106 protein-coding genes and 9 pseudogenes (1 of these 115 only partly in view) are annotated in these 111,852 nt (G+C 70.8%); 57 read left to right on the top strand and 58 right to left on the bottom strand.

What is annotated here, in order from left to right:
* The 4 genes from AC07FT_RS19610 to AC07FT_RS19595 form a co-directional block, all read right to left on the bottom strand.
* Positions 1 to 491, bottom strand: partial view of an isochorismatase family protein gene (locus AC07FT_RS19610; protein WP_479177313.1) — the 5' portion only. Its footprint begins 142 nt before the window's first position; 491 of the gene's 633 nt are visible here — the first part of the coding sequence; the start codon lies at positions 489 to 491; its stop codon lies off the left edge, out of view.
* Positions 492 to 508: 17 nt separating this feature from the next.
* Entirely contained in the window at positions 509 to 2,140 is a 1,632-nt protein-coding gene (locus AC07FT_RS19605) for a (2,3-dihydroxybenzoyl)adenylate synthase (RefSeq protein WP_479177312.1), read from the bottom strand.
* Entirely contained in the window at positions 2,137 to 3,342 is a 1,206-nt protein-coding gene (dhbC, locus tag AC07FT_RS19600) for an isochorismate synthase DhbC (protein WP_479177311.1), read from the bottom strand. The genes AC07FT_RS19605 and dhbC overlap by 4 nt, the downstream gene beginning before the upstream one ends.
* 92 nt (positions 3,343 to 3,434) lie before the next feature.
* Positions 3,435 to 4,289 carry a 2,3-dihydro-2,3-dihydroxybenzoate dehydrogenase gene (locus AC07FT_RS19595; protein ID WP_479177310.1) on the bottom strand — a complete coding sequence of 285 codons (855 nt, stop codon included), beginning with the start codon at positions 4,287 to 4,289 and terminating at the stop codon, positions 3,435 to 3,437.
* A 109-nt stretch (positions 4,290 to 4,398) separates the two neighbouring features.
* Here AC07FT_RS19595 and fhuB point away from each other — a divergent pair, with 109 nt between their 5' ends.
* Together fhuB and fes are read left to right on the top strand one after the other, a co-directional pair.
* Positions 4,399 to 6,696, top strand: coding sequence for a Fe(3+)-hydroxamate ABC transporter permease FhuB (gene fhuB, locus AC07FT_RS19590; RefSeq protein ID WP_479177309.1), 2,298 nt, complete (start codon positions 4,399 to 4,401; stop codon positions 6,694 to 6,696).
* Between the two features lie 103 nt (positions 6,697 to 6,799).
* On the top strand, positions 6,800 to 8,038 hold the full coding sequence (gene fes, locus AC07FT_RS19585) for an enterochelin esterase (protein WP_479177308.1): 1,239 nt from the start codon (positions 6,800 to 6,802) through the stop codon (positions 8,036 to 8,038).
* A 60-nt stretch (positions 8,039 to 8,098) separates the two neighbouring features.
* Here fes and AC07FT_RS19580 read toward each other — a convergent pair whose 3' ends face one another.
* The 3 genes from AC07FT_RS19580 to AC07FT_RS19570 are packed head-to-tail and all read right to left on the bottom strand — an operon-like array spanning position 8,099 to position 17,087.
* The gene (locus AC07FT_RS19580) at positions 8,099 to 9,655 is read right to left on the bottom strand and encodes a DHA2 family efflux MFS transporter permease subunit (protein WP_479177307.1); all 1,557 of its coding nucleotides are present in this window, start codon (positions 9,653 to 9,655) and stop codon (positions 8,099 to 8,101) included.
* Positions 9,652 to 9,855 carry an MbtH family protein gene (locus AC07FT_RS19575; protein ID WP_479177306.1) on the bottom strand — a complete coding sequence of 68 codons (204 nt, stop codon included), beginning with the start codon at positions 9,853 to 9,855 and terminating at the stop codon, positions 9,652 to 9,654. The genes AC07FT_RS19580 and AC07FT_RS19575 overlap by 4 nt, the downstream gene beginning before the upstream one ends.
* A 5-nt stretch (positions 9,856 to 9,860) precedes the next feature.
* Positions 9,861 to 17,087, bottom strand: a complete 7,227-nt coding sequence (locus AC07FT_RS19570) for an amino acid adenylation domain-containing protein (protein WP_479177305.1) — start codon at positions 17,085 to 17,087, stop codon at positions 9,861 to 9,863.
* Positions 17,088 to 17,223: 136 nt separating this feature from the next.
* Between AC07FT_RS19570 and AC07FT_RS19565 the strand changes: the two genes are divergently transcribed.
* The gene (locus tag AC07FT_RS19565) at positions 17,224 to 18,426 is read left to right on the top strand and encodes a M20 family metallopeptidase (protein ID WP_479177304.1); all 1,203 of its coding nucleotides are present in this window, start codon (positions 17,224 to 17,226) and stop codon (positions 18,424 to 18,426) included.
* 202 nt (positions 18,427 to 18,628) lie between these two features.
* Here AC07FT_RS19565 and AC07FT_RS19560 read toward each other — a convergent pair whose 3' ends face one another.
* A complete protein-coding gene (locus AC07FT_RS19560; protein WP_479177303.1) occupies positions 18,629 to 19,624 on the bottom strand; it encodes an ABC transporter substrate-binding protein in 996 nt (331 codons plus the stop codon).
* A 151-nt stretch (positions 19,625 to 19,775) separates the two neighbouring features.
* Between AC07FT_RS19560 and AC07FT_RS19555 the strand changes: the two genes are divergently transcribed.
* Positions 19,776 to 20,576, top strand: coding sequence for an ABC transporter ATP-binding protein (locus AC07FT_RS19555; protein WP_479177302.1), 801 nt, complete (start codon positions 19,776 to 19,778; stop codon positions 20,574 to 20,576).
* Between the two features lie 234 nt (positions 20,577 to 20,810).
* Positions 20,811 to 21,242 (top strand): PPOX class F420-dependent oxidoreductase, encoded by a 432-nt coding sequence (locus tag AC07FT_RS19550; protein WP_479177301.1) that lies wholly within the window; start codon positions 20,811 to 20,813, stop codon positions 21,240 to 21,242.
* Positions 21,243 to 21,369: 127 nt separating this feature from the next.
* On the opposite strand, the gene AC07FT_RS19545 is transcribed toward AC07FT_RS19550, so the two are convergent.
* Positions 21,370 to 22,449 (bottom strand): hypothetical protein, encoded by a 1,080-nt coding sequence (locus AC07FT_RS19545; RefSeq protein ID WP_479177300.1) that lies wholly within the window; start codon positions 22,447 to 22,449, stop codon positions 21,370 to 21,372.
* A gap of 116 nt (positions 22,450 to 22,565) precedes the next feature.
* The gene (locus AC07FT_RS19540) at positions 22,566 to 23,303 is read right to left on the bottom strand and encodes a metallophosphoesterase (protein ID WP_479177449.1); all 738 of its coding nucleotides are present in this window, start codon (positions 23,301 to 23,303) and stop codon (positions 22,566 to 22,568) included.
* A gap of 173 nt (positions 23,304 to 23,476) precedes the next feature.
* Here AC07FT_RS19540 and AC07FT_RS19535 point away from each other — a divergent pair, with 173 nt between their 5' ends.
* The 17 genes from AC07FT_RS19535 (at position 23,477) to AC07FT_RS19455 (ending at position 37,097) form a co-directional block, all read left to right on the top strand.
* Positions 23,477 to 24,082, top strand: coding sequence for a CGNR zinc finger domain-containing protein (locus AC07FT_RS19535; protein ID WP_479177299.1), 606 nt, complete (start codon positions 23,477 to 23,479; stop codon positions 24,080 to 24,082).
* 18 nt (positions 24,083 to 24,100) lie between these two features.
* Positions 24,101 to 24,604, top strand: a complete 504-nt coding sequence (locus AC07FT_RS19530; RefSeq protein WP_479177298.1) for a DUF3841 domain-containing protein — start codon at positions 24,101 to 24,103, stop codon at positions 24,602 to 24,604.
* Between the two features lie 289 nt (positions 24,605 to 24,893).
* Positions 24,894 to 26,798 (top strand): ATP-binding cassette domain-containing protein, encoded by a 1,905-nt coding sequence (locus AC07FT_RS19525; RefSeq protein WP_479177297.1) that lies wholly within the window; start codon positions 24,894 to 24,896, stop codon positions 26,796 to 26,798.
* Positions 26,799 to 27,044: 246 nt separating this feature from the next.
* Positions 27,045 to 28,655 carry an FAD-dependent oxidoreductase gene (locus AC07FT_RS19520; protein ID WP_479177296.1) on the top strand — a complete coding sequence of 537 codons (1,611 nt, stop codon included), beginning with the start codon at positions 27,045 to 27,047 and terminating at the stop codon, positions 28,653 to 28,655.
* 261 nt (positions 28,656 to 28,916) lie between these two features.
* Positions 28,917 to 29,396 carry a gas vesicle protein GvpJ gene (gvpJ, locus tag AC07FT_RS19515; protein WP_479177295.1) on the top strand — a complete coding sequence of 160 codons (480 nt, stop codon included), beginning with the start codon at positions 28,917 to 28,919 and terminating at the stop codon, positions 29,394 to 29,396.
* The gene (locus AC07FT_RS19510; RefSeq protein WP_479177294.1) at positions 29,396 to 30,199 is read left to right on the top strand and encodes a GvpL/GvpF family gas vesicle protein; all 804 of its coding nucleotides are present in this window, start codon (positions 29,396 to 29,398) and stop codon (positions 30,197 to 30,199) included. The genes gvpJ and AC07FT_RS19510 overlap by 1 nt, the downstream gene beginning before the upstream one ends.
* A gap of 2 nt (positions 30,200 to 30,201) precedes the next feature.
* Positions 30,202 to 30,453 carry a c-type cytochrome biogenesis protein CcmI gene (gene ccmI, locus AC07FT_RS19505; RefSeq protein ID WP_479177293.1) on the top strand — a complete coding sequence of 84 codons (252 nt, stop codon included), beginning with the start codon at positions 30,202 to 30,204 and terminating at the stop codon, positions 30,451 to 30,453.
* 3 nt (positions 30,454 to 30,456) lie between these two features.
* Positions 30,457 to 30,846 carry a gas vesicle protein GvpO gene (gene gvpO, locus AC07FT_RS19500; protein WP_479177292.1) on the top strand — a complete coding sequence of 130 codons (390 nt, stop codon included), beginning with the start codon at positions 30,457 to 30,459 and terminating at the stop codon, positions 30,844 to 30,846.
* Positions 30,843 to 31,211 (top strand): gas vesicle protein, encoded by a 369-nt coding sequence (locus tag AC07FT_RS19495; protein ID WP_479177291.1) that lies wholly within the window; start codon positions 30,843 to 30,845, stop codon positions 31,209 to 31,211. The genes gvpO and AC07FT_RS19495 overlap by 4 nt, the downstream gene beginning before the upstream one ends.
* On the top strand, positions 31,208 to 31,999 hold the full coding sequence (locus AC07FT_RS19490) for a GvpL/GvpF family gas vesicle protein (protein ID WP_479177290.1): 792 nt from the start codon (positions 31,208 to 31,210) through the stop codon (positions 31,997 to 31,999). The genes AC07FT_RS19495 and AC07FT_RS19490 overlap by 4 nt, the downstream gene beginning before the upstream one ends.
* Complete coding sequence (locus AC07FT_RS19485; RefSeq protein WP_471197488.1) at positions 31,996 to 32,187, top strand: gas vesicle protein; 192 nt, start codon at positions 31,996 to 31,998, stop codon at positions 32,185 to 32,187. The genes AC07FT_RS19490 and AC07FT_RS19485 overlap by 4 nt, the downstream gene beginning before the upstream one ends.
* On the top strand, positions 32,177 to 32,524 hold the full coding sequence (locus AC07FT_RS19480; RefSeq protein ID WP_479177289.1) for a gas vesicle protein K: 348 nt from the start codon (positions 32,177 to 32,179) through the stop codon (positions 32,522 to 32,524). The genes AC07FT_RS19485 and AC07FT_RS19480 overlap by 11 nt, the downstream gene beginning before the upstream one ends.
* Before the next feature lie 169 nt (positions 32,525 to 32,693).
* Positions 32,694 to 32,867 (top strand): CsbD family protein, encoded by a 174-nt coding sequence (locus tag AC07FT_RS19475; protein ID WP_254749880.1) that lies wholly within the window; start codon positions 32,694 to 32,696, stop codon positions 32,865 to 32,867.
* A gap of 55 nt (positions 32,868 to 32,922) precedes the next feature.
* On the top strand, positions 32,923 to 33,699 hold the full coding sequence (locus AC07FT_RS19470; protein WP_479177288.1) for a VOC family protein: 777 nt from the start codon (positions 32,923 to 32,925) through the stop codon (positions 33,697 to 33,699).
* Between the two features lie 104 nt (positions 33,700 to 33,803).
* Complete coding sequence (locus tag AC07FT_RS19465) at positions 33,804 to 34,688, top strand: SDR family oxidoreductase (RefSeq protein ID WP_479177287.1); 885 nt, start codon at positions 33,804 to 33,806, stop codon at positions 34,686 to 34,688.
* Positions 34,689 to 34,754: 66 nt separating this feature from the next.
* On the top strand, positions 34,755 to 35,075 hold the full coding sequence (locus AC07FT_RS19460; protein WP_479177286.1) for a DUF6480 family protein: 321 nt from the start codon (positions 34,755 to 34,757) through the stop codon (positions 35,073 to 35,075).
* A gap of 183 nt (positions 35,076 to 35,258) precedes the next feature.
* A complete protein-coding gene (locus tag AC07FT_RS19455; protein ID WP_479177285.1) occupies positions 35,259 to 37,097 on the top strand; it encodes a thiamine pyrophosphate-requiring protein in 1,839 nt (612 codons plus the stop codon).
* 24 nt (positions 37,098 to 37,121) lie between these two features.
* Here the strand turns inward: AC07FT_RS19455 and AC07FT_RS19450 are convergent.
* From AC07FT_RS19450 to AC07FT_RS19430, 5 genes and pseudogenes are all read right to left on the bottom strand, one after another.
* Positions 37,122 to 37,678 (bottom strand): annotated as a pseudogene (locus AC07FT_RS19450) (flavodoxin family protein).
* 56 nt (positions 37,679 to 37,734) lie between these two features.
* Positions 37,735 to 38,919: a zinc-dependent alcohol dehydrogenase gene (locus tag AC07FT_RS19445; RefSeq protein WP_479177284.1), complete on the bottom strand. Its 1,185-nt coding sequence runs from the start codon at positions 38,917 to 38,919 to the stop codon at positions 37,735 to 37,737.
* A gap of 480 nt (positions 38,920 to 39,399) precedes the next feature.
* On the bottom strand, positions 39,400 to 40,938 hold the full coding sequence (locus AC07FT_RS19440) for an FMN-binding glutamate synthase family protein (protein ID WP_479177283.1): 1,539 nt from the start codon (positions 40,936 to 40,938) through the stop codon (positions 39,400 to 39,402).
* Positions 40,939 to 40,979: 41 nt separating this feature from the next.
* Entirely contained in the window at positions 40,980 to 41,807 is an 828-nt protein-coding gene (locus tag AC07FT_RS19435) for a cytochrome c oxidase assembly protein (RefSeq protein WP_479177448.1), read from the bottom strand.
* Between the two features lie 74 nt (positions 41,808 to 41,881).
* Complete coding sequence (locus AC07FT_RS19430) at positions 41,882 to 42,448, bottom strand: DUF2243 domain-containing protein (RefSeq protein WP_479177282.1); 567 nt, start codon at positions 42,446 to 42,448, stop codon at positions 41,882 to 41,884.
* A 368-nt stretch (positions 42,449 to 42,816) separates the two neighbouring features.
* Between AC07FT_RS19430 and AC07FT_RS19425 the strand changes: the two genes are divergently transcribed.
* Entirely contained in the window at positions 42,817 to 43,212 is a 396-nt protein-coding gene (locus AC07FT_RS19425) for a hypothetical protein (RefSeq protein WP_479177281.1), read from the top strand.
* Positions 43,213 to 43,363: 151 nt separating this feature from the next.
* On the opposite strand, the gene AC07FT_RS19420 is transcribed toward AC07FT_RS19425, so the two are convergent.
* Positions 43,364 to 43,708 (bottom strand): SDR family NAD(P)-dependent oxidoreductase, encoded by a 345-nt coding sequence (locus tag AC07FT_RS19420; RefSeq protein ID WP_479177446.1) that lies wholly within the window; start codon positions 43,706 to 43,708, stop codon positions 43,364 to 43,366.
* A 442-nt stretch (positions 43,709 to 44,150) separates the two neighbouring features.
* Here AC07FT_RS19420 and AC07FT_RS19415 point away from each other — a divergent pair, with 442 nt between their 5' ends.
* Positions 44,151 to 45,353 carry a hypothetical protein gene (locus tag AC07FT_RS19415; protein ID WP_479177280.1) on the top strand — a complete coding sequence of 401 codons (1,203 nt, stop codon included), beginning with the start codon at positions 44,151 to 44,153 and terminating at the stop codon, positions 45,351 to 45,353.
* A gap of 30 nt (positions 45,354 to 45,383) precedes the next feature.
* Positions 45,384 to 45,965, top strand: a complete 582-nt coding sequence (locus AC07FT_RS19410; protein ID WP_479177445.1) for a hemerythrin domain-containing protein — start codon at positions 45,384 to 45,386, stop codon at positions 45,963 to 45,965.
* Between the two features lie 79 nt (positions 45,966 to 46,044).
* Here AC07FT_RS19410 and AC07FT_RS19405 read toward each other — a convergent pair whose 3' ends face one another.
* The 3 genes from AC07FT_RS19405 to AC07FT_RS19395 all read right to left on the bottom strand — a co-directional run bounded on the left by AC07FT_RS19405 (position 46,045) and on the right by AC07FT_RS19395 (position 47,953).
* A complete protein-coding gene (locus AC07FT_RS19405; RefSeq protein ID WP_479177443.1) occupies positions 46,045 to 46,494 on the bottom strand; it encodes a hemerythrin domain-containing protein in 450 nt (149 codons plus the stop codon).
* Between the two features lie 413 nt (positions 46,495 to 46,907).
* Complete coding sequence (locus tag AC07FT_RS19400; RefSeq protein ID WP_479177279.1) at positions 46,908 to 47,324, bottom strand: CBS domain-containing protein; 417 nt, start codon at positions 47,322 to 47,324, stop codon at positions 46,908 to 46,910.
* A gap of 74 nt (positions 47,325 to 47,398) precedes the next feature.
* A complete protein-coding gene (locus AC07FT_RS19395; RefSeq protein WP_479177441.1) occupies positions 47,399 to 47,953 on the bottom strand; it encodes a hemerythrin domain-containing protein in 555 nt (184 codons plus the stop codon).
* Between the two features lie 213 nt (positions 47,954 to 48,166).
* Between AC07FT_RS19395 and AC07FT_RS19390 the strand changes: the two genes are divergently transcribed.
* The 4 genes from AC07FT_RS19390 (at position 48,167) to AC07FT_RS19375 (ending at position 49,722) form a co-directional block, all read left to right on the top strand.
* Positions 48,167 to 48,403 (top strand): DUF5133 domain-containing protein, encoded by a 237-nt coding sequence (locus AC07FT_RS19390; RefSeq protein ID WP_479177278.1) that lies wholly within the window; start codon positions 48,167 to 48,169, stop codon positions 48,401 to 48,403.
* 182 nt (positions 48,404 to 48,585) lie between these two features.
* Complete coding sequence (locus AC07FT_RS19385; protein ID WP_479177277.1) at positions 48,586 to 48,714, top strand: LPFR motif small protein; 129 nt, start codon at positions 48,586 to 48,588, stop codon at positions 48,712 to 48,714.
* A gap of 113 nt (positions 48,715 to 48,827) precedes the next feature.
* A complete protein-coding gene (locus AC07FT_RS19380; RefSeq protein WP_479177276.1) occupies positions 48,828 to 49,520 on the top strand; it encodes a HemK2/MTQ2 family protein methyltransferase in 693 nt (230 codons plus the stop codon).
* Positions 49,521 to 49,557: 37 nt separating this feature from the next.
* The gene (locus AC07FT_RS19375) at positions 49,558 to 49,722 is read left to right on the top strand and encodes a CDGSH iron-sulfur domain-containing protein (RefSeq protein WP_479177439.1); all 165 of its coding nucleotides are present in this window, start codon (positions 49,558 to 49,560) and stop codon (positions 49,720 to 49,722) included.
* Here AC07FT_RS19375 and AC07FT_RS19370 read toward each other — a convergent pair.
* Positions 49,702 to 50,679, bottom strand: a complete 978-nt coding sequence (locus AC07FT_RS19370; protein WP_479177275.1) for an iron-containing redox enzyme family protein — start codon at positions 50,677 to 50,679, stop codon at positions 49,702 to 49,704. The two genes, AC07FT_RS19375 and AC07FT_RS19370, sit on opposite strands and share 21 nt — an antisense overlap.
* 356 nt (positions 50,680 to 51,035) lie before the next feature.
* Here AC07FT_RS19370 and AC07FT_RS19365 point away from each other — a divergent pair, with 356 nt between their 5' ends.
* Positions 51,036 to 51,572 (top strand): hypothetical protein, encoded by a 537-nt coding sequence (locus AC07FT_RS19365; RefSeq protein WP_479177274.1) that lies wholly within the window; start codon positions 51,036 to 51,038, stop codon positions 51,570 to 51,572.
* A gap of 281 nt (positions 51,573 to 51,853) precedes the next feature.
* Positions 51,854 to 52,739 (top strand): annotated as a pseudogene (locus AC07FT_RS19360) (alcohol dehydrogenase catalytic domain-containing protein).
* A 12-nt stretch (positions 52,740 to 52,751) separates the two neighbouring features.
* On the opposite strand, the gene AC07FT_RS19355 reads toward AC07FT_RS19360, so the two are convergent.
* Positions 52,752 to 53,321 (bottom strand): GAF domain-containing protein, encoded by a 570-nt coding sequence (locus tag AC07FT_RS19355; protein WP_479177273.1) that lies wholly within the window; start codon positions 53,319 to 53,321, stop codon positions 52,752 to 52,754.
* 146 nt (positions 53,322 to 53,467) lie between these two features.
* The gene (locus AC07FT_RS19350) at positions 53,468 to 54,580 is read right to left on the bottom strand and encodes an NAD-dependent epimerase/dehydratase family protein (protein ID WP_479177272.1); all 1,113 of its coding nucleotides are present in this window, start codon (positions 54,578 to 54,580) and stop codon (positions 53,468 to 53,470) included.
* A 134-nt stretch (positions 54,581 to 54,714) separates the two neighbouring features.
* Here AC07FT_RS19350 and AC07FT_RS19345 point away from each other — a divergent pair.
* Positions 54,715 to 56,364 (top strand): annotated as a pseudogene (locus AC07FT_RS19345) (CocE/NonD family hydrolase); the annotation flags it as partial.
* 127 nt (positions 56,365 to 56,491) lie between these two features.
* Here the strand turns inward: AC07FT_RS19345 and AC07FT_RS19340 are convergent.
* Positions 56,492 to 56,704 (bottom strand): hypothetical protein, encoded by a 213-nt coding sequence (locus tag AC07FT_RS19340; protein WP_479177271.1) that lies wholly within the window; start codon positions 56,702 to 56,704, stop codon positions 56,492 to 56,494.
* 252 nt (positions 56,705 to 56,956) lie between these two features.
* Between AC07FT_RS19340 and AC07FT_RS19335 the strand changes: the two are divergent.
* Positions 56,957 to 57,460, top strand: a pseudogene (locus AC07FT_RS19335) (DUF5709 domain-containing protein).
* Positions 57,461 to 57,652: 192 nt separating this feature from the next.
* On the opposite strand, the gene AC07FT_RS19330 reads toward AC07FT_RS19335, so the two are convergent.
* The 3 genes from AC07FT_RS19330 to AC07FT_RS19320 all read right to left on the bottom strand — a co-directional run bounded on the left by AC07FT_RS19330 (position 57,653) and on the right by AC07FT_RS19320 (position 58,411).
* Positions 57,653 to 57,781 (bottom strand): hypothetical protein, encoded by a 129-nt coding sequence (locus tag AC07FT_RS19330; protein WP_479177455.1) that lies wholly within the window; start codon positions 57,779 to 57,781, stop codon positions 57,653 to 57,655.
* 63 nt (positions 57,782 to 57,844) lie between these two features.
* Positions 57,845 to 58,177: a DUF3140 domain-containing protein gene (locus AC07FT_RS19325; protein ID WP_479177270.1), complete on the bottom strand. Its 333-nt coding sequence runs from the start codon at positions 58,175 to 58,177 to the stop codon at positions 57,845 to 57,847.
* Positions 58,178 to 58,183: 6 nt separating this feature from the next.
* Positions 58,184 to 58,411: a hypervirulence associated TUDOR domain-containing protein gene (locus tag AC07FT_RS19320; RefSeq protein WP_479177269.1), complete on the bottom strand. Its 228-nt coding sequence runs from the start codon at positions 58,409 to 58,411 to the stop codon at positions 58,184 to 58,186.
* A 186-nt stretch (positions 58,412 to 58,597) separates the two neighbouring features.
* On the opposite strand from AC07FT_RS19320, the gene AC07FT_RS19315 reads away from it, so the two are divergent.
* Positions 58,598 to 59,104, top strand: coding sequence for an SRPBCC family protein (locus tag AC07FT_RS19315; protein WP_479177268.1), 507 nt, complete (start codon positions 58,598 to 58,600; stop codon positions 59,102 to 59,104).
* A 107-nt stretch (positions 59,105 to 59,211) separates the two neighbouring features.
* Positions 59,212 to 59,498, top strand: a pseudogene (locus tag AC07FT_RS19310) (SDR family NAD(P)-dependent oxidoreductase); the annotation flags it as partial.
* A gap of 41 nt (positions 59,499 to 59,539) precedes the next feature.
* Here AC07FT_RS19310 and AC07FT_RS19305 read toward each other — a convergent pair.
* Together AC07FT_RS19305 and AC07FT_RS19300 are read right to left on the bottom strand one after the other, a co-directional pair.
* Positions 59,540 to 59,974 carry a DUF2267 domain-containing protein gene (locus AC07FT_RS19305; RefSeq protein WP_479177437.1) on the bottom strand — a complete coding sequence of 145 codons (435 nt, stop codon included), beginning with the start codon at positions 59,972 to 59,974 and terminating at the stop codon, positions 59,540 to 59,542.
* A gap of 256 nt (positions 59,975 to 60,230) precedes the next feature.
* A complete protein-coding gene (locus AC07FT_RS19300; RefSeq protein ID WP_479177267.1) occupies positions 60,231 to 60,665 on the bottom strand; it encodes an Hsp20/alpha crystallin family protein in 435 nt (144 codons plus the stop codon).
* 128 nt (positions 60,666 to 60,793) lie between these two features.
* On the opposite strand from AC07FT_RS19300, the gene AC07FT_RS19295 reads away from it, so the two are divergent.
* Positions 60,794 to 61,468: a type III effector protein gene (locus AC07FT_RS19295; protein WP_479177265.1), complete on the top strand. Its 675-nt coding sequence runs from the start codon at positions 60,794 to 60,796 to the stop codon at positions 61,466 to 61,468.
* Between the two features lie 15 nt (positions 61,469 to 61,483).
* Here the strand turns inward: AC07FT_RS19295 and AC07FT_RS19290 are convergent, their stop codons facing one another.
* Positions 61,484 to 62,035, bottom strand: coding sequence for a DUF6328 family protein (locus AC07FT_RS19290; RefSeq protein WP_479177264.1), 552 nt, complete (start codon positions 62,033 to 62,035; stop codon positions 61,484 to 61,486).
* A gap of 133 nt (positions 62,036 to 62,168) precedes the next feature.
* Positions 62,169 to 62,849 (bottom strand): MOSC domain-containing protein, encoded by a 681-nt coding sequence (locus AC07FT_RS19285; protein WP_479177263.1) that lies wholly within the window; start codon positions 62,847 to 62,849, stop codon positions 62,169 to 62,171.
* Positions 62,850 to 63,182: 333 nt separating this feature from the next.
* On the opposite strand from AC07FT_RS19285, the pseudogene AC07FT_RS19280 reads away from it, so the two are divergent.
* Positions 63,183 to 64,445 (top strand): annotated as a pseudogene (locus tag AC07FT_RS19280) (aminotransferase class I/II-fold pyridoxal phosphate-dependent enzyme).
* 64 nt (positions 64,446 to 64,509) lie between these two features.
* Here the strand turns inward: AC07FT_RS19280 and AC07FT_RS19275 are convergent.
* The 3 genes from AC07FT_RS19275 to AC07FT_RS19265 all read right to left on the bottom strand — a co-directional run bounded on the left by AC07FT_RS19275 (position 64,510) and on the right by AC07FT_RS19265 (position 66,346).
* Positions 64,510 to 65,007, bottom strand: coding sequence for a DUF6328 family protein (locus tag AC07FT_RS19275; RefSeq protein ID WP_479177262.1), 498 nt, complete (start codon positions 65,005 to 65,007; stop codon positions 64,510 to 64,512).
* 79 nt (positions 65,008 to 65,086) lie between these two features.
* A complete protein-coding gene (locus AC07FT_RS19270; RefSeq protein ID WP_479177261.1) occupies positions 65,087 to 65,413 on the bottom strand; it encodes a plasmid stabilization protein in 327 nt (108 codons plus the stop codon).
* Between the two features lie 237 nt (positions 65,414 to 65,650).
* Positions 65,651 to 66,346, bottom strand: a complete 696-nt coding sequence (locus AC07FT_RS19265) for a UdgX family uracil-DNA binding protein (RefSeq protein ID WP_479177260.1) — start codon at positions 66,344 to 66,346, stop codon at positions 65,651 to 65,653.
* Between the two features lie 310 nt (positions 66,347 to 66,656).
* Here AC07FT_RS19265 and AC07FT_RS19260 point away from each other — a divergent pair.
* From AC07FT_RS19260 to AC07FT_RS19250, 3 genes and pseudogenes are all read left to right on the top strand, one after another.
* A pseudogene (locus AC07FT_RS19260) lies at positions 66,657 to 67,689 on the top strand (molybdopterin-dependent oxidoreductase); the annotation flags it as partial.
* Between the two features lie 242 nt (positions 67,690 to 67,931).
* Positions 67,932 to 68,795, top strand: a pseudogene (nrfD, locus tag AC07FT_RS19255) (NrfD/PsrC family molybdoenzyme membrane anchor subunit).
* Positions 68,796 to 68,864: 69 nt separating this feature from the next.
* On the top strand, positions 68,865 to 69,464 hold the full coding sequence (locus AC07FT_RS19250; protein ID WP_479177259.1) for a YdcF family protein: 600 nt from the start codon (positions 68,865 to 68,867) through the stop codon (positions 69,462 to 69,464).
* Positions 69,465 to 69,484: 20 nt separating this feature from the next.
* On the opposite strand, the gene AC07FT_RS19245 is transcribed toward AC07FT_RS19250, so the two are convergent.
* The 7 genes from AC07FT_RS19245 to AC07FT_RS19215 form a co-directional block, all read right to left on the bottom strand.
* Positions 69,485 to 70,302 (bottom strand): IS5 family transposase gene (locus tag AC07FT_RS19245; RefSeq protein ID WP_479177258.1). Its coding sequence is split into 2 segments (ribosomal slippage): positions 69,485 to 69,966 and positions 69,966 to 70,302, totalling 819 coding nucleotides; the frame shifts between segments, so codons are not numbered across the junction.
* A gap of 66 nt (positions 70,303 to 70,368) precedes the next feature.
* Positions 70,369 to 72,189: a complex I subunit 5 family protein gene (locus AC07FT_RS19240; protein ID WP_479177256.1), complete on the bottom strand. Its 1,821-nt coding sequence runs from the start codon at positions 72,187 to 72,189 to the stop codon at positions 70,369 to 70,371.
* The gene (locus AC07FT_RS19235; protein WP_479177255.1) at positions 72,186 to 72,533 is read right to left on the bottom strand and encodes a sodium:proton antiporter; all 348 of its coding nucleotides are present in this window, start codon (positions 72,531 to 72,533) and stop codon (positions 72,186 to 72,188) included. Before AC07FT_RS19235 ends, AC07FT_RS19240 begins: the two co-directional genes overlap by 4 nt.
* Positions 72,530 to 73,288, bottom strand: a complete 759-nt coding sequence (locus AC07FT_RS19230) for an MnhB domain-containing protein (RefSeq protein ID WP_479177254.1) — start codon at positions 73,286 to 73,288, stop codon at positions 72,530 to 72,532. The genes AC07FT_RS19235 and AC07FT_RS19230 overlap by 4 nt, the downstream gene beginning before the upstream one ends.
* Entirely contained in the window at positions 73,285 to 73,554 is a 270-nt protein-coding gene (locus AC07FT_RS19225) for a hydrogenase subunit MbhD domain-containing protein (protein ID WP_479177253.1), read from the bottom strand. Before AC07FT_RS19225 ends, AC07FT_RS19230 begins: the two co-directional genes overlap by 4 nt.
* The gene (locus tag AC07FT_RS19220; RefSeq protein ID WP_479177252.1) at positions 73,547 to 74,038 is read right to left on the bottom strand and encodes a monovalent cation/H+ antiporter complex subunit F; all 492 of its coding nucleotides are present in this window, start codon (positions 74,036 to 74,038) and stop codon (positions 73,547 to 73,549) included. Before AC07FT_RS19220 ends, AC07FT_RS19225 begins: the two co-directional genes overlap by 8 nt.
* A complete protein-coding gene (locus AC07FT_RS19215) occupies positions 74,035 to 74,211 on the bottom strand; it encodes a hypothetical protein (RefSeq protein WP_479177251.1) in 177 nt (58 codons plus the stop codon). Before AC07FT_RS19215 ends, AC07FT_RS19220 begins: the two co-directional genes overlap by 4 nt.
* 278 nt (positions 74,212 to 74,489) lie before the next feature.
* Here AC07FT_RS19215 and AC07FT_RS19210 point away from each other — a divergent pair, with 278 nt between their 5' ends.
* Positions 74,490 to 75,722: an FUSC family protein gene (locus AC07FT_RS19210; protein ID WP_479177250.1), complete on the top strand. Its 1,233-nt coding sequence runs from the start codon at positions 74,490 to 74,492 to the stop codon at positions 75,720 to 75,722.
* Between the two features lie 93 nt (positions 75,723 to 75,815).
* Here AC07FT_RS19210 and AC07FT_RS19205 read toward each other — a convergent pair whose 3' ends face one another.
* A complete protein-coding gene (locus tag AC07FT_RS19205) occupies positions 75,816 to 76,496 on the bottom strand; it encodes a type 1 glutamine amidotransferase domain-containing protein (RefSeq protein WP_479177249.1) in 681 nt (226 codons plus the stop codon).
* 160 nt (positions 76,497 to 76,656) lie between these two features.
* Between AC07FT_RS19205 and AC07FT_RS19200 the strand changes: the two genes are divergently transcribed.
* A complete protein-coding gene (locus AC07FT_RS19200) occupies positions 76,657 to 77,556 on the top strand; it encodes a LysR family transcriptional regulator (protein WP_479177248.1) in 900 nt (299 codons plus the stop codon).
* A 64-nt stretch (positions 77,557 to 77,620) separates the two neighbouring features.
* Here AC07FT_RS19200 and AC07FT_RS19195 read toward each other — a convergent pair.
* Positions 77,621 to 78,330 (bottom strand): annotated as a pseudogene (locus AC07FT_RS19195) (iron chelate uptake ABC transporter family permease subunit); the annotation flags it as partial.
* Positions 78,331 to 78,482: 152 nt separating this feature from the next.
* Here AC07FT_RS19195 and AC07FT_RS19190 point away from each other — a divergent pair.
* Together AC07FT_RS19190 and AC07FT_RS19185 are read left to right on the top strand one after the other, a co-directional pair.
* Positions 78,483 to 78,767: a hypothetical protein gene (locus AC07FT_RS19190; protein ID WP_479177247.1), complete on the top strand. Its 285-nt coding sequence runs from the start codon at positions 78,483 to 78,485 to the stop codon at positions 78,765 to 78,767.
* Positions 78,768 to 78,918: 151 nt separating this feature from the next.
* The gene (locus tag AC07FT_RS19185; protein ID WP_479177246.1) at positions 78,919 to 80,079 is read left to right on the top strand and encodes a PhoX family protein; all 1,161 of its coding nucleotides are present in this window, start codon (positions 78,919 to 78,921) and stop codon (positions 80,077 to 80,079) included.
* Here AC07FT_RS19185 and AC07FT_RS19180 read toward each other — a convergent pair.
* The 8 genes from AC07FT_RS19180 to AC07FT_RS19145 form a co-directional block, all read right to left on the bottom strand.
* Positions 80,045 to 80,449 carry a S1 RNA-binding domain-containing protein gene (locus AC07FT_RS19180; RefSeq protein ID WP_479177245.1) on the bottom strand — a complete coding sequence of 135 codons (405 nt, stop codon included), beginning with the start codon at positions 80,447 to 80,449 and terminating at the stop codon, positions 80,045 to 80,047. The genes AC07FT_RS19185 and AC07FT_RS19180 overlap by 35 nt on opposite strands.
* 50 nt (positions 80,450 to 80,499) lie before the next feature.
* Positions 80,500 to 80,676 carry a hypothetical protein gene (locus AC07FT_RS19175; protein ID WP_479177244.1) on the bottom strand — a complete coding sequence of 59 codons (177 nt, stop codon included), beginning with the start codon at positions 80,674 to 80,676 and terminating at the stop codon, positions 80,500 to 80,502.
* 85 nt (positions 80,677 to 80,761) lie between these two features.
* Positions 80,762 to 81,661 (bottom strand): TauD/TfdA dioxygenase family protein, encoded by a 900-nt coding sequence (locus tag AC07FT_RS19170; protein WP_479177243.1) that lies wholly within the window; start codon positions 81,659 to 81,661, stop codon positions 80,762 to 80,764.
* A 35-nt stretch (positions 81,662 to 81,696) separates the two neighbouring features.
* Positions 81,697 to 83,022 (bottom strand): LLM class flavin-dependent oxidoreductase, encoded by a 1,326-nt coding sequence (locus tag AC07FT_RS19165; RefSeq protein WP_479177242.1) that lies wholly within the window; start codon positions 83,020 to 83,022, stop codon positions 81,697 to 81,699.
* 43 nt (positions 83,023 to 83,065) lie between these two features.
* Positions 83,066 to 84,004, bottom strand: coding sequence for an ABC transporter permease (locus AC07FT_RS19160; protein ID WP_479177241.1), 939 nt, complete (start codon positions 84,002 to 84,004; stop codon positions 83,066 to 83,068).
* The gene (locus AC07FT_RS19155; RefSeq protein WP_479177240.1) at positions 84,001 to 84,822 is read right to left on the bottom strand and encodes an ABC transporter ATP-binding protein; all 822 of its coding nucleotides are present in this window, start codon (positions 84,820 to 84,822) and stop codon (positions 84,001 to 84,003) included. The genes AC07FT_RS19160 and AC07FT_RS19155 overlap by 4 nt, the downstream gene beginning before the upstream one ends.
* Positions 84,823 to 84,826: 4 nt before the next feature.
* The gene (locus AC07FT_RS19150) at positions 84,827 to 85,888 is read right to left on the bottom strand and encodes an ABC transporter substrate-binding protein (RefSeq protein ID WP_479177239.1); all 1,062 of its coding nucleotides are present in this window, start codon (positions 85,886 to 85,888) and stop codon (positions 84,827 to 84,829) included.
* A gap of 573 nt (positions 85,889 to 86,461) precedes the next feature.
* A complete protein-coding gene (locus AC07FT_RS19145; protein ID WP_479177238.1) occupies positions 86,462 to 87,010 on the bottom strand; it encodes a hypothetical protein in 549 nt (182 codons plus the stop codon).
* Positions 87,011 to 87,130: 120 nt separating this feature from the next.
* Between AC07FT_RS19145 and AC07FT_RS19140 the strand changes: the two genes are divergently transcribed.
* Together AC07FT_RS19140 and AC07FT_RS19135 are read left to right on the top strand one after the other, a co-directional pair.
* A complete protein-coding gene (locus AC07FT_RS19140) occupies positions 87,131 to 87,658 on the top strand; it encodes a PadR family transcriptional regulator (protein ID WP_479177236.1) in 528 nt (175 codons plus the stop codon).
* A 121-nt stretch (positions 87,659 to 87,779) separates the two neighbouring features.
* On the top strand, positions 87,780 to 88,577 hold the full coding sequence (locus AC07FT_RS19135; protein WP_479177234.1) for a DUF899 domain-containing protein: 798 nt from the start codon (positions 87,780 to 87,782) through the stop codon (positions 88,575 to 88,577).
* Between the two features lie 70 nt (positions 88,578 to 88,647).
* Here AC07FT_RS19135 and AC07FT_RS19130 read toward each other — a convergent pair whose 3' ends face one another.
* From AC07FT_RS19130 to AC07FT_RS19120, 3 genes are all read right to left on the bottom strand, one after another.
* A complete protein-coding gene (locus AC07FT_RS19130) occupies positions 88,648 to 89,901 on the bottom strand; it encodes a virginiamycin B lyase family protein (protein ID WP_479177233.1) in 1,254 nt (417 codons plus the stop codon).
* 169 nt (positions 89,902 to 90,070) lie between these two features.
* The gene (locus AC07FT_RS19125; RefSeq protein ID WP_479177232.1) at positions 90,071 to 90,970 is read right to left on the bottom strand and encodes an alpha/beta fold hydrolase; all 900 of its coding nucleotides are present in this window, start codon (positions 90,968 to 90,970) and stop codon (positions 90,071 to 90,073) included.
* On the bottom strand, positions 90,963 to 92,468 hold the full coding sequence (locus tag AC07FT_RS19120) for an AMP-binding protein (RefSeq protein WP_479177230.1): 1,506 nt from the start codon (positions 92,466 to 92,468) through the stop codon (positions 90,963 to 90,965). Before AC07FT_RS19120 ends, AC07FT_RS19125 begins: the two co-directional genes overlap by 8 nt.
* Positions 92,469 to 93,135: 667 nt before the next feature.
* Here AC07FT_RS19120 and AC07FT_RS19115 point away from each other — a divergent pair.
* Positions 93,136 to 94,389 (top strand): MFS transporter, encoded by a 1,254-nt coding sequence (locus tag AC07FT_RS19115; protein WP_479177229.1) that lies wholly within the window; start codon positions 93,136 to 93,138, stop codon positions 94,387 to 94,389.
* Between the two features lie 94 nt (positions 94,390 to 94,483).
* On the opposite strand, the gene AC07FT_RS19110 is transcribed toward AC07FT_RS19115, so the two are convergent.
* Positions 94,484 to 95,071: a NuoB/complex I 20 kDa subunit family protein gene (locus AC07FT_RS19110; RefSeq protein ID WP_479177227.1), complete on the bottom strand. Its 588-nt coding sequence runs from the start codon at positions 95,069 to 95,071 to the stop codon at positions 94,484 to 94,486.
* A gap of 394 nt (positions 95,072 to 95,465) precedes the next feature.
* Between AC07FT_RS19110 and AC07FT_RS19105 the strand changes: the two genes are divergently transcribed.
* The 7 genes from AC07FT_RS19105 to AC07FT_RS19075 all read left to right on the top strand — a co-directional run bounded on the left by AC07FT_RS19105 (position 95,466) and on the right by AC07FT_RS19075 (position 106,008).
* The gene (locus AC07FT_RS19105) at positions 95,466 to 96,149 is read left to right on the top strand and encodes a nitroreductase (RefSeq protein WP_479177226.1); all 684 of its coding nucleotides are present in this window, start codon (positions 95,466 to 95,468) and stop codon (positions 96,147 to 96,149) included.
* Between the two features lie 154 nt (positions 96,150 to 96,303).
* Positions 96,304 to 97,038 (top strand): GntR family transcriptional regulator, encoded by a 735-nt coding sequence (locus AC07FT_RS19100; RefSeq protein WP_479177225.1) that lies wholly within the window; start codon positions 96,304 to 96,306, stop codon positions 97,036 to 97,038.
* A gap of 129 nt (positions 97,039 to 97,167) precedes the next feature.
* Positions 97,168 to 98,847, top strand: a complete 1,680-nt coding sequence (locus AC07FT_RS19095) for a purine-cytosine permease family protein (protein WP_471197615.1) — start codon at positions 97,168 to 97,170, stop codon at positions 98,845 to 98,847.
* 73 nt (positions 98,848 to 98,920) lie between these two features.
* Positions 98,921 to 102,511: an urea carboxylase gene (gene uca, locus AC07FT_RS19090; RefSeq protein ID WP_479177224.1), complete on the top strand. Its 3,591-nt coding sequence runs from the start codon at positions 98,921 to 98,923 to the stop codon at positions 102,509 to 102,511.
* A complete protein-coding gene (atzF, locus tag AC07FT_RS19085; protein WP_479177223.1) occupies positions 102,508 to 104,229 on the top strand; it encodes an allophanate hydrolase in 1,722 nt (573 codons plus the stop codon). The genes uca and atzF overlap by 4 nt, the downstream gene beginning before the upstream one ends.
* Before the next feature lie 131 nt (positions 104,230 to 104,360).
* Entirely contained in the window at positions 104,361 to 105,050 is a 690-nt protein-coding gene (locus AC07FT_RS19080) for a TetR-like C-terminal domain-containing protein (RefSeq protein ID WP_479177222.1), read from the top strand.
* Positions 105,051 to 105,150: 100 nt separating this feature from the next.
* A complete protein-coding gene (locus AC07FT_RS19075) occupies positions 105,151 to 106,008 on the top strand; it encodes a DUF8017 domain-containing protein (protein WP_479177221.1) in 858 nt (285 codons plus the stop codon).
* A gap of 133 nt (positions 106,009 to 106,141) precedes the next feature.
* Here the strand turns inward: AC07FT_RS19075 and AC07FT_RS19070 are convergent, their stop codons facing one another.
* On the bottom strand, positions 106,142 to 106,546 hold the full coding sequence (locus AC07FT_RS19070; protein ID WP_479177219.1) for a RidA family protein: 405 nt from the start codon (positions 106,544 to 106,546) through the stop codon (positions 106,142 to 106,144).
* 94 nt (positions 106,547 to 106,640) lie between these two features.
* On the opposite strand from AC07FT_RS19070, the gene AC07FT_RS19065 reads away from it, so the two are divergent.
* Positions 106,641 to 107,606: a LysR family transcriptional regulator gene (locus AC07FT_RS19065; protein WP_479177218.1), complete on the top strand. Its 966-nt coding sequence runs from the start codon at positions 106,641 to 106,643 to the stop codon at positions 107,604 to 107,606.
* A 40-nt stretch (positions 107,607 to 107,646) separates the two neighbouring features.
* Here the strand turns inward: AC07FT_RS19065 and AC07FT_RS19060 are convergent, their stop codons facing one another.
* Positions 107,647 to 108,093, bottom strand: a complete 447-nt coding sequence (locus AC07FT_RS19060) for an anthrone oxygenase family protein (RefSeq protein WP_479177217.1) — start codon at positions 108,091 to 108,093, stop codon at positions 107,647 to 107,649.
* A 101-nt stretch (positions 108,094 to 108,194) separates the two neighbouring features.
* Between AC07FT_RS19060 and AC07FT_RS19055 the strand changes: the two genes are divergently transcribed.
* Positions 108,195 to 108,770, top strand: coding sequence for a TetR/AcrR family transcriptional regulator (locus tag AC07FT_RS19055; protein ID WP_479177216.1), 576 nt, complete (start codon positions 108,195 to 108,197; stop codon positions 108,768 to 108,770).
* 16 nt (positions 108,771 to 108,786) lie between these two features.
* Here the strand turns inward: AC07FT_RS19055 and AC07FT_RS19050 are convergent, their stop codons facing one another.
* Complete coding sequence (locus tag AC07FT_RS19050; protein WP_479177215.1) at positions 108,787 to 109,686, bottom strand: aminoglycoside phosphotransferase family protein; 900 nt, start codon at positions 109,684 to 109,686, stop codon at positions 108,787 to 108,789.
* 335 nt (positions 109,687 to 110,021) lie between these two features.
* Between AC07FT_RS19050 and AC07FT_RS19045 the strand changes: the two genes are divergently transcribed.
* The gene (locus AC07FT_RS19045) at positions 110,022 to 111,143 is read left to right on the top strand and encodes a right-handed parallel beta-helix repeat-containing protein (protein WP_479177214.1); all 1,122 of its coding nucleotides are present in this window, start codon (positions 110,022 to 110,024) and stop codon (positions 111,141 to 111,143) included.
* Positions 111,144 to 111,201: 58 nt separating this feature from the next.
* Here the strand turns inward: AC07FT_RS19045 and AC07FT_RS19040 are convergent.
* Positions 111,202 to 111,852: SIS domain-containing protein (locus tag AC07FT_RS19040; protein ID WP_479177213.1), on the bottom strand; the 651-nt coding region annotated here is incomplete at its 5' end.

Below are 111,852 nucleotides of genomic sequence, written 5' to 3'. Positions count from 1 at the left end.
GCGTCGCACGCGGTGATCAGCACCCCGATGTGGGCGTAGACGCCCGTGATCACGAGCTGGTCCCGGCCGAGTGCGCGGAGCTGTTCCTCGAGGTCGGTACGGACGAATCCGCTGTACTTCCACTTGGTGACCACGGTGTCCCCGGGGCCCGGCGCAACCGCGTCGACGATGGCCTCGGCCCGCGGGTCCGCGGGCAGTCCCGGCCCCCAGAAGTCCTGCTGCAGACCGCGCTCCTCGGGCGACTGCCCGCCCGGCTGGGCGGTGTAGAGCACGGGGATGCCGAGGGCGGCGGCACGGTCCTTCAACGCACGGACGTTGGCGAGCAGTTCGGGGATCGGAGGCGCCTGGACGTCGTAGGCGGTCAGGAAGTAGTTCTGGAGGTCGTGCACGAGGAGCACGGCCCGCGAAGGGTCGACCTTCCAGTCGACCCGGTTCCGCGGCAGCTCGTCGGCCACCGGCATGGGGTACGGGGTGATGGCGGGCAGGGCCATGGGGCGATGTGCTCCGTTCACGGCTGGGTGGGGACGGTCTGGGCGGCGGCGGACCGCAGGTGTTTCTTGGAGATCTTGCCGACGCCGGTCTGCGGGAACGACTCCACGAACTCGACGCGGTCGGGGACCTTGTACCCGGCCAGGCCGCGCTCGCGGACGAACCGCTTGATGGTGACCGGTTTCAGCGGCTCGGCGCCGGTCCGCAGGATGACGTAGGCGCAGGTGCGTTCGCCGAGGTAGGGGTCGGGTTCGCCCACCACGTTGGCGTCATGGACCGAGGGATGGGCGAGGATGTGGTTCTCGACCTCCTCGGCGGCGATCTTCTCACCGCCCCGGTTGATCTGGTCCTTGGCCCTGCCCTCCACGACCAGGTGGCCGGTGGGGGTGAGCCGGACGATGTCTCCGGTGCGGTAGAAGCCGTCGGCGGTGAACGAGCGGGCGTTGTGCTCGGGGGCGTTCCAGTAGCCGCGGATGGTGTACGGGCCGCGGGTCAGCAGGTGGCCGGTGGCGCCCACCGGGAGGTCTTCGTCCTCGTCGTCCACGACCCGGATCTCGTCGTCCGGTGAGATGGGGCGGCCCTGCGTGGTGACGATGAGCTCTTCGGGATCGTCCAGGCGGGTGTAGTTGACCAGCCCCTCCGCCATCCCGAAGACCTGCTGGAGGGTGCAGCCGAGGGCCGGGCGGACCCGGCGGGCCGCCTGCTCGCTGAACTTGGCGCCACCGACCAGCAGCACCTGGAGGCTGCTGAGGTCGTGGCCGCAGTCGGCCGCGGCCTCGGTCCACAGCAGGGCGAGCGGCGGCACCAGACCGGTGAGGGTGACGCGCTCCCGTTCGATCAGCGGGAAGGCCACCTCGGGGCCGGGCTGCGGGCACAGCACCACGGTGCCGCCCGCGTACAGCGCACCGAGCGTCCCCGGCGACGAGAGCGGGAAGTTGTGGGCGGCGGGCAGCACACAGAGGTAGACGCTGTGCTCGTCCACCGCGCAGATCTCGTTGGAGCCCCGCACCGAGTAGAGGTAGTCGTCATGGGTGCGCGGGATCAGTTTGGGCACCCCGGTGCTGCCGCCGGACAGCTGGAGGAAGGCCAGGTCGTCCGGGGCGGGTTCGGCCAGCTCGACGGGTTCGGCGGGCACCGCGTCCAGCGGTTCGTACTCCCCCGCGTCGGGGCCCGCGACGAAGACGTGGCGCAGACCGGGGACCTTCGCGCGCACCGCGGCGGCCAGCTCGCGGTAGTCGTAGCCGCCGTGTTCGCCCGCGATGACGTACGCGGTGGCCTCGGTGAACTCGCAGAAGTAGCGGATCTCGGTCTCGCGGTGCGCCGGGAGCGCGAACACCGGCAGCGCCCCGATGCGGAAGAGGGCGAAGACGACCTCGAAGAACTCCGCGATGTTCGGCAGCTGTACGACGACCCGGTCGCCCTTGGCGATGCCGCGGGCCACCAGCCCTGCGGCGAGCCGGTCGGCGCGGTCGTCGAGTTCCCCGTAGGTCCATCGGCGGTCGGAGGCGGGGTCGACGATCGCGGTGCGCCCGGGGTGGGCGGTGGCGCGGTCACGGAGCATCCGGCCGAAGGTCTCGCCGCGCCAGTGTCCGGCGGCGCGGTAGCGCTCGGCGAACCCGGTCGGCCACACGGGGGCCTGGGGACCGCTCACAGCTGTGCTCCCACGGCGCTGAGGAAGGTGCGGAACTTGGCGGCGGTCTCGGCGGTCTCGGCCTCGGGTTCGGAGGCGGCGACGACACCCGCCCCGGCGTACAGACGCAGGGAGTTGCGCTCCGCCTCGGCACACCGGATGGTCACCACCCATTCGCCGTCGCCATCGGCGTTGCCCCAGCCGACGATGCCGGTGAAGAAGCCGCGGTCGAAGGGCTCGCTCTCCCGGATGACCTGGCGGGCGGTGTCGGTCGGGGTGCCGCAGACGGCCGGCGTCGGGTGGAGGGCGCAGGCCAGTTCGAGGGCCGAGGTGTCCGGGGCTGCGAGGGTCCCGGTGACGGTGGTGGACAGGTGCCACATCGCCGCGGTGCGCACCAGGGTGGGGGCGGCCGGGACGGTCATGTCGGTGCAGTGGCGGGCGAGCGCCTCGTGAACGGCGCTGACCACCACGGCGTGCTCGTACAGGTCCTTGGCGGACTTCAGCAGGGCCGCGGCCCGCCGGACGTCCTCGGCGAGGTCGTCGCTGCGGGGAACGGACCCGGCCAGCGGATTGGCGACGACGCGGTTGCCGTGCCGGGACACCAGCAGTTCCGGACTGGCACCGAGCAGGGTGCGGTCCGGGGCGACGGGGAGGGCGAAGGTGTATCCGGAGGGGTCGCGGCGGGCGAGGCGCTGGAGCATCGCGGGGGTGTCCAGCGGCTTGGGGCTGTCGAGTTCCAGCGTGCGGGCGAGGACGACCTTGCTGAACTCGCCCCGCCACATGCGCTCGACCGCGGCGGCGACGGAGGCTCCGTACGCCTCGGGGGCGGGCACCTGACGGATGTCCAGATCGAGCAGGTCGGGCGCGTCCGCGGGCAGGGCGATCAGCGGATCGGCGGTGAGGGGCGGCGCGGTGTCCACTCGGTCCGGTACGGCGAGGGCGGCGGGCGCGCTCTGGTCGAAGGGGACGGCGCCGATCACCACGGGGGCGGGGTGGCCCGCGGCGCGGGCGGCGGCGAGGGTCGCGGCCACTCTTCGGGGCAGGGGTCTCTCGTCGTGCGGCACCTCGCCGTGGACGCCCTCACCGAGCAGGGTGCGGGTCGGGGTGGAGAGGAAACGGGCTCCCGGGGTGTAGGCGTTGAGCAGCCCGGTGGCGGCGCCTACCGCGGGGTGGGCCGGTTCGGCCAGGGTGCTGGGCGCGGCGACTTCGGGTGAGGCCGACACGTGTGGCTCCGTTTCTCGCGCGTCCGGTTCACGGCGCGGACGCGCGGGGTGGGGGTGTGCGGGTGAGGGTGGTGCGGGGTGACGCGGAGGGGTCAGCGGAGGGTGGCGCCGCCGTCGACGTACAGCTCCTGCATGGTGATGTGGCGGGCGCGGTCCGAGGCGAGGAAGAGCACGGCCTCGGCGATGTCCGACGGGTCGGCGATCCGGCCGAGCGGGATTCCGGTCCGGTAGGTGGCCGGGTCGCCGTCGATGACGCGGCGTGGGGCCTCGGGGTCCTGCCACAGCGCGCGTTGCATCGCGGTGTCGGTGGAGCCCGGCGCGACCACGTTGCACCGCACGCCGCTGCGGGCGAGTTCGAGCCCGAGGCACTTGGTGTACATGGTGGCCGCCGCCTTGGAGGCGGCGTAGGCGGCCATCCCGGTGCGGGGGATGCCCGCGGCATTGGAACCGACGGTGACGATGGACCCGGTGCCGCGGGCGGCCATACGGGAGGCCACGGCGCGGGAGGTGTGCAGGACGCCGGTGGCGTTGACGGCGAAGGTGGCCTCCCAGTCCTCGTCCGCCAGTCGGGCGGCGGATCCTGGGCGGAGCACACCCGCGACATTGACCAGTATGTCCAGCGGGCCGTGCCGGGTCTCGACGGTCTCGACGACGGCGTCCACCGCGGCGCGGTCGGTGACGTCCATGGCGTAGGGCGTGATCGCACCACCGGCCACCGGGGACACCGGAGCCGACTCACCGGCGGGCCCCACCACTTCACCGGGCGGTCCGCCATGGGCGGCGGCCAGCGCCCGGACACCGTCGACCGCGCGGTCGGTCGCCGCCACATGGGCACCGTCGGCGGCCAGCGCACGGGCGACGGCCGCGCCGATACCCTGGCCGGCTCCGGTGACCAGGGCTCTGCGTCCGGCGAGCGGCGCATGGGCGCCAGGTATGTGTTCGGGCACGAAGGACCCCCCGTCTCGTTAAGGCAAGGCTAACCTAATCAAGCCAGGGTGGACCATTCCATCCGAACGCCCGGCACAGGTTTTATTTTGGTTAGGCTAACCTCACTTTATGCAGCCGCAGCAGACGGATACCACGCAACCCGCCACCCACCAGGTCGCGGACGCAGGGGCGTTGACCACAGCCGGCGACCACGGGAGCGGTGGTCCGGCGGTGGCCGGAAGCAAGCGCCGGCTCTCGGCCGGTCCGTCGCGGCGCGTCACCGCGCTCACCGTCGCCGGGTTCGCCATCGCCGTCCTGCTGCTGTGCGCCGTCTCCCTGAGCGTGGGCGCCGGCGACACCGGTCCGGGCCAGGCCCTCGACTACCTGCTGAATCGTCACGGCGCCCGCGCGGACTCCCGGCTGGCGCTGGTCATCGGCGACCTGCGGATCCCCCGCACCCTGACCGCGGTGCTCGTGGGCGCGGCCCTCGGGGTCGCCGGGTGCATGCTCCAGGCCGTGACCCGCAATCCGCTCGCAGAAACAGGGCTGCTCGGGGTCAACGCCGGTGCGTCGCTCGGCGTCGTGGCCGGGATAGCCCTGCTGGGAGTGGATTCCGGATTCGCCGCGGTGGGCTGCGCCTTCGCCGGCGCGGTGACCGCCAGCGGACTGGTGCTCCTGATCGCCGGACGGGGCCGCGGAGGCTCCCCCATGCGGCTGGTGCTCGCCGGGTCCGCCCTGGGCGCCACCTTCGGCGGGCTCACCAATGTCATCGTCGTCAACTCCGCCGAGACCTACGACCAATTCCGCTTCTGGGTTCTCGGCTCACTGGCCGGAGTGGAGGGATACGGCGAACTCAAGCCCCTCTGGCCCGTCCTCGCCGTAGGTTTCCTCATCGCGCTGCTGGTCACCCGGCCGCTGTCCGCGCTGGCGCTCGGTGACGACCTCGCCCGCGGCCTCGGACACCGGCCCTCGGTGATCCGCACCGTCGTGGCGGTGTCCGTCACCCTCCTGACGGCCGGGGCGGTGGCCCTGGCCGGGCCGATCTCCTTCCTCGGTCTGCTGGCCGGATTCCTGTCCCGCGCGATCGCCGGGGCCCGGCTCGCCACCCGGACCGTCCTGGCCGGACTCATCGGAGCCGGGGTCCTCACCACCGCGGACATCGCGGCCCGGGTGGTGTCCCGGCCGTTCGAGGCGCCGGTCTCGGTGATCGTCGCCCTCATCGGCGCCCCGGTCCTCATCGGTGTGGTCCGGTCGCGGCGACTGACCGAGATGGGCATGACGGACCCGGCGGGCGATGACGGCACCACCGGGTCCGGCCGCCGCACGCTCCCGGTGCGGCTGCCGCGGCTCCCGCACCGGCCGCGGCCGACGGTCCGGACACGCCCCGGACTCGGGGCCGGTACCGCGGTGCTGCGGCGCGGTGCCGTTTCCCTGCTGGTCCACCGCAGACCCGCGCTCGCCGTGCTCGCACTCGCCGCGCTGACGGTCACGGCCGTGGTGTTCTCGGCGTACGCGGGCCAGAGCGGTATGGGGGTGAGCCGCACCTTCCGCGCCGTGTTCGGCCAGGGGGACCGGTTCGACGTGCTGCTGGTGCAGAAGTTCCGGCTCGGCCGGATCGTCGCCGGGCTGACCGCCGGGGCCGCGCTCGGGCTCGCCGGGTGTCTGACCCAGACCCTGGCCCGCAACCGGCTCGCCACTCCCGAACTGCTCGGGGTGAACGACGGCGCCACCGCCGCCGTGCTGCTGTCGGTCGCCCTCAGCCCCACCGGCACCTTCGGCGCGTGGTGGGCGGGACCACTGGGGGCCATGGTCGCCGTGCTCGCGGTCACCGCCGTCTCCGGCGGGCTGGGGCAGCGCGGCTACCGCGTCCTGGTCACCGGTCTGGCGATGTCGGCCCTCGCCTCGGCCGTCACCCAGGTCGTGCTCTCCCGTCGCTCGCTCAACTCCGCCAGCTCGCTGTACGTGTGGACCTCCGGAAGCCTCAACGGGCGCGGCTACTCGGTCGCGGTGCCCGTCCTGATCGGCCTCGCCGTCCTCCTCCCCGCGTCGCTGGCCGCCGCCCGCCACCTGGCGGTGCTGCGCTTCGACGACGCCACCGCCGCGTCCCTCGGCGCGCACCCGGGCCGCACCCGCGCGGTGTGCATGGCTCTGGCCGTGGCGTCGGCCGGGCTCGCGGTCGGCATCTGCGGACCGGTGGCCTTCGTGGCCCTGGCCGCCCCCGTGATCGCCTCCCGGCTCACCGGCCCCCAGCGGGTCCCCGTCCTGGCCTCCGCGCTGACCGGCGCGGTGCTGGTGGTGGCGGCCGACGCCCTGGGACGGATCGCCTTCTCCGGCAGCGAACTGCCGGTGGGCGTGGTGACCACCGTACTGGGCGGCCCCTTCCTCCTGTGGATCCTGCTCAGCCGCACCTCCGCCACCCGGCTCTGACACACGGCCGGACCGCGGTGGCATCCGCGCGGCGCCACCGACCACCGACACCGATTCACCGATTCACCGATTCACCGATTCACCGACGAAAGGCAGACGTGACGTGACCGCTGTCCGCAGCCCCGCGCTGCGCGCCCTCATCGACGGGCTGCGCGACGGAAGACCGGGCGCCGAGGAGGAGTTCTGGCACCGCGCCCGGACGGACGGCACCCCCCTGGTGGAGCCCGATCCCCAGGGGGACCCCGCGCACCGGCTGGTCACCTTCGTCTGGCGGGACGCCCCGGAGCGGCCCGCCACGGACGTCCTCCTCCTGCTGCACACGGTCACCGACCGGGACCGGCACGCCGGGGACCTGACACCGCATCTGATGCGCCGCGTGGCCGACACCTCGGTGTGGGCGCTCAGCCACCGGCTGCGCGCGGACCACCGGGCCTCGTACCAGTTCCTCCCCGGCCACGGGTCCCGTGCGGAGATCCTGCGGACCGACCGGGCGTCGTGGCGCGGCGCCCTGGACCGGGCGGTACCCGATCCGCTGTGCCTATCCCCCGCGCTGCCCTCCCGTGATGGGCGGTCTCCCGCCTCGGTGCTGGCGCTGCCCGGCGCCCCCGCGCAGCCGTACGCCGTCGCCGCGGGGCCCGTGCCCCGGGGGACGACCCTGGAACGGGAGGTCGGCGGGCGCCGGATCACCGTCCACCTGCCGCCCGGCGAGGTGTCCCCGGGGTCCTCCCGTGCCGTGGCGGTGCTGCTGGACGGTGAGATGTGGGGCCCGGTGCTGGACGCGGGCGGGATGCTGGACCGGATGGCCGCCGACGGGGCGCTGCCGCCCACCGTCGTCCTGCTCGTCGACACCATGGGACGGCGGATGGACGATCTGGCCTGCAGCGACGGGTTCGTGGACTGGCTGGCCGATGTCCTGCTGCCGTGGGCATGGCGGGAGTTCGGGGCCGATCCGCGTCCGGAGCGGACCGTGGTCGCGGGACAGAGCGCCGGAGGTCTGACGGCGGCCTTCGCCGCGTACCGCCGCCCGGACCGGTTCGGTCTGGCACTGTCGCAGTCGGGGTCGTTCTGGTGGCCCGACGACGACGGGGACCGGGGACCGGAGTGGCTCACCCGGCAGTACGCCACCGGCGAGCGGCGGCCGGTCAGGCTGTGGCTGGAGGTGGGCGCGCAGGAGTGGATGCTGCTCGCCGAGAACCGGCGGCTGCGCAATGTGCTGCGCGCGCGTGGCTATGACGTGCGGTACCGCGAGTTCAACGGCGGTCATGACTACGCCTGTTGGCGCGGTGGACTGGCCGACGGACTGGCCCGGCTGCTCACCGGGGAGCCCGCGCGGACGGTCTGAGACGGCGACGGGGCCCCTCCGGTCATCGGAAGGGCCCCGTCGGTGTGTGCGAGGAGGGGGTCAGGCGCGGGTCCCGGCCCGGTCGTCCGCTCCCCCGGACGGTCCGTCGTCCCCGTCGGCCGGGCCCTGGCTCCCGGCTGGTGCGTCCGCGGCTGATGTGCCCTCGGCTGAGGTGGCCCGGCCCTCCCCCGGCGGCTCGTCGAACGGGGGCGGCTGGGGCGGCTCCTTGGGCAGCCGGAGGGCACACGGGGCGGCCAGCGCCACCAGGGCGGCGGTGACGCCCACGGCGGTGCGGAACGGTCCGGCGTCCATCTCCGCGCCCGGGTCATGTGCCCCGCCGCCGACCACCGCGGCGCACACCGCGATGCCCAGCGCGCCGCCGAGGGTCCGGACGATCTGGAAGAGCCCCATCGCCTGGCCCATCCGCGGTGGCGCGATGGTCTCGAACCCGGCGAGCTGCACGGTGAGCACGGCCGTGCCGAGCACCAGACCGATCAGGAACATCAGCCCCCGCAGGGCCCAGACGCTCTCCGCCGTCCCCGGTACGGCGAGGGCGGCGAACACCGCCGCCGCCAACAGCAGGGTCGACATGGTCAGCAGCCGTGGACCCAGACGCGGCAGCAGCAGGTCCACGACCCGGGAGGCCAGCATCAGCCCGAGCGCCTCGGGGAAGACACTGAGTCCGGCGTCCAGCGCGGAACCGCCCAGCGATGCCTGGAACAGCAGCGGGACCACGAAGAGCACACCCATCAGCCCGGCCGCGGTCAGCGCGGCGAGCACCGAGGCGGCGCCGTAGCTCCGGTCGCCCAGCAGGGACAGCGCCAGCAGCGGTGGCCGCGCCCGGCGCTGGTGGACCACGGTCGCCACCGCGAGCACCACGCCGAGCACGGCGCACAGCACGACCGGGGGCCGGGTCCAGCCGTGCGCCGGGCCGAAGCCCAGCGCGTAGGTCAGCAGACCGAGGGCGGGTGTGGCGAGCAGGAAGCCGGTGCGGTCGAACGGCCCGGACGTGCCCTCGACCTGCTCCCGCAGACCGACGACGCCGAGCAGCACGGCCAGCACTCCGATCGGCACGTTGACGAAGAACAGCCAGTGCCAGGAGAGGTGTTCGGTCAGCAGACCGCCGAGCGGCGGTCCCAGCGCGGGCATCAGCGCCGTCGGCACGATGAGCACCTTCGACAGCTTCACCCGCTCATGCGGGGCGAACGCGCGGAACAGCAGGGTCATGCCCACCGGGGTGAGCAGTCCGCCGGCCAGTCCCTGGACGCCGCGCGCCGCGACGAGGACCGGGAGGCCCCCGGCCGTCCCGCACACCGCGGACGCGGCGGTGAAGACCGCCAGCGCGGACAGGAACACCCGCTTGGTGCCGAAGCGGTCGCCGAGCCACCCGGCCACCGGCAGGGCGAGCGCCAGGGCGACGAGGAACGCCGTCTCGACGGTGTTGGCCGCCGAGACGGGCTGTCCGTAGTCCTCGGCGATGGTGTAGAGCGCCGGGTTGACGATGGTCGAGTCCAGGCCGTTCATACACATCGCGGCCACGTACACCAGGGCCACCGCGACACGGGGGCGTATGCGCGGCACCGGCAGCCGGCCGCCCCGGGGAGCCGGTGTGCTCATCGGGAGAGCGCTCCTGCGTCGTGCTCGGTGACCCAGTCCAGGGCTTCCTGGCGCGGACACGGCCCGTGGGCGGTGGACCACCCGGCGGGCACGTCCGCGAACAGGGGCCACAGCGAGTGCTGCCGCCGTTCGTTGACCAGCACGAGGAACTCGCCGTCCGTGTCGAAGGGGTTCACGGGTGCGTCGCTGTTCGCGGCCATCGGGGTCACTTCTCCAGTTCGGTCAGTCGGTCGGCGACCACGCGCGCGATGTGCGCGATCGGTTCCGGCAGGGTCATGTCCTTGTGGGAGCAGGCGACATCGGTGTCGTCGATGCGCCCGCTCACGTACGGGGACCAGGTGTCGGGGGTCAGCGCGTCGTCGATGGTGTCGACGGTGGCGCGGAAGAAGAGCACATCGCCGTCGAAGCGCCGGTGGTCGAAGCCGCGGACGAGGTGGTTGGTGTTGAGGTAGATGTCGGCCAGGGCCTCGAGCGTCGCGGTGTCCAGGGCGGCGAGCGGACTCCCCTTGCCCTGGAGCACCTCGATCACGTTGGTGGTGGTGAGCTGTTTGCCCTCCAGGCTGTCCGGTCCGTGACCGCCCATCGCGAGCAGGGCCTCCATCGCCTCCGCGTGGTCCGGTACCGGCAGTTCGCGGAAGCCCTCGGCGGGATAGGCGTCCAGGATGGCGAGCAGTTCCACCTCCTGGCCCAGGTCCTGGAGGTGGGTGGCCATGGCCTGGGCGATGATGCCGCCGGTGGACCAGCCGAGCAGCCGGTACGGGCCCTCGGGCTGCACCTCACGCAGCCGCGCGGTGTAGTGGGCGGCCAGCTCCTCCAGGGTGGCGGGCAGCGGCTGCCCGGCGGTGGCGGGGCCGACCCCCTGTGCCTGGAGCCCGTAGAGCGGTACGTCGGCGGGCAGTTGGCGGATGAGTCCGGCGTAGCACCAGCTCAGTCCGCCCGCGGGGTGCACGCAGTACAGCGGGGCGCGGTCCCCGTCGCGGGCGGGCCGCAAGGGCAGCAGCACCTCCAGCGGATCGTCCCGGCGCACACTGTCCAGGGCCGTCTCCAGGGCCCGGACGGTGGGTGACTGGAAGAGGGTGCCGATGGACACCTCGGTACCGAGCGCGGCGTTCACCCGGGCGGCGAGGTCCACCGCGAGCAGGGAGTGGCCGCCGAGGTCGAAGAAATTGTCGTCCACGCCCACCCGGTCCAGTCCCAGGACGTCGGCGAAGATGCCGCACAGCTGCTCCTCGCGCGGGGTGCGCGGAGTGCTCCCGCCCTGGGCGGCCGCGGGGCGGCCGGGTGCGGGCAGGGCCGCGCGGTCCAGTTTGCCGTTGCTGGTCAGCGGCAGCCGGTCCAGGAGGACGACGGCGGACGGGACCATGTGGACGGGCAGTTCACGGCTGGTGTGTTCGCGCAGCCGGGCCGCGGTGGCGGCGTCCTCCTCCTCGCCGGGGGCGGTGGCCGGGACGGCGTAGGCCACCAGCCGCTTGTCGCCAGGGGTGTCCTCGCGGACCACCACGGCGGCGTCGGCCACCTCGGGGTGGGCGGTGAGCACCGCCTCGATCTCGCCCGGTTCGATCCGGAAGCCCCGCACCTTCACCTGGTGGTCGGCGCGGCCGAAGTACTCCAGGGTGCCGTCGGGGCGGCGCCGGGCCAGATCGCCCGAGCGGTACATCACACCGCCGCCGTCGCCGAAGAGCGCGGCGTAGGGGTCGGCCACGAAGCGGGTGACGGTCAGGTCCGGGCGGCCGAGGTAGCCGGTGGCGACGCCCTCACCGGCGACGTACATCTCCCCGGTGACACCGGGCGGCACCGGCTGGAGCCGCTCGTCGAGCACGTACACCCGCAGATCGGGGATGTTGACGCCGATGGCGGAGGAGGTGGCCGCGGCGGCGGTGGCCCGGTCGAGCGGGAAGTGGGTGACGTGGACGGTGGTCTCGGTGATTCCGTACATGTTCACCAGGACCGGGAAGTTGTCGGGGTGCCGTGCGTACCAGTCGTCGAGGCGGCCGAGCTCCAGTGCCTCGCCCCCGAACACCACGTAGCGCAGGGCCAGTGGCTGTCCGGGGCTGTGGCGGTCGGCGGCGGAGAGCTGGTGGAAGGCGGACGGGGTCTGGTTGAGGACGGTCACCCCCTCCGCCGCGAGGAGCCCCAGGAACGCGTGCGGATCGCGGGTGGTGAGGTGGGGGACGACGACCAGCCGGCCGCCGTACAACAGCGCTCCCCACAGCTCCCAGACGGAGAAGTCGAACGCGTAGGAGTGGAAGAGGGTCCACACATCATCGGGTCCGAAGCCGAACCAGTGGTCGGTGGCGGTGAACAGCCGGGTGACATTGTGGTGGGACACCACCACGCCCTTGGGGCGGCCGGTGGAGCCGGAGGTGTAGATGACATAGGCCGGGTCGCGCGGGGTGAGGGGGCGGACCCGGTCCTCCTGGCGCAGCGGAGAGGCGTCGTAACCGGCCACCGCGGCACCGTCCACGGTGATCAGCGGCAGCTCGTGGGCGGGCAGCCGGGGCGCGGTGGCGGTGTCGGTGACCACCGCTGCGGGCCGCGCGTCGTCGAGCATGTGGGCGAGCCGGTCGGCCGGGTAGTCGGGGTCAAGCGGCAGATAGGCCGCGCCCGCGAGGGAGACCGCCAGCAGACCGGTGACGAGGTCCAGGGACCGGGGCAGGGCGAGTGCCACGATGGAGCCGGGGCCGATGGACCGGGCGGTGAGCAGCCGGGCCAGCCGATGGGCGCGGCCGGAGAGTTCGGCGTAGGTGAGGGTCTCGCCGTCGTGGCTGACGGCGATCCGCTCCGGGTGGCTGCGAGCGGCGTCCTCGTACCGCTCTGCGAGGGTGGTGGGTGCGTCCGTCACGACCGGGAGGGGCTGGGCGTTGCCGTCCACGAGGGCGTGGCGGCGCTCGGCCGCGTCCAGCAGCGGCAGCAGCCCGATCGGGGTGTCCGGTGCGTCGGCGGCGGCGGAGAGCAGCCGGGCGAGCCGGTCCGACAGCCCCTGTGCGGTGGACCGGTCGAAGAGGTCGGTGCGGAACTCCAGGAAGCCGCCGATGCCGCCCTCGGCGAGTTCGCCCGCGTTCAGGGTGAGGTCGAACTTGGCGGTGCCGGAGGTCACCGTGGACAGCCGCGCGGTGGTGCCGGGCGCGAGGGTGAAGGCGGCGTCGGGCACCGACTGCCAGGCCAGCATGGTCTGGAAGAGGGGGTGACGGGCCAGGGAACGGGGCGGGTTGAGCTCTTCGACGAGGTGGTCGAAGGGCAGATCGTCGTGTTCGAAGGCGGCGAGGGTGGTGGCGCGCACCCGCTCCAGCAGTGTGCGGAAGGCGGGGTCGCCGGAGGTGTCCGTACGCAGCACCACGGTGTTGGCGAAGAAGCCGACGAGGCCGGCGGTGGTGTCGTCGGCGCGGCCCGCGACGGGGGTGCCCAGCGGGATGTCGGTGCCGCAGCCGTGCCGGGTCAGCAGGGTGGCGAGCGCCGCCTGCACGGTCATGAACACCGTGGTGCCGGTGTCCCGGGCGAGCTGGACCAGCTTGACGTGGGCGGCCCGGCCGAGGGCGAAGGGCACGGTGTCCCCGGCGCTGGACGCCACCGGGGGACGCGGCCGGTCGGTGGGCAGTTCGAGCTGGTCGGGCAGTCCGGCCAGGGCCTGCTTCCAGTGGGTGAGCCGGGCGGTGGCCAGCGGGGTGGGGTCCGCCGGAGTGCCGAGCCTGCGGCCCTGGTGGGCGGCGTGGTCGGCGTACTGGACGGGCAGCGGTGCGAAATGCGGTGCGCGGCCCTCCGTCCGGGCCCGGTAGGCGGCGGCGAGGTCGCGCACCAGGGGTGTGGTGGAGGCGCCGTCCCCGGCGATGTGGTGCAGCACCAGCAGCAGAGTGTGCCGGTCGGGGCTCTCGGTGAACAGGGTGGCGCGCAGCGGGAGTTCGGTGGCCAGGTCGAAGGTGTGGCGGGCCGTCTCGGTGAGGTCCTGGCCCTCCGTGGCGCGGTACAGCAGGGGTCGTGCCGCCGGATCACCGGGCTCGAGGATGTGCTGGTACGGCAGGCTGTCGGTGCCGTCCGGCGGTACGGGGTAGCGGGTGCGCAGCGTTTCGTGGCGGTCCGTCAGGTCCGCGAGGGCACGGGTCAGCGCGTCGGCGTCGAGAGGGCCCTGGAGGGCGAGGACGAGCGGGATGTTGTAGGTGGCGCTGGGTCCTTCCAGCCGGTGCAGGAACCACAGCCGCTGCTGGGCCGGGGAGAGCGGAAGCCGTCCGGTGCGGGGCACCGGGACCACGGGGATGTCATCCACGGCGGGTGCGGCGCCGCGGGTGCGCACCAGGGCGGCCAGGGCCCCGGGAGTGGGCGCGCGGAAGACATCGGCGACGGAGACGGGCACCTGGAAGGTCTCGCGCAGCCGGGCCGCGAGCCGGGCGGCGAGCAGGGAGTGACCGCCCAGGTCGAAGAAGACGGTGTCGGGCGAGGGCTGGGACTCCAGGCCGAGCAGGGTGGCGAACAGTCCGGCGACGATGTCACCGTGCGGGGTGGCCGCCGTGGTGGTGGGAGCGGCACCGGGCACGGTGGTGAGCGGTTCGGCTTCGGGCAGCGCGCGGTGGTCCAGCTTGTCGTTGGCGGTGCGCGGCAGCGCCTCGAGCGGGGTCACGGTGGCGGGGACCATATGCGCGGGCAGCGCCGCGGCCAGATGGTCGCGCAGTTCGGCCGGGTCGGGCCGGGTTCCGGGGCGCGGCACGGCGTAGGCCAGCAGCCGCTTGCCGCCGGTGCCGTCACGGACGATCACGGCGGCCTGGGCGACGGCCGGGTGGGCGGCCAGCACCGCCTGGATCTCACCGGGTTCGACCCGGAAGCCGCGGATCTTGATCTGGTCGTCGGTACGCCCCAGGAACTCGATCGTGCCGTCGGACCGTCGGCGCACCAGGTCACCGGTGCGGTACATCCGGCCGCCGGTGTCGCCGTGCGCCGCGCCGAAGGGGTCGGCGACGAACCGCTCGGCGGTCAGGTCGGGGCGGCCGAGGTAGCCGCGGGCCAGACAGGCCCCGGCCACGTACAGTTCGCCGGGGACGCCGTCGGGCGCGGGGCGCAGGGCGGTGTCGAGGACGTAGAGGCGGGTGGCGCGCACAGGCCGCCCGTCGGAGTCCGGGCCGGTCCAGTAGCAGGCGTCGACGGTGGTCTCGGTGGGCCCGTACAGGTTGAGCGGGTGCACGCCCTCGGTGGCGCACAGCCGCTGCCACAGCGGCGCGGGGACGGCCTCGCCACCGACGACGAGTACGGCGGGCCGGTGGTGGCCCTCGCCGAGCAGTCCCTCGGCGAGCAGCGCCTCGGCGTAGGAGGGCGTCACGTCCAGGTAGTCGAGGCGGTGCCGGTCGACGTAGGCGGTGAGGGCGGCCGGATCGCGGTAGGTGGTGTCGTCGAGCAGATGGAGTTCATGGCCGTGAGCCATCCACAGCACCGGGTCCCAGGCGGCGTCGAAGGCGAACGAGGCGTTGTGGGCGACCTTGAGCCGGGTGCGGACGGTGCGGGCGACGGCGGGTCCGATGTGGTCGGTGCCGTGTCCGGCGAGGAGGTTGGCGAGGGAGGCGTGGGTGACCACCACGCCCTTGGGGCGGCCGGTGGAACCGGAGGTGTGGATGACGTAGGCCGCGTCGTCCGGTGCGGGGGTGGCGGCGGGGTGGCCGGCCGGTCTTCGGTCGAGTGCGGCGCGGGTGCCGGGTGCGTCGGTCACGAGCTCGGGACGGCCGTGGGCGGGCAGTCCGGCCAGGGCCGCCGCGGTGCCGAGTACGCAGACGGGCCGGGCGTCCTCGAGTACGGCGAGGGTGCGGGCGGGCGGATGGCCGAGGTCGAGGGGCTGGCAGACACCGCCCGCCTTGGCCACCGCGAGCAGGGCGGTCACCATGTCGGCGGAGCGGGGCAGGGCGAGGGCGACGGTGGTCTCGGCCCGTACGCCGCGCGCGGCCAGTTCGTGGGAGAGCCGGTTGGCGGCGGCGTCGAGCTGGGCGAAGGTGAGCCGGGTGTCACCGCAGCGGACGGCGGTCGCGTCGGGAGTGCGCGCCGCCTGGGTGGCGAACACCTCGGGCAGGGTGGTCCCGGTGGGCGCTTCGGTGCGCCCGGCGGTCACCCGGCGCACCGCGTCGGCGTCCAGCAGGTCGACGGCGGCGAGGGGGCGGTGCGGATCGGTGAGCAGCGCCTCGGTCAGCCCGTCGAGGTAGTGGTGGAAGGTGGCACGGTACCGGTCCGCATCGGCGGGGGCGTAGCGGTCGGCGCGCGCTTCGATGACCATGTGCAGACTGTCGTCCGGGCCGGGCCAGGCGCCGACGGCGATGTCCTCGACGGGGCCCGCGGCGAGGTTGCGCACGGTCCCCGGCGCTCCCCCGAAGTCCAGGGTCTCTCCCTCGGTGGGCTTGATGTTGACCATCGGCCCGGTCAGCGGCGCGTCCGCGGTGGGCAGTCGCAGATCGCGGCGCAGCTCCGCCTGGGGGTACCGCTGGTGGCGGCGGACCGCGCGGATCTCGGTCACGACGCGGCGCAGCAGTTCGGCGGCGGTGTCCTGGGGGCGGACGGCGAGCCGCAGCGGGAGCACGTTGACGGTCATCGCCGGGGTGCGCAGCGCGGCGGGGCCGCGACGGTTGGTCAGGGGCAGGCCGAGGACCACCTCCTGTGCGCCGGTGAGCCGGTGGAGGTGTCCCGCCGTGGCGGCGATGACCAGTTCGGCCCAGGTGGCCTTGACCGCTTCGGCGGCGCGGGTGAGCCGGGTGAGGGAGTCCGGCGGCAGGTTGCCGCCGCGCCGGAGCAGTCCGGCGCCGGGGGTGTCGTCCCGCCGGGGGCCCACCGGCGGGGTGGTGACCGTGGCGCCGGTCAACCGCCCGGCCCAGAACGCGCGGTCGGCCGCGTACTGTTCGCCCGCCAGATAGCGGGCCTCCTCCTCGACGAGCTCGCGCAGCGGGACGAACCTGCTGTCGGTGTCAGGGCTCTGACCGTCCGCGGCGCCGGCCGCGTACAGCTCGGCCACCCGGCGGCGGATGAGCTGGAGGGCGTAGGCGTCGACGGCGATGTGGTGGACCCGCTGGTACCACCAGTACCGGGCGTCCCCGAGGCGGAAGAGCGCCTGGCACATCAGACCGTCGTCCGTCGCCGGATCGGCGGGGCGGGCCAGATCGGCGCGTATCCAGCGCTCCGCCTCCTCCTCGGGCGTTTCGGCGGAGCGCAGGTCGAGCAGGTGGAGGTGGATCTCGGGTGCGGGGTCCACCCGCTGGAGGGGCGCTCCGTCGGTGTCGGTGACGCGCAGGCGCAGCGTCTCGGCGTCGGCGATGGTCCGGCGCAGGGCGCGTTCGAAGAGGTCCTCGTCGACCGGTCCGTCGATCCGGACGATGTCGGCGGTGTGGAAGTCGGTTCCGCCGGGGGCGAGCCGCTGGGCCCAGTACACACCGCTCTGCGCGGTGAGCAGGGGAAATGAGTCCGGAAGCTCATGCATGGATGGACAACTCCTCAGAAGTGAAAGCCGCTGCCGCGCAGATTCACCGGCGCCGCCGACTACTTAGGCAAGCCTAAGCTATGTTCTTCCCGGCAGAACCACGCATCCGCGTCCGAACGCACCGGAAGAGGAGCCGATGACCGACCCCACAGGTGGCGCCACGGGCGCCCCCGAGAACCTCAAGTCCGCGATACGACAGCGCGTCACCGAGCGGACCGGCGCGCTGCTCGGGCTCAGCCGCCGGATCCACGGCCACCCCGAGACCGCCTTCGCCGAGCACCGCGCGGCCGCCTGGTGTGCCGAACTGCTGCGTGAGGGCGGCTTCGAGGTGACCGCGCCCGCCTACGGACTGGACACCGCCTTCGGCGCCACCTTCGGCAGCGGCCCGCTGACGGTAGCCCTCGTGTGCGAGTACGACGCGCTGCCCGGACTCGGCCACGCCTGCGGCCACAACCTGATCGCGGCCGCGGGGATCGGGGCCGCCCTGGGGCTGGCCCCCGTGGCGGATGAACTCGGCCTGACCATCAGGGTGCTGGGCACCCCGGCGGAGGAACGGGGCGCGGGCAAGGCGCTGATGCTCGACGCGGGCGCCTTCGACGGCGTCGACGCCGCCATGATGGTGCACCCCTGTCCCTTCGACATCGCCGACTTCCGGTCCTTCGCCCTCGGCACGCTGTCGGTGACGTACACCGGCCGGGCCGCGCATCCCAGCCTCAACCCGCACGAGGGGCGCAACGCCGCCGACGCGCTGACCGTCGCCCAGGTGGCGATCGGACTGCTGCGCCAGCAACTCCCCCCGCACTGGCGGGTGCACGGCATCACCACGGAGGCGGGCTCCGCGCCGAACGCCATCCCGGCCCGCGCCACCGCCGAGTACGAGTTGCGCACGACGGCGGCCGAGGACCTGGAGGAGCTGCGCTCCAGGGTGGAGGCATGCTTCCGGGCGGGCGCGCTGGCGACCGGCTGCGAGGTGCGGCTGGTCCGCCCGGAACCCGATTACCTGGACTTCCGGGGCGATCCGGAGCTGATCCGGCTGTGGACGGGCAACGCCCGCGCCCTGGGCCGCCCGGAGCCGGTCGAGCGACCGCCCTTCGCCTGTACGGACATGGGCAACGTCTCGCACGCCGTCCCCTCCATCCATCCGGTACTGGACATCAGCGAGGGCGCCTGCGGCCCGCACGAGGCCGCGTTCGCCGACGCGGCCGTGTCCCCCTCGGGTGAACGCGCTCTGCTCGACGGGGCGACCGCGATGGCCTGGACCGCCGCGGACTTCGCGTACGCGGCCCGCGGTGCGCGTCCCGCGCGGAGCGGCACCCACTCGGAGCGGGCAACCGCCTGAGGGCCCCGCGCGGAGCTCCGGACAGTCCGGCACTCCGGCCGCTCCCCCGCCGCCAGGCCGGAGGAACGGCCGGTGCCACCCGCACCGGACCCGGGGCGGCAGCCCCGGGGCGGCCGACCGGAGGGCCATGGACCGGTCGGCCTCCGCCGTGCGGACGTGTCCGCGGGCGTGCCCGTGGGGACACACGGCCCCCGACGGGGCGTCAGGAGGCGCCCAGCGCCTTGGTGATGTCGTTGATGACCACATCGGCGGCGAGCGGTCCGCCCCGGGTCGACCAGACCGAGCCGTCGACCGTCACCACGTGCTTCTTCTTGACTGCGCCCAGCTCCTTGTAGGCGGGCTTGGCCTGTACGTCCTTCAGCGCCTTGTCCCCGTCCGCCGTGAGCGTCGACAGGAACAGCCAGTCGCCGTCGATCTCGTCGATCTTCTCCAGGCTGAGCGGCGGGGTGTGGGCATTACCGTCCTTGTTCTGCGTCTTGGGCCGCTTCAGCCCCATCTCCAGCGCCACCCCGCTGGCGAACTGCTTCTTCTCCATCCAGCTCGGACCGTCCGGGTTCCACCGCACGATGGAGACCTCGGCGCCCTTGTTCGCGCCGAGCTTCTTGTCCGCGGCCTTGGCCGTGGCCTCGTGCGCCGCGATGACCTTGTTGGCCTTGTCCAGCTTGTTGACCGCGTTGCCGATGCCACGGAAGGAGAGCTTCCAGTCATCGGTCGGCGCCATGGTGACCAGGGTCGCGGGGGTGATCTCGCGCAGCTGGTCCAGCATCTGCTTGTCCTGCATGTCACCGGCGAGGATCAGATCGGGCTTGGCGGCCACGACCTTGTCCATCACCGGCTGGAGCAGGTTTCCGACGACGTCGACGCCCTGGACCTTGTCCGCCAGGTAGGCCGGGGGCTTGTTCATCCCCTGGCCGTTGGTGATCCCCACCGGCTTCACCCCGAGGGCGAGCACCGCGTCGAGGTCCTCCTGGGTGAGCGTCACGATGCGCTGGGGCGCGGCCGGAACCTTGACCGCGCGGCCGGTGGCGTCCTTGACCGTACGGGTGGCGGACGAGCCGGAGTCCTTCTTCGCCGAGTCCTTGGAGTCCGAGGAGTCCGAACCACAGCCGGTCATCAGGAGCGCGGCCGCGGCCACGGTGGCGACAGCCTGAGCCGCGCGGCGCGGCACGAAGGAGAAGGGACGTCTGGGCAGGGTCATCGAGGACTCCGGGTATCAAAAGGGACGCAGACGCGCAGGGTGGAATCCACGGCTCTCCGCATCGGCGCCACCCCGTCGCGTTGTTAAGGTTAGCCTTACCTTATGCTCTTCAGGCAAGAGGGTGGCGCCACTCTCCGAAAGGGCGGTCCAGGTGGATGTGCGCGTAGAGCAGCTCACGGCCGGGTATTCCGGCCGCACGGTCGTGGACCGGGTCGACATGACGGTGCCGCCGGGCCATGTGGCCGCGGTGGTGGGCCCGAACGGCTGCGGCAAGTCCACCCTGCTGCGCGCCATGGCCCGGCTGCACACCCCGGCCTCCGGCCGGATCCTCATCGGCGGCGATGACGTCTGGAGGCTGAGGCAGCGTCAGGCCGCGCACCGGATAGCCCTGTTGCCCCAGTCACCCCAGGCACCCGAGGCGGTGACCGTGGCCGGACTCGTACGGTACGGCCGCCATCCCCATCAGGGGCTGTTCCGCCAGTGGTCACAGGAGGACGAGCACGCGGTCGAGCGGGCGATGACTGCCACCGGGGTCACCGGGCTCGCCGAGCGCCGCCTCGACGAGCTCTCCGGCGGCCAGCGGCAGCGGTGCTGGCTGGCCATGGCCCTCGCCCAGCAGACCCCCGTGCTCCTCCTCGACGAGCCGACCAGCGCCCTGGACATCGGCCACGCGGTCGAGGTGCTGGAACTCGTCCGCGAGATCGCGGCCGACGGACGGACCATCGTCATGGTCGTCCACGACCTGGCCGCCGCCGCCCGCTACGCGGACACCCTCGTCGCCATGCGCGACGGGCGGATCGTGGCCTGCGGCCCACCGCGGGAGACCATCGACACCGCGCTGATGCGGGAGTTGTACGGCATCGACACCGAGATCCTCGCCGCGCCCTCCGACGGCTCGCCCGTCATCGTGCCGGTCTCCCCCGCCCCGGTGCGGCAACCCGCCACCGGCTGACGGACGGCGGTCCCGGACGACACGGACGCCTCCCCGTGGCCCACTTGACCCTCACACCGGTGAGATGGTCGAGGATGTCGCCATGACGACTCACTCCGCCCGCGGAGAGCGGACACCACACGGCCACAGGACCCGCCCCACCGAGGCGCCGGTCGCCCACCTCTCGCACCAGAGTGCCCCGTTCGGCACCGGCACCGGACTCCCCTCACTCCGCGTGCGCACGGAGGTCCGCTCGTGAGCGCGACACCGTTCAACCCGCGCGAACTGCTCGCGGAGAGCCGGCTCGGCGTCCTCGCCACGATCAAGTCGGACGGCCGCCCCCAGCTGTCCCCCGTCATGCCCTTCTACGACGACCGTTCCGGTGTCATCCACATCTCGACCCGCGAGGGCCTGGCCAAGACGGCGAACCTCCGGCGCGATCCGCGGGTCTCACTCGAGGTCACCCACGCCGACGGACGCGCGTGGGCGACGGCCGAGGGCACGGCGACCCTGACCGGTCCGGGAACCGACCCCCATGGCCCCGAGGTCGAGGCCCTGGTGGCGTACTACCGGGCCGCCGCGGGTGAACATCCCGACTGGGACGAGTACCGGTCGGCCATGGTGGCCGACCGCAGAGTGCTCATCACGATGACCGTCGACCACCTCTACGGCGACAGCGTCCGCTGACCCCGCGCCGACGCCGGTCTCCGTATGCACGGCGGTCCATGGGTGCGGCTCACCCACCCTCCGGAGTCTTCGACGGCGGACTGGACAATCTGACCGGCTTGATCGCGAAGGAGAGGGCATCAGACGGCTAGAAGAGGCCGGCCGAGATGTCCTGCGCGACGTTCTCGAGGATCGCGCGCATCCACGGGCTGCGCCCAGCCGGCAGCCGGGCCAAGGTGCGCTGGAACGTTCTCCGGTCGACCCGGAACAGATAGCCGGGGCGCGGCGGCAGCGGGTCGTCGCGGAGGACGTCCTGGGGTATGCCGCCCGACGCGGGAACCGGCAAGTACGGCGGGGGCGAGACCAGCCACCGCCACACCCCCAGCGGCAAGGGCACCGGGTACGCCGGTGTGGCCGGGCCGTCAGGGGTCCAGGTCCGGCCCGTCTGGGGATGGACCGGCACGAGGAGGATGTCGGCGCCCGCTTCAGGGGCGGGCCGTCCGGGACCGGCCAGGGCTGCGCGGCGCTCGCGGGGGCCCGCGGACAGCAGGGCGTCGAGCGGGCGTTGGAACACATCCGTGGCCAGACCGTCGGGAACCCTCACCGGCTGCCCTCCGGAGGCCACCAGCAGATGGGCGAGCGCCTGGCCGGCCGCCGCCTCCCATTGCGGACTCCACGACCAGTAGTGGCTCGACCCCGACCGCCCTCCCCAGGTGGCAATCGGTTCCAGCGGAGGTGTCCTCTCCCCCTTCTCCGCCAGTTCCGCCCACGAGAGCGCCGCAACGGGAACTCCGTCAACGGGGACGCGGTGAACGGCGTCCGAGCTCAGCCACACCGCCTGCCAGAGCGAGCAGTCGTCGACCCTGGTCGCCACGGGCAGGTCACACACCTCGCAGGCCACGTTGGGCCCGTCGGACCCGTCGAGTCCGCAGCAGGAACCGCCGCTCTTCCCGGGGATCAGCCGGGTTCCGCGGACATCACCGGGCGCGATGACCATCGCCCTGGGCGCGCCTGCCTCCGCCTCGTCCGGATCGATCTCGTCCCACGTCCGCCACGGCCGCCACGGCCGCCCCCAGGGGTCCGGGTCCACGGCGAACGTCCCTGACTCCATGAGCACCGGAAGCTGGGCCCCGTCCCCGTATGCCTGACGGGCGTGGGCCGGAAGGGACACCTGCGACAAGGGGACGGTCAGCTCGGCGTCGCACCTCGCGCAGACGAAAACGAACACAGACCCCTCCGCATGAGCAACAGTTGCATGGTCGCAGCCCGGCGGCATCCGGCCAACGGATTTCCCGTCCGCGGGAATACGGCGATCCCCCTGGACGGACGCCGGCCGGGCCGCCCTCACACCACCACGCGGTAGTGGGTGGTCATCCGGCCGTCCGGCTCCAGGACGTGGTAGGCGAGGCCGGGCGGCTGGTCCCGGTCCGCGGGCCGGTCTCCCTCCCACGGCAGGCGCAACGTCCACGTCACCGCCGGGCTCACGATCAGCGGGCGGTCGGCGAAGGTCGTGGACGCGGCGATGTGGGCGTGACCGGTGAGCACGGCGGCCACCTCGGGGTGTGCGCGGAGCAGGGCTTCCAGCTGTCCGGGCTGCTCGAGCATCGAGCCGTCGGGCAGGGGATGGTGCACCGGGACCGGTGGCTGGTGGAAGGCGATCAGGACGGGGATCCGGCCCCCCAGCTCGGTCAGGCTCCGGTCCATCCAGGCGAGGGTCTCGGGGGCGAGGCGGCCCTCGTCGCGCCCCGGGATCGTGGCGTCGCACATCAGGATCGCCCCGTCGTCGAACCGGTGGAGGCTGTTGACCGGTTCACCGCTCGGGGCCTCGCCGAGCAGCGCCTTCCGGAACGCACCGCGGACATCGTGGTTGCCGGGGCAGGTGAGCACGGGAAAGGGAGCGTCGAAGAGTGCGGCCGCCTCTTCGTACTCGCTCTCCTCCCCGTGGTCGGCGATGTCCCCGGTGACGAGGAGGGCGTCGACGGGGCGGGGCAGGTCGCGCAGATGGTCCATGACGCGGGCGGCACGGCGCGAGGCCCGCTCGGTCCCGTCGAGATGCAGATCGCTGATCTGGGCGAACAACACGCCGGTCTCCTCCACTTGGGTGCCCACAGGGCAAGGGCACGGGTACGCCACACAGAGGCGCCCGCACTCCTTCTAACGGAAAACGTTACGCTTACCGTTAGAGAACCTAGAGGGCGACCCGTGATGTGATCAAGTGATGGACGCGGGAGCGGACGAGCGGGAGGGACGGGCTCATGCGGCGCCGGCAGGCACTGGAACTCGCGAGCACGATCCGGCACGACGGACACGGCGGAGTCGCGGACGACCTGGAAACCGTCCAGGGCACGGTCCGGTGGCTGCGCGGCCAGAGCGAACTGCTCGCCGGACACCTCGCCGTGGACGATCTCGAGGTCGACGAGGAGCTGCGGGCCGGGGTCGTCGAACTGCGGCGCGCGGTGCGGGCCCTGTTCGCCCGCGTGGTCAGCCCGGGACCGCCCAGCCCCGCCGACGCCCACCGGCTGATGCCCGCCGACCGCGCACTAGCGCATCTCAATGCCACCGCCGCGACGGAGCGGGTCGCCCCGCAGCTCGTCTGGCCGGAAGGGGCCGACCCGTCGGTCCGGCTGCTGTCCAGCGAACCGGAGCCGCGGATCCGGCTGCTCGGGGCGCTGGCGCGGTCCGCGGTCGACTTCCTCTCCGGCCCCGATGCCGCGGGGCTGCGCGCCTGTACCGCTCCCCGCTGTGTGCGCTATTTCGTCAAGGCCCATGGACGGCAGGAGTGGTGCAAACCGTCCTGCGGAAACCGGGCGCGGGCCGCGCGCCACTACCGGCGGCAGCAGGACGACGCGGTCCGGGACTGAGGACGGGCTGAGGAGACGGTGCGACTGTGGACGGTGCAGCCCCGCGCGGCACTGACGAGACTCCGGGCGGACGGCGAACTCACCGGCGCATGGGAGCGGGTGGAGCCCACCTGGCGTCCGGCGTACGAGGCCATGGTCACGAGGATGGAATCCCGCGGTGTGCCCTGCGGAGGGCGCCCGCCCTTCTGGGCCTGGGCCGCACCGGACACCGCCGACGACCGCGTGGCCTGGACGGCGGTGCTGCTGCTCGGCCTCGACGCGGACGATCCGGGGCCGTTCGCCGGGTACCGCGTACTGGACCTGGAGATCGCCGACGAACTGGTCGTCCTGAGTTCCTACTCGCGTTGGAACATGTTCCTGCACGATGTCCTCATGGGTGAGGTGTCGGCGGCCATGGACTGGTCCATCGACGCCGACGAGTTCCACGATCCGGATCAGATGGGTGTGCAGGCGTGTGTGCCGCGGCTCCGCGCCGACTGGGTCCTCGGCTGCCGCCCGTTGACGGCCCCACTGGGGGACTGACGGGAGAGGCGGTCCCCCGCTGATCGATGAGCGGACGTCGCAGGACCCGCAGGGCGCGGGCGCCTGCTGCACACACTCGGGAGCCCCATCCGTCACACACACCACAGCGCTCGGCGATTCGGCCAATTCCCGCCACGCGACAGCGCCCGCGGCTCGGCGGTCGCGCGTTCGAGCCCTTGGATTACCCGGGCTCCAGCACGTCCGAAATCGAGCGCGTTCGATTCCCTCACCCCGTCGTTATGCCGGACACAGCCGGACCATCCCGGTGCGGCAGCGACCCCTGGGAGGGATGCGGGTGACTGTGACCGACGCCTCGACCGCACATGCGGAGATGCCACCTCCGCCACCTCCGGCGACCATCACGTTCGAAGGGAAACACGCCAAGAATCCGCTGGCGGAAGCCAGTTTCCGGGCGATGTGCGGACGGCTCCCCTCCGTACTCGGGCACACCGCCCGGCTGGCCTGGTCCGTCGATCGCCCGGCCGTGGTGCTCATGCTGGTGTGTCAGCTCCTCACCGGTGCCTCGGCCGCCGCGGTCCTCGCGTTCACCGCGAAGGCCATGACACACATCCTCGGGACCGGGGTGGTGTCCGAACGTCTGGACGCCGCGCTGCCCGCCCTGATGGTGGTCGCGGGCGCCGCGGGCGTTGGCCGGATCAGTGGCGCCCTGTCCTCCTACGCCGACGGCCGGATCACCCCGCTCCTCCTGACCGAGGCGGACGTCGCGCTGGTGTCCGCGGTGTGCCGCGTCGAGGCGTCCGCCTACGGGGAGAGCGGATTCGCCGACCGCCAGGAAGCCGCGGAGGTCGGTGTCACCCGCACGCGGATGATGGTGCAGGACGCACAGCGGTTCATGGCCGCCCTGCTCCGCATGGTCGCCGCGAGCGGTGTCATCACGGCCCTGCACTGGATGATGCTCCCGCTGCTCCTGCTCGCCGTCGTCCCGGCCGGCATCGGCGCCGTGCTCTGCGCGCGGGTCGACTACGAGACCCACTACGCCAACGTGGGCGACCGCAATGTCCGCGGCATGATGCGCTGGTGGGCCACCTACTCCCGCTACGGCGACGAGGTCCGCGCCAATGGCATGACCGGCTACCTCCTCTACTGGTACCGCGCCCTGTCCGACCGCATCGACCAGCGGACCCTGACCGCCGCGCCCCGTATGCTGCGCATCGTCCTGACGACCAGCGCCCTGGGCGGGATCTTCCTCCTGGGCACCTGGGCCACCCTCGCCTGGCTGGCCACCACCGGCCGCGTCGCCCTGCCCGTGGCCGCCACCGCCGTGGTCGCCGTCCAGACCACACTGGCCGCGCTCTCACAGTTCGTGATCCACGGTGCCGCGATGTTCCACACCTCGCTGTACCTCGCCGATATGCGGAGCTTCCTCGACCTGGCCACCGAACGCGCGCCCCGGCGCGGGGAGCTGACCATTCCCGAGCGGGTGACCGAGATCCGGCTCGAGGAGGTCGTGTACCAGTACCCCGGCAAGGACGAACCGGCGGTCGACGGGGTGTCCCTCACCCTGCGCCGCGGTGAGATCCTCGCCATCGTCGGTGAGAACGGCAGCGGTAAGTCCACCCTGGCCAAACTGATCACCGGAATCCTCCTCGCCGACAAGGGCCGCGTCCTGTGGGACGGCACCGATCTGGCGCGGGCCCATCCCGACGCGGTGTGGAAGCGCACCGCCCTGGTCCCGCAGAACTTCGCGTGCTGGCCGCTGCGCGCACGGGAGAACATCACGCTGGGGCAGCCGAAGACCTTCGACGACGACGCGGTGTGGGAGGCCGTGGACGCGGTGGGCATGCGCGCGACGATCGAGAAACTGCCCCGGCAGCTCGACACCCTGCTCGCCCGTGAACTCTTCGGAGGCGCCGAGCTGTCCGGAGGCCAGTGGCAGCGGCTCGTCTGCGGTCGTGCCCTCTACCGGCGGACGCCTCTGCTGATCCTGGACGAACCGACGTCGCAGATGGACCCGCGCGGCGAACACCAGATCTTCCTGGAGATCAAACGTATCGCCGCCGAGCGCATGACGATCGTGGTCACCCACCAGCTGGAGAACACCCGGCTGGCGGACCGGATCCTGGTCATGCGGGACGGACGGGTGATCGAGCAGGGCGGTTACGACGAACTCGTCGGTGCGGGCGGTCTGTTCGCCGAGTTGGTGGCCTTGGCCAAGGACCGTTCGCTGCGCTGAACTCCGGGCGGGCACCGGCTCATGGCGCAGGGCGGCCGATCCGGGGCGCAGGGCCGCCATCCGGAACGGAGCGGCCCAGAGGCGGGCGGGACAGATGCCTTCCCGCCACACCGGGCGCCCCGTCCCGCCGTCCCGTCCCGCCCCGTCCCGCCCGCCCCGGGCCGGTGCCCCGGCGTGTGACGCCCGGCGCAGCGGGCACCCGGGGCGGGACCGAGGCCGGGAAGCGGATCGGGAGAGGAGCCGACGATGACAAATCTTCCCAGCGGATACGCGCCTTCGTCCTACTGGATGTCATCGGTTCCCGGACCGTCCTTTCCGGCCCTGGAGCCCGGTTGCGAGGGCACCGCCCCCGATGTCGAGGTCGCCGTGGTGGGCGGGGGTATCGCAGGCATCTGTACCGCCTGGGAGCTGGCACGCGCCGGACGCCGGGTGGCGCTGGTGGAGGCGGACCGGCTGGCCGCCGGGGCCACCGGCCACACCACGGCCAAGCTCTCCGCCCTCCAGGGGCTGGCGTACCAGGACATCCGCGCGGCACGGGGTGAGGAGGCGGCCCGGCTCTACGCCCGGTCGCAGACCGACGCAGTGGACCGGGTGCGGGAGGTGACCGCCGAGCTGGGGATCGACTGCGATCTGGAGGAGTCGCCCGCGGTCACGTACGCCGAGGGCGAGGGGAGCGTGGCGAAGGTGCGGGCCGAGGCGGGGGCCGCCGCGGCGGCCGGTCTGGACGCCTCGTTCACCACCTCCACCGATCTGCCCTTCCCTGTCGCGGGAGCGGTGGAGGTGGCGGGCCAGGCACAGTTCCATCCCCGGAAGTACCTGCTGGCGCTGGTCGAGGACCTGATCGCGCGGGGAGGTCTGGTCTTCGAACACTCGCGGGTGGCGAGCCTCGGCGAAGGCCACCCGTGCCGTCTGACCACCGACCGCGGAGCGCGGGTGCGCGCCCGGGACGTGGTGGTCGCCACGGCCTATCCGGTCTTCGACCGGTCCCTGCTCTTCCCCCGGCTGGAGGTGAAGCGGGAGCTGGTCGTGGCCTCGGTCGTCCCCGCAGACCGCGCTCCGCGCGGTATGTACCTCACGCCCGAGGACGGCACCCGTTCGGTGCGTACCGCGCCGTACGGGCCGGGGCAGCGGCTGCTCATCGTCACCGGGGAGAAGTTCACCCCCGGCGTCGGTGACGTCCGGCGGCGCTGGGAGCGGCTGATCGACTGGACGCGGGACCGCTTCCCCGATGCCGAGCCCGCCTTCCGCTGGGCGGCGCAGGACAACTGGACCACCGACCATGTGCCCTTCGTGGGGCCGCTGCACCCCGCCTCCCGCCACGCCTTCGTGGCCACGGGTTTCGCCGGGTGGGGCATGACCGGCGGGGTACTGACCGGCAGACTGCTGGCCGCGCGGCTCACGGGGCGGCCCGTACCGTGGGAGGGTCTGTACGATCCTCGTCGGCTCCATCCGGTGCGCGAGGCGCCTGCGCTGCTGCGGGTCCAGTCCACCGTCGCTCGCCACTTCCTCGGCGACCGGCTGTCCGGGGACGGCGCCGACGCGGTACGGGACATCCCGCCCGGTGGCGGTGCGGTCGTCCGGCTCGGTGGACGGCAGCGTGCCGTCCACCGCGATGAGCGGGGTGAGACGCACACCCTGTCCGCGCGCTGCCCCCATCTCGGCTGCCTGGTGCGGTTCAACAACGCCGAGCGGACCTGGGAATGCCCCTGCCACGGTTCACGGTTCGCCATCGACGGCAGGGTGCTCCAGGGCCCGGCGGTACGCCCGCTGAAGCGGATCGAGGAACACAGGGGCGCGGACGACGGGGGCGGGGATGACGGGCCCGGGGGCGGCGGGTCCGACGGCGAACGCCTCTGATCCGAAACCGAGGGTGACCACTCACGACCCCGCGTCAGAAGCCCTGCTCAGAGGACCCCAGAAATGCCCAATTCACTTATGACGCCCATATGAGACATACTCGAGAATAGGTTCGTCCAGCAGCCGCGGTGCCCGCTCAGGGAGCCATCACTGGTGCTCCGGGCGGCCGCGGGGAGGGCGGAGAAGAAGCAGAGGAGGACGAGGCGCCGCGGTGGCGTTCGCGCCGCCGGCGGGACCCGCCCCCTGGAACAGGTGAGCGTGGTGACCGTAGCAAGTCAGCCAAGTCAGCAAGGACAGCAGCTGGGCCGGTCCGGCTCCGGCAACCTGGTCGACGTGGTCGACCTCATCCTGGACAAGGGCCTGGTCATCGATGTGTACGTCCGCGTGTCCCTGGTGGGCATCGAGCTGTTGACCATCGACGCGCGCGTGGTGGTCGCCAGCGTCGATACCTACCTGCGCTTCGCGGAGGCGACGAACCGTCTCGACCTCGCCCGCAGCGGCACCGAAACCCACGGGTTGCCCGGTCTGATGGACGACTTGCGCGAGGGCGGCAGCCAGAAGAAGACCAAGGGCGCGCTGGAGGGCGTCAAGGAGTCGGTCTCCGACCTGCTCCAGGGCGATGACGACGAAGACGAGGACGTCCAGGCCCGGGACGAGGACGAGGACGAGGAAGCCGCCGAGGAGCGGGAGCGGCCCCGGCGTAAACGGAGTTCCAAGGCCCACAAGGAGCGCGAACGGTGATGGCGGGTAACGGACGTGCCTGTTATGTCTACGGTGTCGTGACCGACGACCGCGGCGACGATGTCGTCAAGGATCTGCCCGCGGTCGGCGATCCCGACGCCGCGGTGACGCTGGTGCGCGAGGGCGGCCAGGCCGCCGTGGTCAGCGAGGTGCCCACCGGCAAACCCCTGGGCACCCCGGACGACCTGCGGGCGCACGCCCGGGTGCTGGACGCCCTGGCGGCGGACGCCTCGCCCGTACTCCCCTTCCGGTTCGGCACCGTGGTGCGCGACGCCGACGCGGTCGCCGGTGAGCTGCTGACCGAAGGGCATGACGACTTCGACCGAGCGCTCGAACGGCTGCGCGGCCGCTCGCAGTTCACCCTGCGGGCCCGCTACGTCGAGCACGCCGTGCTGCGTGAGGTGCTGCACGAGCAGCCGGAGGTCAGACGGCTCCGCGAGCAGCTCCAAGGACTTCCCGAAGAGGCGGGCTACAACGAGCGGATCCAGCTCGGACAACTGGTCATGGACAGCATCTCCGCCAAGCGGGAGGTGGACGCGCTGGAAGTGACCCGGCGTCTGGACCCGTTGGCGCTGGCGTCGGCGACCTCGGAGCCGTCGTCCGCCGAGGGGCTGGTCAATGCCGCCTTCCTGATCGAGGACGAGCGCCGGGCCGATTTCGAGCGGGCCGCCGAGGAACTGGCCGACCACTGGCGTGACCGCGTCGAACTCCGCCTGCTCGGCCCGCTCGCCCCCTACGACTTCGTGGCCGACGCGCTCGGAGCGCCGCAGGAAGCCGTGGCCGGGACGGACGAGGGCGGTTAGCCATGGGACTGTTCACCGGACTGGTCACCCTGCCGCTCGCACCGGTACGGGGCGTCGCCTGGATCGCCGAGCAGATACGCGAGGAGGCTCGTCGCCAGCTCTACGACCCCGCCGTGATCCAGCAGCGGCTCGAAGAGGTCGCGCAGGCACGCGAGCGGGGTGAGCTCGACGAGGAGGAAGCGGCCGAGCTGGAGAGCGAGCTGGTGCGTCGGCTGATGTCCAGAGGTCCCCCCACCGGGGGCATGGAGGGCTGAGCCGTGCCCCGGGAGCAACGGCGCACACGCGGGGAGCAGGGCCGCGGGCGGGAGCCGGACCACAGGAGCACGCGCGAACCGGACCGGGAGCGCAAGCGGAAACCCTCCCCGTCCGGCAAGAAGCGCACCCACGGGGTGACCGCCCGCGACGCCGCCCGCAGCGCGGCACGTCAGGTGCGGGACCTCACCGGACGTGACCCCGAGGGGGTCACGTCACTGGAACGCCGTGAGGACAGCTGGGTGGTGGGCATCGAGGTGGTGGAGACCCACCGCGTGCCGGACTCCACCGACATCCTCGCCGAGTACCACGTCGAGGTGGACGACGAGGGCGAGTTGCTCTCCTACCGGCGGGACCACCGCTACTACCGGGGCCGGTCGGAGGAGCGGACATGAGTCAGAGCTCGGACTGGAACGTACCGTCCCGGCGGGCGGAGCCCTCCCGCGAACCGGCCCGCCGCGGCACCGAGCCGTCCAGCCTCGCCGACATCCTGGAACGGGTGCTGGACAAGGGCATCGTCATCGCCGGAGACATCCAGATCAACCTGCTGGACATCGAACTGCTCACGATCAAGATCCGGCTGCTGGTCGCCTCCGTGGACCGGGCCAAGGAGATGGGCATCGACTGGTGGGAGCACGACCCCACCCTCTCCTCCGGCGCCCGGGACGCCCTGGAGGAGAACGAACGGCTGCGGCGGCGCGTCGACGAGCTGGAGTCGGGCCATGACGCGGACAGGCCGGACGGGGAGGACGACCGGTGAACGAGCCCCACGCCACCTGGCTCTACGCGGTGACCACCGCCCCGGCCGAGGGCGGCGCCCTGGCGGCGCTCACCGGGGTGACCGGGGTGGCGGGCGAACCCGTACGCCTGGTCGTGGACGCGGGACTGGCCGCCGTCGTCGGCTCGGTACCGCTCAGCGACTTCGACGAGGACGCGTTGCGCGACCACCTGGAGGATCTGCGGTGGCTGGAGCGGACGGCCCGCGCACACCACCGTGTGATCAATGAGTCGGCCTGCCACGGGCAGGTCATCCCGCTGCGCTTCGCCACGCTCTACCACGACGACGACCGTGTGCGGGCGATGCTCGCCGAGCGCCGGGACGACCTCGCCGACACGCTCGGCCGGGTGTCCGGCCGGACCGAATGGGGTGTGAAGGCGTACGTCGACCCCCGAGCCTTCGTGCCCGCTCCGGCCGGGGACGCCGATGGCGGCGACCGTCCCGGGACCGCCTACCTGATGCGCCGCCGCGCCCAGCGGCAGGAACGGGAGACCGCGCAGGACCGTGCCGCCGAGCGGGCCGAGGAGATCAACACCGCACTCGCCGCGATGGCGGTGGCGACGGCCGCTCATCCACCGCAGGACACGGCGCTGGCCGCCTACGAGGGATGGATGGTGCTCAACCACTCCTACCTCGTACCCGACAGCGCCACGGAGGACTTCACCGCCACCGTGCACGCGCTCCAGGACCGCTACCCGGACATCGACCTGGAACTCAGCGGCCCATGGCCCCCGTACTCGTTCACCGCTCCCCCGGGGGAGGCACCATGACGCGCGCGGTCGAACGGCGGGAAGTGGCCCTGGTGGACCTCCTCGACCGGGTGCTGGCGGGTGGAGTGGTGATCGCCGGTGAGATCACCCTGACCATCGCCGATGTGGACCTGGTGCGGATCTCCCTGCGCGCCCTGATCGCCTCGGTGCGCGCGGAGGACCAGGACGGCGACGACGATGAGCGCTGACCGTGACCCCGCCGAAGGCGATCGCCCCGGCCACACCGCCCGGTCCGGGCCGTCCGGTGAGGTGCCCCGGCGGATCGAGGTGGACGAGGAGTCGGTGCGCCAGAGCCTGGCCGGTCTGGTGCTCACCATCGTGGAGCTGCTGCGCCAGCTCATGGAACGGCAGGCGCTGCGCCGGATCGACCAGGGCGGGATCAGCGACGAGCAGATCGAGAAGCTCGGACTGACCCTGATGGCGCTGGAGCGGAACATGACCGAGCTGCGCGAGACGTTCGGTCTCACCGAGGAGGACCTCAACCTCGACCTCGGCCCCCTGGGCCCGCTGCTGCCCCGTGACTAGGCCCTGTCCTGTCGACAGGGCCCAGCCGCTGCACCCATGCGGGGCAGTCGGCGTTGACACTCCCGTGCCCTGGGATTTCCATGGAGTGTGTGCGCCGAAGCGGTGTCGCGCACCGGCGCCTCACGAGCATTCCGGCTCCCCCACGGATCAGGACAGGAGGCGGCCAGCGATGAACGTCGGGAAGAAGATGGCCCACAAGGCCGAAGAGCTCAAAGGTCAGGCCCAGAAAGCGCTCGGCCGGGCCACCGGAAACCGTCGGCTCGAGACCGAGGGCCACGGCCATCAGGCCAAGGGCGGTATGAAGCAGGTCGGAGAGAAGATCAAGGACGCATTCCGGCGCTGAACGGGTGTTCCGCCCGCGGCGAGCGAGGCGCGCGGCGCGGAAGGAGGCCGGTCCGATGACGTCTGACGGTCCGTGTCGGGCGTGCTCACCCTCCTGGGTCGGTCTCACCACCCCCGATCTGCGCAGGACGCAGGACTTCTACAGCGCTGTCCTCGGCTGGACCTGGCGCCCCAGCCCGGCGGACCAGGGCTTCCGGCTCGCCCTCAGCGACGGGGAGCCGGTGGCCAGCGTCAGCGAGGCCTCGTCCGGCCTCCGTGCGGCTGCCCACTGGACGCCGTTCTTCGCCACCGACGGCGCGAACGACATCGCGGCACGGATCCACGAGCGCGGTGGCACGGTGGGTGTCGGCCCACTTCCCTTCGGTACCGGCCGGGTGGCCCTCGCCTCGGATGCGCACGGAGCGGTGTTCGGCTTCTGGGAGGGTGCGGTGTTCCCGGGCTGGCCGACCGGCCGTACCCCCATGCCCGCCTGGCTGGAGCTGCGCACCCGCGACACCTTCGCCGCCGCGCTCTTCTACGGCGAGATCTTCGGCTGGACCGCGGAGGGCGGCACCTGCACGGTGGAGTACGGGAACGAAGAGGTCGTCGTGCGGGAGTCGGGCCGCAAGGCCGCGGTGATCCGCGGTGGCGCCGTCGAGGAAGCGCCCGACCCCCGGGTGCGCCCCCGCTGGTGGGTGCACTTCCAGGTGGCCGATGTGGACGCCGCCGCGGCCGCCGCCACGGCGGCGGGCGGGACCGTCGTCGCGGGCCCGATCGCGTCCTCGCCCGGCGCGGAACGGGAGGCGACGGTGCGCGACCCCATCGGGGGCTCCTTCAGCATGACCGCCGGCTGACCCGGCCGTCCTGATCATCTCCTGATCGCCGCGTTTGCCCAGATGGGCCCGGGGCACCCGGGCCGGGAGATTCCGTCCGCCCCTCGTGACCAGGAGGTGCTCAGGTGAGTCAGCAGGAACAGCGTCATCCGGTGGAGCAGCATCCACAGCCGGAGTTCCCGCAGCAGGACCAGGCGCACCCCGGCGCGACGGAGGACATGGAACCCCGGCCCGACCACGGTGAGGACAGCTACGAGGGTCACGGGCTGCTGGAGAACCGGCGCTCGGTGATCACCGGAGGCGATTCGGGCATCGGCCGGGCGGTCGCCCTCGCCTTCGCCCGGGAAGGCGCCGATGTGCTCTTCACCCACCTTCCCGAGGAAGAGAAGGACGCCCAGGAGACGGTTCGTCTCGTCGAAGCAGCCGGGCGCCGAGCGATTCCCCTCCCGTGCGACATCCGCGAGGAAAGCGCATGTCAGCAGGTGGTCGACCGGGCAGTCGAGGCGTTCGGCGGCATCGATGTCCTCGTCAACAACGCCGCCTACCAGATGTCCCGCCCCGAGGGCCTGGAGGAGATCCCCACCGAGCAGTTCGACCGGGTGATGCGCACCAACCTCTACGCCATGTTCTGGCTGTGCAAGATGGCCCTTCCGCACATCCCCGAAGGCGGCAGCATCATCAACACCGCCTCGGTGCAGGCGTACAAGCCCAGTCCCCATCTGCTGGACTACGCCACCACCAAGGGCGCGATCGTCACCTTCACCCAGGGGCTGGCCGCGAACCTCGCCGAGCGCGGCATCCGGGTCAACGCCGTCGCCCCGGGTCCGGTGTGGACGCCCCTGATCCCCGCCACACTGCCGGACACCTCGAAGTTCGGCCTGCAGAGCCCCCTGAACCGTCCGGCTCAGCCCGCCGAGATGGCTCCCGCGTACGTGTTCCTGGCGTCGCAGCAGGCCAGCTACATCACCGCGGAGATCGTCAACGCCACAGGGGGCACCCCGCTGCCCTGAGCGGGCGGCTTGATGCCGTCGGCGGCTACACCAGGCGCATGGCAGACAAAGAGGGAGAATGGGTACATGAGCGGCACGCACCCTGACCCGGACCCTCGTCGCACCGCCGGTGACACGCCGGAGCCCGGTGGCACGGCCACCCCCGCGCGGGAGGCCCGTGACACGTCCGCCACCCCTCAGATGGACCTCAGCCACACGCCCGGCACCGACCAGGCGCACGGCGTACCCCCGGGCGAGACTCCCCCGGCCGAGGGAAGTACGGCGGGCGCCGGGCCACAGGAGACCTACAACCCCACGAAGGGCTGGGGCACGGCTCCCATCCTGGTCATCCTGGTCCTGGTGGCGTTCTTCGTCGCCTTCTGCGTGGCCTACGCGGTGACGGTGTAGCCGCCGAGAACGCCACGTCACGCTCCTCCTGACCCGTCCGCGCGTCGGGGTCCCGTACGCGTGACCCTCGCGAGTCGTCCCACGAGACCAGGACTGGGACCGGCGATGCTGGGAACCCCGGGAACGAATGTGGTGCGCGGGGCCCGCACCCTCGTATGCCCCGCCTCCGGTCGACGGGCGCGTATGCCCTCGCAAGGACGAGAGGAAGAACCTGTGTCACTCAAGGTGTCCGACTACATCCTCCAGCGACTGCGCGAGTGGGATGTGGAACACGTCTTCGGCTACGCGGGCGACGGTATCAACGGTCTGCTCGCCGCCTGGGGACGGGCCGACAACCAGCCCCGGTTCATCCAGTCCCGGCACGAGGAGATGTCCGCCTTCCAGGCCGTCGGCTACGCCAAGTTCTCCGGCCGCGTGGGCGTGTGCGCCGCCACCTCCGGCCCGGGCGCCATCCACCTCCTCAACGGCCTGTACGACGCCAAACTCGACCACGTCCCCGTGGTGGCCATCGTCGGCCAGACCAACCGCAGCGCCATGGGCGGCTCCTACCAGCAGGAGGTCGACCTGCTCAGCCTCTACAAGGACGTCGCCTCCGACTTCTGCGAGATGGTCACCGTCCCCGAACAGCTCCCCAACGTCATCGACCGGGCGATCCGCACCGCCTACGCCAAGCGCACCGTGACGGCCATCATCGTCCCCGCCGACGTGCAGGAACTCGACTACTCACCGCCCACGCACGCCTTCAAGATGGTGCCCTCCAGCCTGGGGATGTCCTCCTCGGCACCCGTCCCCGGCGCAGAAGACCTCGACCGTGCCGCCGAGGTGATCAACGCCGGGCAGAAGGTGGCCGTCCTCATCGGCCAGGGCGCCCGCGGGGCACGGGCGGAGGTCGAGGAGCTCGCCGAGCTGCTGGGCGCCGGGGTGGCCAAGGCACTCCTGGGCAAGGACGCCTTCCCCGACGACCTGCCGTACGTCACCGGGGCCATCGGACTGCTGGGCACCCGGCCTTCCTACGAACTGATGCAGGAGTGCGACACCCTCCTCGTCATCGGCTCCAGCTTCCCCTACAGCCAGTTCCTCCCCGAACTGGACCAGGCCCGCGCCGTACAGATCGACATCGACCCCTTCATGGTCGGCCTGCGCTACCCCTTCGAGGTCAACCTCGTCGGGGACGCCCAGCAGACGCTCAAGGCCCTGCTGCCCAAGCTCAAGCGCAACAAGCACGGCTCATGGCGGAAGAAGATCGAGAAGAACACCGCCCGCTGGTGGAAGGTGATGGAACGGCGTGCCGCCGTGGAGGCCGATCCCCTCAACCCCGAGTACGTCGTCCACGCACTCGACGCTCTCCTGCCCCACGATGTGATCCTGGCCGCCGATTCCGGCTCCGCCGCCAACTGGTACGCACGCCACCTGCGCCTGCGCGGGAGCATGCGCGGTTCGCTCTCCGGCACGCTCGCCACCATGGGACCCGGCGTCCCGTATGTCATCGGGGCCAAGTTCGCCCACCCCGACCGGCCCGCACTGGCCCTGGTGGGCGACGGGGCCATGCAGATGAACGGCATGGCCGAACTCATCACCGCCGCCAAGTACTGGAGGGACTGGCAGGACCCCCGGCTCATCGTCGCCGTCCTCAACAACCATGACCTCAACCAGGTCACCTGGGAGATGCGCGCCATGTCCGGCGCACCGCAGTTCCTCCCCTCCCAGTCCCTGCCGGACGTGGCCTACGCGGACTTCGCCCGCTCCATCGGCCTGGAGGGCGTACGGGTGGAGACACCGGACGCGGTGGAATCCGCCTGGCACAAGGCTCTCGGCGCCGACCGCCCCTTCGTCATCGACTTCCGCACCGATCCCGCCGTCCCCCCGATCCCCCCACACGCCACCCTCGACCAGATCGAGGCCGCCGCCGAAGCCATCATCAAGGGCGACAGCGACCGCACCAACGTGGTCCGACAGGGCGTCAAAGCCAAGATCCAGGAATTCCTCCCCGGCAAGAGCCACCACCACGAACGAAAGGACTGACACGCGGCGGGCCTCCCGCCATGATCAACTGGGCGGATAGGGAGAGTCCTTCAGGGTGCGGGCCAAGTGCACCGCGTTGACCGCCAGGGCCCGTGTCGACGCTTCGACGGCTTCCGGAGTCCGTTCGAGGTCCTGGTAGTCCGTACCGTGCTGCGCCTCGCCCACCCAGTAGGTGACCGCCCCCGGCGCCAGAGAGAATCCGAGGTCGTTGAGACCTTGGAAGAGGTCGGCGCTCACTTTGTGGGCGCCGTCCTCATTTCCGACGACGGCCACGATGCCCACCTTCCCGTAGGTCAGCTGCCGGCCCTGGTCATCGGTTTCCGAGATGTCGGCGTTGAGCCGTTCCAAGGTCCGCTGGCACAGACTGGAGGGGTGGCCGAGCCAGATCGGAGTAGCAAGGAGGAGGATGTCGGCCTCCATGACCTTCGCGTGCAGCGGACGTCGTGATCAGCGATACGGATCGTCTCACCCTGAACGCCGAGGTCGGCGAGCTCGCCCATGATCTGGTCCGCGAGGAGTTGACTGCTGGAACGAGCGGGCGACGGGTTGAGGGTGCAGACGAGCGCCGCGGCGCGAGTCATCACAGGCTCCTTGAAAGGGGAAGCTGTCATCGGCTTGCCGCAGCTCCCGATGTCGTTCAGGGCGTGAGGACAGCCTTGATCATGCCGTCTTCCTTGGCCTGGAAGGTCTTGTAGGCACGCGGCCCTTCTTCGAGCGGCAGCGTGTGGGTGGCGAAGTCGTCGACGCCGAGAGGATCGGCGTCGACGAGCAGCGGGAGGATGTCAGGTACCCATCTCTTGACGTTGGCCTGCCCCATACGCAGCTGGATCTGCTTGTCGAACATCGTCATCATCGGCATCGGATCGACAGCGCCTCCGTAGAGGCCAATGACCGAGATGGTCCCGCCCCGTCGAACGGCACCGACAGCCGCGTTGAAGGCCACCATGCTGTCCACCCCGGCCCGCCCCATCATCTTCTCCCCCAGCGCGTCGGGCAGCAGGCCGGCGAACTGCTGGGCCGCCTTGGCCAACGGCGCGCCATGGGCCTCCATGCCCACCGCCTCGATAACGGCGTCGCTGCCGCGGCCTCCGGTGAGGCCGCGGATTCCCTCGCCGAGATCCTTTCCGTATTCCTTCGCGTCCAGGACGTGCACCCCGCGGTCCCGCGCCCGCTCCAGTCGTTCGGGGACGAGGTCCACGCCGATGACTTCGCTCGCTCCCTGGTGCAGGGCGATGCGTGCGGCCATGTCGCCGATGGGCCCCAGCCCGAGCACCGTGACGGTCCCGCCTCGAGGGATGTCCGCGTAGGCAACGGACTGCCAAGCAGTGGGGAGGACGTCGGAGAGGAAGAGATAGCGCTGGTCCGGCGGGCCATGGGGCACCTTGACCGGAAGAGTGTTGCCGAACGGGACGCGGAGCAACTCCGCTTGCCCGCCCGGCACTTGCCCGTAGAGCTTGGAGAAGCCGAACAGAGCGGCGCCCGTCCCCCGCTCGGTGACCTGGGTCGTCTCGCACTGTGAGTGGAGCCCTCGGGAACACATCCAGCAGGTGCCACAGGAGATGTTGAAGGGCACCACTACCCGGTCTCCGACTTCCACGGCGGTCACCTCCGGCCCCACCTCCGCGACGACGCCCATCGGCTCATGGCCCAAGATGTCACCGGGCTCGAGGAACGGCCCGAGGACCTCGTACAGGTGCAGGTCAGACCCGCAGATGCCGGTCGATGTGATCCGGACGATGATGTCGGTCGGGTCCACGATCCGAGGGTCGGGGACGGTGTCGACGCGGACATCACGCCTGCCGTGCCAGGTCAAAGCCCTCATCACGTCTCCTTCGTGTCCCGGTGCCCACCTGGACGATGTACCCAGTCTGCTCATCATTGCTCCCGGTGTGCGCAGGCGCGCTAGCGACTGCGGAGGAGAAACGATCCCGCACCCTCGGTGCCGACGGCGGGTGACCGGGTACGCGGGGGGGCGCCGCACGACCGGCCTGCGACGGACCGAACCACCCTGCCAGGGCCCTGGTGCGCAGCGGCACGGGGGCGTGTCCCGTTGGGGCGGGGGCGGACTGGCGGGAGACTTGGCGCCTGGTCGCGCGCGGAAGCGGAGGGTGTGCATGGTCGGCCGCGCGAGTCAGGCGGAGCGGTCGGAAGCAGGCCCGCTCACTTGGATCGGTCAGTGGTTCCGCCAGGTGCTGGAGTCGGACGGCCCTGAACGTCATACGGCACTGTTGATCGTCGTGGAGGCCACCCGGGTGACGTCCACGAGGACACCGGCGCGGTGCGGTAGAGGTCAGTCCCCGGATCAGACCGTGAAACGGTCGGGCTCGGCGGCCTTCCAGTCAGCCGCCCAGGAGGCGGGCGGCTCGGCAAGCAACTGCCCCGGCTCGAGCCACTCGTACAACTGCTCGTAGGAGCGGTGGGTGTAGGGGTCGATGCGGCGGTGAAGCATATGAGGGCGCAGCTCCGCGGGGTCGGTGACACCCATGGACGCCATGATCTGCTGGGCACTGGCCACCGTGGCCTCCTGAAAGCGCCGCACACGACGTGTCTTGTCACCGACGTCGAGGGCTCGGGCTCGGCGGGGGTCTTGGGTCGTGACACCGGTCGGGCACGTGTTGGTGTGGCACCGCTGCGCCTGGATGCAGCCCACGGCGAACATCATCGCCCGTGCGGAGTTGGTGTAGTCGGCTCCCTGCACCATACGCTTGACCAGGTCGATTCCAGTGGCGATCTTGCCGCTCGCCCCGACCTTGACGCGATCCCGCAGCCCCACGCCGACAAGGGCGTTGTGCACCGTGAGCAGCCCCTCGGTGAGGGGGGCACCCACATGATCCGCGAACTCCAGGGGCGCCGCCCCGGTCCCTCCCTCGCCTCCGTCCACTACGATGAAGTCAGGCGTGGTGCCCTCGTCCAGCATGGCCTTGCACACCGCGAGAAACTGCTGACGAGAGCCCACGCAGAGCTTGAAGCCGATCGGCTTGCCACCGGACAACTCCCTCATCCGGGCGATGAAGCGAACGAGTCCGCGCGGGGTGGAGAACACACGGTGGTAGGGCGGGGAGACCACGGTCCGCCCTTCAGGCACGCCCCGGGCCCGGGCGATCTCAGCGTTGACCTTGGCTCCCGGCAGAACACCGCCGATACCGGGCTTGGCTCCCTGCGACAGCTTCAGCGACACGCACTTGACGTGGTCGTGTGCGGCCTTGTCGGCGAACGCCGCCGGGTCGAAATCGCCAGCCTCGGTCCGGCAGCCGAAGTAGCCGGTGCCGATCTCCCAGATGAGATCGCCGCCAGGACGGAGGTGATATTCGGACACGCCTCCCTCCCCGGTGTCGTGGGCGAACCCCCCAGCCGCGGCACCGCCGTTGAGGGCGAGGATCGCGTTGGCCGACAGCGACCCGAAGCTCATGGCCGAGACGTTCAGCAGCGCCATGTCGTAAGGGCGAGCGCAGCCAGGGCCACCGACACGCACTCGGGGCGGCGTGGACGGCACCGCGCAAGGTGCCATCGAGGGAACGAGGAACTCGTAGCCTGGCTGATACACATCACGTTCCGTGCCAAAGGGCTCCTCCGCATCCGTGCCCTTCGCGCGCTCGTAGACGATGCTGCGCACATCCCGGTCGTAAGGGCGCCCGTCATAGTTGCGTTCGATGAAGTACTGCTGGAGTTCCGGACGTATCCGTTCCAGGAGAAAGCGCGCATGGCCCAGAACCGGATAGTTGCGCAGCACGGAGTGGCGCCGCTGCAGCAGGTCCCACGTACCCAGCAGACCCAGTAACGCAAGGGTGAGAGCGGCGAACAGCCAGTACGGCGAGCTGCCCACCGCCGCCACCGCGGCCACGAGGGCGGAGCCCAGGGTCAGGACGATGATTCCAACACGTATCACCTCAGACGCATTGCCCGGTTCACGTCCCCCATGCGCCTCCGGGCCTTTCCGGGACCAAGCATGGACCTCAACCAGCCGACGGGAGCGTCACACACCCAGGGAGGGTTGGCCGGGAGAGGGGGACGCCGCACGGGGCGCCAGGTGGCCACGAGCGCGGTGGCAAGGAGGAGTTCGGCGATGTCACCGCCGTAGTACATCAGCTCCGCCGCGCTCCGGACTTCGACAGCCGGGGCGGCGATGTCGATCCAGAACCCTCCATACATCAACTGCGAGACCACGGCGTGCACAGCGATGGCGCAGCCGAGCCACATCAGACGGACCGGGACCCGCGGGCGACTGGCGGCCGGATCGGGGCCGGCGATGACGTGGGTGAACAGACACCCCGACAACAGGAAGTGGGCGTGCGTCAGCCACCCTCCGGTCGAGGAGTCCATGGCGGCTTGGTGGAGCGGGGTGAAGTACAGCGCCACAAGGCTGCCGGGGGCCAGCAGCAGGGCAGTGGCCGGGTGTCCCAGCACTCTGGCGGGGCGGCTGTGCAGGACGGTGGTGAGCCGTCGGCCCTGCGGGGCGGAGAGATTCCGCAGCAGCAGGGTGACAGGAGCGCCGAGGACCAGCGCCAGCGGTGCGTACATGCCGATGAGCAGGTGCTGCGCCATGTGGCCACGGAAGTCGGTGTGCGCGAAGGGAGCCATGGGCGGCAGCAGTGCTACGGCCAGCAGCGAGAGGCCCGTCGCGAACGAGGCTGAACGCCACTGGCTCCAACCCCGCGCCGGATTGCGCGACCTGGCCCGATGAGCCAGCCGAAGATAGCCACCGGCGCACATGAGCAGGATCACGGCGGGCAACACGACGACCAGCACATCGCTGCCCGCCGCGTGGCCGGTGTGAGGGTGGCCGCTCACCGGCCGGGCCGCCCGGTGAGCCCGGCACCGGAGACCTCGGGATCGAAGAAGCGCCCGCCCTGCTGGAGCGCATGGCCACCGACGAGCAGCAAGGCCCCCAGCACGAGGAAACCGATGTCCCACCACATCTGGTGGGGGCCGCCGTGCACATGATGGATTCCGAGAAGGTGGTGGTCCAGTACCCCTTCGACGAGGTTGAACAGGCCCCAGCCGACCAGGATCCATCCCCATAGCACCCGGGAGGCCCATACACGGCGTCGCTGATGGGTCACGCGCGCATACAGGACGGCCAGGCCGGTCAGAACGGCGAGCCAGCACACGGTGTGGAAAATGCCGTCCCAGACGGTGTTCATCTCCAGTCCGGAGACGGTATGCGGGCTGTAGTACTTCACTCCGATGTGGTCGTGGTCGGTACTGGTGAGCATGTGGTGCCACTGCAGAAGCTGGTGCAACAGGATGCCGTCGACGAACCCGCCGAGCCCGATCCCCAGAAAGATGGCGGGAAGCCGAAGGCTGCGTGGTGCGTCCACTTCTGGTAATGCCTCGTCAGCGGGGCTGTCCATCCCTGTCTCCTCTCCTGTCACCGGGCCTTGCGGCACCTGACTCGCCACCAAGCGAGCGGACGGCCCGTTCAGTGCGTTTCCCACCGCGGCAGCTGGTCTCACTCGGCAACGAAAGGTCACCCGTTCCGAGTACGGACCTGGCCGCGTCCCGCGTTCCCGAAACCTCACGCAGGAAACGAGGTGGCGAAGGACCAGCCGCGTTTCCTCACGCCATGCGCAGTGAACCCTGTGCTGTCGCAGTCCCGACCACAGAGGGTTCGATGACCCACCCTGGAGGCACGATGACTCCCGCCCGAAGCCCGGTCGCGCGTGCCTGGCGACGCTGGAGGCGTCCACGTGACCTGTGGGTGTCACGGAACCCCGGGAACGTGGAAGACACCAATCGGCGGTTCCTGATGTACGGGATGCTGCCGCTGTGGTTCGTACCGGCCGTCGCCGACTGGATCATGCACCGGCGGACCCGGATCCAGGAAACCTCCGGTACGCGCGAGTCGGCACTCCACGCGCTGATGATGGCCGAAGCGGGCGTCCCCGTGGCGATGGGGCTGCTGGCACGGATCAACCCCCTTGTGCTCTCGGTGATGGGAGGAGCGGCTCTCGCGCACGGTGCCACTGCCCTATGGGACGTCAGTCTGGCCACCGGAGAGCGCTGGGTACATCCGGTGGAACAGCACATCCACAGCTTCCTGGAAGTCCTGCCGCTGTCCGCGCTGGCATTCACTTGTGTCAGAGCGGGCAGGGCACGTGCGGCGGAGGGGCGCTAGCGGCCGGGGCGCTCGCGGACCACGCCGACGAGTCCCTCGCCGGAGAGCCTCCGCAGTACACACACGTGATACCTGGTACCCTCAGCCCGCGCCACCGGACCACCCGTAGCGGACCATGCGCCGGCACGCCATGACCATCCACTAGCGCATTTCAAGGGAGAGGATCTCCCAGAGGACTACGTGCCGGCACCGGTGCCTTCGTGACCGCGGTGCCGGCGGCGCCGTGGACACGAGGTTCCGACCGGATGGGCGCTTGTCGAGTTCCGCGCCCGTTGGTCGGCCGCTTCCGCAACGCGCGACGGCCGAGGGGGCGCTCAACGGGTGTCGACGATGCCCCCGGTGACGGCGATGACCTCGTCGGTCCCGGAGCGACCACGTTGGCGCGCACGCCACGCTGTGCCAGGTGCGTTGCGATCGACTTGGTGAACGTGATCAGCGCGGCCTTGGACGCGGCGTAGCCAATCATCGTGGCACTGCCCTCGAGCGCGCGTCCAATGCCGGAATCCCCACCCGTGATGAGAGCGATCTTTTCATGCTATCTGCCGCTGGCGCTGTACTTCGCGGCCTGGTACCGCGGAGCCGTATGCATGTCGGTCTCCAGGCCCGGCCGTTTCTGCTAGTCCGCGTCGTAGGGCGGGGCCGGTTCAGAGACGACCTGCTGGGCTGCGCTTTCGTGCTCGCGACGCTGCACGGCTTCCCTTCCCATGAGGTCTTCCACATTTTCCACGCGGCCGTTGGGCCGGTGCCCACGGCCGCGTCGTACGGTGCGCGTACCGGGTGTCCGCTACCGAGCCCGGCACATCAAGCGATCCGCAGAGGGACAGAGCGCCCCGGCGCCATCTCCACCGCTCTGCCGTTCAGGTGAAGCGCCGGGGCACGGTGGGATACGAATCAGAGCTCGGGAACGGATCCAGGGGTCGTCGTCCCGAGGAGATCGCATGTCGTTCAATCCGCTCGAACAGCGTGGGATCCCGCTGGACCGCCAGATGCGTACGTGGCGGGAGCTGGATGTCCCGCCCATCGACCCCGATCGTTGTGATCCCTACACCCGCTGCCGGATCATCGCGATGAACGGGATTGAGGTCGAGGCGATTCTCTTCAGCCATCAGATGGCTCGTCATATGCCGGACATGGAGGTGAAGCGGGAACTGGCCCGTGTCCGCGCTGTCGAGGCACAGCAGCAAAAGGCGGTGAACTGGTTGCTGCCGGGGGTGGCGTCGGTGCTGGAGACCACAATCGCCTATGAGCAGGTGGCGGTGGATCTGACGGCGTGGGTGGCTCGTATGGAGCCGGATCCGTATCTGAAGCAGGCGTACCAGTTCGGGCTGCTGGAGGATTTCGATCATCTGTACCGGTACGCGAATCTGTACGAGATGATCGAGCACCGGAAAGCGGAGGAGATCGTGCAGGGGGTCACGGAGGTCATGCCGGGCCGCCCGACCCCGTATCACCATCGCGATCCGAGGGACAATGTCCGCGAGCCATATGACCGGAATCGGGTAGACCCGCTCTCCAAACTGCACGCGCTGACGATCATGGCTGCCGAGCAGCAGACCATGAACTTCTACATGAACGTCGGTCCCCAGTACATGGAGCCCATCGCACGCCAGCTCTACCAGGAGATCGGCCTCATCGAGGAGGAGCACGTCACCCACTACGAGTCCCTGGTCGACCCGGGCGAGACGTGGTGGGAGCGACTGGTCAACCACGAGTACAACGAGTGCTACCTCTACTACTCCTTCATGGAGCAGGAGCCGGACGCCAGGGTGAAGGCCATCTGGGAGCTGCACCTGAACATGGAGCTGGAGCATTTGCGCATCGCCTGTGACCTGATGCGACGCCATGACGGCCGCGAGCCCGAAGAGGTCATCGCTCCCGAACTTCCCAACGTACTGACGTTCGAGCCCAACAAGGCCTATGTGCGTGAGCTCCTGGGCACGCAGATGGATCTGACAACGCTTGGCGCGGGATACGTACGCGAAGCGCATGAGCGCTTCGAGGCCATGCAGGCACAGCTCAACAACGGTGATCAGCCGGCGAGCGCGCGTGTGATGGAGCAGCACCGCGAGACGTTCGGCCGCGAGTACCGGCTGGAGACCGAGGGCGAGCACCCGGACCCCATCCAACGCTCACGCACCTGATTCGGCCGCAGAGACCTGGAGCAGATCGTGATGCACGACGTGCGAAGCAATGCCGCGACCGACATGGACGACGTGGTGGGGTTGTTGATGCGCCAGCACGGTGACATCCGCAACCTCTTCGATGAGGTCGAGCGGTCCCGGGGGGACGCGCGGCGGGATGCGTTCCGCAGGCTCGTCCGCCTCATGGCCATCCACGAAACCGCCGAGGAAGAAGTCGTGCACCCCGCGGCACGGCGTTGCTTCGACGGCGGCGCGAGCGTCGTCGAAGACCGGCTGCGGGAGGAGAAGCAGGCCGAGGAGAAACTCAGCCAGCTCGACGGCATGGACCCCGACGACACCGGGTTCATGCCGCTCCTCCGCGAACTGCGCACGGAGGTCATGGAGCACGCGCGTTCCGAGGAACGCTACGAGTTCGCCCAGCTGCGGCGACGACTCGACCCCGGGTTGCTCATCGCGATGGCCAAGGCCGTCAAAGCCGCCGAAGCGACCGCTCCCACCCATCCGCACCCGGGCGTGGAGTCGGCGACGAAGAACGTCGCCGTCGGACCGATGGCAGCGATGATCGACCGCACTCGGGACACCGTCCGCAAAGCCATGGGCAAAGACGGCTGACCACGACGGATCGGCGGGGGCCACTCAGCCCGCACAGCAAGTGGCCCCAGAGGTCCGCCCCCTACGAGAGCTGAGCACCCTACTGTCGGCCGCGCCCGGAGATGTAGTCACGCACACGGTCCACCAGCCCCACGCCCGGCGCGAGCAACTTGTTGGCCGGTGGAGTGTTCGGAGCATGGAGATGAGGGCGGGTAGGAGCGCTCTTCTTCGTCTGCCGGACCTTGTTGCCCAAGTCTTCGAGGACGTAGGGGTGCACATAGTCACGGAGCTGTGCGAACAGGCGGTTCTCCTCGTCCCGGATGTGGGCGGTCACCTCGGTGCGCAGCTTCACCATCAACCGGTCGGAAGGCAGCTCACCGCCCTTGTGACGCTCGAGGTCGTTGAGGAGCTGTTCCACTCGCGCGTGGTCGGCCAATTCCTTGTCCGCCAGCGCGTCCCCCTCCTCCAGATGCTCACGGACCGCCGGGTACAGATACGCCTCCTCGGCGACAGAATGCCGCACCAGCTCGACCGTCAGCGCGTCCGCCAGATGCTTGCGATCGTCACTGGCAGGAGGGGTTTCCTCGAAGCGCTTGAAGGCCGCTCGACCTCGCGGTGGTCGGCGGTCAGCTCCGCGATCAGATCGTCACCATGCTTCATACCGTTTCGCCTCTTCCCGTGCGGTCGGCACCTCCGTTTGCCCCACCATGGGCTCCCCCGTCCTCGGCCGTTCAGGAAAGGGCGACGGCCAACTGCTCACGTTCCATCCACGTGGATCACTTCGGTCGGATCCCCGACCTCCCCCTCGCCAGGGTCGATGACACGCAGCATGGCGCCAGAAGACGCCGCCTCGGTGAAGCGCCGCAACCAGCCCTTCTCTCCCAGCCAGCCCGCGAGGGCGCATCGGTGAAGGCCACGGGCGCGGCCGACCCCACATTCACACTGAGGATCCTCATGAGGACGTCAATCCGAGGAGAGGGCCCGGAGGAGACCCCCGACCTTCGGGTCGGGGAGGACACGGGCGACATCGGCCTGGGCGACCATGCCGACCAGGTCATGGCCGTCGATCACGGGCAGGCACCTGACCTTGTGGTTGATCATGGTGGTCAGGATCTCCTCTGCGCCGCCATCGGCACCGATGGTGACAGCTTCGCCCTGGGCGAGTTCGCCCGCCTTGATCCGGGTGGGATCGTTGCCCTTGCCGAGCACCTTGACCACGATGTCGCGGTCGGTGATGACACCCTTGAGCTTGCCGTCGGTGCCGCAGACAGGCAGGGCGCCCACACTCAGGCGGGTCATCTTGCGAGCGGCCTCCAGGGCACTGTCCTCGGAAGCGGCGCACTGCGCGTCGGGGGTCATGATCTCACGAGCGGTTGTCACGATGGGTCCGCCTTCCGCTCGTCCAGTCGTGCTCACGGGCGCACTGGCCCCCTCAGCACTCGCTGCGACAGCGATTACTTGCCACGCCCGGAAACGAAGTCCCGAGCGCGGTCGACCAGGCCGACGCCGGGGGCGAGCAGCTTGTTGCCCGGCGGGGTGCTGGGAGCGCCGGGATGGGGCCGGGTCGGGGCCACCTTCTTCGCCGTACGGACCTTCTCGCCCAGGTCCCCGAGGACATCCGTGGAGCAGGCACCACTCAGCTGGACGAAGAGGTTGGTCTCCTCGTCCCGGACGTGGGAGGTGACCTCGGCCTCCAGCCGGGCGATGAGGCGGTCGAACTCCTGGTCGTCCGCCGTCTGTCCCTCAAGGACCTTGAGCAGTTTCTCCACCTCGGCGTGATCAGAGATCTCCCTGTCGGCCAGGGCGTCGCCCCCAGGAAGATGCTCGCGAACGGCGGGGTAGAGGTACATCTCCTCTGCGACGGAGTGTCGCACCAGCTCGATCGTCAGCTGGTCGGTGAACTTCTTGCGCTCGTCGGCCGACGGCGCGTTGCGGATCTGGTTGAACAGTTCTTCGACCTCGCGGTGGTCGGTGGTCAGTTCCTCGATGACGTTGCCACCATGGCCCATGTCCTCAGCACCCTTTCGCTGTCTCATGTGTCGTCCGGCACCCGTTCCATGCCAGTGGCTGCCACGGGTGCCCACCGCCCGCGGGCCCCGAAACATCCTGCGGCCCGATGAGTCCGAATCGGTGACGGCCGCCAGGTCACAGGCAGGGGCATGGGCCGGGGCCGCGGGGGAACCCGGAGGTTGCCGAATGACAGTGCGCTGGAAGGAAACCCCATGCTGATGGCTCATCCCGCGGTACTGACCGACCTCGTCGCCCAGTACGAGGCATTGCACGCGCTGCACGCGAGTGAGGGCGGACCGGAGGCACAGCAGCGACTGGATGACGTCTCGTACACCCTGTGCGTGGCCACCGGCACCCGGGACGTGGACGCCGCCCTCATCGCCGCCCGCCATCGGTTGCCGGGCGCTCGACCCCGAGATGATTCAGCACTCTCCGTGGACGCCGTGTGACGCAATGAATCGGTGCGTCGCCGCCACCTGGCGAGGGATGCGGCGCTGAGGGATTGGCGGCCACCTGGCCGACGGACTCGTTTCCGCGATCCCGCCCGGGGAACACGGGGAGTGATTGACTCCGCGGGGTCCGCAACCATCGGCCACCGCCAGCACATGTCGACCAGAATGGAGGCTTGGCGATGTTCCGCGCACTGGCAGACGTCTTCCGGTCCATCGGTGGCGCCGTCGCCACCGTCGTCACTCTCCCCTTCCGCGCCGTGGCACGCCTCTTCGGGGGCGCTTCCAGCTCCGCCCGCGGCCGCCACTAGCATGCGCTTGGCCGACCGCTCACGCAGTCGTTCCTCGCGAGGGATGTTGCATCGCACGCCGTCTTGCACCACACCACACGGATGCCATCGCGATCTGTGGGTACTCATGGCGGATGATGCTGATGGCCCCTCCTGGGGTGTACGCGCCGCAGCACGACACGTGGCTGCTGGTCGAGGCGCTGGAGCGGGAAAGTATCACCGGTGAGACCACCGTCCTGGACGTCGGGACCGGTAGTGGGGCCTTGGCCCTCACCGCGGCACGTCGCGGCGCGAGCCGCGTGACTGCCGTCGACGTATCGGCGCTGGCGGTGGCGACGGCCTGGGTCCGTGCCCGGCTGGAAGGGTTGCGTATCCAGGTGAGGCGGGGGGATCTGCTGACTCCGGTGGCCAGGCACCGTTTCGATCTCATCGTCGCCAATCCCCCCTATGTACCCTCTCCAGACCGCCGCAGCGGCCGTGCGGTGGCGTGGAACGCCGGGATCGACGGCCGGGCACTGATCGACCAGATCTGCCGGGACGCACCGCCGCTGTTGCGCCCCGGAGGTGTACTCCTCGTGGTCCACTCCGCGCTGTGCGGGGTGGGACGGACCGTGGAGCGGCTCGGGCGGGCGGATATGTCGGCGGCCGTGGTCGACCGCCGTCGCATCCCCTTCGGGCCGGTGCTGCGTGAGCGGGCCGCTTGGCTGGAGGCCCGCGGGCTGATCGGACCGGACGAGGCAATGGAAGAGCTGGTGGTGATCCGTGCCGAACAAACACGACGACAACGCCGGGACGCGTCCGGAAGACCTCACATGCGAGGGGTATGAGCCCGCCGTCCGCGTGAGGCTGGGGACGGACGGCCCGATGCTGATCGAGGGCCCCGTTGAGGTGGCGCTGCCCGACGGCCATGTGGTCCGCTCCGACCGCTTCACCGCCGCCCTGTGTCTGTGCGGCCGCAGCGCACGCTACCCGTGGTGCGACACCAGCCACCGGCGCCGTACACCGAGGTCACAACGGAAGACGCAGTGAGGAACGGTTCTCACGCCACGCGTCCATCAGCTGGGCGGAGAGCCGGTCCTCCAGGAAAACGGTGGCGTCCACACCGAAGGCGACCTCAGCTGCGAGGCCGGGTTCATCGCGCAGGAGGCCCTCGACCACACGGTGCCGCACAACCTGCTCGTGCACCGCGTCGGCCTCGACATGCTCGGTGTAGAAGAACACCGCCGCCTCCCCCGCCCCGATGCGGCGCAGGGCCTGGGCCATCCGGTCCGAGGAGGGCGATGAGGTGATCTCCACCGTCGCGAAGTGTCCCACCAGGGCACCGCGCAGCGCGCGGTGCAGTCCCAGCAGCGACATCAGATTGACCACGGCCAGCATCTGCGCCGAGGCGGCATCGAGATAGCCGTTGTACGTCGGGTCCAGATCCAGGTCGGTCATCAGGTCGGCGAACAACCTGGCGTGCACGCGCTCCCCGCGTCCGGCGCCGAACTCGTCGTACTCCACCGCCGCCATGGCCGCCTTGGCCTCACCCCGCAGTCGCGGGATCACCCACACATGCGGATCTGCCTCCTTGAGCTGGTAGAGCGAACGCTGGACGATGTATTCACGCAGCTGCCAGGGCTCCCCCTCCTCCCTGAGGTAGTGGGAGACCCCTGAGCCGTCGCCCGACTCCGCAAGCAGCTCCGCCAGGGCGCCCGTCACCTCGTCGTGCTCGGACGCGTCGGCGCGCAGCGCGTCAAGAAACCGTCGCTCCAGGGCCTGGCGCAACCGCAGCAGGTCCGGGTCCCATTCCCAGGCGTCGTCCACCTCCGCGAACCCCTGGTAGTGGAGCTCGTAGCAGAGATACAGCGCGAGCTGGAGGTCGTCCCCGTAGGGGTCCGCCTCCCCCGGTGTGGGAACGGCGGGCGGTGTCGTCTTCCCGGGCACACCGCGGAGAGCGTTGACGAGGTTGTCGGAGACTTCTCCCCGCCCAGTGGGCAACGGCATCAGGTACTCCTTCCCGGGCAGACGGCACTCTGCCGGGGCGCCCGAGGGCCTCTTCACACGGACGAGTACCCCGGTACCAGGAAATCTCCCGGTCATGCCCCGCGCGACGGGGCGGGCCCGCAGACTCTGGCGGTACCGGATGGCTCGATGGCCTCCGCGGAGCCATGCCAGGCGCCCGCCGGAGGCGCGTCGCCTTCGCCGTCACTCCCGCGGGAAGAACGCACCATATGGTGATGTGGGTCATTTCGGTGGTTCTGGCCTTCACGGTACGGTGACCGCCGCCCCGCCCGTCCCTCGTGCGGTGGGGCCGGTACCGGGTGAGAGCCCGGCCTCTCACGGGACCCGAGGTTGACCAGTTGATCATGGACCTGTCACCCATTATCGCCGCGACCGCCCAGTGGCTGGTCCGCGCCTATCCGCCGGCGGACGGAACGATGAATGCCGCGCTCGCCGACGCCCAGGCCCGCCAGGCCGTGACAGTGGCAGCCTGGCTGCGGTACCCGACAGCCGCCGATGCCGCGCTGGTCGCGATGGCGGGGCCAGGCGGCTCCAGTCGGCTGGACCGGATCCTGGGAGCCGGTGACCCCGAGGAGGCCCCCGATGCCATCGAGGACGCCTGGCGGACCTGGGTGGACGAGGTGGTGGCGAGCTGGGCCCTCAGTCTGCTCGGTTCACCCGCCCTGGCGGCTGCGGCGGTGGCGGCACTCTCCGACTGCCCGCACGCCTTCCCCGCCCCCGTCGAGTTCCGCAGATTGACGACCCCGGACGCGCACGACTGCCGCGCGACGCCCCTGCTGCGCCACCCTGACTTGATAGCGCCGGTCGCCGACCTCCACCACGCCCAGCTGCTCGCCCGACTCCACGGGGGCCTCCTGCCCAGTGGGGCGAACTGACGCAGGTCGAGGCCCCGGGCGACGTGGGGCCCCTGACCCCGCCTCGGCGGAGCGTCGGCACCACCGCCCTTACGGCCGGGCGAACAGGCCGGGCCCGAGCGGCACCGCTCCGAAGGATCGGCACCCGGCCCGGCCTGACGAACCCCTTCGATGTACGAAGGTCACCTCGTGAACGCCCGGAGTCGTCAGCGGGCTCGGGTGTGTCACTCGGCTGGACGGGCACCCGACGCACACCGATGGAACGACACGAGAGAACCGAGCGCGGCGAATGAAGAGCTCTGATGAAAGCTCTGACCTGGCATGGCAAGGCCGACGTGCGAGTCGACACCGTTCCCGACCCAGCGATCAACGAACCGACCGATGCGATCGTCAAAGTGACGAGCACCGGGTTGTGCGGCTCCGATCTGCATCTCTACGAAGTCCTCGGTCCCTTCCTCGACCAGGGCGACATCCTCGGCCATGAACCGATGGGTATCGTCGAAGAGGTCGGCCCAGCGGTGACCGCCGTGCGCCCGGGTGACAGGGTCGTGGTGCCTTTCAACGTCTCCTGCGGCACGTGCTTCATGTGCGGCCAGGGTCTGCAGTCGCGGTGCGAGACGACGCAGGTGCACGCCCACGGCACTGGCGCGTCCCTGTTCGGCTACACCAAGCTCTACGGTCACGTGCCCGGCGAGCAAGCCGAATATCTACGGGTGCCGTTCGGGAACACCCTCCCCATCAAGGTCCCCGACGGGCCACCGGACGACCGCTTCGTCTACCTCTCCGACGTCCTGCCGACAGCCTGGCAGGCCGTCGAGTACGCCGCCGTACCACCGGACGGCAGCCTCGCCGTCCTGGGGCTGGGACTCATTGGGGACGCACCCGCATCGCCGCCCACCGCGGTGTGGAGACGGTGATCGGCGTCGACCTGGTACCGGAACGCCTGGAGCGAGTACGCGGGCGCGGTGTCCACACCCTCGACCTGTTCGACAAGCAGATCAACCTACGCATGGGCCAGGCCAGCGTATGGCGCTGGGTCGAGGACCTCCTGCCCCTGGTCACCGACGGCGACCCGCTCGGCGTCGAGGACTTCGCCACCCACCGGCTCCCCCTGGCCAAGGCACCGGATGCGTACGAGATGTTCCAGAAGAACACGACGGCGTCGTGAAAGTACTGTTCACGCCCTGAGAAACGCCGGTGTCACGGCAGGCTGCCCCGTTCGCAGATCTGACGCGCGACCTCACGGAGCTCGATCACCTGGCGGGTGGTAATGGCCTGTTCCATCTGGGCCTGGGTGCGTGCTGCGGAGAAAGCGACGGCCGCGTGGGAGGCCAGCAGCCACCCGGCCATCTCACTGACCCCGGTGAACGCGCCGGGCTCACGGGAGTAGAGGTTCAAAGCCCCCAGGTCCTCCTCCTCGGGGAAGAGCAGAAAACCCATCATGCTGCCCACGCCCAGCAAACGGGCCTGCGGAGCGTAGTGGGGCCATCGCAATTGTTCCCCTGTGAGGTCGGGAATGTGGAACACTCGCTCTCCCAGCGAGCTGCGAGCCGCGTCGAAGCACGGCCCCTCCCCCAGCCGCTCCTGAAGCTGGTCGCTGTCGATGACCAGTTGATGGGTGGGGGCGAGTGACTCCACCCTTATGCCCTCCAGCACAAGAATGCCGGCCGCGTCACAGCCCTCCACCAGTTCGGTGGCCGAGGCAGTGATCCGGGCGAGGGTGCCACTCACCGAGTCCTGGGCCAGCAGGTCCCGCGCAATCGACGCCATCTGCTGCGCGAACCGACCCCAGTCCAAAACGTCCTCCCGCCGTCTCGGCGTGCGTGAACGTGCCTCGCCCCCGGCTTCGCACGCGAGGCCCGCTCCGCTCAGCCCCATCGGCCGATGGACCGTCTGACTCCAGTCGGCAGGCGGCTCTAGGGTCGTTCTCCCACTCCGGTCGCCACCTCACGAGCGCGGCCCGCGAGTGAGTCGGCGTCCAGCGGTGCGGTGGCGCCACCCGCACCCTGCCGCAGCCCGCACAGAAACTCCTCCACCGCCTCGGTGGCCGTGCACCGGGGTTCCCAGCCCAGCTCCTGGCGGGCGCGCGAGGTGTCCATCAGCGGGACCCTCAGCACCGCGTCGAAGAGTTCCACGGAGGCCGGTGCCAAATGCAGCTTCCAGGCACCCGCGACACCGGCGCGCAGCAGGACTCGGGGCACGCGAAGCACCCGCGCCCCAAATATCCTTGCCAGTGTCGCCGCGTCCACCGGTGGCTCTGCCGCGATGTTGAACGCGCCCCGTACGTCCTGGGTGACAGCGGCACGGTAGGCCGCGGCGGCGTCCTCGGTGTGCAGCACCTGGAAACGCAGACCGGGCACGTCCGGGACGACCGGCACCAGGCCCGGCCGCACCAGGCGGCCCGGCACCAGGGGCCCGCCGAAGAGCCTGCGCTGCTGGGAGGCGGACTGCCGCTGGAAGAGAAACGCAGGGCGCATCCGCGCCACGCGGAGGTCCGGATGCCGCTGTTCGAAGGCGTCGAGGAATCGCTCCAGATAGGCCTTCTCACGTGTGTACGCGGCCTCCGGCCAGCCATGGGTGGGCCAGGACTCGTCGACCGTGCGACCCTTCGGGCCCGGCGAGTACGCTCCCACCGAGGAGGCGTACACCAGAGCGGGAACGTTCGCGGCGGCCACCGCCTCGAAGACACGGACGCTGCCCAGCACATTGCTGCGCCATGTGGTGACGGGGTCGTGTGTGGGCTGGAACAGCCAGGCGAGGTGCACCACCACGTCCGCGCCGCGGAAGTGAGGCACGAGGTCCACCTCCGGGTCACCGAGGTCCACACCTCGCCATTCAGTCCTCTCCGGCGTCCAGTCCGGGACACGGCGCGCGAGTCCCAGGAGCGAGGAGACGGCCGTCTCCTCGCCGAGCGCCCGGACCACGGCGGAGCCCACATTGCCGGTGGCTCCCACCACGACCACCCGCAGACCGCGTGCCTTCGGATCCTTCCCCTTGTGTGCGTCGGTACGGCTCCCAGCAGCAGTCATCAGCCACCTCTCCCTGACGGCGAACGGGCGAGCGGGCCCCAGTGCCCGTGCTCGGCGTGGACGTCCCCGGCACCCGACTCCGCTCCCTCGTCGGCGGGTCCCGGGCTGCCGCCCCCTCCCAATGTGCCATCGGCGCCGCCCGGCAGCCACCGAGTCTGCGCTCCATCGTCATCGCCTCCTTCACCGACGACCGGTACGCCGATGACATGCACTACGTGGGGGGCGCGCTGCTGTCGGACAACCTGGCCGAGGCGGGCACCATGTACGCCTACGCCACCTGCCCACCGGACCCGGCGGTGGTCGGCGAGCGGTGGCACGAGATGTGGCACGAACGACTGGAGCACACCCGCCCGTGGGTGCTGGAGTGGCTGCGCCACCAGCGCCGCGACGACTATTGGCGGCACGCCTCGGTGTGCGGGGGCTACCGGGCCGTGCGCTGCCCGGTCCTCGCCTCCAGCGGCTGGGATGATGGATACTCCAATGCCGTCACACGCCTGCTGAGCCGCCTGGACGTGCCCCGGAAGGGGCTGATCGGTCCGTGGTCCCACAATTCCCCCACCTGGGCGAGCCTGGCCCCGGCATCGGGTACCTCCAGGAGGTCGTGCGCTGGTGGGACCGCTGGCTCAAGGGTGCCGACAACGGCGCGATGGACGGCCCCATGCTGCAGGCGTGGATGCAGGACAGTATGTCGCCCTCCACGTCGTACGAGGAGCGGCCAGGACGCTGGGTCGGCGAGCCCGACTGGCCCTCCCTCATGTCACACCGACCGCCCACCCGCTCACCCGGCACCGCATCGGTGCGCCCAAAGAGCCGTCGCCCAGCGAGGCGACGGGGCGCGAGCCGGAGGCGGCCGAGGCAGTGACCGTGCAATCTCCGCTGCCCGTTGGCCAGTTCGCCGGAAAGTGGGCCTCCTGCAACGCGCCCCCGGACCTGCCCTACGACCAGCGTGAGGAGGACGGTGGCTCACTGGTCTTCGACACCGACGACCTCACCGAGCCCGTGGAAATCCTCGGCTCGCCCTCCGTGGAGCTGGAGCTGTCGGTCAGCGAGCCGGTCGCCATGGTCGCCGCGCGGCTGTCCGACGTGGCGCCCGATGGGCGTCCACCCGCGTCACCTGAGGGCTGTTGAACCTCACCCACCGCGACGGCACCGGCGCGCCCGAACCCCTGGAACCCGGCCTCCGCTACCGGGCCACGGTGCACCTCAACGGCGTGGCTCAGGCTTTCCCCCGCGGGCATCGCATCCGGCTGTCGCTCTTCACGTCGTACTGGCCGCTCGCCTGGCCCCCGCCGCGGCCGGTCCTGCTGACCGAGTAGGAAGGTTCCAGCACCCTCACCCTGCCGCTTCGGGGGAACCACGAGCCCGATGAAGTGCCCCAGCGTCCGTTCGGCGAGCCCGACGGCTCGGCTTCTCTCACGACCACGCAGCTGACTCCCCCGGAGATGCGCTGGGACGTCAAACAGGACCTGGTCGGCTACCGCTCCGAGTTGGAGACCGTCAAGGACGCGGCCACGGTGCGCTACGTGGACATCGGCCTCGATGTCGGACGCCGCGCCTACGAGCGCTACACCGCCGTGGCGGACGACTTCACCTCGGTCAGTGGTGAGTCGAACTGGACCATGCACTTCCGAAGGGACACCTGGGACGTACGCGTGGTCACCCACCCCGTGCTGCGCTCCAGCGAAACCGAGTTCTTCGTCGACGCCACATTGGACGGCTACGAGAACGAGCGCCGCGTGTTCTCCCGGAACTGGAACGAGACGCTCCCCCGCGAACACCTGTGAGCCCGGGGGAACCTCCTGGCCGTGAACGGTGTAGCGGCGTCGGGTGCCATCCGGCGCCGTGCCCCCACCCACACGGGACCGGCGGCACGGCGCCCTGCCTCACGTGGTCTCTTGGGGGAGACCGACACTACGCCCGAGTGCGTCGTTCCTCCGAGGCCCGGTTGGCGCTCCTCGCCGTCTCGGCGGTCTCCTCCTGGGCTTCCGCGTTCGGCGTCAGGGCGTCCGCCGCGTCACCGTAGCCGCCCGCCTCCTCTCCTCCCGTCACATCCGTTTCGGCTTCGGCGGCCTCCTTCATGACCTCCTCGGCAGCGGTGCGCGTTCCCCTCTTGCCCTCACTCACCACAAGCTCCTCACCTCATTCAGGTCGGACGCCCCTGGGCTCGTTGCCCACGGAGCCCCGCGTCTCCCTTGTCCACCAGCGCGGGTGCCCCGCGCGACCAGCAGCCATGCCCGCCACGCCAACGGTTTCACCCGACACGGCCAACGTGGCAGGCTGACAGGGACGGCGCCATTTCACGCACGACCGAGCACCAGGCTGTTCCGGCGGGGCCGGGGACGGGCCTGATCAAGGCCTCAGAGTGGCGAGACGATCATGAGCGACGACAGCATGGCGGACGACGTCTACCAGCAGCCCCACGGCGGCAACGAGGAGCAGGAGGGCGCGGCGCCCCTGGACCTCGAGGACGCGCTGGACGAACGCGATAACGAGCCATCCTGGACGAGGCTTACTCGCCGCCGGAAAAGCCCCTGGGAGTGACCAAGGTGGGCACCACGGCCGCAGAGCAGGCCGACGGAGAAACCCTCGACCAACGCCTGGCCCACGAGGCCCCCGACGCCGGGAGCCTCGTGGGCGACGGTATCGGTGACCTGCCGGGCGGTGAGGGGGAGCCACTGGACCCGGAGGAGACGGGCGAGGAGCGGGGGGCGGCTGGTAGCTCCGGACGAGGGAGCCCGCGCGGACACGGAGGCGGAACTCCTGGCATCCGACGTCGGCGTTGACGGCAGTGCCGCAGGTGCCGAAGAAGCGGCTGTTCATGTCGTGGGCGAGGAGGCCCTCACCGAGGACCCGGGCGGGAGCACGGATGCACGGGCGTGATGCGGTCCGCCGCCTCCGACCTCGGACGTACCGCCGGGGCGGAGGTCGAAGCCCTGGTCGAGGCCGACGATGTGAGGATGCGCAGGAGGTTCGGTGGCACGGTGGTCAGAACGATGTCGGCTCCGGCGGCATGGGCGTGCCTGCGTGCGGCGAGGAGATCGGTGATGCACCACACGGTACCGCTTCGCCAGCTCAGGGCACCGTCAGCCGCCACTTGTTCTGATCACACCCAAAGCCATGCGCCAGCACCACCGCGGGCGCGTCCGCCGGGCCGGTGACGGTCACGGTGTTCCTGCGGCGGATGTTCCTGACCGCCACCATCGCACCTGCTCCGACACCACCGGAAGGCAGGCGAACACCACGCCACCCAGCATGGCGGGAGCGTCATGTCAGAGGGTCGTGACCCCAGTTCATGCGCGAGTGCCTCCATCGAGTGTCCCGGACGTCACCGGAAGGGCGCTGGGCGAGATGCCGCCGCACGTAGCCGACCACCTTTCGCATGTGCTGGTAGTCGTCCTCCGAGAGCTCGCCCTTCTTGGTGCGCAGGATGTCCACGATGCGACGGCCGGACGCATGGCCGGTGGACTCATCGGCGCTGCCGTGCTGTCCGGCGCTCCGCGACTGTTCCGAGGACAGCCACGTCTCCAGTTCCGCCGGCGTCATGTTCACGAGTTCACGGAACGCTTCCCCGGTCTCTTTCCTCTCGCCGTCATCCACGCGGTATCACTTCTTCCTCAGCGCGGAAGGCTTGTGCACCGCGGACCTACCGGACTTCTCACTGCGGACTCTGTACTGCGGTTCCTCGGACGAGGCATCGACCGTTCGTCCCGCGTCGCCCGTACGCTCGGTGATCTTCTCCTCCACCTCGCCCTCGGCCTGGGACCCGTGGCTGCTCCAGGCGACCTTGTCACCCTTCTTCAGCTTCTTGCTCCCTCGACGGCTCTTCGCCATGGCGTCCTCCCTCGCTCTGCACCGGGGACAGTCCGGCAGCCCCCTTCCAGGGTGAAGGCCTTCCACCCACTACGCAGACTGTGATCCCGCAGGCGCAGGAGACGTCCGCGGGCCGCTTGGACCGTCGGAGCGGGGGCACTCAATGAGGGCAGTCCGGCAGCCGCTCCCAGTAGCAGGGAGGCGTACGTGGCCGTTCGTCACCGTCTGATCAAAGCTAGCCCCAGCGAGGTTTGGGCCGTTCTGGCCGACGGCGAGAAGTACCCGCACTGGGTGGTGGGACCCTCCTCGGTCGAGCCACTGGGCGGGCAGTGGCCGCGCACCGGCTCCGCGATCCGCTATCGGATCCCGCTCGGCCCCCTGCGGCTCTCCAACGAGACGGTCGTCCGTCGGTGCGAGGAGGGCACCGGGCTGGAGCTGGAGGCCCACGCCGGCCCTCTCGGCACGGCGCGCATCTCGATCGAGCTGCGCCCGTGGGGTGAGCACTGCCTGGTGATCGTCGATGAGCATCCGCTCCAGGGCACGGGCGGCCGGATGCACAATGCCGGCGTGGAATTGCTGATCCAGGTGCGCCACCGGGCGATGCTCGGCCGTCTTGCACGGTTGTGCGAGGAGCGCGCACGCGCCGCTCACCGCGATCGCGCGCATGAGACCTCCGCGGCCGTATCAGGCAGAGGAGGGACGGACCGTGCCTGATGCGTGGTGGACGCGGCAGGGCGGGGTACCTCCTGGGCGGCCCGCCACGAAGCCGCGACAGCCCGTTCCAGGTGGCTAGTCGCCGACGAGCAAAGGGATGCTGGTCGATGCACCGCAATCCCCTCGACAATCGGACCGTGGTGGTGACCGGAGCCGCCCGCGGCATCGGCGCGGCACTCGCACGCGAGACCGCCCGGCGCGGTGCCCGGGTGACCCTGCTCGGCCATGAGAAGCCAGCCCTGGAAGCGGTCGCGGTTTCCCTGCCCCATGCCGGGCTGGCTCTGGAGGTGGACATCACCGATCTGGCCGCGCTGGTCGCGGCGGCCCGCGAGGTCCGCAAGACCCTGGGGCCGCCTCCGCCATCATTGCGAACGCGGGCATCACCGAGGGCGGGCTCCTCTGCCCGGCCCCTGAGCGCAGCCGATGGAAGGGGCTTCAGGCCGCGCGTATCAACTCGATGCGACCGAACAGGAGGGCGTAGCCGGAGGGGAGCTGGGCGAGAATCCGGTCCACCAGGTCATCTCCCACGAGCTGCGTGATGACCTTGAGCACGGAACCGGTGTCCCAGCGAGCCGTGGCGGGTGTCCCCCCCACCCGGGTGGCGAGATCCTTGACGAAGCCCCACCCGGTGAGGGGCTCGTTGTCGGGGATCTGGGACGCGAACGTCCGGGCCGCCTCCACGGGCAGGCGGCTGGCGAGTTCCACCCGTTCATCGCCGGTGAGCTGCCGGCCCAGGCCGGTGAGCACGGCGCGGACCACCGTCTCGGCCCGTTCACGCGTGGGATAGGCCCCTTCGTAACGGACCGTCTCCAACATCTGGGTGAACGCCATTTCCGCCGTGATCGGAGTGGTCTCGGACTGGGCCGGCATGACTGGTCGGTTGCCTTTCTCGTCATGTTTGCTGGTCAGGGTGGCCAAGAGAGCCGGTCGGCCGGTGCGCGACACACGAACCGGCCGACCGTCCCATGAAGTGGGGGCGATCGTCACGTCGCCGACGCCATCCAGGGAAGCCTCACGGCTGGGGCGAGCGCGATCACGGAGGGCCGGGAGGACAGGAAGGGAGCATGGGCCCCTGCTCCCGCCGGTCCTCCGCTGACGACGGTGCGCGGTGAAGCAGCGGAAGGAGTCAGCCGCTGAGCTGCTTGCGTCCCGTGCCCTGGCCAATCGCGATCTTGCGTGGCTTGGCCCGTTCGGCGATCGGGATGCGCAGGGTCAGGACACCGGCCTCGTAGTCGGCCTGGATGCGCTCGGTGTCGAGGGTGTCCGCCAGCATGAGCTGGCGGGAGAAGACCCCCAAGGGGCGCTCGGACAGCTCCATGTGCACATCGTCGGCCTTGGTCACCGGCCGCCGCTCCGCCTTGACGGTGAGCATGTTCCGCTCGACATCGATGTCGATCGCATCGGCCGAGACACCCGGGAGGTCGAGGGCGATCACATAGTCGCCACCCTCCCGGTAGGCGTCCATCGGCATCGCGGAAGGCCTTGACCAGGTACCGGACGAACCCGTCAGCTGCTGGGTGAGCCGATCGAGCTCACGGAACGGGTCGGTGCGCATCAACATTGTGAAACACCTCCATGTGTTCGGGCAGTTACGCCAATGCGCTGCAACCTGTCTCTGTTGTAGCATGTCATCGGAGCGATGACAAGTAAAAATGTCGTCCATCGGATGACAACACGGGAGGTGCCCTCATGAACGGCTCGGAAGACCCCTGCGAGCCCGGACTCGCCCCTTCGTCCTTCGCTGCCGCCGCGGCTGGGCTGGACGCCATCAGCGAAGCCGTGCACACGGCCCAGAACGCCCCGCCGACCCCGTGGGGAGGCTCCGACCGGACCAGTTCGGAGCAGGCCCTCGACGCGCTGTTGCTCCTGCGGGAGCTCCGAGACCAGCTTGCGGGGTGGGAACCGTGGTTGATCGAGGCGGCCCGTGAAGCGGGAGCCAGCTGGGCCGCGCTGGCGGGCCCGCTGGGCGTGGCCAGCCGCCAGGCCGCCGAGCGGCGTTATCTGCGGGTGCGGCCCGGCACCCCCGGCGCCACCGGCGAACAGCGCGTCCAGGCCGCCCGGGACCGCCGCGCCGCCGACCGCACCGTCACCTCGTGGGCCCGTGGCAATGCGACCGATCTGCGGCAACTGGCCGGACGGATCACCTCCCTCGCCGATCTCCCCGATGAGGCCCGAGCGGACATCGCGCGGCTGGCGGACGCCCTCGCCCACGACGACGCCGCCCACCTCGTGGCCCCGCTCACCGAAGCCCACCAGCACCTCACATCGCAGCACGCCGACCTGGCCGACCGGGTCGACACCATGACCCGCCACACCGACCGGCTGCGGCAGGACAGCGTTGACCAGCGCCGCACCTCGGGCTGACCGGTCGGTTCAGGATCAGCCCAACCGCCGCCGGGACTTGCGGCGGAGTCTCAGCGGTATGACGTACCAGCAGATGACGAACCAGAGCATCACCAGCCCGACGATCACCTCGGCGACCACACTGTCGGTGACGACGTTCAGGATGAGGAGCAGTGTGCAGCCGATGGTGAGTGCCAGCAGCACCATTCCGCACACCATGAGCCGACCGGCGGCCTCGACGACCTCGTCCTTCATCCGCAGCCCGGAGAGAAAGCGGTGGATCGACACCGGAGCTATCAGGGCGGCGACCGCGGAGGCTCCCAGCGCCACGGTCACCACGTAGAGGATGCGGTGGAAGAGGCGCAGGTCCTCGAAGGCCGGAGTGAAGGCGAGGGAGAGCAGGAATCCGAAGAGGATCTGCACACCGGTCTGTGCGACCCGCGTCTCCTGGAGAATCTCGTTCCACCTCCGGTTGACGCGCTCGCGGGCGGTCTCCGGAGGCTCATGCACCTCGGACGACGGCGCGGTCGCATACGTGGAGCACGAGGGCGTGGGCACGTGCTCGGGGGACGGGTCGCTGATCGTCATATCTCCTCCGCAATCCAGAGAAGTAACGATTTCCCAGGCTGTCACCAGGCATGCCACACCCGACCGTCACGCATTCACAGCCCGTCAGCAGAAACGGGCACTCCACATCGTGTCCCGGCCGCCGTCACCCGCCTCATCCCTCGGGCGGCGTCCCGTACTTGTCCGTGTAGGAACGGGCGATCCCCAACTGCTCCCGTTCCATCCAGGGAGCCGCGTCCAGCACGCCGGGCAGCGACTTGCGGTCCGTGGTCACCGCCCGGAACAACCGGGAGACGTTCACGTCGTGGTCGGGCCTGCGGATGACGTCGATCGGGTCGCCGACGGTGAGCTCCCCCGGTTCGATGACGCGCAGCATGGCCCCGCAGGATGCCGACTGGGTGAAGCGCCGCAGCCAGCCCTTCTCCCCGAGCCATCCGGCGAAGGTGCGGCAGGGAATGCGGCCACCGGTCACTTCCAGCACGACGTGGGGCCCCACGCGCCAGCGCTCACCGACCAGCGCCTCGCGCAAGTCCACGCCGAGGGTGGTGAGATTCTCGCCGAAGGCACCGTTGCTCAGCGAACGGCCCAGTTCGTGCTCCCAGCCGTCCAGGTCCTCGCGGGCGAAGGCGTAGACCGCCCGGTCGTCGCCGCCGTGATACCGCAGATCGCACACCGCGTCCCCGGCCACTCCGCTCGCCCCGATCCCCGGGGGTCCCGGTGAGCACACCCTGACCGGCCCCTCGACCGGCCGCTTGTCGATGCCCGTCGTACCCGACGGCGCGTCGGTGTAGGCCATGGGCTTGGCCGATCCCACGTTCACACTGAGGATTTTCATGGCAGCTTCATTCGGTGGTCGGCCTCCGGAGAGAGGCGTGCGGTTGTCACGGTGAGTTCACCATTCCCCATCGTTGTGTCGAAATCCTATGTCGCACGAGCGGCGGCCACGCCCCGGGCGCGGTCGACCGGGTACCCACACGAGGCCCCTGGGACCGCCGGTCGGTGGGTCCTTCGGCCGGGGGCCGCTGAAGACCACGGGTTCCCTCGCTCGACCGGCCGCAAAACTCACCGGGAAGGGCGCGCCGCGCATCTCTCCGGGCGCCCTGCCTCCTCCGTGGCACGGTGGACGGCATGGCGGTTTCCGGCGGCTGGTGAGGGGCACTCGCGGCGGATGGATCACAAGGAGGCTCCCGTCCTGGAGGCCCTGGTCCGGTACCACGACCGCGGAGCCCTGCCGTTCACGCCACCCGGCCACAAGCAAGCCCGGGGCATCGGCCCCGCGGTCCGTGCCGTGCTTGGCGAGGAGGTCTTTGCTCTCCGTGGCCGGGCCGCACGAAACGCTCCTGGTGGGCCGGGACGCACATAAGTCGGTGGTGTCCGGGCTGATCCTCTCCGGTGTCCGGCCGGTCTGGGTGGAGCCGCAATGGGACACCGCCCGCCATATCGCGCATCCCCCGTCCGCCGACGCGTTCCAGCGGGCGTTCGCCGAGCATCCGGAGGCCCGGGGCGCGCTGGTGACCAGTCCGACCCCCTATGGCTCCTGCGCGGACCTGGCGGGGATCGCCGAGGTCTGCCACCGCGCGGGGCGGCCACTGATCGTGGACGAGGCGTGGGGCGCCCATCGGCCGTTCTGTTCCGAACTGCCCAGCTGGGCCATGGACGCCGGGGCCGACGTCTGCGTGACCAGCATCCACAAAATGGGCAGTGTCTGGAGCAGGGGTCGGTGTTCCACCTCCAGGGCGATCTGATCGACCCGGCGGTGCTGACCGCCCGCGCCGACCTGCTCGGGACCACGAGCCCCTCCGTGCTGCTCTTCGCGGGCATGGACGGCTGGCGCCGTCAGATGGCCCTAGGGGGCGAGGAGTTGATCGGCGGGGCGCTGCGCCGGGCGCACTCGGTCCGGGACCGGATCGACGCCATCGACGGACTGCGCGTGGACGGCCTCACGGACTACGTCGGTCCCGGCCTGGCCGCCGACTGGCTCCGGGAACACCATCACGTCGACGCCCACCTGGCCGACCACCGGCGGATCAGCACCCAGCTGACCCATGCGGACGACGACGCGACCACCGGCGCCCTGCTGTCGGCGTTGCACGACCTCGCCGACCACGCGCCGGACCTGCGTCCCGCACCGGTGGTGGTGACCGTGCCCGACCCGGCCGAGTTGCGGATGGAACAGACCTGTCTGCCGCGCGACGCGCACTTCGGCACCGTGGAGGACATACCGCTGGAACGTGCGGCAAGCCGGATCGCCGCCGAGATGATCTCCCCCTACCCGCCAGGCATCCCCGCCGTTCTCCCCCGCGAGTGCCTCAAACAGCCGGTCCCGGACTACCTTCGCACCGGCGTGGAGGCGGGGATGAACCTGCCCGACGCCACCGACCCCGAGCTGCGCACCGTACGCGTCCTGGTGGAAGGCGCCCACGCCGACTGAGCCTCGGCGGCGCCCGCCGGCGGCCCCAGCCACACGCTCCCCCGGCGGCGAGCGCTTCCCGGGCCTACCGGCGGTTCCTGTAGGAGCGGCGCCGCAGCCAGACGGCGGGGACGAACCAGCAGGTGGCGAACCACAGCAGAGTCACCACGACCAGCCAGAACGCGAGGTCGTCGGAGACGACGACGCGCAGGATCAGCAGCAGCGCCGATGTCACCGTGAAGAGCAGCAGCAGGAGCCCGGCCAAGGTGAAACGGGACGCCCAGAGCACGGTCTCCGGCTTCAGACGTCGCCCCGCGACGATCCTGTGCAGGGCGACCGGGGCGATCAGCGCGCCGGTGGCCGCCGCTCCCAGGAGGACGGTCACAACGTAGATGGCCCGGTCACCACCGCCCAGGTCCGTGAAGCGAGGTGTGAAGGCGACCGTGAGCAGGAACGCGAAGAGGATCTGCACACCCGTCTGGGTCACCCGCACCTCTTGCAGCAGCTCCGCCCACTTTCGATCCGCCCGCTCCTCCCGGGACTCCGTACGGCCGGTCGTGAGCGGATGGTCGTCGTCGTGCATCAGCGGCCCTCCTTCACCGGCCGCGCCTCCCTACCGCGGGCGGGCTGAGGCTCCCGGAGGGATGGTGTGGCGCCGTAGGTCAGCGGCCCAGGGCCTTCGCCAGCTGCTCCTTGTTCATATGTGAGCGGCCCTCGATGCCGCGTTGCCTCGCCTCGTTGTACAGCTGGTCACGGGTGGGGCCCTTCGCTCCGCTGTGTGACCGCTTCCCGCCCCGCTCCGGAGCGGACTTCGGGTCCTTGACGGAGCTCCTGCTGGCACTCTTGGCCTCGCCCGCGCGAGCCCGTTCCTTGTTCACGGTGCGGGCCGCGATCTCCTTGGCCCGGCCGGTGGAGGTACCGCGCTCCTCTTGGCCCTTCTTGATGTGCTCGTACTGTCGTTCCCGCTTGCGGCTGGATCCGGCAGGCATCGCTCAGCCTCCCTTTCACATTCGCGTGGCGCCTCGGGGCAGCCGGACCGACCGGTGAACGTGAGCGGTCCGAGGGCCGCCGCGGGGGCAGAAGGCTGCCTCCGATGGCGCACGGCTTCCGACGTCGTCTTCAACCTTAGGCCGGGTTCGCAGGAAGGGACCTCTTCAAACGTGCGGAGGTGGCACTGGGCGTCATCGGCCGCCGGGCTGCCCGGCGAGCAGAGCACCGGGGGCGGCTCACGTCCTTCCGTCCAGTGCCCGTGCCGCTGTCCGGAGGTCCTCCACGAGGCCCGCGTACGGTGCCTCGCGGTCCTCGGCACGCAGGATCGCCGCGGGGTGGAGCGTGGCCACGACGGAACCCCTCGCCCTGACGGCCCCGCGCGGAGTGCCGTCCCCCGGTGGGCTCTCCAGACTGATGAGGGTGCCCCGGTCCTTGGTCACCCGGAAAGACGGCCCCAGCAGCGACTTGCCCGCGGTAGCGCCCAGCGCCACCACCACCTCGGGGTCGACGACGTTCATCTCGGCGGCCAGCCAGGGGCGGCAAGCCGAGACCTCCCGCAGGCTGGGTGGTTTGTGGATCCGGCGCTTGCCCCGGGCCACGACGGTGAACTTGAAGTGCTTGACCGCGTTGGTGACGTACGTGGGAACCTCGTCGAGACCGGCTTCCCGCAGGGCCTTGCGCAGCAGACCACCGGCCGGGCCGACAAACGGCTCCCCCTGGCGGTCCTCCTGGTCACCCGGCTGCTCGCCGATGAGCATGAGCCGGGCCGAGGCGCTCCCCACGCCGAAAACGGTCTGTGAGGCGTCGCGGAAGAGCGGGCAGCCCTGACACCCCGCCGCAGCACGTCGGTGGGCCGCCAGCCCGCCACGCCGGGGCAGATACGGGGTGGCGTCGTACCCCTGTCCGTCGGAGTCATGGTCGTCCCCGGCCATCGCGTGCCTCCCTGGGGCTGATGGACGACCGGCCGGCCCGGCCCGCTCCACGCGTTCCCGGACGTCCGGAGCTCCTAACGGGACGTCCAGAAGATGGCCACGACCGGAGGAACGGCGGCCCGGCAGCACGCAGGGCACCGGCGGGCACCCGTGCGCCCGGTCTGCTGGCGCGGTGGCGCCACGGACCGTAGACAGGGATCACGGAAAGCGCCCCGGCCGAGCCGGGCAGGAGTGACGAGCGGCGAACCGGGCACCCGGCGCCGCGGGAGCGAATGGCCGGAGGCATCCGAGTTCGACGCGGGAGGATCCCATGGGCGTAAGCAGGCGGCTGCGCGGCTGGCCTGCGTACCGGCAGCTCACGGGGGCGGACCGGCTGGGCCGGGGGCGCGCCGCGATGTCCGCCCGCACCGAGGCCCTCGAACCGCGTACCGGGACCGCCGACCGGATAGTGCAGTCGGTATGCCCGTACTGCGCCGTCGGCTGTGGACAGCAGGTGTACGTGAAGGACGAGACGGTGGTGCAGATCGAGGGCGACCCCCACTCGCCGGTCAGCAGGGGACGGCTGTGTCCCAAGGGCTCGGCCACCTTGCAGCTGACGACCGGGGAGGCGCGGCGCCACCAGGTGCTCTACCGGCGGCCGCACGGGACTCGGTGGGAGCCGCTCGACCTGGAAACCGCGATGGACATGATTGCCGACCGGGTGATCGGGCTGCGCCGCGACACCTGGGAGTGGGAGCGGGACGGCAAGCGGCTCGCCCGTACGCTCGGCATCGCCAGTCTCGGCGGGGCGACCCTCGACAACGAGGAGAACTACCTCATCAAGAAGCTGATGACGGGCCTGGGAGTGGTGCAGGTGGAGAACCAGGCACGGGTGTGTCACAGCTCCACGGTGACCGGACTCGGCACCTCCTTCGGCCGCGGTGGCGCGACCACGTTCATGCAGGACCTCCAGAACGCGGACTGCATCGTCATCGAGGGCTCCAACTTCGCCGAGGCCCATCCGGTGGGTTTCCAATGGGTGATGGAGGCCAAGGCCCGGGGTGGGATCATCCACGTCGATCCGCGCTTCACTCGCACCAGCGCCCTGACCGACCTGCACGTGCCCATCCGGGCCGGAAGCGACATCGCCTTCCTCGGGGGCCTCATCCACCACGTCCTCACCGAGGAGAAGGACTTCCGCGAGTACATCCTCGCGTACACCAACGCGGCCACCATCGTCGGCGAGGACTTCCGTGACACCGAGGACCTGGGCGGGGTGTTCTCCGGTTTCGACGAGGAGGGGCGCCGCTACGACCCCGCGAGCTGGCAGTACGAGGGCGGAGAGGTCCAGGCACTCGCGGGAGAGGTCGAACAGACTGCACGACCAGCAGCTGCAGCAGGCGGGCGGAGCCTCCCACCAGGTGCCGGGGCACGCCGGGACCCATGGCTCGGGCGGCGCGGGAGCGGCGGCGCTGTCCCTGGTGGGCGGGTTCGCGCTGGCCTTCGCGCTGCCTGGAGCCCGGCGGCGAGGAAGGGCGGGGCGGTGAACCGGCCGGACACCCCGCGCGAACGGCGCGCACGATGTGCCCGCAAGGGCGAGGAACTGATGGTCCCCCGTGCGGAATTCACCTCCTACTACGGACGCCCGGTGATCCAGGCGCCGTCCTGGGCGGCCCGGGACATCGCCGGGTACTTCTTCCTCGGCGGACTGGCGGGAGCCGGTTCGGTGCTCGCCGCCGGTGCCCAGCTGACCGGCCGTCCCGCACTGGCGACCTCGATGAAGGTCTCGTCGCTGGCCGCCGTCTCCCTCTCCGCCGCCGCGCTCATCAACGACCTGGGACGCCCCGCCCGGTTCGCCAACATGCTGCGCGTCTTCAAGCCGACCTCCCCGATGAGCATGGGGTCGTGGCTACTGGGCGGATACGGTCCGGCGGCCGGTGTGGCGGCGCTGAGCGCGGTCACCGGACGGCTGCCACGGGCCGGAGCCGCCCCTGGCCGCGGACACCGCGGTACCGGCCTGGCACGGCGCGCACCGCGAACTTCCCCATCTCTTCGCCGCCTCCGCGACGGCCGCCGCGTCCGGGATGGCCCTGGTTCTCGTGCCCACCCGGGAGAACACCCCCGCACGATGCGCGGCGGTGCTGGCCGCGGCGGCCGAGGCGCTCACGGTCCGTGCCGCGCAGCGGCGCCTGGGGATGGTGGCGGAAACTTACCGGGAAGGGCGGGCGGGGCGGCTGCTGCGCTGTGCCAAAGCCCTCACCAGCGGTGCGGCCGCGGCAGCCGCGCTCGCCGGTGGCCGCCACAGGCCCGCCGCCGTCGCCGCCGGTCTGGCGCTGCTCACCGCCTCGGCTTGTACGCGCTTCGGGGTGGGGTCTTCGCGGCGGGTATCGCCTCCACCGAGGACCCCGCGTACACGGTCGTCCCCCAGCGCGAGGCCATGAGGGCGGCCGCACCGCCTAAGAACTCCTAACAGAATGCGTCGTGTGTAGCGTGGCTGGTTCCTTCGTGGCCCGATACCGAGGTGTCCTAGAGTCGCCGCATGCGGCGAAGGACGGGACTGGCGATAGCTGGGGTTGCAGCCCTGGCCTGGGGCGAGTGGTTGAACTGGCGCTGGTCTCGAGCGCTCGTGGGGAGTAGCGGGGGCACCTCCGCGGCCGTGTTGGTGTTGGGATACCGGAACCCCCAAGCGACGGCGAACTTGATCAACCGATGGCGAGTACGTGCTGGAATCCGATCCATCGCCGCTGACGATGCGCATGGGACCTGCTTGATCTTCAGCGGCGGTGCGACCAGCAACGGCGCAACGGAGGCCCAACTGATGGCCGACTACGCGAAGTCGGTGCTTGAGTTCGACGGCACGATGCTCCTCGAAGACCAAAGCGCGACGACGTGGGAGAACATCACGAACGTGATCCCACTGCTTGAAGACGTGGATCGCATCAAGATCGCCTCTCAGCCAGCTCATGCGCTCAAGGCCCGTGCGTACCTGCAGCGGCAGCGCCCCGATCTTGCAGAGAGGCTGGTGCGCGCGGACGACTACCGCCCTGGCGAGTGGATGGTCGTCAAACCGTTGTTGGCTCTGTACGGACTTTGGACACTGAGCGGCCTCAAGGCTGAAGAGCGGAAGGTCTCGCTGTAGACAGCCACTGGCGCTTGGCCTCACGCATGGTGGTTCTTGAGCCGACGCCAGCAGATGATGCTGCAGCCCAGAGTGAGAAAGGCTTCGTGGATGTCGTCGCGGATCTCCCAGCGGATCCGCAGGCGGCGGAACCAGTGCAGGTGAGCGAACGCGCGCTCCACGACCCAGCGTTGGGTGCCCAGGCCGGAGCCGTATTCGATGCCGCGACGGGCGATCAGCGGTTTCACGCCGAGATCCCAGACGAGACGGCGGTACTTGTCGTGGTCGTAGCCGCGGTCGGCCAGTAACACGTCCGGGCGGCGCCGGGGCCGGCCGCGCTTCCCTCGCACCGGCGGCACAGCTTGCAGAAGCGGGATGAGCTGGGTGACGTCGTTGCGGTTGCCGCCGGTCAGGGTAGCGGCGAGTGGGATGCCGGTGGCGTCGGTGATCAGGTGGTGTTGGCTGCCCGTCCTGCCCCGGTCGACAGGGCTTCGTCCCGTCTTGGAGCCCCCTTTAACGCTCGGATATGAGAGCCGTCGACCGCCGCACGGGAGAAGTCCAGGGCGTTCGCGCTACGGAGCTTGGCCAGGAGCACCACGTGCAGCCGACGCCATACCCCGGCCTCGGTCCACTCGGCCAGGCGGCGCCAGCAGGTCATGCCCGAGCCGAAGCCGAGTTCCTGCGGCAGGTATTCCCAAGCGATCCCGGTGTGCAGGACGAACAGGATGCCCTGGAACACCAGCCGGTCCGGATGCCGCTTGCGCCCGGGATGCCGGGCGCGACGCTCCACCTTCGGCAACAGCGGCTCGATCACCGCCCACAGCTCGTCGTCGACTTCCCACGGCTTTGGCCGCGCCACCCGGCACCCCCCGATCACCAGCTCTGGAGTGATCCAACCACCTCAAAGATCATTTCGTTAGGAGTTCTAAGGGGTGAGGCTCAGACCAATAGTGGCTCCCAGCAGGGTGATGCCCACCAGGAACCACGCGACGTAGTCGCCCACATGGCCCGAGTGCAACCGCCTGAGCGGGGTGAACCAGCGCGCTGGTTCCTCCGCCGGACGCCGTATGGCCAGCAGTGCGAGCGCCACGGCCAGGGCGGTGGCCAGCAAGCCCACCAGCACACCGGCGAGCGTCCAGTGCGGCGCGGGAGCGGTTATGGGATCCGCCGCCCGGCCGTACAGCACGGAGACCAGATAGCCGTGGTGATCGGTGAAGGTGTCCGCGGCGTGACCGACGGCGGTACGCAGTACGGGGACCAGCCCCACCGCCAGCGCCCCGGCGAGCAACACTGCCGGGACCGCCAGCATGGAGTCCGGGATCCGGGACAGCGGCCCACCCCGGGTCTCCGGTTCCTCCGCCGTACCGGTCGTCTCCTCCGGGGCGTCCGGAGGCCGGCTGCCGAGCCCCAGGAACACCCGGCCCCCGGCCCGCAGTACCGCGCCGCCGGTGACCGCCGAGGCCAGCACGAACAGCACGGTCGCCCCGCCCCCCGCGGCCTCCTCGGTGACCTCCTTGCCCAGGGCCGTCCCGAACGGGGGCAGCCCGGCCAGGGCCAGACCGCCGAGGCCGAACATCACGCCCACCCACGGAAGTTCCCTCGCCCTCCCGTGCAGCTGGTGTTCATCGACACTGCCGTACCGGTCCAGCAGGATGCCCACACACGCGAACAGCGCTGCCTTCACCCCGGCGTGCGCCAGGACGTACAGGGTGACACCACCGATCCCCTCAGGGGTGAGCTGCGCCAGGCCGATCAGGAACAGACCGGTGTGCGAGACCGTGGAGTAGGCGAGCAGCCGCTTGAGGTGGCGCTGCTGCCAGCACATCACCGAGCCCAGCACCGCCGTCAGCACCCCCAGGACCAGCAGAGCGCGGCGCGCGTCGGCTGCGGGGATGCCGCCGGGACCGGCGAAGACGGTCCAGTGGACCCGGGCCACTCCGTACACGCCCAGCTCGACCATCACCCCCGACAGCAGCATGCACACGGGGGTCGGGGCCACCGCGTGCGCGTCGGCGAGCCAGAAGTGGAACGGCACCGCGGCGGCCTTGACGAGCAGTCCGGTGGCGACGAGGACGAAGGCTGCGATCACTAGCGCGTCCGGGCCATCGGCGGAGCGGGCGTCCAGGGCCCGGCCGATCTGCGCGAAGCCCAGTTCGCCGGTGCGAGCGTAGAGCAGGGCGATCCCCGACAACGTGGCGTAGCCGCCGAGGGAATTGACGATCCCGAAGACCAGACCGCCCTGGACGGCGCGCGCCTCCTCGACGCGGTAGCCGGTCAGCGCGTACGCCACCACGCTCATCAGCTCGAAGAACACGAACGCGTTGAAGAGGTCGCCGGTCAGGGCGAAGCCGCACATGCCCGCCTGGAAGAGCAGCACCAGGGCGGGGAAGGACCCGGCGTGGCGCCGCGGAGGTTCGTCGAAGTACCGCCAGGCGTAGGCGAGCGAGGCCAGCACCAGCAGCGACACCAGTGTGGCGAGACCGAGTCCGATGTGGTCGCCGACCAGGACGATGCCGACGCTCACCCCCTCGTGCGGCCGCCAGCCGCCCACCCACTCGACGGGCCGGGCGACGGCGGAAGGGGTCGCCGCCGCGGTCCACAGGGCGAGTGTCGCGGTGCCCGCGGCGAACAGACAGGCCAGCACCTCGGCGGTGTGACGCGGTAGCCGCCGTCCCGCTCCGACCAGTACCGCGGAACCGAACAGCGGGACGGCCACGATCAGCGGCAGGAGCCGCGCCGCGGTCATCCCCGCAGCTCCGAGAGCTGGTCGGGATCCACCGTCCCGTGCCGTTTGGCCACCTGGATGACCAGCGAGAGCAGCAGTGCAGTGACGGTCGCGCCGATGACGATGTCGGTGAGGGTGAGGGCCTGGACGACCGGGTCGACGACCGGCCCCGAGCCGGGGGTGAGGTCCGAGAAGACCGGGGCGGTGCCGCCCTTCCGGTAGCCGATGGCGAGCAGCAGCACATACGTCGAGGACTGGCAGACCGAGAGACAGCCCACCGCGTGGATCAGGTTGCGGCTGGTGGCCAGCCCGTAACAGCCGACCAGGAACAGCCACCCGGCGACCAGGTACGGCAGCACGCTCATCGGCCGCCCTCCCCACCGATGCCCGCCCGTTCGCTCTCGATCTCCACGGCCTGGTCGAGGAAGCGGGCCAGCAGCACCACCACACCGGCCGCCACCTCCACCCCGATGGCGGCGTTGAGCAGCGGGACGGTGCCGCCGGAGGCGAGGGTGTTGAACGTGCCGTAGGGCAGGAAGTTGGTCAGGAAGGCCCCGCCCGTCAGCAGCGCGGCCGAACCCAGCAGCAGGTATCCGGCCTCACCCGCGGCGTCCGCCACCTCGTACAGACCGACGGGGCGGATCCGTTCGAGCGCCCGGTAGTCCACCGCGATGTAGAGCAGGTGCAGTGAGGTCGCCACCACCACCCCGCCCTGGAAGCCACCCCCGGGGCTGAGCTGCCCGTGTGCGACGACGTACAGCCCGATCAGCAGGGTGACCGGCAGCGTGAGCAGGGCGTAGCGGCGCACCGGTGGTGCCGCCCGGACCGGCTCCGGGGGCAGCCGGTCCTCGTCGCGGGTCTGCCGCAGCAGGACGACGGTGCCGATGACGGAGCCGAAGAGGATGGACTCCTCGCCGAGGGTGTCCAGGGTCCGCTGGTCGAAGTTGACCGAGGAGACGACGTTGGCGGTGTGCCGGGTGAGGGCGGCGTGGACCGCCCGGTCACCGTAGGGATGCCACGATCCGCCGAACGCGGGCAGATCATGGCATGCCAGCAGGTACAGCAAGGCCGTGCCCAGACCTCCTACGGCGAGCGCCCACAGCCGGGTCCGCATGCTCACCCGCGATCCTCCCCTCCTCCACCGCGGGCCCTGCGGCGCACCTTGCGCACCGAGAGCAGCACCATCAGCGGAGTCAGCGCGGCACCGACCGCCAGCTGGGAGAGCGCCACATCGGGCGCCTGCAGCAGCAGGAACAGGGTCGCGAGGGCCAGGCCGAACAGCGTCATCACGAAGGACTGCCGCACGGGGTCGCGCACCATGACGGTTCCGGTACCGGCCACCGCCACCAGCAGCAGTCCGAGCAGTACGGGCAGGTCGTCAGCCATCATCCGTCCCCTTCGCAGGTCTGCCGCGTGCGTGTCCGGCGGTGACGGGCGCCCTCACCGCGTGGACCGCGCCCCAGCTTCCGAGTACCAACAGGGCTCCGATGACGAGGAGTTTGGCCAGGGCGCGGCCGGGTCCTGCCACCCCGCACAGGGGCAGCAGCACGGCGGGCACGGCCAGGTAACTCAGCGCGGTGACCGTACGCAATGCACGTGGGCGCGGCGGGTGGGCGGCCAACTCATCGGCGAGCAGACGCACATACAGCAGGGTGCCGGCCGGGCCGAGCACCGCGAGCACCAGCGCGGTGTCGGCATACGCGGTGCGCTGGAAACCCTGCGCCAGCAGGAGGAAGACCAGGCACAGCAGCGTGCTGGTCAGGTTCTGCGCGGGCACCCGGCGGCGAACCGGGCCGGTGGCCGCACACCATCCGGCCGGCGCGACACCGCAGAACAGCAGCGCGGTGCCGGCCGCGGTCCAGCCGCTCACCGGTCACCGGCCGCGCGCCGCGCTCCGCATCCGGCAGTGGCGGCCACCAGCCCGGCAGCGGCGCCGACCATGAACTCCAGGGCGTCCACGGGACCGATCAGCACGATCCACAGCAGGGTCAACGCCCCCCACCAGCCGAGGAGTTCCGCGCCCGCCACCAGCCGTCGTGCCACCGTGTACACACCTCCCGCCGACCGGGTACCCGGACCACAGGCTCACATGCACCCGACTCCGCCGTACCGTCACCGCGCCGCGGATTACCTCCGTCGGGGGTGCGGCCGGCCACCGCGGTGCTCGGCCACAGCCGGACCGGGCTGCGAAGGAGTACGACCGGGAGGACCATGAAGAGGGGGCTCGGCCCGCGTCCGGCGCACGCCTCACCGCCTCCGGGAATCAAAGCCACCGAACCGGGTACCGGGGGCCGACGAAGTACGTCGAACTGGAGGGGTCGTTGAACGAGCACAACACCGTCGTCGCTGGTGGAGAGGGTGCGGGGCGGATGGAACCGGCCCAGCGGGGATGGTTCGCCAGGGTCGCGCAGTGGTGGCGCCGGGCCGTCGGATCGGAGGGCCATGAGCGGCACACCGTGCTGCTGATCGGCAAGAGCACACTGGCCGCCACCCTCGCCTGGGCGGTCTCCTACTACCTGCTGAACGCGCAGTCCCCCGCGTTCGCCCCGTTCTCCGCGGTGCTCATCATGCAGGTGACCGTGTACCAGTCGCTGCTGCAGTCGACACGCTACGTGGCTGCCGTGACCGCCGGAGTCGCGGTACAGGCGGCACTGGGGTTCCTCATCGGGCCCGATGTGCTGACGTTCGTCCTGGTGGCGCTGATCGCCCTCACGATCGGCCGGTGGCCCGCTCTCGGGTCGCAGGGCTCCCAGGTGGCGACGGCGGCCTTCTTCGCCTTCTCCACCTATGCCTCGGCGGCCACGAACCAGGACAGGGTCAGCCAGCTCGGCCAGATCGTCCTGCTGGTCCTCATCGGCTGCGGGATCGGGGTACTGGTGAACGTCATCATCGTGCCGCCCCTGCGCTACCGCGGCGCCGAGCACGGGATCCACACCCTCGCCCATTCCCTGAGCGACCTGGTCAGCGACATGTACCCGGCGCTGCGCGAGCACGACGTCGACGGCGAGCGGACCGGGCACTGGCGGAGCCGCGCCGAACGGACGGAAGGTCTGATCTCGCAGGCGCGGGCGGGGCTGCGGACGGCCCGGGAAAGCCTCCACTTCAACCCGCGCCGCCTCTTCCGCCGTCAGCTCCGGAGCACCAGCTTCGAGGGGTACGGGGCGGTGCTGGAGGCCCTGGAGCGCACCATGTACCAAGTGGCCAGCCTCATCCGGGCGCTGGACCGGTGGAACCGGGACGAGGGCGACCACCGCGACGAGGCGTTCCTGGAGTCCTACGCGGCCTTCCTGGAATGTCTCTCCGGTATCACCCAGGTCTTCACCGAGCTCGACGAGGACCGGCTCGACGAACAGGCCCCGCGGCTGTGCCGGCTGGCGGACGAGGCGCAGCGCTGCCGTCGGCACGTGGCCGAACAGGCCGAGCGGGACGGTCTGCCACTGGCCGATCCGGCGCGCCCGTACGGTGTCCTGGTCATCGAGGCCACCCGTTTGATGGAGGAGTTCCAGTACACCTGCGATGTGCTCCAGCACCATGTCAGCCGGCCCGGCGGATGACGGGTCCCGATCGGCCTCCCGCCATCCGCCGCCCTTCGGAGGTGTCCGGCTGACCGCGGCGGCTGACCGCCGCGGTCCCGGTCGCCGGGGTCGCTATCCGGCGAGGACCTTGACGAGTGCCTCGCCCAGAGCGGTGGCCGAGGCGGGGTTCTGTCCGGTCACCAGACGGCCGTCGACCACCACATGGGGCTCGAAGTCGGCGGCGCCGGTGTGCCTGGCACCCCGCTCCTCCAGCTTGCTCTGGAGCAGGAACGGCACCACGTCGGTGAGCCCGGCGGCGACTTCCTCGTCGTTGGTGAAGGCCGCCACGTTCTTGCCGTCCACCAGATAGGACCCGTCGGACAGGGTGATGTCGACCAGACCGGCCGGGCCGTGGCAGACGGCCGCCACCGCGCCGCCCGCCTCGTAGACGTCCCGGGCGATACCGGCCAGTTCGGTGTTGCCGGGGAAGTCCCACATGGTGCCGTGACCGCCGACGTACACCACCGCCTCGTAGTCGGACGCGGTGACGTCCTGCGGCCGGGCGGTGCGGTCCAACTGCCCGGCCATACGCGGGTCGTCCAGGAACGCCTGCTGGACCGGGTCGGACAGGTCCGCACCGTCCATCGGCGGGCGGCCGCCCTTGACCGAGACCAGGTCGACCTCGTAATCGGCGTCCGTCAGGACCTTCCAGGGGTGCGCGGCCTCGGGAAGGTAGAAACCGGTGGTCCGGCCGGTGTCGCCGAGCTGGTCGTGGCTGGTCAGAACGAGTGCAACCTTGCCGGTGCGGGGCATGACGGTCTCCTGGTCCGAAGAAAGCGGGTCACCGCGGCCCGTCACCCGGGCGGGCCGTGCGGCTCACCAGCACGGTAGGCCGCTGCGGCCATAGAGGACCAATGGAAGAATGGCCATAGGCCCATCGGAAAACCGATGGGAAAGCCGCCGAGGAGGCGGGATGGACCTCTCTCTGCTCAAGACCTTCCTGGCCACGTACCGGACGGGTTCGCTGACCGCCGCCGCGCGGCAGGTGGGCCTGTCGCAGCCCACCGTCACCGCGCAGATCCGCACCCTGGAGCAGCAGGTGGGCCAGCAGCTGTTCCGGCGGCTGCCGCGGGGCGTGGTGCCCACCACCGTGGCCGACGAACTCGCCGCGGAGGCCGCCCCTCATGTGGACGCGCTGGTCGCGATCGGTGAACGCGGATTCGCCGACCGCGCACGTCCGTTCACCAGGCCGGTGCACCTGGGCGGTCCCGCCGAGCTCACCGGCACCCGTGTGCTGGCCTCCCTGACCCCCCTCATCCGCCAGGGGCTGAAGCTGCGGGTGACCCTGGGGCTGGCCGACGATCTGCTGGCCGGGCTGCCGGAGGGCCGTTTCGACGTGGTGGTCTCCAGCATCCGTCCGCGTGGCCGCGCCATCGTGTCGGTGCCGCTCACCGATGAGGAGTTCGTCCTCGTGGCGGCACCGCGGACCGCCGCCGAGCTCGACGGCGAACGGCTCGTGCGGGAGGGGCCCGCGGCGCTCCGCCATCTCCCCCTGATCAGCTACGCCGAGGACCTGCCCATCATCCGCCGCTACTGGCGCACCGTCTTCGGCACCCGCCCCGCCCACAGTCCGACGATCGTCGTGCCCGACCTGCGCGCCGTGCTGACCGCCGTCGTCGCCGACGCGGGCATCTCGGTGCTCCCCCGCTATCTGTGCGCCGCCGAACTGGCCGACGGCGCCCTCACCCCGCTGCTGGAGCCCGAGATCCCCCCGATCAACACCCTGTACCTGGCCTGCCGGGCCGGTACGCAGGACACCCCGGCCCTGGCGGCCCTGCGCACCCATCTCCTCGATGCGGCGCGCACCTGGTAGCGGGCGCACACAGGAACCAAGGGTGTTCAGATCGCGTTTCCGGACGGCGCACGGCCTCGCCCGCTCACCCGCGACCGCTCCGGCGGCGGCTGCGGACGAGCAGATGGAGGAAGTACGGCGTACCGATCACGGCGGTCATCAGCCCGGCGCCGAGCTGCGCCGGGGCGATCACGGTGCGGCCCAGCAGATCCGCCACGCACACCAGCGTGGCGCCCAGGAGCACCGAGACCGGGACGACCCGGACGTGCTGACGGCCTACCAGGGCGCGGGCGGCGTGCGGTGCCACCAGCCCGACGAAGCCGATCGTGCCCGCGGCCGCCACGGCGGTGGCCGCCAGCACGACGCTCAGCGCGAGGAACCCCAGGCGCCCCCGGGCGAGGCGGACCCCCAGGAGCCGAGGGGTGTCCTCGTCCAGTGACACCAGGTCGAGCTCGGTGCGCCGCAGTACGGCGACGGTCACCCCCACGGCGAGCACACCCGCGAGGGGCACCACATCGGGCAGGGACCGCCCGTAGGTGGAACCCGACAGCCAGGTGAGTGCCTTCGTCGCGTTGAACGGGTCGGTGAGCACGATGAGCAGGTTGATCAGCGCGCCGGTCCCGGTGGCCACCCCGAACCCGACGAGCACCAGCCGGTTCTGCGGGAACCCGCCCCGGGCGGCGAGCCCGAAGACCACGACGGAGCTGATCGCCGCACCGGCGAACGCCGCACCGGCCATCCCCCACGGCCCGGCCCCAGGACGGCGGGTTCGGCGAGCGGGTTGCGGATGACGGCGTGGTCTGCTGCGCCCCGGGGACTGACGCACCACCAATCGGACCACCGGCCGACAGCACCTTCCGGTGATCGGCGGACGACACGCGGGCGGGACGCCCCTGTCACGGGTACGGCCTGCGCAGCAGCCGCCCCCGACACATGAGGAGACGACCGTGTACGCAGCCGTGCGACGCTACACAGGGGTGACCGATCCGGCCGAGGCGGGACGCCGGGTGAACGAGGGGTTCGTACCCCTCCTCCGGGACATCCCCGGACTCCTGGCCTACTACTGGATCGACGCCGGGAACGGGGTCATGGTCTCGACCAGTGTCTTCGAGAGCGAGGCGGGGGCGGCGGAGTCGGTCGACAAGGCGGCGGCGTTCGTACGGGACCGCCTGGCGTCCCTGCTGCCCAACCCGCCCCAGGTCATGTCCGGCCAGGTGGTCGCCTCCGTCTAGCGGCCCGCGGTACGGCCGGGTGCGTGCGGCTGTGATTCATCCACTGTTGATGTGCCGTCAACTGCTCTCCTGGATCCAGCTCCTCTACTCTCCTGCGCGCACCCGCCGTCCGCCCCGGGACGGCGGGTATCCCGTCACCCGTGGAGTCAGTGTGAAACGTCGCAATTTCCTGCGCGGAGCGGCCCTCGGCACCTCGGCCGCCGCCTTCGGCGGCACCCTCATGCGCGGGGCGGCCTACGCCGCCCCGGCCCAGCCGGGTCCCGGACCGTACGGCGCCCTGGGATCCGCCGACGCCAACGGCATCCGACTGCCCAGCGGCTTCAGCAGCCGCGTCATCGCCCGGTCCGGGCAGAAGGTCGCGGGCACCTCGTACACCTGGCACGACGCTCCCGACGGCGGTGCCTGTTTCGCCGACGGCAGCGGATGGATCTACGTCTCCAACTCCGAGATCAACCCCGGCGGCGGTGTCGGCGCCGTGCGGTTCGGCTCCTCGGGCTCCATCACCGGCGCCCACCGCGTCCTGTCCGGCACCCGGCAGAACTGCGCCGGTGGCAGAACGCCGTGGAACACCTGGCTGTCCTGCGAAGAGGTCAGCCTCGGCTACGTCTACGAAACCGACCCGTGGGGCGTGAACGCGGCCATACGGCGCGACGCGATGGGCCGGTTCAAGCACGAGGCGGCCGCGGCCGACCCGGTGCGCCGCGTCGTCTATCTGACCGAGGACGAGCCCGACGGCTGCTTCTACCGCTTCGTGCCCACGAACTGGGGCACCCTGTCCACCGGCACGCTCCAGGTCCTCCAGGCCGGTACCGCCACCTCCGGATCGTTCTCCTGGGTCACCGTCCCCGACCCCGACGGCTCCCCCACCGTCACCCGCGACCAGGTCCCCGGCGCCAAGCGGTTCAACGGCGGCGAGGGCTGCCACTACGCGAACGACACCGTCTGGTTCACCACCAAGGGCGACAACCGCCTGTGGCGGCTCGACCTGACCGACGGCACCTACGAACTGGCCTACGACGACTCCCTCGTCACCGGCGGCACCGCTCCCCTCACCGGGGTGGACAACGTCACCGGCTCCTCTTCCGGCGACCTCTTCATCGCCGAGGACGGCGGGAACATGGAGATCTGTCTGATCACCCCCGATGACGTCGTCGCCCCGTTCCTCCGCGTCACCGGCCAGTCGGGCTCGGAGATCACCGGTCCCGCCTTCTCGCCCGACGGCTCCCGCCTCTACTTCTCCTCGCAGCGGGGGACCACCGGCAGTTCCTCGGGCGGCATCACCTACGAGGTGACCGGACCGTTCCGGAGCTGAGCGTGATCCGCGGTCCGGGGCGGCACATCCGGCGGCGCCCCGGACCGTACCCGGAGCCGGGAGAGAGCCAGCCTGCGGCGCTCCCGGTCGACATCGGTGACGGTGACGTGACCTCGTCGCCGGGCCGGACGGCGGCCTGCGGTCCCGCCGCGGGCGCCGCCGCGTGCTCACCGTGGCGCACCAGTCCCTCGATACCGTCGGCGACCCGGACGAAGACACCGAACGGGACGAGCTCGGTGACGCGTCCGGACAGCCGCTGTCCGACCGCGACGCGGTCGGCGAACGTCTGGAAGGGGTCGGGCCGCATCGCCCGCAGGGACAGCCTGGCCTCCATGTTCCAGGTGTCGAACTGGAGGAACTCACCCGTCACGCGCTGGCCGACCTCGACGACCTCCGCGTCCGATTCGACACGCAGCCACGTCAGTTCGGGATGGTGATGAACCCGACGCCGGGGAAGACCGGGTGGTCGGGGCCGTCGTCCAGCGCCACGAACACACCGAACCGCTCGATCGCCGCGACGGTACCGGACAGCGGCTCGCCCCTGCGCAGTGATGCCGGGAACGTCCGCAGCTCCGGGGTCTCCACCGGTCGGCTCATGGGTCCAGCCTGCCATGGGCGGTCGCCCGGTGTGCGGTGTGCGCACACCACACACCGGGCGACCCCTCGGCGGGGCGGTGGACCGTCAGGCGGCGGCCGGGGTGTAGTGGCCGGCCTCATCGCCCTCGAGGAGGTAACTGCGCTCACCGTTCACCCCGACCGGGACATCGCCCGCGACGGTCGCCCGGTGCAGCAGCCGCGGCAGGTCGCCGTAGTCGTCGGGGGCATAGTGCTGGGTGATGCGGTTGTCGAAGACCACCACGTCGCCGGGGGACCAGGCGACGCGCACGATGTTCTCCGGACGGACGACGTACGACTGGAGGATCCGCAGCAGATCGCGGGACTCCGACGGGCCGAGACCGAGGAAGCTCTGTGCGAAACCGCCGATGAACAGTCCGCGTTCACCGGTCTCGGGGTGAACGCGGACGACGGGGTGGGCGGTCCGGTAGGTGCGGGAGACGAACCGCCGGCGGTGTTCGGCCGCCCTCTCGTTCCTGGGGGGCTCGGCGTAGTCGTACTCGTTGGTGTGGACGGCCCACAGCGAGTCGGCCAGGTGCCGCAGCGGCTCGGGCAGATCGCGGTAGGCGGCGGCCGCGTTGGCGATGAGCGTGTTGCCGCCGTAGGGCGGGACCACGATGCCGCGCAGGGTGGACACCTTCGGCGGGGTGCGGACGAAGGTGACATCGGTGTGCCAGCGGTTGGCGCGGATGCCCTCCTCGGCGTCGACCGGAAGGATGCTCGGCTGTCCGTCGACCGACGGCACCGTCGGATGCGCGGTGGTCAGCTCCCCGAAGAGGGAGGCGAAACGGAGCTGGGCGGCGTCGTCCAAGTGCTGACCGCGGAAGATGAGCACCTTGTGCTCCAGGAGCGCGGCATTGATGTCGGTGAAGAGGGCTGGGTCGAGCTCGTCGGAGAGTGTGACGCCGAGGACTTCGGCGCCGATCCGGCCGCCGATCTTGCGGACGTCGAATCCGGTGCTGGTCATGGGGACGGCTTCCCTTCGATGGGTGTTCGGTGTGCTCAGGCGGTGTGGGGGGACGAGGGGCGGGCGAGTCCGTAGTGGTCGCGGAGGGTGTCACCGGTGTACTCGGTACGGAACAGACCGCGCCGCTGGAGGACGGGGACGACGTGGTCCACGAAGTCCTCCAGCCCACCGGGCAGATGCGGTGGCATGATGTTGAATCCATCGGCCGCGTCTTCGGTGAACCACTCCTCCAGCTCGTCGGCGATCTGCTCCGGGGTACCGGCGAAGACACGGTGGCCACGGCCACCGCCGAGCCGGGCGATCAGCTCCCGCAGAGTGAGGCCGTCACGGCGGGCGAGGTCGGCCACGAGGGTGAAGCGGCTCTTGTTGCCGTTGATGTCCCGCTCCTCCGGGAGCTCGGGCAGCGGGCCGTCGAGCGGAAGACCGGTCAGATCGGTGCCCAGCATCCCGGAGAGTTGCTGCAACCCGTACTCGGGGACCTGGAGTCCGGTCAGTTCGTCCTCCAGCGCGCGGGCCTCGGCCTCGGTGGAGCCGATGACCGGGCAGATACCCGGGAGGATCTTCAACTGGTCGCGGCTGCGGCCGTGGCGCGCCAGCCGGGAGGTCAGATCCTTGGCGAAGGTCTGTGCGTCGGCCAGGGTCTGCTGCGCGGTGAAGACCGCCTCCGCCCAGCGGGCGGCGAACTCCTTTCCGTCCTCCGAGGATCCGGCCTGGACCAGCAGCGGATGGCCCTGCGGCGAGCGCCGCACATTGAGTGGTCCGTCCACGCGGAAGTGGGCTCCGCGATGGCCGATGGCACGGACCTTGTCCCCGTCGGCGTAGACACCGCTCTCGCGGTCCAGCACCACCGCGTCGTCCTCCCAGCTGTCCCACAGCCGGGTGGCCACGTCCAGGAACTCGGCGGCGCGTTCGTAGCGCAGCTGGTGTGCGAGGTGTTCCTCGCGTCCGAAGTTGCGGGCCTCGGCGACGTTGCCGGAGGTCACGATGTTCCATCCGGCCCGGCCACCGCTGAGGTGGTCCAGCGAGGCGAACCGGCGGGCCACGTGGAAGGGTTCGTCGAAGGTGGTGGAGACGGTCGCGATCAGGCCGATGTGCTCGGTGGTGACGGCGAGGGCGGACAGCAGGGTGAGCGGTTCGAATCCACCCACCGCGTTGTGGCGGGCGTTGCCCCACAGGGTGAGGCCGTCGGCGAGGAAGAGCGAGTCGAGCTTGCCGCGCTCGGCGGTCCGCGCGAGCTCCTGGAAGTAGGTCAGATCGGTGATGCGCTCGGGCTGGGTGTGGGGGTGCCGCCAGGCGGCGTCATGGTGACCCGCGTTCATCAGGAAGGCGTTGAGATGGAACTGGCGTCGTCTGCCGGCCATGGGGACCTCTCTGCTGACGTCGTACGGGGTGACTGGGGTGCGATCAGCCGGTCGCGGGGACACGCCAGGAGCTGAGCCTGCGTTCCACGGTCACGAGCAGCTGGTTGAAGGCGACGCCGATGACGGAGATGGTGAGGATCCCGGCGTACATCTGCGGGATGGCGAAGTTGTACTGGGAGGCGTTGATCAGGTAGCCGAGCCCCTCCTTGGCGCCGACCATCTCCGCCGCCACCAGCACCAGGATGGACGACGCTCCGGCAAGCCGGATGCCGGTGAAGATCGTGGGTATGGAGGCGGGCAGGATCACCTTCTGGAACAGCCGTGGCGCGGAGAGGTCCATGGACTTCGCCAGCTTGAGCAGGGTGGGGTCCACCTGGCGCACCGCGCTGATGGTGTTGAGGAGGATCGGCCAGGTGCAGGCGTAGAGCACGATGGAGATCTTGGAAGTCTCCCCGATGCCCAGCAGCAGGACGAACACCGGGAGCAGCGCCAGCGCCGCGGTGTTGCGGAACACCTCCAGCAGCGGGCCCAGCAGATCCGCGACCACCCGGTAGCGGCCGATCAGCAGTCCGAGCGGAACGCCGATGACGACGGCGAGACCGAACCCGGTGAACGAACGCGTCAGACTGGCCCGGGCGTTGTCCGTGAGCTGGCCGTCGGCCAGCAGCTCCCACCAGGCGACGGCCACCTCGTGGAAGGGCGGCAGGAAGGTGCGGTCCACCAGACCGGCGCGGGGCGCGACCTCCCATACGGCGAGCAGCGCGGCGATCGCCACCACCTTGGTGAGACCGCGCACCAGCAGACCGGGCAGCAGTCGGGCGGCGGCACGGACTCCGGCGGGGAGCCGTTCCGTCCGTGGTGGCCCGGTGTCCGGTGCCGGTGTGCTCTCCGGGGCGCGCGGCCCGGCGGGGCCGCGGTCCGGGGCGGTGTCCGCCACGGGGGCGATGGGGTCCTTGACGGTGGTCGTCCCGGTGGGGCTCATACGGGAACACTCTCCTTCTCCAGCTGCTGGGCGCGGGCCACTTCGTCGTGCAGCAGGTTCCAGATCTCATGCCGGTAGCGGGCGAACTCCGGGCTGGAGCGCACATCGTCCGCCGTGCTGCGGGCGTCGAGCGCGATCGGGACGACCTCCTTGACCGTCCCCGGCCGGGAGGTGAGGACGGCCACCCGCTGTCCGAGGTAGACCGCCTCCTCGATGCCGTGGGTGATGAAGACCACCGTCTTGCCGGTCCGCTCCCAGATCCGCAGCAGCTCGTTCTGCAACAGCTCCCGGGTCTGGGCGTCCAGCGCGGCGAACGGCTCGTCCATGAGCAGCACATCGGGGTCGTAGGCGAGGCTGCGGGCGATCGCCACGCGCTGGCGCATCCCCCCGGACAGCTCGTGCGGGTGGCGGTCCTCGAATCCGGTCAGGCCCACCAGGTCCAGGTACTCCCGGGCTCGTTCGGCGCGCCGGCGCCGTGGCACCCCGGTGGCCTCCAGACCGAACTCGACGTTGCCCAGGGCGGTGCGCCAGGGCAGCAGCGCGTACTGCTGGAAGACGATGCCGCGGTCGAGTCCGGGGCCGGTGACCGGTTCTCCGTCCAGGAGGATCCGTCCGCTCGTGGGCCGGGTGAGGCCGCCCAGCAGATCCAGCAGGGTGGACTTGCCGCAGCCGCTGGGCCCGACGACCACCACGAACTCACCGGCGGAGATCTCCAGGTCGACTCCGTCGAGGGCGGTGAACTCGGTGGCCCGGCGGCCGCCCGGCCTCTGTACGGGGAACACCTTGCGGACCTGTTCGAAGGCGATTCTGGCGGTCATGGGATCAGCTCCGGGTCTTCGTGGCGGACGGTGCCGGGGAGCCGGACGAGGTGCCCGCCGGGCGGTAGTCGTTGTACTTGTTGGTGTAGAGACCGGAGGCCGTGACCTTGCCGCGCTTGATGTCACCGCGCTCCGCCAGCCAGTCGATCCACAGCTGGAGTTGTCTGTCGGTGATCCGGCCGCCGGTCTCGGCGACCCCGAAGGACTTCCAGTACTTCAGCGGGGTGGCGTCCTCCTTGCGGTCGCGCTTCTTCACGACCTCCGTCATCCGTGCGATGACCTCCTCGCGCGGCCTTTTCCGCGCCCACTCGATGGCACGGGCCACACCGGTCACAAAGGTCTTGGCGGTGTCGGGGTTCTGCCGCAGGAAGCGGTCGGTCATCACATAGGTGCCGGCGCTGAACGCCCCGAGGAGCTCGAAGTCGGTGAACAGCGGCCGGACCCCGCCTTTGGCCACGGCCTTGTCGCGCAGGATGTCCCCGAGCACACCGACCTGGATCTGGTGTTGCCGCAGGGACTGTTCGGTGTTGACCGGCGGCACCACGAGGGGCTCCACCTTGTCGATCTCGTCCTGGGACAGTCCGTGGCGCTGGAGGTAGATGTCGAGCATGGCCTCGGAGTGGGCCCCGAGGGTGTTCATCCCGACCTTCTTCCCGATGAGGTCGCGGGCCGACCGGATCGGGCTGTCCTCCCGTACGTAGAAGCCGTTGTACGCGCGCTTGTCGGAACCGTAGTAGCTGATGACGGAGGTGATGGGGGCACCGTTCGCGGCCAGTTTGACCACCGCGCCGTTGAAGGCCCCGCCGAAGTCGATCTGCCCGGTGGCCGCCGACTGGATGTCCTGGGGGCCGCTGATCGTGTTTCCGACCCAGTCCAGTTTCACATCGTCCAGGTAGCCCAGGTCCTCGGCGAGTTCGGGGAGGGTGACCTGGCCGGCCCACCCCTGGTAACGGAGGTTCTTGGTCTGCTTTCCGGACCCGCCGCCCACGGCCGTGCCACAGCTCACCGCCGCGGCCGAGACACCGAGCAGGGTCATGAATTGTCGCCTGGACGTAGCTGTGCGCATGAGGAGGGTCCTTGTGAAAGGGGATGTGAAAGGGCAGGCCGAATCACCGCACGGCACGATCCGGAAATCCGCGGAGGGCGAGTCCTGACATCGCCATGAAGCCATTCTCCGGCAGCCCGTGGAGGAATGACCGGGGAAAGGCATGAAGGCAGAGCGGAAAAGCAGGACTCACGCGCTCATGGGGCAGCGGAAACCGTCAGATGCCGAGCAGGAGAAGGAGCGTGAGAGAGAAGAGCGAGAGAGACGAGCGCGGACGGCTCAGCGGCCGGCGGCACAGATGGCGCTGGCCTGGCGTCGCAGATCGACGTGCAGGCGCACGGCGAAATTCTCGGATTGGCTCACGTCCAGAAGGATGGCAGTGGCTCCACTTCTCGTCAATGTCTTCTGGATGCCATCTCGCATAGCGGATTCGGGCATCACAAGAATCCCCAGAAGTCGCTTCCTCTGGTGCGATGGCCGAGTTGCTCGACTCATGAGGTCTGATGGCCGGTCAACAAGCGCGCCCGCCGGTGCTCATCGAGCACCGGCGGGCGGAACAACTTCGATAGGTCGTCGTCAGGATCGCGGCGCGGTCTACTGAAGGGCGCGGGCCCGGGCGCGCTCGGGGTAGTGGGCGGTGAACATGGCGGGCAGGACGAACCCGGCGACCTGGACGACGGTCGAGGCCGTGCCGCCCAGATCCGCGGCCTGGACCACGATCAGGGCCGCGGCGGAAAGGGTGAAGGCGGTGGCCCAGACGGCGGTGATCACTACATTGATCCGGCGGAACAGCGGCGTGCCCCAGACTTCTCGCGGCGCCTGGCGGCGGGCTATGCCCAGGGTGAAGGGGCGCCGCACGGCGACGGTCAGCCAGGCGGTCAGAGCCAGCCAGCCCAGGGCGAGCGCGCCGTCATAGGGCTCCAGGGCGCTGTGCGGGCGGGCGAAGGAGGGCGCGGTCAGCGCCGCGAAGAAGATCACCGTGCTGCCCTCCAGCACCAGGGCGTCCGCGTCCACGCCCGATCTGCGCTGCTGGACCAGCAGCGCGGCCCCGATCACCAGACCCGCCAGCGCACCCCACTGCCAGCCCAGCGAGGACACCACCGCGAAGGCGATCCACGGGATGAAGCCGCGCAGGTATGTCATGTCCGCTCCTCAGTGGGCGCTCAGGTGTCACGTCCCCTCATGGCGACGTTCTCAATTCGACATGTCAAAAGTAGAAGGTCCAGCATTGACGTGTCAATGCTGGAAGGTAAAGTGGAGGTCATGAGTCTTCGCCATGCCGTACTGGGACTGCTGGCCGACCGCCCCGCCAGCGGCTATGACCTGATGAAGCTGTTCGACACGTCCTTGGCCAACGTCTGGGCGGCCACCCAGAGCCAGGTCTACGGCGAGCTCGGCAAGCTCTCGGACGCCGGCCTGGTGACGGTGACGGCCGAGGGGCCGCGCGGCCGCAAGGAGTACGCCATCACCGAGGCCGGGGAGGCCGAGCTGCGGCAATGGCTGACCGGCACCCCGCCCACCCCGGCCCGCCGCAGCGACAGTCTGCTGCGCGTGTTCTTCCTCGGCCGGCTCACCCGGCTGGAGGCCGTCACCTACCTCGAGAGCGAGGCGTCCCGGGCCGCCGCGCGCCGCACCGCCCTCCAGGAGCTCGAGGGGGCCGTCGACTGGGACGAGGGCCCGCTGTCGGTCTACGGACGGATCGTCCTGGAGTACGGGATGCGGCAGTCCGTCATGCACGAGGAGTGGGCCCGCTGGGCCGCGGAGGAGATCGGCTCCCCGGCCACCCCTTAGTGGCCGCGTCAGCCACTCAGCACCGCGTCAGCCACGACGCGCCACGGAGCCCGGGAGGGGCGCACGCTGGAGAGGAGGAACGCATCGCCCGAAAGTGGACCGAGAGCAGCGGGGAGACGAGATGGCGAACAGGGAGAACCTGCCGGAGGTGGTGTCGCGCGAGGAGTGGCTCACCGCCCGCAAGGAGCTGCTGGCCGAGGAGAAGGAGCTCACCCGGGCCCGTGACCGGGTCAACGAGGCCCGGCGGCGCCTGCCCATGGTCCGCGTCGACAAGCCGTACACCTTCGAAGGGCCGCGCGGGGAGATGAGCCTGCTCGACCTGTTCGAAGGGCGGCCCCAGCTCGTCGTCCACCATTTCATGTGGACCTTCGACATCGATGCCGACGGCGTCGAGCACCCCCGCGACACCGGCTGCCCCAGTTGCTCGTCAGCGGCCGACGGCATCGGCAACCCGAGGCAGCTCCACGCCCGCAACACCACCCTGGTCGCGGTGACGCGCGCGCCCTACGGGAAGCTCGCCGCCTACCGCGCACGGATGGGGTGGTCGTTCCCCTGGTACTCCTCGCACGGCAGCGACTTCAACTACGACTTCCACGCCACCAACGACGAACGGGTCGCCCCGGTGCAGGTCTTCCACCGCGGCGAGGCCGAGCTCGCCGAAGCCGGAACGCCATGGACGGAGGGCATGCGCGGCGACTGGCCCGGCATCAGCGCCTTCCTGCGCGTCGGGGACGAGGTCTTCCACACCTACTCGACCTTCGGCCGGGGCATCGAGGAGTTCCACAACGGCTACCCGTACCTCGACCTCACCGCGCTCGGCCGCCAGGAGGCGTGGGAGGAGCCGAAGGGCCGCGCCCACCCCCTCGGCCTCCAGGCCGGCGGCCCCGCGATGCGCCTCCCCGACGAGTACGGTCTCTGACCCCACTCGCCCGGACGCACCCGTGACGCGGATGCGCGCGCGGCGCGCATCCGCGTCGGGGTCCGGCGGGTCAGAAGCGGTGTGCCGGGCGGACGGGGGCGGTGGCCGAGCTCGACTTGTACGGCGACACGGCGGTGAAGGCGGCGCGGTAGCCGTGGTGGCGCAGCTCGTAGTAGCGGGCGCGGGTGCCAGTGCGGATGGTGGCGTCACACCGTGCCGTGCCCCGGGCGTCGGTCACCGCCGTGCACAGGTTCCGGTTTCCGGAGGCGTCGGTGAACCGGATGGACTGACCGCGCAGCGGGGCGCCCTGCGCCGTCGTCAGGGTGGCGGACAGCCCCCTGACCCTCAGAGAGGGCGGGTTCAGCTGCCGCCGCACCGTGGCCGGGGACACCGTCAGCCGGGTGGGGGTGAGCCGGGTGGGCTTGGAGTGGGCGGGCTTGTGATGATCCACGACCGGAATGGCCAGTCCGACGGGGGCGTGCAGCCCGTCGATGGGCACGGTGGACTGGGGGCCGCCGTTCGCGGGGACCTCCACAACCCGGTCATTGCCGAAGTCGGCGATGAACAGGTTGCCGCGCGCGTCGAGTGCCAGTCCCTGCGGACTGCTCAGCCCGGTCGCCGGGACGGTCCACTGGGAGCCGCCGCGGGCGGGCAGTCTGATCACGCGGTTGTTGCCCGAGTCGGACACATACAGGTTCCCGGCCCGGTCGAACGCGAGCCCGGTGGGCTGGGAGAGGCCCACGATGGGCAGGGTCCGCTGGGCACCGCCGTCCGCGGACACCTCCACCACACGGTCGTTGGCGAAGTCGGCGATGAACAGGTCGCCGTCGGCGGCGAGCGCCAGACCGTCGGGGTGCAGCAGCCCGGTGGTGGGCACGGTGGTCTGCCCGCCGTCCGGGGGCACCCGCACCACCCGGTTGTTGAAGCTGTCCGAGATGAAGAGGTCGCCGCCGGGGTTGAGGTCCAGTCCGAGCGGGCGGTTGAGCCCGTCGGTGGGAACGGTGGTCTGGCCTCCGCCACCGGCCGGGATTTCCACCACGCGGTTGTTGCCGGTGTCGGAGATGAAGAGGTTGTCGTCGGTGTCGAGCGCGAGACCGGTGGGGCGGGTCAGACCGGTCGTGGGAACGGTGGTCTGGCCGCTGCCGTCGGTGGCGACCCTCAGCACCGTGTTGTCGGTGTACTCGGAGACGTACAGGGGGACGGCGCGGCGTGCGGGGTCGGGCGGCGCGGCCGAGGCCGTGGTCGCCGGTGCGACGCCCGCCGTACACAGCGTCAGGATTCCCGACAGCGCGGTCAGTCGGTGTCTTGTGGAGAAGCGGCTCATGACACACCCATCTGTTCTGGACGGACGCTCGACCCTAGGAACCCCTCGCCCGCACCCGTCCGCACCACGCCACCGCGTCTCCCGGCTTCCACCCCAACGGCAGCAGGCGCGGGGGGGCGCCGCCGCGCCCCCCGCGCCTTTCTCCACCCCGGTGTCAGGGCCGGGCGGTTCAGCCCCCTCCGGAGATGGCCACGATGGCGGCACGGAGCTGTTCGACGACCGCGGCGCTGGGGCAGACGTGGCCGTAGCCCTCGACGAACAGTCCGGTGGCGCCGGGCACGGTCTCGGCCAGGGCCCGCCCGTGTTCCACGGGGATGATCGGGTCCTCGGTGCCGTGGATGACCAGGGTGGGCACGTCCAGCGCACGCAGCCGTGGCGCGAGGTCACCGACGGCCGCGGTGGCGTGGATGGCGAGCTGACTGGCATCCGGGTGCCAGGGGTTCGTCGCGCGGTCGTACTCGTGGGTGAGGACGGCCCGGCACTCCTCCAGGTCGAATTCGGTGCTTCCGGCCAGCGGAGCGTAGGCGCTGAAGCGGGCCTCGATGAACTCTTCCCGGGTGGCGGGCGGGCTGGCGGTCAGCTCGGCCCCCACCTGAGCCATATGCGCCAGGTAGTCGGCGTGCGGGGGCGGGGAGAAGAACGACGCCTCACCGTTGAGGGCGGGCACCACGCCCGCCAGGGCAGAGCTGGTCGAGACCAGCGTCAGCGAGCGCACCCGGTCCGGGTGGTCGAGCCCGAGGAGCTGGGCGATGAAACCGCCCATGGACCCACCGACGATATGCGCGGCGTCGACGCCGTAGCCGTCCAGGACCGCCAGGGCGTCGCGGGCCAGGTCATGACAGTCGTAGGGGTTCTTGTCGTAGTCGACCAGGGTGGACTTGCCGGTGTTGCGGTGGTCGTAGCGGATCACGTGCCGCCCGCTCGCCGCCAGGCCGTGGCACAGGCTGTCGGGCCACCCCACGGCTTGGGCGTCGGCCCCCACGATCAGCAGGACGGTGGGGTCGGCGGGATCCCCGAAGTCCTCGGTCCACAGCTGGAGTTCACCGGCTTTGACGGTCTTCTCAGGCATGCGACGGTCCCTTCCTGTCCTCTGGGGAGACCCGTTCCGTCCCTCGCAGGGCCTCGATGGCGGCGTCGCGGATGGCTCCGCGACGGGTCTTGCCCGCGTCGTCGCGCAACGGCTCGTCGGTGAATTCGACGGATCGGGGGATCTTGTGGCGGTCCAGCCGGTCGGCCAGGTGGTCGAGAAGCTCCTCGACGGTGGTTCCCGGGGCCGCCTGGACGACCGCGTGGACCCGCTGGCCGAGGTCGTCGTCCGGAAGTCCGACGACCGCGCTGGTCTGCACCGCGGGGTGCTCACTGAGGGCCGCTTCGACCTGTGCCGGGTAGATGTTGGCGCCGCCGGAGACGATGAGGTCGGTGCGGCGGTCGCTGAGGTAGAGGTAGCCGTCCTCGTCCATCCAGCCCAGGTCGCCCAGGGACTCCCAGTCCCCGTGGGTACGGGCCTTCGCCCCGATGTACCGGTAGCCGGGGTCGCCTTCGGGCGGCCGCATGAAGATCTCGCCGATCACACCCGGCGGAGCCGGTGTGCCGTCGGGGTCGAGCACGGTCATCTCGCCGCTCATCACCCGGCCCACCGAGCCCCGGTGTGCGAGCCACTCGGTGCCGTTGAGCGCGGCGATCGCCTGGGCCTCCGTACCGGTGTACATCTCCCACAGCCGCTCGGGGCCGATCAGCTCGATCCACGCCTCCTTCACCCACGGCGGACAGGCCGCCGCAGAGTGCAGCATCACCCTCAGGGAGGAGCCGTCGAAGCGTCCCGGCTGCTCCTGCTCCGCGCGCCAGATCCGCTGCATCATGGTCGGCACCACCACCATCCACGACACGGCGTGGGTGCGGATGGCGTCCATGGCCTCGAGGGCGTCGAAGCGGGGCAGCACCACCAGATGGTGGCCCATGAACAGGCCCAGGCTGGAGAAGGTGAAGGGCGCGTTGTGGTAGAGCGGGCCCGGGACCAGCTGGCAGTCGTCGGGCTCCATCAGCATCGCGCGGGCCTGGGCGAGGTCGATGTCACCGTCGTGGCCATCGACAATGATCTTGGGGCGTCCGGTGCTGCCGCCCGAGGTCGGAGCCTTCCAGGAGGGGGAGATCCGTTCGGGCAGCGGGCCGTCGTCCAGCCCCAGGGGCGGCAGGAAACCGGCGGGGACATGAGCGACGCCGGGGTGGTCGGCGGGGTCCAGATCCCCGACCACCAGCGTGGAGCCCGCCAGCTCCACGATCTCCCGCCGCTCACGGGCCGGCAGCCGCCAGGAGACCGGCTGCGGCACGGCACCGAGTTTCCACACGGCGACGGTGGCGAGGAAGAAATCGATGGAGTTCGGCAGCGCGATGGTGACGAAGTCACCCTGCTCCACCCCGAGTTCCGCGTAGGAGCGGGCGAGCCGGTTGCTGCCGCGGTCGAGCTCCTCCCGGGTCAGGGTCCGCGCGCCACAGGTGACGGCGGGGCGCTGTGGATCCCGCTCGGCCAGTTCCCTGATGATGCGGCCGATCGGTTGCGTCGTGGACATCGGTCATCCTTCTCGCGGCTCTGGACCGGACGGCGGCCGGGACGTCCTCCTCCGGTGCGGGCCCCGCGCCGGTGCGGCGCGGGCGGAATGAAGAGTGGCGCATATGTTCCTCGGGCCGACCGCGCCACCGTCACCCGGGCAGGCACCGCCGTTCCGACGCCATCAAAGGCCGGGGCCGGACACGGCCGCATCCGTAGAACCACTGGGTCGGCCGTGTTCCGGGGCCGGAAACACCGGCCCCGCGGACCCGTGGCGGCCCGGTCCGGACACCACCACACCCGGTGCACGCAATGTGACCGCCGCCACTATTTCCGCAACCTGGACACATTCGCTCGTGGCCGGTAACACTTTGGGCAGCGGGAGCCTGTCGATCAGGCCGTCACCCACCGCATGGACGCCCACGGCGTATCCGTCCACGCGCACTCCCCCCTTCCCGGGCCACGGAGCGCGTCGTGTCCCACCGATCGACACCTCTTTGCTCCTCGCTCTCAACTCCTCGCCTCCGCGACCGCTGTGGAATCGCCTTCCCTGGTGCCCTTCCCAGCGGGCCGGTGTGCGTCCGCCAGGACGGGCGGCGCACACCGGCCTCCTCGGCGCGCGGCTGTGATGAGGGCTGCGCACACCGCCCGGCGGCGCGGCCACTCCTAGACCCACAGGGAGTCGTTCCATGAACGTCACGGTCGCCCCTCCGGACACGGGGAAACCACCGAAGATCCGCTACGGCGGACTGATGACGTCCGTCGTCAGTGTCACCCTCATGTACAACGTCTGCCTGGGGGGCGCGCTGGGGATCCTGATACCGAAACAGATCGCCGAGATCACCCCCGACGGCAAGGTCGGCGCGCTGGCCATGGTGACCGCGGTCGGTGCGGCCGTCACCGTCTTCGCCAACCCCATCGCCGGTGCGCTGTCGGACCGTACCCGCAGCCGCTGGGGGCGGCGTACGCCCTGGGTGATCGCCGGTGGTCTGGGCAGCGCGGTGACCCTGCTGGCGCTCGGCACCCTGGGCGCGCTGGTGTGGATCGCGTTGTTCTGGGCGCTGACGAAGATGTTCCTCAATGTGCTCATCGCACCGGTGAACGCGCTGGTGCCGGACCGGACACCTCCGGAGAAGCGCGGCTTCGTCTCCGCCTTGACGGGGCTGGCGGGGTTCGCGGGCGCGGTCGGGGGCACGCTGGTGGCCGCGGCGTTCGTCTCCCGGACCCCGGTCGGCTACACGGTGATCGCGGTCGGACTGGTGGCCGCGGCGGTGTCGTTCGCGCTGCTGTCCGGTGACCGCTCCAGCGCGGGTGAACCGCGGTCCCCGTTCCACCTGGGACGCTTCCTCCGCGGCTTCTGGGTGAGCCCCCGCCGGTACCCCGACTTCGCCTGGGCGTTCGTCGCCCGCACGGCGATGGTCCTCGGGTTCAACGCGATCCTCACCTACCAGCTGTACATCCTCCAGGACTACGTGGGCATGTCCCTGGACGAGGCCGCCGAGCTCAGCCCCGCCCTGAACCTGGTGCTGGTGGTGGGCGTCATCATCGGCACGCTCCCCTCCGGCGCGCTGTCCGACCGGCTGGGCCGCCGCAAGGTGTTCGTGCTGATCTCCTCGCTCACCATCGCGACCGCCGGTCTGGCGCCCCTGTTCTGGCCCACCGTCACCGCGATGTACGTGTTCTACGCGATCGCCGGTCTGGGCTTCGGCTGCTACGCGGCGGTGGATCAGGCGCTGATGACCCTGGTACTGCCCAACTCCGAGGACAACGGCAAGGACATGGGTCTCCTCAGCATCGCGAACAACGGGGCCCAGGCGGTGGCTCCCGTCGTGGCCGCGGGGCTGATCAGCGCACTGGGCGGCTACCGGTCACTCTTCGGTGCCGGTGTCGTGCTCGCGATCATCGGCGCGGCCGCCGTCCTGCCGATCAAGAGCGTGCGCTGACCCCGCGCCCGCCGAGCCGGATTCGCCGGTTCGGCGGGCGCGGGCCGAACCGGCGCTCACCGAAACGGCGTTCACCATCCCGCGGGGGACGCCCTCACGCAGATCCCCGGGCGTCCCCCGGCGTCCGGGGATCGCCGGGCAGCAGCGGTACATCGATGACGGGACGGGCGCGGAGCGCCGCTTCCTCCGCCGCGCGCGCCGCCTCCTCACGGTTCACCCCGAGCGCCGCGGACCGGACCTGTTCATGCAGCTTGACGACGGCGTCCATGAGCATCTGCGGGCGGGGCGGACACCCCGGCAGATAGATGTCCACGGGGACGATGTGATCGACCCCCTGCACCACCGCGTAGTTGTTGAACATCCCGCCCGAGGACGCGCACACCCCCATGGCGATCACCCACTTGGGGTTGGGCATCTGGTCGTACACACGGCGCAGCACGGGAGCCATCTTCTGACTGACCCGCCCGGACACGATCATGAGATCCGCCTGTCTCGGCCCGCGCCAGTACTCCATCCCCCATCGCGACAGATCGTGCCTGGCACCCCCGGTCGCCATCACTTCCATCGCACAGCACGCCAGGCCGAAAACCGCGGGGAACATCGACGACTTGCGCGCCGCTCCCGCGATGGCTTCGACGGTCGTGAGGGCGAAACCGCTCGGGAGACTCTCTTCGATACCCACACCAGCACCTCTGTTCCAAGGGTCCGGGGACGGCAAGTCCTGTCTGATCAGGGCGTTCTGATCCTCACCCAACGTAGCCGGTGGACGCCGGACCGGAACCGGACGCGGGCGCGGCCCGCCGGAAGATGAGTAACGATTACTCACCGCCGGGATGGGTGCGGCGGTTCGCTTCCTCCGGTACGGTGCGGTACGCCGAGCAGACGGACGGGGCCGCCTCCGTTCCCGGGGTGAGTAGGAATTACTCACCGGGCCGGAAGGGAGCGCGGCGAGAGTTGCTGCGGGCAGGCAGCGCGGCGGGGTGCCGATCCGGCGGACAGCCGGGACACCCCTCGGGACACGCCATGCCGCCCGGTCCCTCCACCGACTCTCGTCATGACCCCAGGAAGTGATGCGCATGTCCGCCACCCCGCAGATGCCCGCCTACGCCGAGCAGTTGATCCGCGGTCGGCGTGCCACCCGGGCCTTCCTCCCGGACCCCGTCCCCGAGCAGACCCTGCGTGACATCTTCTCGCTGGCCGGGGCCGCGCCCTCCTCGTCCAACACCCAGCCGTGGCTGGTCGAGGTGGTGAGCGGTGGCACCCGCGACCGGCTGAGCAAGGCCCTGCTCACCGCGAAGGAGGAGAACAAGTTCACCTTCGACTTCCCCTACAACGACGAGATGTACTCCGGGAACAGTGACCGGTGGCGCCGGGACATGGGTGCCCGGATGTACGGCGCCATGGGGATCGCGCGGGATGACCACGAGGGACGTCATGTCATCCTCCGCGACAATCTGCGGTTCTTCGGCGCCCCGCACGTGGCGCTGATGTTCATGCCGCCCAACGCGGAGGAGCGGATGGCCAATGACACCGGGATCTACGCCCAGACGCTGATGCTCGCCATGGCCGCCCACGGTGTCGCCAGCTGCCCGCAGGCATCCCTGGGCTTCTTCTGCGACACCATCCGCGAAACCCTCGACATCAGCGACAACAAGCTCATATTCGGGATCTCCTTCGGCTACGCCGACGAGTCCTCCCCGAGGAACGAGGTCCGCATGCCGCGCGCCGAGCTGTCGGAGACCACCCGCTTCCACAGCTGACGGCAGCGCCCCCCGTGTACCGGCCGTCGTCCCTCGGGGGTGGCGGCCTTCCGCCCTGCGTGCGACGTCCGTCGGGCGCGGTGAGGTCTCCGAAACGAGCCCTTCACAGGAGCGCGGCCCTGAGGGAAACACGCCGTTCCTAGCGTATCCGCCCATGGATGCAGAGCTGTATACGCGGCTGGACACCACCTCCGCACCGGAGGCCCGGCCCGCGTCCTCGCTCGGTGGGACGGTCTACGCGACGCTGCGGAACGCCGTCCTGAACGGCGGGTTCGGGCCGCGCGAAGCACTGGCGGAACTGCGGCTGGCCGCACGGTTCGGAGTGTCCCGGACACCGGTGCGCGAGGCACTGGCCCGGCTGCACGCCGACGGGCTGATCGAGCGCGGGGACGGCGGCTTCTTCGCCACCATGCCCAACCTCGGCCGGCTCAAGGACCTCTACGAACTCCGGGTCACCCTGGAGCTGAGAGGGGTCGCCCGTGCGATCGAGGACCCCTCCGTACGCCACGACCCTGCCCTCCTCGGCGACGAGTTGGAGCGTTGGTACGCGATGCGTACCTCTCCCCCGGCCCCCGACCCGCGCTTCGTGGTCCAGGACGAGCGGTTCCACGCCGAACTGTCCCGCGCCTCCGGCAACCCCGCCCTGACCGAGGCGCTCGTCGCGGTCAGCGAACGCATCCGCAGGGTGCGGATGTACGACTTCCTCACCCCGGACCGGGTGGAGACCACCATCACCGAACACATCGAGATCATGGAACTCGTCCGTGACGGCCGCCTCGACGAGGGATACCGGGCCCTGCACGCCCATGTCGGTGACTCGATGGCCGTGGTGATGGAACGCGCCCAGCGCGCCATGACCCAGATGGCGCTCCACGCCGACCGGCTCTGACCTCTGCTTTCTCCCCTTCTCCGGATCACCGCCCCCCACTCCCCCGTCCTGCCGACGACGTCACACGGGGAACCGGCCGCCCGCACGGCACATCCGGCACCACCCACCGCACTCCCGAGGAGGCGTGGTATGAGCACCACCGAGTCACGGCTGACGACGCAGGACGACACCTCACCGGCAATCCCTTCCGGCTCCCCGCGGACCGACCAGGCGGTGAAGGAGACACTGGAGGACTACACCCTCCGCTTCGCACCGCGCAGTTACCGCCGTTGGACACCGGCGGTCGTGGCGACCACCGCGCTCGGCGGTATCGCCTACATGGCCGACTTCTCCATCGGCGCCGGAATCGGTCTGGCCCACGGCACCGGCAACGCACTCGTGGCCATCGCCGTCGCCGCCGTGGTCATCTTCATCACCGGTTTCCCCCTCGCCTACTACGCGGCCCGCTACAACATCGACCTCGACCTGATCACTCGCGGCTCCGGCTTCGGCTACTACGGCTCGGTGCTCACCAGCGTCATCTTCGCCAGCTTCACCTTCATCTTCTTCGCCCTCGAAGGGTCCATCATGGCGCAGGGGCTCGGACTCGGCCTCGGACTGCCGCTGTGGCTGGGCTATCTGGTCTCCACGCTGATGGTGATCCCCCTGGTCATCTACGGCATGAAGGCGCTCAGCAAGCTCCAGGTGTGGACCACGCCCGTCTGGCTGCTGCTGATGGTGGCCCCGCTGCTGTACCTGGTCGTCACCGACCCCGGCAGCGTCGACCGCTTCCTCGCCTACGCGGGCACGGACGGCGACGGCGCTCTCGATCCGGCCTCCGTCCTCCTCGGCGCGGGGGTCTGTCTGTCCCTCATCGCGCAGATCGGTGAGCAGATCGACTATCTGCGCTTCATGCCGCCGAAGACCGAGGCGAACCGGCGCGCCTGGTGGACCGCCGTGATCACGGCGGGTCCGGGCTGGGTGGTGCTCGGGGCGCTCAAGCAGGCCATCGGTGTCTTCCTCGCCGTCCACGTCCTGGCCGAGGTCGGACCGGACGCCGCTCCCGAGCCGATCCAGCAGTTCCGTGGCGCCTTCGACGCGATGATGCCGTCGTGGCTGGTGATCCCACTGGCGGTGGTCCTGGTCGTGATCAGCCAGATCAAGATCAATGTGACGAACGCCTACTCCGGTTCGCTCGCCTGGACCAACTCCTTCACCCGGGTCACCGGCCGCTATCCCGGCCGCATGGTGTTCGTGCTGGTCAACCTGGGCTTCGCGCTGGTGCTGATGGAAGCCGACATGTTCAGCTTCCTCAACGACATCCTGGGCTTCTACTCCAACTGCGCCATCGCCTGGGTGGTGACCGTGGCCACCGACATCCTCGTCAACAAGTACCTGCTCAAACTCTCCCCGCACGCGCCCGAGTTCCGCCGGGGGATGCTCTACGCGGTCAACCCCGTGGGTGTGGTGGCGTTCGTGGCCGCCTCGGGCCTCTCCATCGCCGTGTACTTCCACCTGCTCGGCGACACCCTCCAGCCGTACTCGCCCGTCGCGGCGGCCCTGATCGCCTTCGTCCTCACCCCGCTGATGGCGGTCGCCACACGGGGCAGGTACTACCTGCGGCGCACCGACGACGGCATCGACGAACCCCTCCTGGACGCCGACGGCAACCCGAGCGCGGTCACCTACGACTGCCACGTGTGCCACCAGTCGTACGAGCGCCCGGACCTGACCGCCTGCCGGACGCACCAGGCGGTGGTGTGCTCCCTGTGCCTGAGCGCCGACCGGGCCGGTGACCACGTCCTGCCCGCCCAGCCGCCCGCCGCGTAGCCCCGGCCGTCCGGCGCCGCACCGCCCCTCACCCCCGCCCCACCTCGCCCTGCCCTGCCCCGGAGGAGCCGCCGTGTTCGACACCCTGCTCATCGCCAACCGCGGAGAGATCGCCTGCCGTGTCATCCGCGCCGCGCACACCCTCGGTCTGCGGACGGTGGCGGTGTACTCCGACGCCGATCGCGGCGCACCCCACGTCCGGATGGCCGACGAGGCCGTACACCTCGGCCCGGCGCCCGCCGCCGACAGCTATCTGCGGGCCGACAGGGTGCTGGACGCCGCCCTGTCCACCGGCGCCGGAGCGGTTCACCCCGGTTATGGCTTCCTGTCGGAGAACGCCGCCTTCGCCACCGCCGTGGAGGAGGCCGGGCTCGTCTTCGCCGGCCCCACACCCGTCCAGTTGGAGGTGTTCGGCGCCAAACACACCGCCCGTGCCGCCGCGCTGGACGCCGGTGTGCCGCTGCTGCCCGGCAGCGGGCTGCTGGCGGACGCCGGGGACGCGCTGCGCGCGGCCGAGGAGATCGGCTATCCGGTGATGCTCAAGGCGACCGGCGGCGGTGGCGGTATCGGCATGCAGGCGTGTACCGGTCCGGCGGAGCTGCGCGAGGCGTTCGCCCGGGTGACGCGGCTGGCGCGGGGCAGCTTCGGCGACGGCGGGGTCTTCCTGGAACGGTATGTGACCCACGCCCGCCACGTCGAGGTGCAGGTCTTCGGCGACGGCACCGGCCGGGTGGTCAGCCTCGGCGACCGCGACTGCTCGCTCCAGCGCCGCAATCAGAAGGTCCTCGAGGAGGCTCCGGCTCCCGGTCTGCCGTCCGCACTGAGGTCCCAACTGCACATCAGAGCACGAGCGTTGTGCGCTTCGGTCGGCTACCGGTCCGCCGGTACGGTGGAATTCGTGTATGACGCCGACCGCGAGGAGGCTTCCTTCCTGGAGGTCAACACCCGCCTCCAGGTCGAGCACCCGGTCACCGAGGAGACCAGCGGTGTCGACCTGGTCGGCTGGATGCTGCGGCTGGCCCGCGGCGAGAGCGGATTCCTCGACGGGCTCCCCGACGACGGTCCGCCTCGCCACGGCCACGCCGTCGAGGCCCGTGTCTACGCCGAGGACCCCGCCCGTGACCACCGGCCCAGCGCCGGGCTCCTCACCCGGGTCGAATTCCCCGACGACGTGCGCGTGGACAGCTGGGTGGAGACCGGCCAGGAGGTGTCCACCGCGTACGACCCGATGCTCGCCAAGGTCATCGCCACCGGTACGACCCGGGCCGAAGCCCTGTCCCGCCTCGACCAGGCCCTCTCCCGCACCCGGATCGACGGGGTCGAGACCAACCTCGGCCTGCTCCGGGCCGCTTGCCACCACCCGTCCGTGGTCACGGCACGACACACCACCGCCACCCTCGCCGAAGTCACCGACGGCCGCGCACGCGTGGACGTGGAGCGGCCCGGCACCCTGACCACCGTCCAGGACTGGCCGGGCCGGACCTCCTACTGGGAGGTCGGCATCCCGCCCAGCGGCCCGATGGACGACCACTCGTTCCGCCTGGGAAACACCGCGCTCGGCAATCCCGAGGGTGCGCCCGGCCTGGAGTGCACCCTCGACGGCCCCGCCCTGCGCTTCTCCCACCCGGCGGTCGTCTGTGTCACCGGCGCCCCCGCACCCGTCACGGTCGACGGTGTCCCGGCGGCCCAGTGGGAACCGCTGGAGATACCGGCCGGAGCACTGCTGGAGGTCGGCACGGCCGACGGACCCGGGATGCGCACGTATATCCTCCTCCGCGGGGGCCTCGACGTACCCGCGTACCTCGGCAGCGCCGCCACCTTCACCCTCGGCGGCTTCGGGGGGCACGCGGGCCGCGCCCTGCGCACCGGCGATGTGCTGCGCCCGGCCGCGCACGACGGCGACGTCCCCGCGCCCGCCCCCGTACCGATCGGCGCCCGACCGCACTTCACCACCGAGTGGCGGATCGCGGTGAGCGAGGGACCGCACGCCGCACCGGACTTCCTCACCCGTGAGGGCCTGGCCACCATGTACACGGCCGAGTGGAAGGTCTCCGCCCAGTCGGCACGCACCGGCGTCCGGCTGATCGGCCCCAAACCCGCGTGGGCACGGCGGGACGGCGGCGAGGCCGGACTCCACCCCTCCAACGTCCACGACACCGCGTACTCCGTCGGAGCCGTCAACCTCACCGGCGACACCCCCGCCGTACTCGGCCCGGACGGACCGAGCCTGGGCGGCTTCGCCTGCCCCGTCACCATCGTCAGCGCCGAGCGGTGGAAAGCCGGTCAGCTGCGCCCCGGCGACACCGTCCGCTTCGCCCCCGTCACCGAGGCCACGGCCGACGCGCTGCGCCGCGCACCGGCCCTGCTCACCCTCGCCACCGACGGCGCGGACGGTGACGACGGGGTCCTCGCCCGCCGCGCCGCCACCGACACCACACCGGAGGTGACCTACCGGCGCGGCGCCGATGACAACATCCTCGTCGAGTACGGACCCATGACGCTCGATCTGGCCCTGCGCATGCGCGTACACGCCCTGGCCCGCCATCTGACGGAGCACCGCCCACCCGGTCTGGTCGACATCACCCCCGGCGTGCGCTCCCTGCACCTGCACAGCGACCCCGGCGCGCTGCCACTGCGCACCCTCCTCGCCCTGCTCCAGGAGGCCGAGGACCACCTCCCGGCCGCCCAGGACCTCACCGTCCCCAGCCGGGCCGTCCACCTCCCACTGTCCTGGGACGACCCGACCGTGGAAGAGGCGATCGCGCGCTACGCGGCGTCCGTACGGGACGACGCCCCCTGGAACCCATCGAACATCGAGTTCATCCGCCGTATCAACGGCCTGGATTCGGTGGACGACGTACGGCGCACCGTCTTCGACGCCGAATACCTCGTCCTCGGCCTGGGCGACGTCTACCTCGGCGCTCCGGCCGCCACCCCACTCGATCCACGCCACCGCCTGGTGACCACCAAGTACAACCCGGCCAGGACGTGGACCGCCGAGGCGGGCGTCGGAATCGGCGGCTCCTACCTGTGTGTCTACGGGATGGAAAGCCCCGGTGGGTACCAGCTCATCGGCCGCACGGTGCCCATCTGGGGCGGACTTCGCCCGCACCGCTCGTTCGCCGACGGCACACCCTGGCTCCTGCGCTTCTTCGACCGTGTCGTCTGGCACCCCGTCTCATCCGACGAACTCCTCGACATCCGCGCCGACCTGGCCTCCGGCCGCACCGGACTCGACATCCGGCCCGGTACGTTCTCCCTCGCCGAGCACGAGCGCTTCCTGCGCGAGAACGCCGAGGACATCGCCGCCTTCCGCGCCCGCCAGTCCGCCGCCTTCACCGCGGAACGCCGCTCCTGGGAGGCGTCCGGGGAACTCACCGAACGCCCGGCCGCCACTCCGGCCCCGGCGCTCGCCCCCGTCGCCGCGCCACCGGGCTCCCGCCTGGTCGAGGCACCACTGAGCTCCAGTGTGTGGAAAGTGGAGGCGGGCCCCGGCGTCACGGTCGAGGCGGGCCAGCCACTGGTCGTCCTGGAGGCCATGAAGATGGAGGTCGTGGTGCGTGCCCCGGCCCCGGGCACCGTCACCGACATACTCGTCACCGCCGGACAACAGATCGACGCCGGCACCCCGCTGGCCGTCCTCATGAGGGAAGAAGCCGCATGAACCGGATCCCGTCCCCGCCCAGCTGCGCGGAACGCGTCACCGCCGCCTACCGGCGCATCGCCGAGACCGACCGGCCGGAGGTCTGGATCTCGCTGCGCGAGGAGTCGGCCGTCCTGGCCGAGGCCCGTGCGCTGGACGCCCGTATCGCCGCCGGGGAGGAGCTGCCCCTCGCCGGAACGCTGGTGGCGGTCAAGGACAACATCGACGTCGCCGGGCTCCCCACGACGGCCGCCTGCCCCGCGTACGCCTACACCCCCGATGTCTCCGCGTCCGCCGTACTGCGGCTGGTGGCCTCGGGCGCGATCGTGCTCGGCAAGACCAACATGGACCAGTTCGCCACCGGACTGGTGGGCACCCGCAGCCCGCACGGACCGGTCCGCAACGCCCTGCGCCCCGAGAAGGTCTCCGGCGGTTCCAGCTCGGGTTCCGCGGTCGCGGTGGCGCTCGGCATCGCCGATGTGGCGCTGGGCACCGACACCGCCGGCTCGGGCCGGGTGCCCGCCGCACTCAACGGCATCGTCGGCGTCAAACCCACCCTCGGGCTGGTCCCCACCAGCGGTGTGGTCCCCGCCGCCCGCTCGTACGACGCGGTGACCGTCTTCGCCCGCACGCTCACCGAGGCACAGCTGGCGCTGGCGCAGATGACAGGCCCGGACGAGGCCGATCCGCGCGGCCGGGCCTGGCCGGACGACGTACGGCTGTCCGCGCCGCCGAACCCGCGCGTCGCCGTCCCCCGCGACGAGGACCTCGCACCCCTCTCTGACCAGGCCCGCGCCGCCTTCCACGAGACGGTCGAACGGCTGGAACGCGCGGGCGCGCACACCGCGGTGATCGACGTCGGTCCGCTGCTGGCGGCCGCGAAGCTGCTGTACGACGGGGCGCTGGTGGCCGAACGGTACGCGGCCGTGGGCGATTTCATCGCCCGTGACCCCACGGCGGCGGACCCCACGGTCGGCGCCATCATCCTGGCCGCCGCCGGCCTCCCCGCCCACGCGCTCGTCGACGACCTGGAGCGCCTGGACGGCTACCGGGCGACGGCCCGCCGCATCCTCTCCGGTTTCGACGCCCTGCTCCTGCCGACCACCACCGAACACCCGGACATCGCCGCCGTACAGGCCGACCCGGTGGCCATCAACGCCCGCCTGGGCACCTACACCAACTTCGTCAACCTGCTCGACCTGGCCGCCGTGGCGGCCCCCGCGGGCGAGGCGGACGGCAGCCCGTTCGGCGTCAGCGTCATCACCCGGGCCTTCGAGGACCAGGTGGCCATCGACATCGCGGCCCTCCTGACCGCCGAACAGGCCCCGGTCCCCTACCCCGGCAACGGTGTCGACTTGGCCGTCTTCGGCGCACATCTGCGCCACCAACCCCTCAACCACCAGCTCACGGACGCCGGGGCCCGCTTCCGCGGGGAGATCCGCACGGCCCCCGCCCACCGCCTCATCGCCTTGGACACCACCCCGCCCAAGCCGGGCCTCCTCCGGGTGCCCCCACCGGACGGCGCGGCGATCACCGGCGAACGGTGGACCCTCTCCCCCACCGCCCTCGGCCACTTCCTCGCCGCCCTCCCGGCCCCCATGTTCCTGGGCCGCCTCGAACTCGCCGACGGCAGCTGGGTGCTGGGCTTCCACACGGATCCGGCGGCGGCGGAGACGGGGACGGACATCACGGCGTACGGGAGCTGGCCGGCGTACCTGGCCGAGCGCACCGGCGGATGAGGGGTACGGGCGAGGCGGGGCCGCGTGCGTTCATGGCGAGGCTTCACCGTCTCCCCGCCGCGTCGCGCATATCCGCCGAAGCCGTGGAGGGGCGGGGCCGGGGGTGAACAGGTTGTGTACGTTGGGCACCGATGATGACTGAGCGACCACCACACGGCTCGACCCGCCCCGGCGGGCGGACCGCCCGTACCCGTACCGCCGTCCTCACGGCTGCCCTGGACGAGCTCGACGGGGCAGGCATCGGCGCGCTCACCCTGGACAAGCTGGCAGCGCGCTCCGGTGTCCATGTGTCGACGATCCGGCGCCGCTGGCGCACCGTCGAGGGTGTCATCGGTGACCTGCTGGCCCAGCAGGGCACCACCATTCCCATCCCCGACTCCGGTGACCTCCGCCAGGACCTGCGGGAACTGGCCGGGAACATCGCCGAGTTCCACGCCACACCACGCAATCGGCACCTCATCGAAGGTGTCGTGGTGGCGGCCGCACACGATCCGCGTATCGCGGACATCGTGCGGGGGGCGTTCACCGCCCGGATCGAGCATGTCACCCAGCTCGTGCACCGTGCCGTCGCGCGCGGCGAACTCACCGTGGAGCCCGACGCCAGAGAGGTCATCGAAGCCCTCAGCGCCCCGTTCTACTACCGCATCCTCATCCTGCGCGGCGCCGTCGACGCCCGTCTGGTGCACACGAGCGCCGAGGCGGCGTATCTGGCGGCCCGAGCGGGAGCGTTCACCCCGCCGGAAGTGGAATCCGACGGCGGGCAGCGGGCGGAGGGCCGTCCCGGCGGCACCGCCGCCGCCGCGCTCCCCACCCACGCATAGGGTCCGCCGGGCCGTTCCGTTGTCACGAGCCGGTATCCGTCTCGCAATGGACCTGCACCTGGGCGAAGGACGGAAGCGCAGGTCACCTAGAGTTCCGATCATGCCTCAGTCAAAGATCCTCGAGCGAAACGCCGAGCACCAGCCGACCCCCCGGACGACCTCCCGACGTATGAAGAAGACCCTGATCGCAGCCCTCGGCCTCGGCGTAGCCCTCACTCTGAGCGCGTGCAACGAAGACACCGGCTCCTCCTCCAAGGGCAAGGGCAAGGACAAGGGCAAGGACAAGGGCGCCTCGCAGTCGAAGGCCCCTTCGGCGGAGTCGCCCGCGCCCGGTTCCCCGACGAAGCCGTCGGGTGGCGGGCCGGTGGTCGCGGGGTGGCAGACGCAGACCGCGGAGAAGCACCACTTCCGCTACGACGTGCCCGCCAAGGCCGACAAGTGGAAGGTCATCCAGAAGGACACGGCCCTCTCCTACACGGACAAGGCCGGCAAGCCGATCGTCGTCATGACCGGGGCCGCCAATTACCGTCAGGGCGGATGCGGATCGAGCCCCAACCCCAAGGCGGTCGGTGAGGCGGGCAAGGGACAGCTCGCCACCGTCGGCACCACGGGTGGCGGCACGGACGGCACTCTCCAGGAGAACGCCCGCAACTGGGCGGGCAACTGGGGCTTCGCCGCGTACGGCGGTCCGGACCACAAGCCCAAGATCAAGGTCAGCCAGGCCAAGCCGTGGAAGCAGGGCGGCATCGAGGGCTACACCGCGACCGCCGAGGTCACCGTGACCAACCGCCCGAGCTCGTGCGTTCCGCCCAAGGCCGTTGTGCACAGCATCGCCCAGAAGCTGCCGGACGGGACCATGCACGGCTGGGTGATCTACGCGGACCAGGGAGTGCCGAAGGCGCTGACGGACGCCGAGATCAAGAAGGTCATGAGCACGGTCCGGTCGACGGACAGCTGAGCCACGGGGGCAAGGCCCCCAACGTGTTCGCCGCGAGGGCCTCCGTCCGCGGTGGGATCTCGTGTCCCCACCGCGCGGAGGCCCTCGTGGCACACCGCCCGTTCACACCGAGCAGCCGACCGGCCGCCGGGGCCTACGGGGCGAGTGCGAACGCCTCGATCTCCACCAGCAGCTCGGGCCGGAACAGCGCGGCGACCTGCACGGCGCTACTGGCAGGCGGGCGCGAAGTGTCCACGAACTCATCGCGCACCTTACGGATCGCGGGCAGATACGCGATGTCGGTGATGAAGTACGTGAGTTTGATGACCTCGTCGAAGCCGACTCCCGCCGCGGCCAGACACCGCCGGAGATTCTCGAAGATCTGCCGGGTCTGTGCCTCCGCGTCCCCCTCTCCCACCAGCTTCCCGTCGCTGTCGAGGGCGATCTGTCCGGCGACCGCGACCAGCCGTCCGGTGCCGGTGACGACGTTGGTGTAACCGTTCCCGGGCACGACGCCCTCGGGCTCGGGGATGTGGGTGATCTCTGTCTTCTCGCTCATGCACGCCATCCTCACTCCACCCCACCCATCACACCAGCGCATATTCCGCAGGGGAGCCATGCTCTCCGCGCATGCCTCAACTAGGTTGTACGCCATGGACGTCACCGCACTGCGCTCGTTCGCCGAAGTGTGCCGCCGGGGCTCGATCAGCTCGGCTGCCCAGGCGCTGGGCTACACGCAATCCGCGCTCTCCCGGCAGATCTCCTCCCTGGAGAAACACCTGAGCGCCTCCCTCCTCTGCCGCCACGCACGCGGTGTACGCGCGACACCCGCGGGTGCCGCGCTCCTGGAGCACGCCACGGAGATACTCGCCCAGTTCGACCGCGCGGAGCGGGAGGTCGCCGCGGTCGCCCGCTATGGCACGGCCGCGGCGCGCATCCGCGTCGGGGCGGTGCCGTCGGCCTCGGCGGCGCTGCTGCCCGAAGCACTCGCGGTGTTCAGCGCCGAACGCCCCGCCGTGCGCGTCGAGTTCGACGAGGACGTGTCGCCGCACCTGCTGCCCCGACTGCTCGACGGCGAACTCGACGTGGCCGTCCTCACGGACTACCCACCGGGCCTGCCCGCACACGAAGTCCTGCGCGCCACCCACCTCCTGGACGACGAACTGCTGTGCGCGCTCCCCCCCGACCACCGGCTCGCGGACCCCGCGGCCGGAGCCCTCGATCTCGCCGAACTCGCCGACGAGACATGGGTCGAGGACTACGCCGGCTCGGCCTCCGCCCTCGCCACGGCCTGCGCCCGCGCCGGATTCACGCCCCGCCTCGGCACCCAGTGCGGCGGGTGGCTCGGCAAACAGGCCTTCGTGGCCGCCGGCTTCGGCATCCTCCTGGCCCCCTCCCTCCTCCTTCCGGCCCTCCGCCCCGACCTGTCCGTGCGTCGCCTGCACGAGCCTCCGTACCGCAGCGTCTACGCCGCGGTACGGCAGACCCACTCCACCCCCTCACACGCCGCCGCGGCCTTCGTGGACGCTCTGACGCGGACCCACACGGTGCGATCGAGGGCGAGGCCGACGCCCGGTACGGCCCCCAGCCCGGAGCCGCCGACGCCCCCCGCGTACTGACCGGGAGGACCAGCGGGGGCGTGGTGGCCGTGCGGAGTGTTCAGGCGAGACCGAGGACCAACAGGACGAAAGCCGTGACGATGACACCCACGCGGCCGTAGTGGAAGCGGTCCCAGCGGCCGAGTTGCTCCTTCCAGTCGGCCGGGAGGTTGTCCTTCGTCCACCGGGCGACGCGGGAGTTGATCGGGACCAGCAGGACGATCGACATCAGCACGCTCAGGACGAGCAGGGCCGTGGCCGCGGCGACCAGCCCCGCGCGGGGGTCGCCCCAGGTCACCCCCACCCAGACCGCACCGAGCACAACCGAGCCGATGTACCAGAAGGGCATCACCCTGCCCAGGATCCGGGCCCCTTCGGTGCGCCCCACGAGGCCACCGTCGCCCGGCAACCGCTTGAAGATCAGATTGAGGAAGACCGCGACCGCGAACTCCACGCCCACCAGCAGCCCGACAACCACCACCGTGACGACGGCGAGAGTGCTTTCCATGTCCCCTCCAAGGGCCCTGGGTGCGATTTCTAGCATCGCTAGATTGTAATCCGATGCTAGCCACCCATTGCTCGAATGTCTAGCGATGCTAGGATCGGATCATGTCGGTACAGGAGCGCAAGGAACGCGAGCGGGCCCACCGCCATCAACTGATCGTCGCGACGGCCCGTGAGCTCGCCGAATCCCAGGGGTGGGAAGCGGTGACCACGCGGCGGCTGGCGGAGCGCATCGAGTACAGCCAGCCCGTGCTCTACAGCCATTTCCGTGGCAAGAAAGAGATCGTCGGGGCCGTGGCCCTGGAGGGATTCGCCGAACTCACCACGGCGATCCGGCGGGCGGTGGCCGAGGACCCGGAGGGCCGCGGCGCGGTGTCGGCACTCACCCACGCCTACGTCGACTTCGCCGAGCACAACCCCGCGCTCTACGACGCGATGTTCCTCCTCGACACCGGTCTGCTGTTCGCCGACGAGACCACGCCCGCACCGCTGCGCGAGGCGTTCGGGGCGTTGCTCGAGACCCTCGGCGATGTCGCGGGAGACGCCGAACCGGCGCTGTTCGTCGAGGTGTTCTGGTCCGCCCTGCACGGACTGGTCGCGCTCACCCGCTCGGGCCGTCTCCCCCAGGCGAACGCCTCACGACGGCTGAACATCCTGGTCGACCGGCTCGCCGGGCAGTGACGGCAGCGCCACGGGGCTATCCGGTGCGCTCGCCGTCCGCGAGCACCTCCCCGATGACATGGCGCGCGGTCGCCGCCATCACGGGGTTGGTGTCCCGGTAGGAGGCGAGTTCGACGAGTGCCACGGACAGTGCCCAGCCGCGTCCGCGCGCCCAGGCCGCATCATCGGCCGCCACCGCTCTACAGAACGTGTCACGCGCGTTCGCCGGAAGGACGTACCACGCCACGATCAGATCGACGGCGGGGTCACCCAGCCCCAGACACTCGAAGTCGATGACACCGCTGAGCCGCCCCCGGTCCAGCAGGAGGTTACCCGGTTGCAGATCCGCGTGGACCAGCACCGGCGGATCCTGCCACACGGGGGCCCGCAGCGCGGTGTCCCACGCGGCCGTGGCCGCGTGGGCGTCGATCTCCGCGCGCACCTTCCGAATCGCCGACCGGGTGGCGCCGTCCCGCGCCGCCAGGTGTTCGCTCCGGTAGGACGGCGGAGCGTCCATGGCATCGATCCGGTGCAACGCGGTGATGAACTCCGCCATGTCCTCGGCGAACCGCCCCGGTTCGGTGATACGTCCGGGCACCGGGTTCTCGCCGTCCAGCCAGCGGTACACCGACCACGGCCAGGGGAACCCCTCCATCGGCGTTCCCATGCCCAGCGGCACGGGAACGGCGATGGGAAGCGAGGGGGCGAGCCGTGGCAGCCACCTGTGCTCCCTCGCGATGTCGTCGGCGGCGCCCGCGGCACGCGGGAACCGCACCACCTTGTCCGCGCCGAGGCGGTACATGGCGTTGGAGGTGCTCATCCGGCTCACCGGTTCGACGGGAAGACCGGCCCACCGCGGGAACTGCGCCGCGATCGCGCGACGTACCCGGGATATCTCGACATTCGGCTCATCGGCGTGCGTCCGGGCGGTGGGCATGCGGACCTTTCCAGGCTTGTGGGTGGCGGGCCGAGGCGTGAAGCGGCGCCCATCATGGCAGCCCGGGGACACCTCCGCAGCGGGATTTCCTACGGACCGGAATCCCCGCGGAACGGGACAGGCACCCGACGTCGCGCGCCGGGCTCACGGAACGACGGGCCACTGCGCCGGGCGCTGCGCTGTTCAGGTGGCGTCCCCTCACATCCCTTGTCGCTCGCCCACCTCGCTGCGTAACTGATGTCCGGCTCGTCCGGAACCACCGTCGTCAGCTGACCTCCGGTCCGGTGGTTCCCACCGGACGGCACGTCTCCCGACCGCCGTGGAAAGGGTCACCCATGCGCCTGCTCAGAACCTTGATCGCCTCCTGCTGCGCCGCGCTGGCCGTCAGCTGCCCGTCCTTCCCCGCCCAGGCGGCCACCGTCGTCCCGTGCGGCACCTCGGATCTGGTCAACGCCATCACCGTCGCCCCCTCCGGGCAGACCCTCGTCCTCGCGGCGAGCTGCACCTACACGCTCGATACGGCCATCGGCGCCAACGGGCTCCCCGTCGTCGACAAGAACCTCACCATCGTCGGCAACAACGCGACCATCACACGCGACGACGGCGCCCCGCAGTTCCGCATCATCCAGGTCGGCTCGGGCGGCGCGCTCAGTCTCACCGGCGGACTCACCGTCTCCGGCGGCGACACCACCGGCAGCGGCGGAGGCATCCTCGTCGACAGCGGTGGCACCCTGCGGCTGCTGAGAGACGTCACGGTCAGGGACAACGTGGCCGACGGCAACGGCGGGGGCATCAGTGTCAACGGCACCGCGTCGATCTCCTTCAGCACCGTCACGCACAACTCCGCCGAGAGCAACGGAAGCGAGGGCGGAGGGGTCGACAACGAGAACTCCACCACCATCAACAGCAGCTTCCTGACCTTCAACCACGCCGGGCAGTACGGCGGAGGTCTCAACAGCGACGCGGGTACCTCGACGGTCAACTCCACCACCATCAGCGACAACGACGCCGTCGACGGCGGGGGCGGAGGTGACTTCGACGGCGGCACCGTCGTCTTCAACAACAGCACCATCGTGGACAACACCGTGGCGGGGCCCGGTGGGTTCGACGGGGGCTTCTACAACGACGCGGTGGCCACGCTCACCAACACCACGGTGAGCCGCAACAGGGTCGCCCTCGGCGAGGAAGGAGGCATCGGCAACTACAACACCCTCGCCCTCAGGAACAGCCGGGTCACCTTCAACACGGTCGGCGGAACGGACGGCGACACCGGCGGTATCAACAACGACGGCACCCTGAGCCTGATCAACACGCCGGTGACCAACAACTCCGCCCCCGAACAACCCGGGGGCGTCGGTTCCGACGTGCCCTACACCACCGCCAATTCGCCGATCACCAACAACCAGCCCACCAACTGCGCCGGGAGTACGTTCATCCCGCCCGGGTGCGTCGGGTGAGTCGTCCATCGGACTGGGCCCGGGGCAGCTGCCCCGGGCCCCGCCCGCGCCGTCCCGCTCAGCGGGTCTCGGTGACCTTGGCCAGCGCGCGCGGCGCGTCCGGGTCCTGGCCACGGGCCACGGTGATCTCGTAAGCGAGCATCTGGAGCGGCAGGATCTCCAGGATCGGCTGGACCTCCTCGGCCACATCGGCCGTGGGCAGGACGAAGCCGGCGGATGCCCTCCGCACCTCGTGTTCGCCGCCGATGACGACCAGATCGGCGCCCCGGCCGCGGAGCCGCTCCAGCACCGGCTGGAGCGCCTCGCCGCCCTTGCCCTCGGGGACGATCGCGATCACCGGGGAGACGTTGTCGACCATCGCCAGCGGGCCGTGCAGCAGATCCGCCCCGGAGAACGGCAGAGCGGGGATGTAGCTGGTCTCCATCAGCTTCAGCGCGGCTTCCTTGGCCGTGGGGTAACCATAGCCGCGCGAGGTCAGCACCAGCCGCTCGGCGAAGCGGTAGCGCGCGGCCAAGGTGGCCACCTCCGGCTGCCGTGCGAGGATCCCCTCGGCGATCTCCGGCAGCGTCTTGGCCGCCGCGCCGTCGCCACCGCGCAGCCCCTCCACGAACAGGTACAGCGCCAGCAGTTCGGCGGTGTAGGTCTTGGTGGCGGGCAATGCCTTCTCCGGGCCGGCCAGCACATCGATATGGAACTCCGAGACAGCCGC

The sequence above is a fragment of the Streptomyces sp. NPDC045899 genome, assembly GCF_056431485.1.
This window is presented reverse-complemented; position numbering and strand designations above follow the sequence as displayed.

What these genes read in the sequence shown, in the direction of transcription:
- AC07FT_RS19475 (WP_254749880.1), top strand. Translation starts at nt 32,694, where the DNA reads ATGAACGTCGGGAAGAAGATGGCCCACAAGGCCGAAGAGCTCAAAGGT.
- AC07FT_RS19385 (WP_479177277.1), top strand. Translation starts at nt 48,586, where the DNA reads ATGTTCCGCGCACTGGCAGACGTCTTCCGGTCCATCGGTGGCGCCGTC.
- AC07FT_RS19250 (WP_479177259.1), top strand. Translation starts at nt 68,865, where the DNA reads ATGCGGCGAAGGACGGGACTGGCGATAGCTGGGGTTGCAGCCCTGGCC.
- AC07FT_RS19285 (WP_479177263.1), bottom strand. Translation starts at nt 62,849, where the DNA reads ATGAAAATCCTCAGTGTGAACGTGGGATCGGCCAAGCCCATGGCCTAC.
- AC07FT_RS19305 (WP_479177437.1), bottom strand. Translation starts at nt 59,974, where the DNA reads ATGCCGGCCCAGTCCGAGACCACTCCGATCACGGCGGAAATGGCGTTC.
- AC07FT_RS19165 (WP_479177242.1), bottom strand. Translation starts at nt 83,022, where the DNA reads ATGGCCGGCAGACGACGCCAGTTCCATCTCAACGCCTTCCTGATGAAC.
- AC07FT_RS19145 (WP_479177238.1), bottom strand. Translation starts at nt 87,010, where the DNA reads ATGACATACCTGCGCGGCTTCATCCCGTGGATCGCCTTCGCGGTGGTG.
- AC07FT_RS19100 (WP_479177225.1), top strand. Translation starts at nt 96,304, where the DNA reads ATGGATGCAGAGCTGTATACGCGGCTGGACACCACCTCCGCACCGGAG.
- AC07FT_RS19120 (WP_479177230.1), bottom strand. Translation starts at nt 92,468, where the DNA reads ATGTCCACGACGCAACCGATCGGCCGCATCATCAGGGAACTGGCCGAG.
- AC07FT_RS19175 (WP_479177244.1), bottom strand. Translation starts at nt 80,676, where the DNA reads ATGAGCCGACCGGTGGAGACCCCGGAGCTGCGGACGTTCCCGGCATCA.
- AC07FT_RS19070 (WP_479177219.1), bottom strand. Translation starts at nt 106,546, where the DNA reads ATGAGCGAGAAGACAGAGATCACCCACATCCCCGAGCCCGAGGGCGTC.
- AC07FT_RS19470 (WP_479177288.1), top strand. Translation starts at nt 32,923, where the DNA reads ATGACGTCTGACGGTCCGTGTCGGGCGTGCTCACCCTCCTGGGTCGGT.
- AC07FT_RS19140 (WP_479177236.1), top strand. Translation starts at nt 87,131, where the DNA reads ATGAGTCTTCGCCATGCCGTACTGGGACTGCTGGCCGACCGCCCCGCC.
- AC07FT_RS19045 (WP_479177214.1), top strand. Translation starts at nt 110,022, where the DNA reads ATGCGCCTGCTCAGAACCTTGATCGCCTCCTGCTGCGCCGCGCTGGCC.
- AC07FT_RS19510 (WP_479177294.1), top strand. Translation starts at nt 29,396, where the DNA reads ATGGCGGGTAACGGACGTGCCTGTTATGTCTACGGTGTCGTGACCGAC.
- AC07FT_RS19415 (WP_479177280.1), top strand. Translation starts at nt 44,151, where the DNA reads ATGTCGTTCAATCCGCTCGAACAGCGTGGGATCCCGCTGGACCGCCAG.
- AC07FT_RS19535 (WP_479177299.1), top strand. Translation starts at nt 23,477, where the DNA reads ATGCGGCGCCGGCAGGCACTGGAACTCGCGAGCACGATCCGGCACGAC.
- AC07FT_RS19055 (WP_479177216.1), top strand. Translation starts at nt 108,195, where the DNA reads ATGTCGGTACAGGAGCGCAAGGAACGCGAGCGGGCCCACCGCCATCAA.
- AC07FT_RS19050 (WP_479177215.1), bottom strand. Translation starts at nt 109,686, where the DNA reads ATGCCCACCGCCCGGACGCACGCCGATGAGCCGAATGTCGAGATATCC.
- AC07FT_RS19430 (WP_479177282.1), bottom strand. Translation starts at nt 42,448, where the DNA reads ATGGACAGCCCCGCTGACGAGGCATTACCAGAAGTGGACGCACCACGC.
- AC07FT_RS19460 (WP_479177286.1), top strand. Translation starts at nt 34,755, where the DNA reads ATGAGCGGCACGCACCCTGACCCGGACCCTCGTCGCACCGCCGGTGAC.
- AC07FT_RS19330 (WP_479177455.1), bottom strand. Translation starts at nt 57,781, where the DNA reads ATGGTGGCGGTCAGGAACATCCGCCGCAGGAACACCGTGACCGTCACC.
- AC07FT_RS19170 (WP_479177243.1), bottom strand. Translation starts at nt 81,661, where the DNA reads ATGACCAGCACCGGATTCGACGTCCGCAAGATCGGCGGCCGGATCGGC.
- AC07FT_RS19205 (WP_479177249.1), bottom strand. Translation starts at nt 76,496, where the DNA reads ATGCCCCGCACCGGCAAGGTTGCACTCGTTCTGACCAGCCACGACCAG.
- AC07FT_RS19125 (WP_479177232.1), bottom strand. Translation starts at nt 90,970, where the DNA reads ATGCCTGAGAAGACCGTCAAAGCCGGTGAACTCCAGCTGTGGACCGAG.
- AC07FT_RS19235 (WP_479177255.1), bottom strand. Translation starts at nt 72,533, where the DNA reads ATGAGCGTGCTGCCGTACCTGGTCGCCGGGTGGCTGTTCCTGGTCGGC.
- fhuB (WP_479177309.1), top strand. Translation starts at nt 4,399, where the DNA reads ATGCAGCCGCAGCAGACGGATACCACGCAACCCGCCACCCACCAGGTC.
- AC07FT_RS19290 (WP_479177264.1), bottom strand. Translation starts at nt 62,035, where the DNA reads ATGACGATCAGCGACCCGTCCCCCGAGCACGTGCCCACGCCCTCGTGC.
- AC07FT_RS19485 (WP_471197488.1), top strand. Translation starts at nt 31,996, where the DNA reads ATGACGCGCGCGGTCGAACGGCGGGAAGTGGCCCTGGTGGACCTCCTC.
- AC07FT_RS19570 (WP_479177305.1), bottom strand. Translation starts at nt 17,087, where the DNA reads ATGCATGAGCTTCCGGACTCATTTCCCCTGCTCACCGCGCAGAGCGGT.
- AC07FT_RS19275 (WP_479177262.1), bottom strand. Translation starts at nt 65,007, where the DNA reads ATGCACGACGACGACCATCCGCTCACGACCGGCCGTACGGAGTCCCGG.
- AC07FT_RS19565 (WP_479177304.1), top strand. Translation starts at nt 17,224, where the DNA reads ATGACCGACCCCACAGGTGGCGCCACGGGCGCCCCCGAGAACCTCAAG.
- atzF (WP_479177223.1), top strand. Translation starts at nt 102,508, where the DNA reads ATGAACCGGATCCCGTCCCCGCCCAGCTGCGCGGAACGCGTCACCGCC.
- AC07FT_RS19495 (WP_479177291.1), top strand. Translation starts at nt 30,843, where the DNA reads ATGAGTCAGAGCTCGGACTGGAACGTACCGTCCCGGCGGGCGGAGCCC.
- AC07FT_RS19300 (WP_479177267.1), bottom strand. Translation starts at nt 60,665, where the DNA reads ATGTTGATGCGCACCGACCCGTTCCGTGAGCTCGATCGGCTCACCCAG.
- AC07FT_RS19370 (WP_479177275.1), bottom strand. Translation starts at nt 50,679, where the DNA reads ATGCCGTTGCCCACTGGGCGGGGAGAAGTCTCCGACAACCTCGTCAAC.
- AC07FT_RS19200 (WP_479177248.1), top strand. Translation starts at nt 76,657, where the DNA reads ATGGACCTCTCTCTGCTCAAGACCTTCCTGGCCACGTACCGGACGGGT.
- AC07FT_RS19080 (WP_479177222.1), top strand. Translation starts at nt 104,361, where the DNA reads ATGATGACTGAGCGACCACCACACGGCTCGACCCGCCCCGGCGGGCGG.
- AC07FT_RS19350 (WP_479177272.1), bottom strand. Translation starts at nt 54,580, where the DNA reads ATGACTGCTGCTGGGAGCCGTACCGACGCACACAAGGGGAAGGATCCG.
- AC07FT_RS19150 (WP_479177239.1), bottom strand. Translation starts at nt 85,888, where the DNA reads ATGCGCACAGCTACGTCCAGGCGACAATTCATGACCCTGCTCGGTGTC.
- AC07FT_RS19390 (WP_479177278.1), top strand. Translation starts at nt 48,167, where the DNA reads ATGCTGATGGCTCATCCCGCGGTACTGACCGACCTCGTCGCCCAGTAC.
- AC07FT_RS19375 (WP_479177439.1), top strand. Translation starts at nt 49,558, where the DNA reads ATGCTGATCGAGGGCCCCGTTGAGGTGGCGCTGCCCGACGGCCATGTG.
- AC07FT_RS19435 (WP_479177448.1), bottom strand. Translation starts at nt 41,807, where the DNA reads ATGTGCGCCGGTGGCTATCTTCGGCTGGCTCATCGGGCCAGGTCGCGC.
- AC07FT_RS19580 (WP_479177307.1), bottom strand. Translation starts at nt 9,655, where the DNA reads ATGAGCACACCGGCTCCCCGGGGCGGCCGGCTGCCGGTGCCGCGCATA.
- AC07FT_RS19575 (WP_479177306.1), bottom strand. Translation starts at nt 9,855, where the DNA reads ATGGCCGCGAACAGCGACGCACCCGTGAACCCCTTCGACACGGACGGC.
- AC07FT_RS19115 (WP_479177229.1), top strand. Translation starts at nt 93,136, where the DNA reads ATGAACGTCACGGTCGCCCCTCCGGACACGGGGAAACCACCGAAGATC.
- AC07FT_RS19520 (WP_479177296.1), top strand. Translation starts at nt 27,045, where the DNA reads ATGACAAATCTTCCCAGCGGATACGCGCCTTCGTCCTACTGGATGTCA.
- AC07FT_RS19455 (WP_479177285.1), top strand. Translation starts at nt 35,259, where the DNA reads ATGCCCTCGCAAGGACGAGAGGAAGAACCTGTGTCACTCAAGGTGTCC.
- AC07FT_RS19135 (WP_479177234.1), top strand. Translation starts at nt 87,780, where the DNA reads ATGGCGAACAGGGAGAACCTGCCGGAGGTGGTGTCGCGCGAGGAGTGG.
- AC07FT_RS19480 (WP_479177289.1), top strand. Translation starts at nt 32,177, where the DNA reads ATGAGCGCTGACCGTGACCCCGCCGAAGGCGATCGCCCCGGCCACACC.
- AC07FT_RS19445 (WP_479177284.1), bottom strand. Translation starts at nt 38,919, where the DNA reads ATGAGGGCTTTGACCTGGCACGGCAGGCGTGATGTCCGCGTCGACACC.
- AC07FT_RS19130 (WP_479177233.1), bottom strand. Translation starts at nt 89,901, where the DNA reads ATGAGCCGCTTCTCCACAAGACACCGACTGACCGCGCTGTCGGGAATC.
- AC07FT_RS19270 (WP_479177261.1), bottom strand. Translation starts at nt 65,413, where the DNA reads ATGCCTGCCGGATCCAGCCGCAAGCGGGAACGACAGTACGAGCACATC.
- AC07FT_RS19095 (WP_471197615.1), top strand. Translation starts at nt 97,168, where the DNA reads ATGAGCACCACCGAGTCACGGCTGACGACGCAGGACGACACCTCACCG.
- AC07FT_RS19265 (WP_479177260.1), bottom strand. Translation starts at nt 66,346, where the DNA reads ATGGCCGGGGACGACCATGACTCCGACGGACAGGGGTACGACGCCACC.
- AC07FT_RS19525 (WP_479177297.1), top strand. Translation starts at nt 24,894, where the DNA reads ATGCGGGTGACTGTGACCGACGCCTCGACCGCACATGCGGAGATGCCA.
- AC07FT_RS19240 (WP_479177256.1), bottom strand. Translation starts at nt 72,189, where the DNA reads ATGACCGCGGCGCGGCTCCTGCCGCTGATCGTGGCCGTCCCGCTGTTC.
- AC07FT_RS19225 (WP_479177253.1), bottom strand. Translation starts at nt 73,554, where the DNA reads ATGGCTGACGACCTGCCCGTACTGCTCGGACTGCTGCTGGTGGCGGTG.
- AC07FT_RS19560 (WP_479177303.1), bottom strand. Translation starts at nt 19,624, where the DNA reads ATGACCCTGCCCAGACGTCCCTTCTCCTTCGTGCCGCGCCGCGCGGCT.
- AC07FT_RS19410 (WP_479177445.1), top strand. Translation starts at nt 45,384, where the DNA reads ATGCACGACGTGCGAAGCAATGCCGCGACCGACATGGACGACGTGGTG.
- AC07FT_RS19380 (WP_479177276.1), top strand. Translation starts at nt 48,828, where the DNA reads ATGATGCTGATGGCCCCTCCTGGGGTGTACGCGCCGCAGCACGACACG.
- AC07FT_RS19320 (WP_479177269.1), bottom strand. Translation starts at nt 58,411, where the DNA reads ATGGCGAAGAGCCGTCGAGGGAGCAAGAAGCTGAAGAAGGGTGACAAG.
- AC07FT_RS19155 (WP_479177240.1), bottom strand. Translation starts at nt 84,822, where the DNA reads ATGACCGCCAGAATCGCCTTCGAACAGGTCCGCAAGGTGTTCCCCGTA.
- ccmI (WP_479177293.1), top strand. Translation starts at nt 30,202, where the DNA reads ATGGGACTGTTCACCGGACTGGTCACCCTGCCGCTCGCACCGGTACGG.
- AC07FT_RS19160 (WP_479177241.1), bottom strand. Translation starts at nt 84,004, where the DNA reads ATGAGCCCCACCGGGACGACCACCGTCAAGGACCCCATCGCCCCCGTG.
- AC07FT_RS19060 (WP_479177217.1), bottom strand. Translation starts at nt 108,093, where the DNA reads ATGGAAAGCACTCTCGCCGTCGTCACGGTGGTGGTTGTCGGGCTGCTG.
- AC07FT_RS19065 (WP_479177218.1), top strand. Translation starts at nt 106,641, where the DNA reads ATGGACGTCACCGCACTGCGCTCGTTCGCCGAAGTGTGCCGCCGGGGC.
- AC07FT_RS19295 (WP_479177265.1), top strand. Translation starts at nt 60,794, where the DNA reads ATGAACGGCTCGGAAGACCCCTGCGAGCCCGGACTCGCCCCTTCGTCC.
- AC07FT_RS19395 (WP_479177441.1), bottom strand. Translation starts at nt 47,953, where the DNA reads ATGGGCCATGGTGGCAACGTCATCGAGGAACTGACCACCGACCACCGC.
- AC07FT_RS19355 (WP_479177273.1), bottom strand. Translation starts at nt 53,321, where the DNA reads ATGGCGTCGATTGCGCGGGACCTGCTGGCCCAGGACTCGGTGAGTGGC.
- AC07FT_RS19075 (WP_479177221.1), top strand. Translation starts at nt 105,151, where the DNA reads ATGCCTCAGTCAAAGATCCTCGAGCGAAACGCCGAGCACCAGCCGACC.
- AC07FT_RS19105 (WP_479177226.1), top strand. Translation starts at nt 95,466, where the DNA reads ATGTCCGCCACCCCGCAGATGCCCGCCTACGCCGAGCAGTTGATCCGC.